The organism is Pseudomonas sp. GD04058 (assembly GCF_029836855.1).
GTDB lineage: Bacteria > Pseudomonadota > Gammaproteobacteria > Pseudomonadales > Pseudomonadaceae > Aquipseudomonas > Aquipseudomonas bharatica.
Genome location: NZ_JAOECN010000006.1, coordinates 56681 through 170585, shown reverse-complemented (window position 1 = coordinate 170585; position 113905 = coordinate 56681). Strand labels below are relative to the sequence as shown.

The 113905-nt window shown below is 63.9% G+C and carries 108 protein-coding genes (2 of these 108 cut by a window edge); 15 read left to right on the top strand and 93 right to left on the bottom strand.

What is annotated here, in order from left to right; genetic code table 11:
• The 6 genes in view from N7650_RS07890 to ccmA are tightly spaced (at most 43 nt apart) and all read right to left on the bottom strand, a layout consistent with a single transcriptional unit that may run on beyond the window.
• Positions 1 to 256 carry the 5' end (the start) of a heme lyase CcmF/NrfE family subunit gene (locus N7650_RS07890; protein WP_279897775.1) on the bottom strand. 1718 nt of this gene lie to the left of the window's left edge, so the window shows 256 of its 1974 coding nt (coding positions 1–256); its start codon is at positions 254 to 256; its stop codon lies beyond the left edge, outside the window.
• A gap of 11 nt (positions 257 to 267) precedes the next feature.
• A complete protein-coding gene (gene ccmE / locus N7650_RS07885) occupies positions 268 to 720 on the bottom strand; it encodes a cytochrome c maturation protein CcmE (RefSeq protein ID WP_009399924.1) in 453 nt (150 codons plus the stop codon).
• Positions 717 to 893 carry a heme exporter protein CcmD gene (ccmD, locus tag N7650_RS07880; RefSeq protein ID WP_009399925.1) on the bottom strand — a complete coding sequence of 59 codons (177 nt, stop codon included), beginning with the start codon at positions 891 to 893 and terminating at the stop codon, positions 717 to 719. Before ccmD ends, ccmE begins: the two co-directional genes overlap by 4 nt.
• Positions 890 to 1660: a heme ABC transporter permease gene (locus tag N7650_RS07875; protein ID WP_009399926.1), complete on the bottom strand. Its 771-nt coding sequence runs from the start codon at positions 1658 to 1660 to the stop codon at positions 890 to 892. Before N7650_RS07875 ends, ccmD begins: the two co-directional genes overlap by 4 nt.
• A gap of 43 nt (positions 1661 to 1703) precedes the next feature.
• On the bottom strand, positions 1704 to 2372 hold the full coding sequence (gene ccmB / locus N7650_RS07870; RefSeq protein ID WP_009399927.1) for a heme exporter protein CcmB: 669 nt from the start codon (positions 2370 to 2372) through the stop codon (positions 1704 to 1706).
• Positions 2369 to 3001: a cytochrome c biogenesis heme-transporting ATPase CcmA gene (ccmA, locus tag N7650_RS07865; RefSeq protein ID WP_279897729.1), complete on the bottom strand. Its 633-nt coding sequence runs from the start codon at positions 2999 to 3001 to the stop codon at positions 2369 to 2371. The genes ccmB and ccmA overlap by 4 nt, the downstream gene beginning before the upstream one ends.
• Before the next feature lie 188 nt (positions 3002 to 3189).
• Here ccmA and N7650_RS07860 point away from each other — a divergent pair, with 188 nt between their 5' ends.
• From N7650_RS07860 to N7650_RS07850, 3 genes are all read left to right on the top strand, one after another.
• Positions 3190 to 4758, top strand: a complete 1569-nt coding sequence (locus tag N7650_RS07860; RefSeq protein WP_279897728.1) for a flagellar hook-length control protein FliK — start codon at positions 3190 to 3192, stop codon at positions 4756 to 4758.
• Positions 4755 to 5090: an EscU/YscU/HrcU family type III secretion system export apparatus switch protein gene (locus N7650_RS07855; RefSeq protein WP_279897727.1), complete on the top strand. Its 336-nt coding sequence runs from the start codon at positions 4755 to 4757 to the stop codon at positions 5088 to 5090. Before N7650_RS07860 ends, N7650_RS07855 begins: the two co-directional genes overlap by 4 nt.
• 94 nt (positions 5091 to 5184) lie before the next feature.
• Positions 5185 to 7884: a DUF6543 domain-containing protein gene (locus N7650_RS07850; RefSeq protein ID WP_279897726.1), complete on the top strand. Its 2700-nt coding sequence runs from the start codon at positions 5185 to 5187 to the stop codon at positions 7882 to 7884.
• A 134-nt stretch (positions 7885 to 8018) separates the two neighbouring features.
• Here the strand turns inward: N7650_RS07850 and N7650_RS07845 are convergent, their stop codons facing one another.
• From N7650_RS07845 to flgB, 69 genes are all read right to left on the bottom strand, one after another.
• Positions 8019 to 8411, bottom strand: coding sequence for a DUF2802 domain-containing protein (locus N7650_RS07845; RefSeq protein WP_064302540.1), 393 nt, complete (start codon positions 8409 to 8411; stop codon positions 8019 to 8021).
• 1 nt (position 8412) lies between these two features.
• On the bottom strand, positions 8413 to 8892 hold the full coding sequence (locus N7650_RS07840) for a chemotaxis protein CheW (protein WP_009399945.1): 480 nt from the start codon (positions 8890 to 8892) through the stop codon (positions 8413 to 8415).
• Between the two features lie 65 nt (positions 8893 to 8957).
• Positions 8958 to 9836, bottom strand: a complete 879-nt coding sequence (locus tag N7650_RS07835; protein WP_279897725.1) for a CheW domain-containing protein — start codon at positions 9834 to 9836, stop codon at positions 8958 to 8960.
• A complete protein-coding gene (locus N7650_RS07830) occupies positions 9836 to 10627 on the bottom strand; it encodes a ParA family protein (RefSeq protein WP_009399949.1) in 792 nt (263 codons plus the stop codon). The genes N7650_RS07835 and N7650_RS07830 overlap by 1 nt, the downstream gene beginning before the upstream one ends.
• Positions 10628 to 10669: 42 nt before the next feature.
• A complete protein-coding gene (motD, locus tag N7650_RS07825) occupies positions 10670 to 11560 on the bottom strand; it encodes a flagellar motor protein MotD (protein ID WP_279897723.1) in 891 nt (296 codons plus the stop codon).
• Between the two features lie 2 nt (positions 11561 to 11562).
• Positions 11563 to 12303 (bottom strand): flagellar motor protein, encoded by a 741-nt coding sequence (locus tag N7650_RS07820; RefSeq protein WP_009399953.1) that lies wholly within the window; start codon positions 12301 to 12303, stop codon positions 11563 to 11565.
• Positions 12303 to 13427 carry a chemotaxis response regulator protein-glutamate methylesterase gene (locus N7650_RS07815; protein ID WP_279897722.1) on the bottom strand — a complete coding sequence of 375 codons (1125 nt, stop codon included), beginning with the start codon at positions 13425 to 13427 and terminating at the stop codon, positions 12303 to 12305. The genes N7650_RS07820 and N7650_RS07815 overlap by 1 nt, the downstream gene beginning before the upstream one ends.
• A 45-nt stretch (positions 13428 to 13472) precedes the next feature.
• A complete protein-coding gene (locus tag N7650_RS07810; protein WP_279897720.1) occupies positions 13473 to 15686 on the bottom strand; it encodes a chemotaxis protein CheA in 2214 nt (737 codons plus the stop codon).
• 12 nt (positions 15687 to 15698) lie between these two features.
• On the bottom strand, positions 15699 to 16487 hold the full coding sequence (locus N7650_RS07805; RefSeq protein ID WP_009399959.1) for a protein phosphatase CheZ: 789 nt from the start codon (positions 16485 to 16487) through the stop codon (positions 15699 to 15701).
• A gap of 18 nt (positions 16488 to 16505) precedes the next feature.
• Positions 16506 to 16880, bottom strand: coding sequence for a chemotaxis response regulator CheY (locus N7650_RS07800; protein WP_085982845.1), 375 nt, complete (start codon positions 16878 to 16880; stop codon positions 16506 to 16508).
• Between the two features lie 105 nt (positions 16881 to 16985).
• A complete protein-coding gene (gene fliA, locus N7650_RS07795) occupies positions 16986 to 17726 on the bottom strand; it encodes an RNA polymerase sigma factor FliA (protein ID WP_279897719.1) in 741 nt (246 codons plus the stop codon).
• The gene (fleN, locus tag N7650_RS07790) at positions 17723 to 18556 is read right to left on the bottom strand and encodes a flagellar synthesis regulator FleN (protein ID WP_009399964.1); all 834 of its coding nucleotides are present in this window, start codon (positions 18554 to 18556) and stop codon (positions 17723 to 17725) included. The genes fliA and fleN overlap by 4 nt, the downstream gene beginning before the upstream one ends.
• A 121-nt stretch (positions 18557 to 18677) precedes the next feature.
• Positions 18678 to 19991: a flagellar biosynthesis protein FlhF gene (gene flhF / locus N7650_RS07785; RefSeq protein ID WP_009399967.1), complete on the bottom strand. Its 1314-nt coding sequence runs from the start codon at positions 19989 to 19991 to the stop codon at positions 18678 to 18680.
• A gap of 11 nt (positions 19992 to 20002) precedes the next feature.
• On the bottom strand, positions 20003 to 22132 hold the full coding sequence (gene flhA, locus N7650_RS07780; protein WP_009400024.1) for a flagellar biosynthesis protein FlhA: 2130 nt from the start codon (positions 22130 to 22132) through the stop codon (positions 20003 to 20005).
• 189 nt (positions 22133 to 22321) lie between these two features.
• Positions 22322 to 23458, bottom strand: coding sequence for a flagellar biosynthesis protein FlhB (gene flhB, locus N7650_RS07775; RefSeq protein ID WP_279897718.1), 1137 nt, complete (start codon positions 23456 to 23458; stop codon positions 22322 to 22324).
• Positions 23459 to 23460: 2 nt separating this feature from the next.
• A complete protein-coding gene (fliR, locus tag N7650_RS07770; protein ID WP_279897717.1) occupies positions 23461 to 24237 on the bottom strand; it encodes a flagellar biosynthetic protein FliR in 777 nt (258 codons plus the stop codon).
• Positions 24238 to 24244: 7 nt separating this feature from the next.
• Complete coding sequence (fliQ, locus tag N7650_RS07765) at positions 24245 to 24514, bottom strand: flagellar biosynthesis protein FliQ (protein WP_009400027.1); 270 nt, start codon at positions 24512 to 24514, stop codon at positions 24245 to 24247.
• A 16-nt stretch (positions 24515 to 24530) separates the two neighbouring features.
• On the bottom strand, positions 24531 to 25283 hold the full coding sequence (fliP, locus tag N7650_RS07760) for a flagellar type III secretion system pore protein FliP (protein ID WP_009400028.1): 753 nt from the start codon (positions 25281 to 25283) through the stop codon (positions 24531 to 24533).
• Positions 25283 to 25696: a flagellar biosynthetic protein FliO gene (gene fliO / locus N7650_RS07755; protein WP_080604763.1), complete on the bottom strand. Its 414-nt coding sequence runs from the start codon at positions 25694 to 25696 to the stop codon at positions 25283 to 25285. Before fliO ends, fliP begins: the two co-directional genes overlap by 1 nt.
• A 48-nt stretch (positions 25697 to 25744) precedes the next feature.
• The gene (fliN, locus tag N7650_RS07750) at positions 25745 to 26212 is read right to left on the bottom strand and encodes a flagellar motor switch protein FliN (protein WP_279897716.1); all 468 of its coding nucleotides are present in this window, start codon (positions 26210 to 26212) and stop codon (positions 25745 to 25747) included.
• 45 nt (positions 26213 to 26257) lie between these two features.
• Positions 26258 to 27226, bottom strand: coding sequence for a flagellar motor switch protein FliM (gene fliM, locus N7650_RS07745; RefSeq protein WP_009400032.1), 969 nt, complete (start codon positions 27224 to 27226; stop codon positions 26258 to 26260).
• Positions 27227 to 27235: 9 nt separating this feature from the next.
• Positions 27236 to 27736, bottom strand: coding sequence for a flagellar basal body-associated protein FliL (gene fliL, locus N7650_RS07740; protein ID WP_009400033.1), 501 nt, complete (start codon positions 27734 to 27736; stop codon positions 27236 to 27238).
• A 188-nt stretch (positions 27737 to 27924) separates the two neighbouring features.
• Positions 27925 to 29223 (bottom strand): flagellar hook-length control protein FliK, encoded by a 1299-nt coding sequence (locus N7650_RS07735; RefSeq protein WP_279897714.1) that lies wholly within the window; start codon positions 29221 to 29223, stop codon positions 27925 to 27927.
• Between the two features lie 98 nt (positions 29224 to 29321).
• A complete protein-coding gene (locus N7650_RS07730) occupies positions 29322 to 29669 on the bottom strand; it encodes an Hpt domain-containing protein (RefSeq protein ID WP_009400035.1) in 348 nt (115 codons plus the stop codon).
• Positions 29670 to 29696: 27 nt separating this feature from the next.
• On the bottom strand, positions 29697 to 31400 hold the full coding sequence (locus N7650_RS07725; RefSeq protein WP_279897713.1) for a fused response regulator/phosphatase: 1704 nt from the start codon (positions 31398 to 31400) through the stop codon (positions 29697 to 29699).
• Between the two features lie 8 nt (positions 31401 to 31408).
• Complete coding sequence (locus N7650_RS07720) at positions 31409 to 31714, bottom strand: STAS domain-containing protein (protein ID WP_009400039.1); 306 nt, start codon at positions 31712 to 31714, stop codon at positions 31409 to 31411.
• A gap of 94 nt (positions 31715 to 31808) precedes the next feature.
• Positions 31809 to 32261 (bottom strand): flagellar export protein FliJ, encoded by a 453-nt coding sequence (gene fliJ / locus N7650_RS07715; RefSeq protein ID WP_009400041.1) that lies wholly within the window; start codon positions 32259 to 32261, stop codon positions 31809 to 31811.
• 6 nt (positions 32262 to 32267) lie between these two features.
• The gene (gene fliI / locus N7650_RS07710; RefSeq protein WP_279897712.1) at positions 32268 to 33626 is read right to left on the bottom strand and encodes a flagellar protein export ATPase FliI; all 1359 of its coding nucleotides are present in this window, start codon (positions 33624 to 33626) and stop codon (positions 32268 to 32270) included.
• Positions 33616 to 34407 (bottom strand): flagellar assembly protein FliH, encoded by a 792-nt coding sequence (gene fliH / locus N7650_RS07705; RefSeq protein WP_279897710.1) that lies wholly within the window; start codon positions 34405 to 34407, stop codon positions 33616 to 33618. Before fliH ends, fliI begins: the two co-directional genes overlap by 11 nt.
• Before the next feature lie 120 nt (positions 34408 to 34527).
• Complete coding sequence (gene fliG, locus N7650_RS07700; protein WP_009400046.1) at positions 34528 to 35547, bottom strand: flagellar motor switch protein FliG; 1020 nt, start codon at positions 35545 to 35547, stop codon at positions 34528 to 34530.
• On the bottom strand, positions 35540 to 37321 hold the full coding sequence (gene fliF / locus N7650_RS07695) for a flagellar basal-body MS-ring/collar protein FliF (RefSeq protein ID WP_279897709.1): 1782 nt from the start codon (positions 37319 to 37321) through the stop codon (positions 35540 to 35542). The genes fliG and fliF overlap by 8 nt, the downstream gene beginning before the upstream one ends.
• Before the next feature lie 15 nt (positions 37322 to 37336).
• Positions 37337 to 37666 carry a flagellar hook-basal body complex protein FliE gene (fliE, locus tag N7650_RS07690; RefSeq protein WP_009402338.1) on the bottom strand — a complete coding sequence of 110 codons (330 nt, stop codon included), beginning with the start codon at positions 37664 to 37666 and terminating at the stop codon, positions 37337 to 37339.
• Positions 37667 to 37784: 118 nt separating this feature from the next.
• Complete coding sequence (locus N7650_RS07685; RefSeq protein WP_279897708.1) at positions 37785 to 39182, bottom strand: sigma-54 dependent transcriptional regulator; 1398 nt, start codon at positions 39180 to 39182, stop codon at positions 37785 to 37787.
• A complete protein-coding gene (locus N7650_RS07680; RefSeq protein ID WP_279897707.1) occupies positions 39179 to 40384 on the bottom strand; it encodes an ATP-binding protein in 1206 nt (401 codons plus the stop codon). Before N7650_RS07680 ends, N7650_RS07685 begins: the two co-directional genes overlap by 4 nt.
• Positions 40385 to 40564: 180 nt before the next feature.
• Positions 40565 to 42040 (bottom strand): sigma-54 dependent transcriptional regulator, encoded by a 1476-nt coding sequence (locus N7650_RS07675; RefSeq protein ID WP_279897706.1) that lies wholly within the window; start codon positions 42038 to 42040, stop codon positions 40565 to 40567.
• A 169-nt stretch (positions 42041 to 42209) separates the two neighbouring features.
• Entirely contained in the window at positions 42210 to 42506 is a 297-nt protein-coding gene (gene fliT, locus N7650_RS07670; protein ID WP_009402880.1) for a flagellar protein FliT, read from the bottom strand.
• Between the two features lie 23 nt (positions 42507 to 42529).
• Entirely contained in the window at positions 42530 to 42913 is a 384-nt protein-coding gene (gene fliS, locus N7650_RS07665) for a flagellar export chaperone FliS (RefSeq protein WP_009402882.1), read from the bottom strand.
• A 129-nt stretch (positions 42914 to 43042) separates the two neighbouring features.
• A complete protein-coding gene (fliD, locus tag N7650_RS07660) occupies positions 43043 to 44443 on the bottom strand; it encodes a flagellar filament capping protein FliD (protein WP_009402884.1) in 1401 nt (466 codons plus the stop codon).
• Between the two features lie 81 nt (positions 44444 to 44524).
• Positions 44525 to 44893: a flagellar protein FlaG gene (locus tag N7650_RS07655; protein WP_279897705.1), complete on the bottom strand. Its 369-nt coding sequence runs from the start codon at positions 44891 to 44893 to the stop codon at positions 44525 to 44527.
• 67 nt (positions 44894 to 44960) lie between these two features.
• Entirely contained in the window at positions 44961 to 45815 is an 855-nt protein-coding gene (locus N7650_RS07650; RefSeq protein WP_009402887.1) for a flagellin domain-containing protein, read from the bottom strand.
• Positions 45816 to 46032: 217 nt separating this feature from the next.
• Positions 46033 to 46293: a hypothetical protein gene (locus N7650_RS07645; RefSeq protein ID WP_037061267.1), complete on the bottom strand. Its 261-nt coding sequence runs from the start codon at positions 46291 to 46293 to the stop codon at positions 46033 to 46035.
• A complete protein-coding gene (locus N7650_RS07640) occupies positions 46290 to 47579 on the bottom strand; it encodes a 6-hydroxymethylpterin diphosphokinase MptE-like protein (RefSeq protein WP_009402891.1) in 1290 nt (429 codons plus the stop codon). Before N7650_RS07640 ends, N7650_RS07645 begins: the two co-directional genes overlap by 4 nt.
• Before the next feature lie 55 nt (positions 47580 to 47634).
• Positions 47635 to 48561, bottom strand: coding sequence for a ketoacyl-ACP synthase III (locus N7650_RS07635; protein ID WP_009402893.1), 927 nt, complete (start codon positions 48559 to 48561; stop codon positions 47635 to 47637).
• A gap of 391 nt (positions 48562 to 48952) precedes the next feature.
• Positions 48953 to 50005, bottom strand: coding sequence for a pseudaminic acid synthase (gene pseI / locus N7650_RS07630; RefSeq protein WP_279897703.1), 1053 nt, complete (start codon positions 50003 to 50005; stop codon positions 48953 to 48955).
• Complete coding sequence (gene pseG, locus N7650_RS07625) at positions 49992 to 51458, bottom strand: UDP-2,4-diacetamido-2,4,6-trideoxy-beta-L-altropyranose hydrolase (protein WP_279897702.1); 1467 nt, start codon at positions 51456 to 51458, stop codon at positions 49992 to 49994. The genes pseI and pseG overlap by 14 nt, the downstream gene beginning before the upstream one ends.
• The gene (gene pseF, locus N7650_RS07620; protein ID WP_009402900.1) at positions 51455 to 52171 is read right to left on the bottom strand and encodes a pseudaminic acid cytidylyltransferase; all 717 of its coding nucleotides are present in this window, start codon (positions 52169 to 52171) and stop codon (positions 51455 to 51457) included. The genes pseG and pseF overlap by 4 nt, the downstream gene beginning before the upstream one ends.
• On the bottom strand, positions 52168 to 53322 hold the full coding sequence (pseC, locus tag N7650_RS07615; protein WP_279897701.1) for a UDP-4-amino-4,6-dideoxy-N-acetyl-beta-L-altrosamine transaminase: 1155 nt from the start codon (positions 53320 to 53322) through the stop codon (positions 52168 to 52170). Before pseC ends, pseF begins: the two co-directional genes overlap by 4 nt.
• Positions 53319 to 54320: a UDP-N-acetylglucosamine 4,6-dehydratase (inverting) gene (gene pseB / locus N7650_RS07610; protein WP_009402904.1), complete on the bottom strand. Its 1002-nt coding sequence runs from the start codon at positions 54318 to 54320 to the stop codon at positions 53319 to 53321. The genes pseC and pseB overlap by 4 nt, the downstream gene beginning before the upstream one ends.
• Positions 54321 to 54478: 158 nt before the next feature.
• On the bottom strand, positions 54479 to 57358 hold the full coding sequence (locus N7650_RS07605) for a TIGR00180 family glycosyltransferase (protein ID WP_009402906.1): 2880 nt from the start codon (positions 57356 to 57358) through the stop codon (positions 54479 to 54481).
• A gap of 79 nt (positions 57359 to 57437) precedes the next feature.
• On the bottom strand, positions 57438 to 58169 hold the full coding sequence (locus N7650_RS07600) for a cephalosporin hydroxylase family protein (protein ID WP_009402908.1): 732 nt from the start codon (positions 58167 to 58169) through the stop codon (positions 57438 to 57440).
• 20 nt (positions 58170 to 58189) lie between these two features.
• On the bottom strand, positions 58190 to 59263 hold the full coding sequence (locus N7650_RS07595; RefSeq protein WP_009402910.1) for a class I SAM-dependent methyltransferase: 1074 nt from the start codon (positions 59261 to 59263) through the stop codon (positions 58190 to 58192).
• Positions 59253 to 60110 carry an NAD(P)-dependent oxidoreductase gene (locus N7650_RS07590; protein WP_037061269.1) on the bottom strand — a complete coding sequence of 286 codons (858 nt, stop codon included), beginning with the start codon at positions 60108 to 60110 and terminating at the stop codon, positions 59253 to 59255. Before N7650_RS07590 ends, N7650_RS07595 begins: the two co-directional genes overlap by 11 nt.
• Positions 60111 to 60115: 5 nt before the next feature.
• Entirely contained in the window at positions 60116 to 61339 is a 1224-nt protein-coding gene (locus N7650_RS07585; RefSeq protein WP_009402912.1) for a class I SAM-dependent methyltransferase, read from the bottom strand.
• Positions 61336 to 61896 carry a dTDP-4-dehydrorhamnose 3,5-epimerase gene (rfbC, locus tag N7650_RS07580; protein WP_009402913.1) on the bottom strand — a complete coding sequence of 187 codons (561 nt, stop codon included), beginning with the start codon at positions 61894 to 61896 and terminating at the stop codon, positions 61336 to 61338. Before rfbC ends, N7650_RS07585 begins: the two co-directional genes overlap by 4 nt.
• Positions 61893 to 62975 (bottom strand): CDP-glucose 4,6-dehydratase, encoded by a 1083-nt coding sequence (gene rfbG / locus N7650_RS07575; RefSeq protein WP_037061271.1) that lies wholly within the window; start codon positions 62973 to 62975, stop codon positions 61893 to 61895. Before rfbG ends, rfbC begins: the two co-directional genes overlap by 4 nt.
• Positions 62957 to 63730, bottom strand: a complete 774-nt coding sequence (gene rfbF, locus N7650_RS07570; RefSeq protein WP_009402915.1) for a glucose-1-phosphate cytidylyltransferase — start codon at positions 63728 to 63730, stop codon at positions 62957 to 62959. The genes rfbG and rfbF overlap by 19 nt, the downstream gene beginning before the upstream one ends.
• Before the next feature lie 218 nt (positions 63731 to 63948).
• On the bottom strand, positions 63949 to 67533 hold the full coding sequence (locus N7650_RS07565) for a glycosyltransferase (protein WP_279897698.1): 3585 nt from the start codon (positions 67531 to 67533) through the stop codon (positions 63949 to 63951).
• Positions 67534 to 67647: 114 nt separating this feature from the next.
• On the bottom strand, positions 67648 to 69222 hold the full coding sequence (locus N7650_RS07560) for a flagellar hook-associated protein 3 (RefSeq protein WP_009402918.1): 1575 nt from the start codon (positions 69220 to 69222) through the stop codon (positions 67648 to 67650).
• Positions 69223 to 69235: 13 nt separating this feature from the next.
• Positions 69236 to 71284, bottom strand: coding sequence for a flagellar hook-associated protein FlgK (gene flgK, locus N7650_RS07555; protein WP_279897696.1), 2049 nt, complete (start codon positions 71282 to 71284; stop codon positions 69236 to 69238).
• Positions 71285 to 71294: 10 nt separating this feature from the next.
• Positions 71295 to 72500, bottom strand: a complete 1206-nt coding sequence (gene flgJ, locus N7650_RS07550; RefSeq protein WP_279897694.1) for a flagellar assembly peptidoglycan hydrolase FlgJ — start codon at positions 72498 to 72500, stop codon at positions 71295 to 71297.
• A gap of 12 nt (positions 72501 to 72512) precedes the next feature.
• A complete protein-coding gene (locus N7650_RS07545; RefSeq protein ID WP_009402924.1) occupies positions 72513 to 73622 on the bottom strand; it encodes a flagellar basal body P-ring protein FlgI in 1110 nt (369 codons plus the stop codon).
• 12 nt (positions 73623 to 73634) lie between these two features.
• On the bottom strand, positions 73635 to 74330 hold the full coding sequence (gene flgH / locus N7650_RS07540; protein ID WP_009402926.1) for a flagellar basal body L-ring protein FlgH: 696 nt from the start codon (positions 74328 to 74330) through the stop codon (positions 73635 to 73637).
• A gap of 54 nt (positions 74331 to 74384) precedes the next feature.
• The gene (gene flgG / locus N7650_RS07535) at positions 74385 to 75170 is read right to left on the bottom strand and encodes a flagellar basal-body rod protein FlgG (protein WP_009402928.1); all 786 of its coding nucleotides are present in this window, start codon (positions 75168 to 75170) and stop codon (positions 74385 to 74387) included.
• 45 nt (positions 75171 to 75215) lie between these two features.
• Positions 75216 to 75956, bottom strand: a complete 741-nt coding sequence (locus N7650_RS07530; protein ID WP_009402930.1) for a flagellar basal body rod protein FlgF — start codon at positions 75954 to 75956, stop codon at positions 75216 to 75218.
• Positions 75957 to 76268: 312 nt separating this feature from the next.
• Positions 76269 to 76451: a hypothetical protein gene (locus tag N7650_RS07525; protein WP_064302500.1), complete on the bottom strand. Its 183-nt coding sequence runs from the start codon at positions 76449 to 76451 to the stop codon at positions 76269 to 76271.
• A 74-nt stretch (positions 76452 to 76525) separates the two neighbouring features.
• A complete protein-coding gene (flgE, locus tag N7650_RS07520; RefSeq protein WP_279897691.1) occupies positions 76526 to 77848 on the bottom strand; it encodes a flagellar hook protein FlgE in 1323 nt (440 codons plus the stop codon).
• A 27-nt stretch (positions 77849 to 77875) separates the two neighbouring features.
• Entirely contained in the window at positions 77876 to 78598 is a 723-nt protein-coding gene (flgD, locus tag N7650_RS07515) for a flagellar hook assembly protein FlgD (RefSeq protein WP_037061276.1), read from the bottom strand.
• Positions 78599 to 78613: 15 nt separating this feature from the next.
• Positions 78614 to 79054 (bottom strand): flagellar basal body rod protein FlgC, encoded by a 441-nt coding sequence (gene flgC, locus N7650_RS07510; protein ID WP_009402938.1) that lies wholly within the window; start codon positions 79052 to 79054, stop codon positions 78614 to 78616.
• A gap of 3 nt (positions 79055 to 79057) precedes the next feature.
• Positions 79058 to 79468 (bottom strand): flagellar basal body rod protein FlgB, encoded by a 411-nt coding sequence (gene flgB, locus N7650_RS07505; RefSeq protein ID WP_009402940.1) that lies wholly within the window; start codon positions 79466 to 79468, stop codon positions 79058 to 79060.
• Between the two features lie 343 nt (positions 79469 to 79811).
• Here flgB and N7650_RS07500 point away from each other — a divergent pair, with 343 nt between their 5' ends.
• Positions 79812 to 82412, top strand: coding sequence for an autotransporter outer membrane beta-barrel domain-containing protein (locus N7650_RS07500; protein WP_279897773.1), 2601 nt, complete (start codon positions 79812 to 79814; stop codon positions 82410 to 82412).
• 103 nt (positions 82413 to 82515) lie between these two features.
• Here the strand turns inward: N7650_RS07500 and cheR are convergent, their stop codons facing one another.
• Together cheR and N7650_RS07490 are read right to left on the bottom strand one after the other, a co-directional pair.
• Positions 82516 to 83343, bottom strand: a complete 828-nt coding sequence (gene cheR, locus N7650_RS07495) for a protein-glutamate O-methyltransferase CheR (protein ID WP_279897688.1) — start codon at positions 83341 to 83343, stop codon at positions 82516 to 82518.
• 52 nt (positions 83344 to 83395) lie between these two features.
• The gene (locus N7650_RS07490) at positions 83396 to 84328 is read right to left on the bottom strand and encodes a chemotaxis protein CheV (RefSeq protein ID WP_009402947.1); all 933 of its coding nucleotides are present in this window, start codon (positions 84326 to 84328) and stop codon (positions 83396 to 83398) included.
• Positions 84329 to 84395: 67 nt separating this feature from the next.
• Here N7650_RS07490 and flgA point away from each other — a divergent pair, with 67 nt between their 5' ends.
• The 4 genes from flgA to N7650_RS07470 all read left to right on the top strand — a co-directional run bounded on the left by flgA (position 84396) and on the right by N7650_RS07470 (position 86979).
• Positions 84396 to 85148: a flagellar basal body P-ring formation chaperone FlgA gene (flgA, locus tag N7650_RS07485; RefSeq protein ID WP_037061278.1), complete on the top strand. Its 753-nt coding sequence runs from the start codon at positions 84396 to 84398 to the stop codon at positions 85146 to 85148.
• 181 nt (positions 85149 to 85329) lie between these two features.
• Positions 85330 to 85647, top strand: a complete 318-nt coding sequence (gene flgM / locus N7650_RS07480) for a flagellar biosynthesis anti-sigma factor FlgM (RefSeq protein WP_009402949.1) — start codon at positions 85330 to 85332, stop codon at positions 85645 to 85647.
• Between the two features lie 45 nt (positions 85648 to 85692).
• A complete protein-coding gene (locus N7650_RS07475) occupies positions 85693 to 86160 on the top strand; it encodes a flagellar protein FlgN (RefSeq protein ID WP_009402950.1) in 468 nt (155 codons plus the stop codon).
• A gap of 75 nt (positions 86161 to 86235) precedes the next feature.
• Entirely contained in the window at positions 86236 to 86979 is a 744-nt protein-coding gene (locus N7650_RS07470; RefSeq protein WP_009402952.1) for a flagellar brake protein, read from the top strand.
• A 37-nt stretch (positions 86980 to 87016) separates the two neighbouring features.
• Here the strand turns inward: N7650_RS07470 and N7650_RS07465 are convergent, their stop codons facing one another.
• The 3 genes from N7650_RS07465 to bkdR form a co-directional block, all read right to left on the bottom strand.
• Complete coding sequence (locus N7650_RS07465) at positions 87017 to 88360, bottom strand: MFS transporter (protein ID WP_037061280.1); 1344 nt, start codon at positions 88358 to 88360, stop codon at positions 87017 to 87019.
• A gap of 152 nt (positions 88361 to 88512) precedes the next feature.
• Positions 88513 to 89754 carry a glutamine synthetase family protein gene (locus tag N7650_RS07460; RefSeq protein WP_279897772.1) on the bottom strand — a complete coding sequence of 414 codons (1242 nt, stop codon included), beginning with the start codon at positions 89752 to 89754 and terminating at the stop codon, positions 88513 to 88515.
• A 327-nt stretch (positions 89755 to 90081) separates the two neighbouring features.
• Positions 90082 to 90573: a Bkd operon transcriptional regulator BkdR gene (gene bkdR, locus N7650_RS07455; RefSeq protein WP_009402958.1), complete on the bottom strand. Its 492-nt coding sequence runs from the start codon at positions 90571 to 90573 to the stop codon at positions 90082 to 90084.
• Between the two features lie 199 nt (positions 90574 to 90772).
• On the opposite strand from bkdR, the gene N7650_RS07450 reads away from it, so the two are divergent.
• From N7650_RS07450 to lpdA, 4 genes are read left to right on the top strand one after another with little or no spacing between them, the layout of a single operon-like run.
• Positions 90773 to 92005, top strand: coding sequence for a 3-methyl-2-oxobutanoate dehydrogenase (2-methylpropanoyl-transferring) subunit alpha (locus tag N7650_RS07450; RefSeq protein WP_064302490.1), 1233 nt, complete (start codon positions 90773 to 90775; stop codon positions 92003 to 92005).
• Between the two features lies 1 nt (position 92006).
• Positions 92007 to 93065: an alpha-ketoacid dehydrogenase subunit beta gene (locus N7650_RS07445; protein ID WP_279897685.1), complete on the top strand. Its 1059-nt coding sequence runs from the start codon at positions 92007 to 92009 to the stop codon at positions 93063 to 93065.
• Positions 93066 to 94340: a dihydrolipoamide acetyltransferase family protein gene (locus N7650_RS07440; protein ID WP_279897683.1), complete on the top strand. Its 1275-nt coding sequence runs from the start codon at positions 93066 to 93068 to the stop codon at positions 94338 to 94340.
• Between the two features lie 2 nt (positions 94341 to 94342).
• Positions 94343 to 95731 carry a dihydrolipoyl dehydrogenase gene (gene lpdA, locus N7650_RS07435; protein WP_279897682.1) on the top strand — a complete coding sequence of 463 codons (1389 nt, stop codon included), beginning with the start codon at positions 94343 to 94345 and terminating at the stop codon, positions 95729 to 95731.
• Between the two features lie 236 nt (positions 95732 to 95967).
• Here lpdA and N7650_RS07430 read toward each other — a convergent pair whose 3' ends face one another.
• Entirely contained in the window at positions 95968 to 96690 is a 723-nt protein-coding gene (locus N7650_RS07430) for a TylF/MycF/NovP-related O-methyltransferase (protein WP_279897680.1), read from the bottom strand.
• Positions 96687 to 97553: a hypothetical protein gene (locus N7650_RS07425; RefSeq protein ID WP_009402976.1), complete on the bottom strand. Its 867-nt coding sequence runs from the start codon at positions 97551 to 97553 to the stop codon at positions 96687 to 96689. Before N7650_RS07425 ends, N7650_RS07430 begins: the two co-directional genes overlap by 4 nt.
• Positions 97554 to 97875: 322 nt before the next feature.
• Between N7650_RS07425 and N7650_RS07420 the strand changes: the two genes are divergently transcribed.
• Positions 97876 to 98454, top strand: a complete 579-nt coding sequence (locus N7650_RS07420; protein WP_205346339.1) for a hypothetical protein — start codon at positions 97876 to 97878, stop codon at positions 98452 to 98454.
• On the opposite strand, the gene N7650_RS07415 is transcribed toward N7650_RS07420, so the two are convergent.
• Both N7650_RS07415 and N7650_RS07410 read right to left on the bottom strand, forming a co-directional pair.
• Positions 98451 to 99155, bottom strand: a complete 705-nt coding sequence (locus N7650_RS07415) for a TraX family protein (RefSeq protein ID WP_009402979.1) — start codon at positions 99153 to 99155, stop codon at positions 98451 to 98453. The genes N7650_RS07420 and N7650_RS07415 overlap by 4 nt on opposite strands.
• Positions 99155 to 99970: an AraC family transcriptional regulator gene (locus N7650_RS07410; protein ID WP_009402980.1), complete on the bottom strand. Its 816-nt coding sequence runs from the start codon at positions 99968 to 99970 to the stop codon at positions 99155 to 99157. The genes N7650_RS07415 and N7650_RS07410 overlap by 1 nt, the downstream gene beginning before the upstream one ends.
• An 86-nt stretch (positions 99971 to 100056) precedes the next feature.
• On the opposite strand from N7650_RS07410, the gene N7650_RS07405 reads away from it, so the two are divergent.
• A complete protein-coding gene (locus tag N7650_RS07405) occupies positions 100057 to 100947 on the top strand; it encodes a DMT family transporter (RefSeq protein WP_009402981.1) in 891 nt (296 codons plus the stop codon).
• Between the two features lie 66 nt (positions 100948 to 101013).
• Here N7650_RS07405 and N7650_RS07400 read toward each other — a convergent pair whose 3' ends face one another.
• The 4 genes from N7650_RS07400 to N7650_RS07385 form a co-directional block, all read right to left on the bottom strand.
• Positions 101014 to 101313 (bottom strand): hypothetical protein, encoded by a 300-nt coding sequence (locus N7650_RS07400; RefSeq protein WP_240160567.1) that lies wholly within the window; start codon positions 101311 to 101313, stop codon positions 101014 to 101016.
• A 114-nt stretch (positions 101314 to 101427) separates the two neighbouring features.
• Positions 101428 to 103368: a methyl-accepting chemotaxis protein gene (locus tag N7650_RS07395; RefSeq protein WP_279897676.1), complete on the bottom strand. Its 1941-nt coding sequence runs from the start codon at positions 103366 to 103368 to the stop codon at positions 101428 to 101430.
• Positions 103369 to 103490: 122 nt separating this feature from the next.
• Entirely contained in the window at positions 103491 to 103829 is a 339-nt protein-coding gene (locus N7650_RS07390) for a Rieske (2Fe-2S) protein (RefSeq protein ID WP_009402984.1), read from the bottom strand.
• A gap of 130 nt (positions 103830 to 103959) precedes the next feature.
• Entirely contained in the window at positions 103960 to 105084 is a 1125-nt protein-coding gene (locus tag N7650_RS07385) for an FAD-dependent oxidoreductase (RefSeq protein ID WP_279897675.1), read from the bottom strand.
• Positions 105085 to 105228: 144 nt separating this feature from the next.
• On the opposite strand from N7650_RS07385, the gene N7650_RS07380 reads away from it, so the two are divergent.
• On the top strand, positions 105229 to 106146 hold the full coding sequence (locus N7650_RS07380; RefSeq protein WP_009402986.1) for a LysR family transcriptional regulator: 918 nt from the start codon (positions 105229 to 105231) through the stop codon (positions 106144 to 106146).
• 88 nt (positions 106147 to 106234) lie between these two features.
• Here the strand turns inward: N7650_RS07380 and N7650_RS07375 are convergent, their stop codons facing one another.
• The 5 genes from N7650_RS07375 to N7650_RS07355 form a co-directional block, all read right to left on the bottom strand.
• Complete coding sequence (locus N7650_RS07375) at positions 106235 to 106930, bottom strand: DUF6708 domain-containing protein (RefSeq protein WP_009402987.1); 696 nt, start codon at positions 106928 to 106930, stop codon at positions 106235 to 106237.
• Between the two features lie 71 nt (positions 106931 to 107001).
• Positions 107002 to 110196 (bottom strand): T6SS effector BTH_I2691 family protein, encoded by a 3195-nt coding sequence (locus N7650_RS07370; RefSeq protein WP_279897673.1) that lies wholly within the window; start codon positions 110194 to 110196, stop codon positions 107002 to 107004.
• The gene (locus N7650_RS07365) at positions 110193 to 111140 is read right to left on the bottom strand and encodes a hypothetical protein (protein ID WP_009402989.1); all 948 of its coding nucleotides are present in this window, start codon (positions 111138 to 111140) and stop codon (positions 110193 to 110195) included. Before N7650_RS07365 ends, N7650_RS07370 begins: the two co-directional genes overlap by 4 nt.
• On the bottom strand, positions 111137 to 113209 hold the full coding sequence (gene tssI / locus N7650_RS07360; RefSeq protein WP_279897672.1) for a type VI secretion system tip protein TssI/VgrG: 2073 nt from the start codon (positions 113207 to 113209) through the stop codon (positions 111137 to 111139). The genes N7650_RS07365 and tssI overlap by 4 nt, the downstream gene beginning before the upstream one ends.
• A 122-nt stretch (positions 113210 to 113331) precedes the next feature.
• Positions 113332 to 113905, bottom strand: partial view of a methyl-accepting chemotaxis protein gene (locus N7650_RS07355; RefSeq protein ID WP_279897670.1) — the 3' end only. It continues 1379 nt past the right edge of the window; only the last 574 of its 1953 coding nucleotides appear in the window; the start codon falls outside the window, past its right edge — the gene reads right to left on this strand; the stop codon is at positions 113332 to 113334.

Below are 113905 nucleotides of genomic sequence, written 5' to 3'. Positions count from 1 at the left end.
TGAACTTGTAGTACCAGGGCAAGGCGCTGTTGGAGTTGCTGGCGACGTAGGCGACCGAGAAATTGTCGGTCATGAAGGCGTGGGTCAGGCAGGCGAAGGCGAAAGCCAGGAAGGCGAACTGCCCCCACGCGGCCGGGCGCGCCAAGCTCATCCACAGGCTGTCGCCGCGCCAGGCGCCGAGCAGCGGAACACTGGCCTGCACGCAGGCGAAGCAGATGGCCAGGATCATCGACAACTGGCCGAGTTCGGGAATGATCAGCGCGGCATTCATTGGGCGGGCGCTCCGTTGGCGGCCTGGCCGCTTTCCTTCAGGGCCTTGGTGACCTCCGGCGGCATGTACTTCTCGTCGTGCTTGGCCAGCACTTCGTCGGCCACCACCACGCCCTCGCCATTGAGCTTGCCCAGGGCAACGATGCCCTGGCCTTCGCGGAACAGGTCGGGAAGGATGCCGCGGTAGGTGATCGGCACCGACTTGTTGAAGTCGGTGACCACGAAGCGCACGTCCAGCGAGTCGCTGGAACGCTGCACCGAGCCCTTCTCGACCATGCCGCCGGCGCGGATGCGCGTGTCCAGAGGTGCCTCGCCGTTGGCGATCTGGGTCGGGGTGTAGAACAGGTTGATGTTTTCCTGCAATGCACTGAGGGCCAGGCCCACGGCGACACCCAGGCCGGCGAGCAGGCCGAGGATGATGAACAGGCGCTTCTTGCGTTGCGGATTCACTTGGCGTTCTCCCGGCGCAGGCGGCGCGCCTCTGCTTGCAGGTAACGACGGCGCGCCAGCAAGGGCGCGGCGACGTTGATGGCCAGCACCGCCAGGCAGATGCCATAGGCCGACCAGACGTACAGGCCGTGATGGCCCATGGCGAGAAATTCGCCGAAGGATGCGAAGCTCATCGTGCGCCTCCCAGGCTGTTCAGCACTTCTTCCCGGACCCAGCTGGCGCGGGCTTCGCGCTTGAGCACTTCGAGGCGCATGCGCAGCAGCACCACGGCACCGAAGAAGCAATAGAAACCCAGCACCGTAAGCAGCAGCGGCAACCACATCTCCGCCGGCATCGCCGGTTTCTCGGTGAGGGTGAAGGTCGAGCCCTGGTGCAGGGTGTTCCACCATTCCACCGAGTACTTGATGATCGGGATGTTGATCACCCCGACGATGGCCAGCACCGCGCAAGCCTTTGCCGCGCTGTCACGATTGCTGATCGCGTGGCCGAGGGCAATGAGACCGAAGTACAGGAAAAGCAGGATGAGCATGGACGTAAGGCGGGCATCCCAGACCCACCAGCTGCCCCAGGTCGGCTTGCCCCAGATGGCCCCGGTGAGCAGCGCCAGCGCGGTCATCCAGGCGCCGATGGGCGCGGCGCTCTGCAGGGCGACGTCGGCGATCTTCATCTTCCACACCAGGCCGACCACGCCGCACACCGCCAGCATCACATAGCAGGACTGGGCCAGCATGGCCGCTGGCACATGGATGTAGATGATCCGGAAGCTGTTGCCCTGCTGGTAGTCCTGCGGGGCGAAGGCCAGGCCCCAGACCACGCCGGTGCCGATCAGCAACACTGCGGCGACCGCCAGCCAGGGCAGCATGCGCCCGCTGATGGCATAGAACCATTTGGGGGAACCGAGCTTGTGAAACCATGTCCAGCTTATTGCGCTGCTTTTCATCACGGTACATCCAGGGTCTTTGCTGGGCGTGGCCCAGACCTCGTTATTCGCCGACGCTGATCTTCAGGCCGGCGGCTATCGCGAAAGGTGCAAGGGTGACTGCCAGGGCGGCCAGACTGCCGAGCCAGAGCAGGTATCCGGTTGCGGGCATAGCTTGCACTGCTGCTTGTAAGGCGCCACTGCCCAGGATCAATACCGGGATATATAACGGCAGAATCAGCAGCGCCAGAAGCAGACCACCACGTTTCAAACCAACGGTGAGCGCCGCTCCGACGGCACCCAGCAGGCTCAGCACCGGGGTACCGAGCAAGAGCGATGCCAGCAGGACCGGCAGGCATTCCACTGGCAATCCGAGCATCACCGCCAGCAGCGGCGACAACAATACCAGCGCCAGCCCGGAAAAAATCCAGTGTGCCAGCACCTTGGCCAGCACCAGAAGCGGCAGCGGGTGCGGCGAAAGGACCCACTGTTCCAGGGATCCATCCTCGAAATCGCTGCGAAACAGCCCGTCCAGCGAGAGCAGGACCGACAAAAGCGCGGCCACCCAGACTAACCCTGGAGACAATATTTGCAACAATTGTGTCTCAGGACCGACCGCAAGTGGGAACAATGCGATGACGATCGCGAAGAACACCAGCGGATTGGCCAGTTCTGCCGGACGTCGGCAGAGCAGACGCGCCTCACGGCGCAACAACAGGACAAATACACTCATGCGGCCCACTGCCCCAGGTTGATATCGCGATAACCGGAGGGCGTGCGCTCCAGCGTGTGGTGGGTGGTCAGCACGACCATGCCGCCCTGCTCGCAATGCCGGGCCAGGTGCGCTTCGAGCTGGGCAACCCCCTGCTTGTCGAGGGCGGTGAAGGGTTCGTCGAGGATCCACAGCGGCGGGCTGTTCAGGTACAGCCGGGCCAGGGCCACGCGGCGCTGCTGGCCGGCCGACAGGGTATGGCAGGGCACGTCCTCGAAACCGCGCAGGCCGACGGCTTCCAGCGCGCGCCAGATCGCCTCGCGGGAGGCCGGACGGTGCAGGGCGCAGAGCCAGGTGAGGTTTTCCTCGGGGGTGAGCAGGTCCTTGATCCCGGCGGCGTGGCCGATCCACACCAGGCTGCGGGCCAGTTCGGCGCCCTGCTCCGCCAGCGGCTGGCCGTTGAGCAGGATCTGGCCCTGGGTCGGCTGCATCAGCCCGGCCAGCAGGCGCAGCAGGCTGGTCTTGCCGCTGCCGTTGGGACCGCTGATCTGCAGCATGTCGCCGGCTGTCACCTGCAGTTCCAGGTGTTCGAAGAGCATTCGCCAGTCGCGCTCGCAGGCCAGGCCCACGGCTTGGAGATGAGGAGTCACGGATTCGCCTTATTGGTTCGGGGACTGTCTCAAGTCGGTTCGACCCTGGCCGTTATAGAGACAACGAAAACCTGGCCGACCGGTCTGGTCGCGAGCGCCCGGATCCTGCGCTCGCGGGAGAAATCGGGCGGCATTATACATGTCATGTCCTACTGTAAAGAGGGCTATTTGAACAGGTCGCGAGAGCAATGACGGGCGAAATCAACAGCCTTGGCCCGCAGGCAGCGGGCAATCCGCAGGTCCGTGCCGCCGCCCTGAGCGGCGAGATGGTCAAGTTGCTGGATGCGCAGCCGGACCTGCTGGAAAAAGGCGAGACGGCCAAGGGCGAAGTGGTCTCCCTGCGCCAGGTCGGCGAGGAGTTCCAGATGCTCCTGCGCCTGCTGCGCGCCGGCGGCCAGCAGACCCTGGTGCAGACCAGCGCCAGCCAACCCCTGCCCCTGGGCACCCAGGTCACGGTCACCCAGCCCACTGCCGCCCAGTTGAATCTCGCCGTACAGCAGGCGGCCGCCAACAACGTCACCACCCTGACCAGCCTCGATACCCGGCAATTGCCGGTGGGCACCCTGCTGCAGGGCAAGGTACTGACGACCCAGTTGCAGGCGCAGGCCGGCAACCTGCCGCCGGTGTACCGGTCGCTGGTGACCTTGCTCAATACCCTGCAGGCCGGCGCGACCCTGAGCATCGAATCGCCACGCCCGCTGCCGCTGGGCAGCCTGCTCAGTGCCAGGGTACTGGCCGACCAGCAGATCCGCTTCGTTCCACTCAGCGGCCGTCAGGACCAGATGGCCATCGCCCAGAATCTCAGCGCCCAGCAGAACCGCCAGGCCTCCCTGCAAAACCTGCTCGGAGCGATGCAGCGCATCGCCAGCGACGACGGCCAGCCAGCGGAAATACGCGCCAGCATCGACAAGCTGCTGGCGAGCCTGCCGGATATCCGCCAGTTCGGCGACGCGCGCCAGGTTGCCCAGGCCCTGGGCAACAGTGGCACCTTCCTCGAAGCGCGCCTGCTCAATGGTGCAACCAGCGAGCTGGCGCCGGACATCAAGGCCCAGGTGGTGCGCCTGATCGCCCAGTTGCTGCCCAATGTGCCCGGTGGCACCCCGCTTTCCCCGACGCTGCAGGCCAGCCTGGCCCAGGCCCTGCCGGGGATGGTCCGCAGCTATCTCGGGGCCCTGGGCCAGGTTGCGCCCAGGCCGCATCCAACGGGCTTCCCCCTGCCCACCCGCCTGTTGCAGAACCTGGAGCAGGAAGGTGACCTGCAACACTTGCTGCGCCTGGCGGCGGCAGCGATATCCCGGTTGCAGAGCCATCAACTGGCCAGTCTCGAGCAGACCGGCAACACCCCCGACGGCAACCTGCAAACCACCTGGCAACTGGAAATCCCCCTGCGCACCGGGCCGGAGTTCATGCCGGTGCAGGTCAAGGTGCAGCGCGAGGAAACCCCGGAACAGCAGGCCGACCCGGAACGCGAGCGGCGCGACCCGCTGGAAATGCTCTGGCGCGTGGACCTGGCCTTCGACCTGCATCCGCTGGGGCCGTTGCAGGTGCAGGCGCAGATCGTCCGCGGCAGCCTGTCCAGCCAGCTTTGGGCGCAGCGCCCGGAAACTGCCGAGCTGATCGGTCGCGAGCTCGACGACTTGCGCGCCCGCCTGGTCGCCCGCGGGGTGAACGTCGGCGAGTTGCATTGCCACCAGGGCGTACCACCGCAAGGGCCGAGAACCCATGTTGAACAACGCTGGGTGGATGAAAACGCATGAGCAAACGACCACCGCGCCAGGCCATCGCCCTCAGCTACGACGGCGCCCAGGCCCCGACCCTCACCGCCAAGGGCGACGACGAACTGGCCGAAGCCATCCTCGCCCTCGCCCGCGAGCATGAAGTGCCGATCTACGAGAATGCCGAGCTGGTGCGGCTGCTGGCCCGCATGGAATTGGGGGACAGCATTCCCGAGGCGCTGTACCTGACGATTGCCGAGATCATCGCCTTTGCCTGGCAACTGAAAGGCAAGATGCCGGTGGGGTTTCAGGATGAGCCGCTTGGGGAGCGAGATATCACGCCAGAACCGAAAAGCTTGCCCAGGCCGGAATGACGAGGCACGAAAGAGCGACAAATAACTAACACTATTAGCAACTTGCAAAAATCTACCTTGGGCTCCTCAACCGCCAACACAAAGGTAGATCCCCATGCGCCACCCGCAGATCAACCGCCAGGGCCAGCTGTTCGCCCGCGAGCACTTCACCCACTTCCCGCGCCCCGACCGGGCTGCCGCTGATGCCCTCAAGCAATGGGCAGCCGAGCGCGGCCTTGATATCGACCCCGAACGGCTCGACCTGGTCACCCTGCACTGCCAATGGTCGTCCAGCCATGGCTGGCAAGGCGTGGTGGTGCAGAAGCTGAGCCTGATCGAAGCCATGCTCGGCAACTGGCAGGGCGAGTCAGCCAACGACTGGCTTGGCAGCTTGATCCACCAGCCCTGGGCCGGGCAGTTGCCCGGGCAGATCACCCTGATCGAGGCCCTGCGCCCTGCAGCCTACCTGGTGTACAACGGCCTGTTCCGCCGCAGCGAACCACAGCAATACGGCCTGCAAACCCGTGTCGAGGTTTCCATCGAAGCCTTGCAGGGCTTTATCTGGAACCTGGATTTCCACCACACCTACCGCACGCAGCTCGAACGCTATTGGGTGTCCTCTCGGGCCGGCCATCGCAGCCTCGCCAGGATGGCGTTCATTAGCGCCTGCAACCAGCAGGTGATCGAGGGCTCGCTGGACGAGCCGGCCCGACGCCTGGCCTGGCAGGCGGCCGGCCTGCTACCCCGCCAACCCGGTTTCCAGGCACGACCGTTGAACATCTACGGCTATACCGCGACAGACCTGATCTGCATGCGAGACGGCCAGTCGCCCTGGGTCGTGCTCTACGTTCCAGGCAATGCCTCACCCTTGCACGGCTTCGCCGACGAGGGCCGGATGAAGGACTGGCTTGCGCAGCAATGTCGCTCGGCGCCGATCCGCGACAGCCTGGCCCGGCATTTCGCCCTTGCCGACCTGCCCGACGGCCTCGACTTCAGCGGTCTGCGCACCGCCCTGGAAGGCCTTGCGGCCTATCCCGCGATCCACCGCCTGCCGCCCAACCGTCCGGGCTTCACCACCGGCGGGCGCTGGGACCCTGCCGAGTACATCAACTACCGCCCCGACCGCTACAGCCCGCCGCTCGGCGACGACCTGTTCGAGGCCCTGACCGAACGCCAACGCCTGCGCACCCTCGCCGACGCGGACACGCTCATCACCACGCAGGACGATGTGCGCAAGACGCAATGGCGCGACTACCTGGTCTGCGCCACCAACATACTGGCACCGCTGGTGCTCGTCGTACCGGAACTGGGCCTGCTCGTTGCCTCCACCAGCCTGGCGCAGTTCGGCCTGGCCCTGGATCGTGTGGTGAAAGGCAAGACCCTCGACGAGCAGGCCGACAGCGTCGGAGTCGCTACCTACGGCTTGCTCAATGCCCAGCCACTGCTGGTCGATGGCGCGAGCCGGGCTACGGCCCTGTTCCGCCTGCATGCACCGGAGTTCGTGGTGCCCGGGCGCTTCAACGGGCGCCTGGGCTATCGCCTGAGCCCGCTGGAGCCGCCACGGCTGCCGGACGACCCGGTGCTGGACTATTTCCATGTCCCGAAAGACATCGCCCCGCTCGATGACGGCCATGTCGCCACTGCCGCCGCGGTGATCCGCACTCCGCGCTACGATGGCAACCCGGATCTGCTACGGGCCAGCGTCGACGGCTACCTCACCGATGTGGTCTACGACCTGGAGAGCGATGCGTTCTTCCGCGCCAGCGACCTCAATGAAATCGAGCCGCAGGCCTATGTCGCCCGCCAGGGCAGCCGCGCGCTGGTTCGCGCACCGGAGGGACGGCTGATCGACCATTCGACGCGTACGTCCAGCCTGCGCGCATTGGGCGTCGACCTGCCGCTACCGGTGGAGATTCCCACGCCATTACCCCAGGCCAGCCTGCGCGAAATCCCGAAGCATGCCATGAGCGTCTGGCTCGGCCACAAGACCCTCAGCGAAGAACTGCTGGCCAATATCGCCAACAATGCCGAGCGCCTGGACGAGGCCGGCTACACCTACCGCTTCTACCTGTCGCGCACCTGGCCGGAGGCATTCGAGCAGAACCTGCGCCTGCTCAAGCAACGCGCGCCGACGCTGACCGTGCTGCCGCTGGAAGACCAGGCCGTCTATGAGTCCTTCACCCGCACCGAGGTCTACGATCAGTACCAGGCGGCAGTCGATGGCAATGGTGGCCGCGCGCGAAACTACTCGGCGGCCTCGGATGTGCTGCGCTACCACTTGCTCTATCACGAGGGCGGCCTGTACATGGACGTGGATGACACCTTGCTCAAGGCGACTGCGCACAACCCAGCGCTGCGCGAGCTGCCGCTGAAGACCAGCGCCGACGGGCTGCTCCTGCACCCACCGGTTTCCAACGAGCTGTTGGGGATGAACGTGGAATTCAACGGCAGCATGATCGGCAGTCACCCGGGCAATCCGGTATTGCTGGAGATCAGCAAGGAACTGCGTCAGCGCTACCTGGCCAATCCGGATTTCTTCAACAGCCGGCCGGACCGCGCCCTAGACCCGAAGGCCTTCCAGGCCTACAGCGCGACCCTGAACCGCCTGTGCGGGCCCGGCATGCTGACCGACGTAGCCACACGCCACCTGCCGGCCTTGCGCACGCTGCGGGAGATCAACAACTTCATGGTAATGCCCAACTTCAATGCCACGCCGTTCATCGATCTAGCGGCGTATGAAGCAGCAGTGCGCGAGTACCTGCCGCTGAGCCGCATTGCGCGGATCGGCAGTGCCAATAGTTGGGTGAGCACCTGAGGCTTTGCGTGATGCTTTCGGGCCTCATCGCTGGCAAGTCGGAGCGCCGAACCGCAGCTCCCACAGGTTCAACGGTGCACGCAATCCCTGTGGGAGCTTGCCAGCGATGAGGCCCTAGAAGAGGGCTACAAGACTCAGTTCTTGTGCAACTTCCTCATCAACTCCGCCTCTGCCTGGGTCAGGCCGCAGGTCTGGGTCAGTTCATCGACGCTGGCGCCCATCCCCACCAGCCGCGCCGCCTGGGCGAACGACAGGCTGTTGGGGTCGCGCTGCTCGAGTTGCAGCAGTTTCTCCGGCAGCGGCGATACCGTCGCGCGCAGCTCGTGCAGGGCATCGCCCATCGACACCGATAGGTTCTGGTAATCGTCCAGGCGCTTGTTCAGGTCCTTGATGCGCTGGTCGCGCAGCGCATCACCCTGGGCCTGTTGCGCGACGATCTCGCGCTGGCGCTTGCTGTAGTTGACGAACAGCCAGGCACTGGCGGCCCAGAGCACCGCCAGGAATACGACCGCTACCTCCAGGATCAACTCAGATGTTCTCCAGCTCGGACCATTCTTCCTCGGTCATCATCTTGTCCAGTTCGACCAGGATCAGCAGTTCGCCGTTCTTGTTGCACACGCCCTGGATGAACTTGGCCGACTCCTCGTTGCCGACGTTCGGCGCGGTCTCGACCTCGGACTGGCGCAGGTAGACCACTTCGGCCACGCTATCGACCAGGATGCCCACCACCTGCTTGTCCGCCTCGATGATGACGATGCGGGTGTTGTCGGTGATATCGCTCGGCACCAGGCCGAAACGCTGGCGGGTGTCGATCACCGTGACCACATTGCCACGCAGGTTGATGATGCCCAGCACATAGCTCGGCGCGCCCGGGACCGGAGCGATCTCGGTGTAGCGCAGCACTTCCTGGACCTGCATCACGTTGATGCCGTAGGACTCGTTGTCCAGGCGGAAGGTAACCCACTGCAGGATCGGATCTTCGGAACCTTGTCCAGACGTCTTTTTCATTCCCCTAACCCTCAAGAACCGCCGTTGGCGGAGTGCTCAGTGCGACCGCGCCGATGCGCGACCGATCATTTGTTTCCCAACTGCATGTTGCGGACCGCGCCGCTGGCGATCAGCTCGGCCAGCTCGGCGACATCCAGCAATGCACACATGTGTTCGATGACGGTGCCCGCCAGCCATGGCCGCAGGCCACGCTGGGAGCGCCACTTGATCTCGCTCGGGTCCAGGCGCAACGAGCGGCTGACCTGGTGCACCGCCAGCCCCCATTCGTAGCCCTGGACCGAAATCACGTATTGCAGGCCGTCGCGCAGATCGTCGCGGTAGCGCTCGGGCATGACCCAGCGCGCCGTATCCAGCACCTTCAGGTTGCCGGCCTGGCTCGGCAGGATCCCGAGGAACCATTCCGGCTGGCCGAACAGCGGCGTCAGTTCCTGGCCGGCCAGGGGGTAGATCGAACCCAGGCAGACCAGCGGCACCGCCAGGGTCAGCCCGGCGACGTCGAACAGCAGGCATTCGAATGGCTCGGCGGCCCACTGCGGACGGCCATCGATGGTTTTCGGCGGCGGTGGCGGTGCTGGCAGGTGTACTTCTACCAGCGGTTCGACCGGCTGCGCCGTCTCGACCCTGGCCTCGACCTTCTGCACCAGCGGCTCGGCCAGGATCACGGGCGCCACAGGAACAGGAACGACAGCAACGGCAGGAACCGCGACGGCTTCGCGGCGGGCATCACGGGCCTGCTCTTCCAGTACCGCAGCCTGGAACTCATCCAGGACTTCACTGCTGGCAGGCGCCTCGACCGGCGCGGGCACGACCGGAGCCATGACCACCGGGGCCGGTGCAGCCACCGTCTCCACGACAATGTCTTCGGTGGCCTCCTGCAACAGTCCGTCGAGATAGGACTGCAGGGCCAGTTGCGGCTTGGTCGTCAGGGGTTGCGGACGATTCATCAAGCCACCTGCGCCACGGCTTTCTGCTGGGTCAGCAGGTGCTTGAGCAAGGCCCGGTAGGCCACCACGCCACGGCTCTTGGCATCGTATTGCGACGGGGTGACGCCGGCCCGGCTGGCATCGCGCAGGCGGGTATCGACCGGGATATAGCCCTGCCAGATGTTTTCCGGGTAAGCGTCGCGCAGCACCTTGAGGGTGCCCATGGACGCCTGGGTGCGGCGATCGAACAGGGTCGGCACGATGTGGTACGGCAGCGCCTGGCGGCGCGATCGGTTGACCATGGCCAGGGTGCTGACCATGCGCTCCAGGCCCTTGACCGCCAGGTATTCGGTCTGCACCGGGATCACCAGCTGCTGGCTGGCAGCCAGGGCGTTGACCATGAGCACGCCGAGCAGCGGCGGGCTGTCGATGATGGCGTAGTCGAAGTCCTGCCAGAGCTGCGCCAGACTCTTGGCGATCACCAGGCCCAGGCCGTTCTGCCCGGGGGACTGGCGCTCGAGTACGGCCAGCGCGGTGCTGGAGGGCAGCAGGGAAATCTTTTCATTGCTGGTGGGCAACAGCAGCTGGCCCGGCAGGCCGTCAGGCACCGTACCCTTGTGCTGGAACAGGTCGAAGCTGCTGTGTTCCAGGGTGTCGGGGTTATGGCCGAAATAGCTGGTCATCGACCCGTGGGGGTCGAGATCGACGACGACCACACGCCGGCCGGCGTCGGCCAGCAGGCCCGCCAGGGCGATGGAGGTGGTGGTCTTGCCGACCCCACCTTTTTGATTGGCTACTGCCCAGACTCTCATGCGCTGCTTCCTCCCGGTCAGACCGTGGCCAGCCGGGATCGATTAAAAGGTCGACGACGACGGGGTTTTGACGCTGTTGTTACCCGACGTCGGTGATACCGCTGGCGGTGCAGTTTGTGTGCCAGCACGCCTCAGTGCCGCATCCGGCTGCGCGTTGGCAGTGCCGGTTCCGGTCAGGCTGCGGCGCACGTCCAGGTTGCGCGAAATCACCAGGACGACCCGGCGGTTCTTCGCCCGGCCATCGGCGGTGGTGTTGCTGGCGATCGGCTGGAACTCGCCGTAGCCCACCGACGCCAGGCGTGCCGGGTTCACCCCTTCCATGGCCAGCAGGCGGACAATGCTCGCCGCCCGCGCCGAAGACAGCTCCCAGTTGGTCGGGTACTGCGCCGTGCGGATTGGCTGGTCGTCGGTGAAGCCCTCGACATGCACCGGATTGGCGAAGGGCTTGATGATGTTCGCCACCTTGTCGATCAGGTTGAACGCGATATCGCTGGGCATCGCGTCGCCGCTGCCGAACAGCAGCGAGGAATTGAGCTCGATCTCGATCCACAGCTCGTTGCCGCGCACCGTCATCTGGTCGCTCTTGATCAGATCGCCGAAGGCTTCCATCACCTGGTCGGTGATGGTCTTGAGCGGATCGGCGCTGGACTGGGCCAGGCCGGCGTCGGTCTGCTCGCTGTCCTGCACCAGCGGCTGCGCCGGGCGGGTGCTGAGCGGGCGCTCCTCGCCGATGGGGATCGGCCGGGTGCTGCGCTCGGACTCGCTGAACACGCCGATCAGGGCCTGGGACATGATCTTGTACTTGCCCTCGTTGATCGAGGAAATCGAGTACATCACCACGAAAAAGGCGAACAGCAGGGTGATGAAGTCCGCGTAGGACACCAGCCAGCGTTCGTGATTCTCGTGTTCCTCGACCTTGCGACGACGGGCCATGCCTACTCCATGAAGCCTTGCAGCTTCAGTTCGATCGAGCGCGGGTTCTCGCCTTCGGCGATGGACAGCAGCCCTTCCAGGAGCATTTCCCGGTAGCGCGACTGGCGCATCACTTGTGCCTTGAGCTTGTTGGCCACCGGCAGCAGGATCAGGTTGGCACTGGCCACGCCGTAGATGGTGGCGACGAACGCCACGGCAATGCCGTTACCCAGTTGCGACGGATCGGCCAGGTTGCCCATCACGTGGATCAGGCCCATCACCGCACCGATGATGCCGATGGTCGGCGCGTAGCCGCCCATGCTTTCAAAGACCTTGGCGGCCTGGATATCCCGGGCTTCCTGGGTCAGGAAATCGACCTCGAGGATGCTGCGGATGGCTTCCGGCTCGGAGCCGTCCACCAGCAGCTGCAGGCCCTTGCGCGCGTACGGATCGGGTTCGGCATCGGCCACGCCCTCCAGGCCCAGCAGGCCTTCCTTGCGCGCGGTAAGGCTCCAGTTGACCACCCGGTCGATGCCGCCGGCCAGATCGACCCGCGGCGGGAACAGGATCCAGCCGAAGATCTGCAGGGCGCGCTTGAACGAACTCAGCGGCGATTGCAGCAATGCCGCCGCCAGGGTGCCACCGAGCACGATCAGGGCCGCCGGGCCGTTGATCAGCGCGCCGACGTGACCACCTTCGATCAGGTTGCCGCCGATGATCGCGACGAACGCGAGGATGATGCCGAGCAGGCTGAGGACATCCATCAGACGCAAGCCTCGACCAGGTGGCGGCCAATGTCATCGAGCCCGTAGACCGCGTCGGCCAGGTTGGCCTTGACGATCGCCATGGGCATGCCATAGATCACGCAGCTCGCTTCATCCTGCGCCCAGACCTGGCTGCCGCCCTGTTTGAGCAGGCGCGCGCCTTCACGACCATCGGCGCCCATGCCGGTGAGCACCACTGCCAGCACCTTGTCGCCGAAGGACTTGGCCGCCGAACCGAAGGTGATGTCCACGCAGGGCTTGTAGTTGAGACGCTCGTCACCCGGCAGGATCTTCACCATGCCGCGGGCATCGACCATCATCTGCTTGCCGCCCGGGGCCAGCAGGGCCAGGCCGGGGCGCAGCATGTCGCCGTCCTCGGCTTCCTTGACGCTGATCTTGCACAGCTTGTCGAGGCGCTCGGCAAACGCCTTGGTGAACGCCGCCGGCATGTGCTGGATCAGCACGATGGGCGCCGGGAAGCCGGCCGGCAACTGGGTCAGGACCCGCTGCAGGGCCACCGGACCACCGGTGGAGGTACCGATGGCGAGCAGTTTGTAGGCCTTGCGCTTGGGCGCAGGCGAGTGGCTTGCAGCTGGCGCAGGTGCCGCAGCGGTGGTGCGCCCGGGCAGCGAGGATGGCGCGCGGGCCGTGCCGAGTGACGCAACCGGGCTCGACGAGGTACTGCTCACCGCAGGCAACGGGCTGGAGTAGCTGCTGAAGCGCCGGTTGCTGCGGGAGATGGTATGGACCTTCTCGCACAGCAGTTGCTTGACCTTGTCCGGGTTGCGCGAGATGTCCTCGAAGTTCTTCGGCAGGTAGTCCACCGCGCCGGCATCCAGGGCGTCCAGGGTGACACGGGCGCCTTCGTGGGTGAGCGAGGAGAACATCAGCACCGGCGTCGGGCAGCGCTGCATGATGTGGCGGACTGCGGTGATGCCGTCCATGGTCGGCATCTCGTAGTCCATGGTGATGACATCGGGCTTGAGCGCCAGGGCCTGGTCGATCGCTTCCTTGCCGTTGGTGGCGGTACCGACCACCTGGATGGTCGGGTCCGCCGAGAGAATTTCCGAGACACGGCGGCGGAAGAAACCGGAATCATCCACCACCAGGACCTTGACTGACATAAACACTCCATTAGACGGCGCAACCGCGAGGCCGCGCCGTCGGGATCAGATTCGCCGCGCGGCGTAACGCTTGAGCATGCTCGGCACGTCGAGGATCAGCGCGATGCGCCCGTCACCGGTAATGGTGGCGCCCGACATGCCCGGGGTGCCCTGGAGCATCTTGCCCAGCGGCTTGATGACCACCTCTTCCTGGCCCACCAGCTGATCGACGACGAAGCCGATGCGCTGGGTGCCGACCGAAAGGATCACCACGTGGCCTTCATGCTGCTCTTCATGGGCGGCAGAACTGACCAGCCAGCGCTTGAGGTAGAACAACGGCAGCGCCTTGTCGCGCACGATCACCACTTCCTGCCCGTCCACCACGTTGGTGCGCGACAGGTCGAGGTGGAAGATCTCGTTGACGTTGACCAGCGGGAAGGCGAAGGCCTGGTTGCCCAGCATCACCATCAGGGTCGGCATGATCGCCAGGGTCAATGGCACCTTGATGACGATCTTCGAGCCCTGGCCCTTGGCCGAGTAGATATTGATCGAGCCGTTGAGCTGGGAAATCTTGGTCTTCACCACGTCCATGCCGACGCCGCGGCCGGACACATCGGAAATCTCGGTCTTGGTCGAGAAGCCCGGGGCGAAGATCAGGTTGTAGCAGTCCGACTCGCTCAGGCGGTCGGCGGCGTCCTTGTCCATCAGGCCTTTTTCCACGGCCTTGGCACGCAGCACCGCCGGGTCCATGCCCTTGCCGTCGTCGGAAATCGACAGGAGGATGTGATCGCCCTCCTGCTCCGCCGCCAGCACCACCTTGCCACCGCGGGACTTGCCTGCCGCTTCGCGTTCTTCCGGGGTTTCCACGCCGTGGTCGACGGCATTGCGCACCAGGTGGACCAGCGGGTCGGCCAGGGCCTCGACCAGGTTCTTGTCGAGGTCGGTTTCCTCGCCCACCAGTTCCAGGTTGATCTCTTTCTTCAGTTGCCGGGCCAGGTCGCGAACCAGGCGCGGGAAGCGCCCGAAGACCTTCTTGATCGGCTGCATGCGGGTCTTCATGACCGCGGTCTGCAGGTCGGCAGTGACCACGTCGAGGTTGGACACGGCCTTGGACATGGCCTCGTCGCCGCTGTTCAGGCCCAGGCGGACCAGGCGGTTACGCACCAGCACCAGTTCGCCCACCATGTTCATGATCTCGTCCAGGCGGGCGGTATCGACGCGCACGGTGGTTTCCGCTTCGCTGGCCGGCGGATGCTTGTCGCCAGCGGCAGCGGCTGGCGCGGCAGCGGCCGGCTTGGCCGCTGGAGCAGGACGTGAGGCCGGCTTGGCGACTGCAGCGGCTGGCGCAACTGCGGCAGCCGGTGCAGCGGTGGCGGCAGCGCCCACCGCATCGGCAGCGAATTTGCCCTTGCCGTGCAGTTGATCGAGCAGCGCTTCGAATTCGTGTTCGGTGATTTCGTCGCTGCCTGCGGCGGCAGGCGCCGGTTCCGCAGCCATAGCGGCAGGCGCGGCAGCCGCCGCACCGGGCAGCGAATCCACGGCGAAGGAACCCTTGCCATGCAACTGGTCCAGCAGCGCTTCGAACTCGGCATCGGTGATTTCGTCGCTCGGTTCGGCCCCGGCTTCGGCAACCGGCGCAGGCACGCTGGCGCCTTGCAGGTTGTCGGCGGCGAACTGGCCCTTGCCGTGCAACTGGTCGAGCAGGGATTCGAATTCGGCGTCGGTGATTTCGTCGCCGCCGGCCTCGGTCGCCGGTACTTCGTCAGGCATGGCGCCCAGCGAGTCGAGCAACTGCTCGAACTCGCTGTCGGTAATGTCGCCCGACGCCGCCACCGGCTCTGCAACGACCACCGGCTCGGCTGCAGCCACCGGCGCGGCGGGCTCGGCACCGGCCGGCTCGGCCAGGCGCGCCAGGGCGCCGAGCAGTTCCGGGGTGGCCGGGGTAATGTCGGTACGCTCGCGCACCTGGCCGAACATGCTGTTGACCGTGTCCAGGGCTTCCAGGACCACGTCCATCAGTTCGGCATCGACCCGGCGCTCTCCCTTGCGCAGGATGTCGAAGACGTTCTCGGCGATATGGCAGCACTCCACCAGCTCATTGAGCTGGAGGAAGCCGGCGCCCCCTTTTACAGTGTGAAAACCGCGAAAGATCGCATTGAGCAGGTCCGCATCGTCCGGGCGGCTTTCCAGCTCGACCAGTTGCTCGGACAGTTGCTCAAGAATTTCGCCGGCCTCTACCAGGAAATCCTGGAGGATTTCTTCATCGGCGCCGAAGCTCATCAAACGTGCTCCCTAAAAACCCAGGCTGGACAGCAGATCATCGACATCGTCCTGACCGGACACGACATCTTCACGTTTATCGGCATGAATCTGCGGTCCTTCACCCCGAGTCGGATGTTTACTTTCGTCTTTTTCAGCATGCAGCTCACGGCGGTCATGCTCGATACCGGCAAAGCGGTCGACCTGGCTGGCCATCAGCACCAGCTTGAGCAGATTCTTCTCGACTTCGGTGACCAGCGAGGTCACCCGCTTGATCACCTGGCCGGTCAGGTCCTGATAGTCCTGGGCCAGGAGAATGTCGTTGAGGTAGCCACTGACTTTCTGGCTGTCCTCGGCGCTGCGCGCCAGGAACCTGTCGACACGCTGGACCAGCTCACGAAACTCCGAGGCGGCCACTTCCCGGCGCATGAAGCGCTGCCAGTCGGCGTGCAATGCACGAGCCTCGTCCCCCAGGTCGTGGAGCACGGGCGTCCCTTGCTCGACCAGGTCCATGGTGCGGTTCGCCGCCGCCTCGGTGAGCTTGACCACATAGGCCAGGCGCTCGGTGGCGTCGGTGATCTGGGAAATTTCCTCGGCCTGCGGCATGTGCGTGTCGATCTGGAAACTGACGATCGCACTGTGCAGCTCGCGCGTGAGCTTGCCGACTTCCTGGTACAGGCCGCGGTCACGGGTCTGGTTCAGCTGATGGATCAGTTGCACCGCGTCGCCGAACTGGCCTCGTTCGAGGCTCTCGACCAGCTCCTGGGCATGTTTCTTCAGGGTGATTTCGAAATCGCCCAAAGATGATTCTTTATGGTCCATAGCGCCCCCGTTGACGCATCAAGCGTTGACGCGTTCGAAGATCTTTTCGATTTTCTCTTTCAGCACCTGGGCGGTGAAAGGCTTCACGACGTAGCCGTTGACCCCGGCCTGGGCGGCTTCGATGATCTGCTCGCGCTTGGCTTCGGCGGTCACCATCAGTACCGGCAGGTGTTTCAGCTTCTCGTCCTTGCGCACTTCGCGCAGCAGGTCGATACCGGTCATGCCGGGCATGTTCCAGTCGGTGACCAGGAAATCGAAGTTGCCGGAGTGCAGCATGGGCAGTGCGGTAGTACCGTCGTCGGCCTCGTGCGTGTTGGTGAAGCCCAGGTCACGCAGCAGGTTCTTGATGATCCGCCGCATCGTCGAAAAGTCGTCGACGATGAGGATTTTCATTTCTTTGTTCAATTAGACCTCCAAGCAGTCTTTAACGCGCCCAGCGCTGAGCGCGCGTTCAATCATTCCGGCTACCACGTTGTAACGACTGCATCGAACCCGGGTTCAACGCGCCCGCCATTCCCCCAACCGGCTGCGCAGGCGGGCCGCGCACTGGCTATGCAACTGGCTGACGCGCGACTCGCTGACCCCCAGGACCTCACCGATTTCCTTGAGGTTCAGCTCTTCGTCGTAGTACAGCGCCAGGACCAGGCGTTCGCGTTCCGGCAGGTTGGCGATGGCATCGGCCAGGGCTGCCTGGAAGCGTTCGTCCTCCAGATCGCGCGAAGGCTCGAGCTGGGCACTGGCGCCGTCCTCGTGCAGCCCTTCATGCTCGCCGTCCTGCAGCAGGTCGTCGAAGCTGAACAGGCGGCTGCCCAAGGTATCGTTCAAAATCCCGTAGTAATCATCGAGACTCAATTGGAGTTCGGCAGCAACCTCGTGATCTTTAGCGTCACGGCCGGTTTTTGCTTCGATTGCCCGAATTGCGTCGCTGACCATGCGGGTATTGCGGTGTACCGAGCGCGGTGCCCAGTCGCCCTTGCGCACTTCATCGAGCATGGCGCCACGGATACGGATGCCGGCGTAGGTCTCGAAACTGGCGCCCTTGCTCGAGTCGTACTTGTTGGCGACTTCAAGCAGGCCGATCATCCCCGCCTGGATCAGGTCCTCCACCTGCACGCTGGCCGGCAGCCGCGCCAGCAGGTGGTAGGCGATGCGCTTGACCAGCGGCGCATAGCGCTCGATCAACTCGTACTGGGCGTCACGCGAGGCCTTGCTGTACATCCGGTAGCCGCTGGCGTTCATAACACGGGTCCCGCACTGGTCGGCTGCACCAGACGTTCGACGAAGAATTCCAGGTGGCCGCGCGGGTTGGCCGGCAGCGGCCAGCTATCGACCTTCTGGGCGATCGCCTTGAACGCCAGCGCGCACTTGGAACGCGGGAAGGCTTCGTAGACCGCTCGCTGCTTCTGCACGGCCTTGCGCACGCATTCGTCGTACGGCACAGCACCGACGTATTGTAGGGCGACATCGAGGAAGCGATCCGTGACCTTGGTCAATTTGGCGAACAGGTTGCGCCCTTCCTGGGGGCTCTGCGCCATGTTGGCGAGGACGCGGAAACGGCTCATGCCGTAGTCACGGTTGAGCAACTTGATCAGCGCGTAGGCGTCGGTGATCGAGGTCGGCTCGTCGCACACCACCAGCAGCACTTCCTGGGCCGCGCGAACGAAACTGACCACCGAGTCACCGATCCCCGCAGCGGTGTCGATCACCAGCACGTCGAGGTTGTCGCCGATCTCGCTGAAGGCCTGGATCAGGCCTGCGTGCTGGGCCGGGGCCAGGTGCACCATGCTCTGGGTGCCCGAGGCCGCCGGGACGATGCGTACACCGCCAGGGCCCTGGAGCAGGACGTCGCGCAGCTCGCAACGGCCTTCGATGACGTCGGCCAGGGTGCGCTTGGGGGTGAGCCCGAGCAGTACGTCGACATTGGCCAGGCCAAGGTCGGCGTCCAGCAGCATGACGCGACGACCGAGCTCGGCCAGTGCCAGTGACAGATTCACCGACACGTTGGTCTTGCCAACGCCACCTTTGCCGCCGGTCACGGCGATCACCTGTACGGGATGCATGCTACCCATATTTGTTCTTTACCTTGTCTTGCTTAGACCGAGGCCACATGACGGGGCCGCGCTGGCTACAGCCATGACTTGCCACGCGATCCGTGTGATGTAGGTACTTTGCAACTGATACATATCCACCTCAGCCGACACGCTTGCCGTCACTGTGGTACAGGTCGGCGAACATATCGGCCATGGCCTCCTCGCTCGGGTCGTCCTGCATCTGCACACTGACCGCGCGGCTTACCAACTGGTGCCGCCGCGGCAGGTGCAGGTCGTCAGGAATGCGCGGGCCATCGGTAAGATAGGCCACGGGCAGTTCGTGACTGATCGCCAGGCTGAGAACCTCGCCCAGGCTGGCAGTTTCATCGAGCTTGGTCAGGATGCAACCGGCCAGGCCGCAGCGCTTGTAGCTGTGGTAGGCGGCGGTCAGCACCTGTTTCTGGCTGGTGGTGGCCAGGACCAGGTAATTCTTCGCCTGGATGCCACGCCCGGCAAGGGTTTCCAGCTGCATGCGCAGCGCCGGGTCGCTGGCCTGCAGGCCGGCGGTGTCGATCAGCACCACGCGCTTGCGCAGCAGCGGCTCCAGCGCCTGGGCCAGGGACTGGCCGGGATCGACGTGGGTCACCGGGACGTTGAGGATGCGCCCGAGGGTCTTGAGTTGCTCCTGGGCACCGATACGGAAACTGTCCATGCTCACCAGGGCCAGGTTCTGCGCGCCGTACTTGAGCACATAGCGCGCGGCCAGCTTGGCCAGGGTGGTGGTCTTGCCCATGCCGGCCGGGCCGACCATGGCGATCACCCCGCCCTCCTCGATCGGCTCGACATCCGGCACATGGATCATTCGCGCCAGATGGGCCAGGAGCATGCGCCAGCCGTGGCGCGGGTCGACGATTTCCTGGGTCAGGTCGAGCAGGTCGCGGGCCAGCGGGCCGGACAGGCCGATGCGCTGCAGGCGGCGCCACAGATTGGCCTGGTGTGGCTTGGCACCCTGCAACTGGTTCCAGGCCAGGGAGCCGAGCTGGACTTCCAGCAGCTCGCGCAGGCCGGAAAGCTCGGAACGCATGGAATCGAACATGCGCCGGTCGATGGCCGATGGCGCCGGGGCGGCCGGCGCAGGCGCCGGCTCTTCATGACGCGGCTCGACCAGCGGCTCGGAGGCCGTCAGCGGCAGGCCGGCGAAGAGCTGGCGGTTGCCGCTGTCGCTGTCGTCGCGGGCGCTCAGTTCGGCCTGGGCCGTGGCGATGCGCGACTGGGTCTTGCGCAGCTCGTCTTCAAGCTCGGCGTTGGGCACCCGAGGCGCAAGGGCGGACAGCTTGTAGTCCAGCGCCGCCGTCAGCTCGACACCGCCAGCAATCCGTCGGTTGCCGATGATGGCGGCATCGGCCCCCAGCTCATCGCGAACCAGCTTCATGGCCTGACGCATATCGGCGGCGAAAAAACGCTTAACTTGCATAACCCACTACCTCAGCCGTTGGGGCCCACTGTGGCAACGATGGTGACTTGCTTGTTGTCAGGTATTTCCTGATACGCCAAAACATGCAAATTCGGTACGGCCAGGCGACCGAAACGCGAGAGCATTTGCCGGATCGGTCCTGCTACCAGCAGGATGGCCGGCTGACCTTGCATCTCCTGACGCTGGGCAGCCTCGATCAGCGAACGCTGAAGCTTTTCCGCCATGCTCGGTTCAAGAAGAACACCGTCTTCCTGACCTTGCCCGGCCCTTTGCAGACTATTGAGCAAGATCTGTTCCAACCTTGGCTCTAAGGTGATCACAGGCAGCTCGGACTCAGTGCCGACAATGCTTTGCACGATAGCGCGACACAATCCGACGCGGACTGCGGCGACCAGCGCGGCGGTATCTTGACTCTTGCTGGCATTGTTGGCGATCGCCTCGGCAATGCTACGGATATCCCTGACGGGAACCTGCTCCGCCAGCAGGGCCTGGAGCACTTTCAACAAACCGGACAGGGACAGCACCCCGGGGACGATTTCCTCTGCCAGCTTCGGCGAGCCCTTGGCCAGCACCGCCAGCAGTTGCTGGACCTCTTCATGGCCGATCAGCTCGTGGCAATGCTTGTAGAGAATCTGGTTGAGGTGGGTGGCGACCACGGTACTGGCATCGACCACCGTGTAGCCCAGGGACTGAGCCTGACTACGCTGGGCGACATCGATCCACACCGCTTCCAGGCCGAAGGCCGGGTCCCGCGCGGAAATACCGTTGAGCGTACCGAATACCTGGCCCGGGTTGATGGCCATTTCCCGCTCGGGGAAGATTTCCGCCTCGGCCAGGATCACCCCCATCAGGGTCAGGCGATAGGTGCTCGGGGCCAGGTCGAGGTTGTCGCGGATATGCACCGTGGGCATCAGGAAGCCGAGGTCCTGGGACAGCTTCTTGCGCACGCCCTTGATACGCGCCAGCAACTGGCCACCCTGGTTGCGGTCCACCAGGGGAATCAGGCGGTAGCCCACTTCCAGGCCGATCATGTCGATCGGGGTGACATCGTCCCAGCCCAGTTCCTTGGTTTCGGCAGCGCGCGAGGGCGACGGCAGGGCTTCCTGCTGGCGCTGCAGTTCCTGGGCAGCCTTGACCTTGACCTGGTTCTGCTTCTTCCACACCAGGTAGGCACCGCCGCCGGCCAGCAGGCCGAGGCTGATGAAGGCGATGTGCGGCATGCCCGGGACCAGGCCCATGACGATCATCAGGGCCGCCGAGACCGCCAGGGCCTTTGGCGAATCGAACATCTGCCGATTGATCTGCTTGCCCATGTCTTCCGAGCCGGAAGCACGGGTCACCATGATCGCAGCGGCGGTGGACAGCAACAGGGACGGCAGCTGCGCCACCAAACCGTCACCGATGGTCAGCAGGGCGTAGACCCGGCCGGCATCGCCGAAGGTCATGCCGTGCTGGACCATGCCGATGGCCATGCCGCCGATCAGGTTGATGAACAGGATCAGCAGGCCGGCAATGGCGTCGCCCCGCACGAACTTGCTGGCACCGTCCATGGACCCGTAGAACTCGGCTTCCTGGGCCACTTCGGCACGGCGTGCCTTGGCCTGGTCCTGGTTGATCAGGCCGGCGTTGAGGTCGGCGTCGATGGCCATCTGCTTGCCGGGCATGGCGTCGAGGGTGAAGCGTGCGCTCACCTCGGAGATCCGCCCGGCACCCTTGGTCACCACCACGAAGTTGATGATCATCAGGATGGCGAAGACCACGATACCGACCACGTAGTTGCCGCCGATAACCACGTCACCGAAAGCCTGGATCACTTTACCGGCGGCACCGTGGCCGTCGTGGCCGTGGAGCAGCACAACCCGCGTCGAGGCCACGTTCAGCGCCAGGCGCAGCAGGGTTGCCACCAGCAGGATGGTCGGGAACGCGGCAAAATCCAGCGGCCGCAGCGCGTACACGCAGACCAGCAGGACCACGATGGACAGGGCAATGTTGAAGGTGAAGAAGACGTCCAGCAGGAACGGCGGGATCGGCAACATCATCATGGCCAGCATGATCAGCAGCAATACCGGCACCCCGATATTGCCCCGGCCAAGGCTGCCGAGGTTGCTGCGCGCGCTGTTGATTAACTGAGAGCGATCCACCGGTCTTCCTCTTCAAGCAAAACTTTGACGCCACGGGGGCGCTTGGCGCTGCTCTTTGCAAGAAGCTTTCCAACTTTGCGGTGAACATGAGGGCCCCATCGCTGCGGTGCGGCGATCCGACAAGCCAGCTCCCACAGCCCCTGTGGGAGCTGGCTTGCCAGCGATGGGGCCCGAAAGAACAGCAGAGAATCAGGAGTCGCGCCGCAGGTCCGGCGGAATCGGCAGGTCCTTGAGCGGCTCGGGAGGCTTGCCCTTGCCCGCCTGGTACTGGCGGATCTGGTAGACGTAGGCCAGCACCTGGGCTACGGCGAGGTACAGGCCGGCGGGAATCTCTTCCTCCAGCTCCGTGGAGTGGTAGATGGAGCGCGCCAGCGCCGGCGACTCCAGCAGCTGGATGTTGTGCTGCACGGCGATCTCGCGGATCTTCAGGGCGATGAAATCGGTACCCTTGGCCAGCAGCAAGGGCGCCGAGCCCTTCTCCGGGTCGTACTTGAGCGCTACCGCATAGTGGGTCGGGTTGGTGATAATGACGTCGGCCTCGGGCACCGCCGCCATCATCCGCCGCTGGGAAATCTCGCGCTGCACCTGGCGGATGCGCTGCTTGACCTCCGGCTTGCCCTCGGTGTCCTTGTATTCGTCGCGCACTTCCTGCTTGGTCATCATCAGCTTCTGCTTGGCTTGCCAGAGCTGGATCGGCACGTCCACCGCGGCGATCAGCAGCAACCCGCAGGCCATCCACATGGCGCTCCAGCCGACCACCTGGACGCTGTGGATGATGGCCTGGTCCAGCGGCTCGTTGGCGATCGCCAGGAGGTCGTCACGGTCGGCGGACAGCACCGCCAGGGCCACCACCAGGATCACGGTGAACTTGGCGATGGCCTTGAGCAACTCGGCCAGGGAATGCACCGAGAACATCCGCTTGATCCCCGCGAGCGGGTTCATCCGGCTGAACTTCGGCGCCAGGGTGCCGGTGGCGAACAGCCAGCCACCCAGGGCAATCGGGCCGAGCAAGGCGGCCAGCAACAGCACCAGCAGCACCGGCTGGGTGGCAAGGATCGCCAGCTTGCCCGAGCTCAGCAGGAAGATGCCCATGTAGCGCTCGTCCATCAGCACCTCGCGCGACAGGCTGAAGTTGCTGCGCATGATCTCCATCAGCGCTTCGGCCAGATAACCGCCGAAGGCCAGCAGGCCACCCGCCCCGGCAATCATCACGGCAACCGTGTTGAGCTCCTTGGATCGGGCGATCTCGCCTTTTTCGCGGGCGTCATTGCGGCGTTTGTCCGTGGGGTCTTCTGTCTTGTCCTGACCGCTTTCGCTCTCTGCCATGCTCAGCGCGCCCGTGCCAGTTCACGCAGCCATTGCAGCGCCTCGGACGCCAACGACTGGTAATGGGAAAGAATGTCCGCCAGGCCGACCCAGAACAGCCCCATGCCGATCACCAGGGTCAGCGGGAAGCCGATGGCGAAGATGTTCAATTGTGGCGCCGCCCGGGTCATCACGCCAAAGGCGATGTTGATCACCAGCAACGAGGTGATCACCGGCAGCACCAGCAGCAGCGAGGCGCCCAGCACCCAGCCCATGCGTCCGGCCAGCTCCCAGAAATGGTTGACCATCAGCCCGCTGCCCACCGGCAGGGTGGTGAAGCTTTCGACAAGGACTTCGAAGACCACCAGATGGCCGTTCATCGACAGGAACAGCAAGGTCACCAACATGGTCAGGAACTGGCTGATCACCGTGGTATTGACGCCGTTGGCCGGGTCGACCATGGAGGCGAAGGCCAGGCCCATCTGGATCGCGACGATCTGCCCGGCGATCACGAAGGCCTGGAAGAACAGTTGCAGGGACAGGCCGAACAGCGCGCCGATGAGGATCTGCTCGCCGACCAGCAGCAGGGCGCTCATGTCCAGCGCCTCGACCGGTGGCATCGGCGGCAACGCCGGGACGATCACCACGGTAATGGCCACGCCGAAATACAGGCGGATCCGCTGGGGCAGCAGCGAGGTACCGAACACCGGCATGGTCATCAGCACGGCCAGCACGCGGAACAGCGGCAGGATGAAACTGGCCACCCAGGTGGAAATCTGCGTGTCGGTCAGTTCGAGCACGGCGCAGTCAGCCGATCAGCTGTGGAATGCTGCCGTACAGGTTCAGGATGTACTCCATGAACTTCTGCACCAGCCAGGGCCCGGCGACGATCAGGGTGACCAGCATCACCAGCAGGCGCGGGAGAAAGCTAAGGGTCTGTTCGTTGATCTGGGTGGCCGCCTGGAACATCGCCACCAGCAACCCCACCAGCAGGCTCGGCACCACCAGCACCGCCACCATGAGGGTGGTCAGCCACAGGGCATCGCGAAACAGGTCGACTGCGACTTCAGGGGTCATGCTGCTCTCCTGCGCGTCAAACGCCGCCGAAACTGCCGGCAAGGGTGCCGATGATCAAGGCCCAGCCATCCACCAGGACGAACAGCATGATCTTGAACGGCAGGGAAATGATCAACGGCGACAGCATCATCATGCCCATGGCCATCAGCACGCTCGCCACCACCAGGTCGATGATCAGGAACGGGATGAAGATCATGAAGCCGATCTGGAACGCGGTCTTCAACTCCGAGGTCACGAACGCCGGGACCAGGATGGTCAGCGGCACCTGGTCGGGGCCGGCGATGTCGGTGCGCTTGGACAGGCGCATGAACAGGTCGAGGTCGCTCTGCCGGGTCTGCGCCAGCATGAAGTCCTTCAGCGGCACCTGGGCCTTCTCCAGCGCCTGCGGCGCGGTCAGGGTCTCGGACAGGTAGGGCTGCAGGGCGTCGCGGTTCACCCGGTCGAATACCGGGCCCATGATGAACAGGGTCAGGAACAGCGCCAGGCCGATGAGGATCTGGTTCGACGGGGTCTGCTGCAGGCCCAGGGCCTGGCGCAGGATCGAGAAGACGATGATGATCCGGGTGAAGCTGGTCATCAGGATGACGAACGCCGGGATGAAACTCAGCGCGGTCATGATCAGCAGGATCTGCAGGCTGACCGAGTACTCCTGCTGGCCATCCGCCCCGCTGGACAGGGTGATCGCCGGGATCGACAGCGGGTCGGCGGCCAGCGCCGCAGGGGCGGCCAGCAGCACCAGCAGCGTCAATATCGTTCGCAATGCGGCCATCACGGCTTGTCCTTCTGATCCTTGCCCAGCAGCTCCATCAGGCGCTGGGCGAATTCCGGCGTGGCCGGGCGGGCGCTGGCCGGCGCTTCGACGGCTGTGTTCATGACATGCAGGGCGGTCAGGCTGCCCGGGGTATGGCCGATGAGGATCTGCTCGTCGCCGACCTGCACCAGCAGCAGCCGATCACGAGGGCCCACCTGGCGACTGCCGACCACCTGGATCAGCTGGTTGGCGTTGGGCGCAGCGTTCTGCACCCGGCGCAACAGCCAGGCGAGAAAGAAGATCAACCCCAGCACCAGCAACAGGCCAAGAACCAGTTGGGTCAACTGGCCAGCGACGCTGCCGGAGGTTGCCGGTGCCACCGTCGCCACGGCCGGCGTGGCGCCAACCTGCGCCGCCAGGCCCACGGGCATCCAGCACAGGCCGGCGGCGAGCGCCAGCAGGAGGAGAAAACGCTTCACTCAGCGCAGCTTCTTGATGCGTTCGCTCGGGCTGATCACGTCGGTCAGGCGGATGCCGAACTTCTCGTTGACCACCACCACCTCGCCATGGGCGATCAGCGTGCCGTTGACCAGCACGTCCAGCGGCTCGCCGGCCAGGCGATCAAGCTCGATCACCGAACCCTGGTTGAGCTGCAGCAGGTTGCGGATGCTGATTTCGGTGCTGCCCACTTCCATGGAGATGTTCACCGGGATATCCAGGATCACGTCCAGGTTCGGCCCGTCCAGGCTGACCACTTCGCTAGGGCGTGGCGAACTGCCGAATTCTTCCATCGGCAGACGGCTGGGGCCGCCGCTGGAGGCACCGCTGTCGCCGGCCATCAGCGCATCGATATCGGCCTGGCCGTCGCCGCTTTCGCTCAGGGCAGCGGCCCACTCGTCGGCCAGTGCCTGCTCTTCCATCGAAGTAATGTCGTTTTCGTTAGCCATCTTGTCCTCGACAAGCAATCAAATCGGTTAATGAGGGTCAGGCGCTCAGCGTCGCTCGATCGGCGCCTTGATCTGCAGGGCCAGGGTGCCCTTGTGCGAGCCCAGGCTGGCCTTGAACGACGGCACGCCGTTGGCGCGCACGACCAGGTCCTCGGGCAGTTCCACGGGAATCACGTCGCCCGGCTGCATGTGCAGGATGTCGCGCAGCTTCAACTGGCGCCGGGCCACGGTGGCACTGAGCGGCACACTGACGTCCAGCACGTCTTCGCGCAGGGCCTTGACCCAGCGCTCGTCCTGGTCGTCCAGGTCGGACTGGAAGCCGGCGTCGAGCATTTCGCGCACCGGCTCGATCATCGAATACGGCATGGTCACGTGCAGGTCGCCGCCGCCGCCGTCGAGTTCGATATGGAAGGTCGAGACCACCACCGCCTCGCTCGGGCCGACGATGTTGGCCATGGCCGGGTTGACCTCGGAGTTTATGTACTCGAAGTTGACCGGCATGATCGCCTGCCAGGCTTCCTTGAGGTCGACGAAGCACTGGTCGAGGACCATGCGCACGACACGAAGCTCGGTCGGGGTGAACTCGCGCCCCTCGATCTTGGCGTGACGACCGTCGCCGCCGAAGAAGTTGTCCACCAGCTTGAACACCAGCTTGGCGTCGAGGATGAACAGCGAGGTGCCGCGCAGCGGCTTGATCTTCACCAGGTTGAGGCTGGTCGGTACGTACAGCGAGTGCACGTATTCGCCGAACTTCATCACCTGCACGCCGCCCACCGCCACGTCGGCGGAGCGCCGCAGCAGGTTGAACATGCTGACGCGGGTATAGCGGGCGAAACGCTCGTTGATCATTTCCAGGGTCGGCATGCGACCGCGGACGATGCGATCCTGGCTGGTCAGGTCATAGCTCTTGACGCTGCCGGGATCGGCGCTTGATTCGGTTTGCACCAGGCCATCGTCGACGCCATGCAACAGGGCATCGATCTCATCCTGGGACAGCAGGTCCTGCACGGCCATCTTCGGCTCCTACTGCAATACGAAATTGGTGAACAGCAACTGGTCGATGACCAGCTTGCCGACTTCCTTTTGCGCCACTTCCTGGACGCTGGCGGTGGCCTTCTGGCGCAGCATTTCCTGGCCGACCGGGGTCGCCAGCGACTCGAAGGACTGCCCGGAGAAGAGCATGACCAGGTTGTTGCGGATCACCGGCATATGCACCTTGAGCGCCTCGAGGGCGGCCTGGTCGCGGGCCTGCATGGTGATGCTCACCTGCATGTAGCGCTGGCGGCCGTTCTGGTTGAAGTTGACCACGAAGGCCGGCGACATGGATTCGTAGATGGCCGGTTGCTTGACGTTGGCCGCAGCCGCAGCAGGTTCGGCGGCAGGCTTGCTTTCGGACTTGTGCAGGAAGAACCAGGTAGCGCCAACCGACAGGCCGATAGCCAGCAACAGGGCCAGGACCAGCAGCAGGATCAGTTTGAGTTTGCCTTTAACGGCGGGGTCTTTGACTGCTTCGCTCTTCGCCATGCCAATAATCCGTCACTCACAGAAGGTTTGTTCCACTATGGCGTGTGGGCGAGCAAGTGTTATGCCAGTTTCAGGAAGGAACGGAGCGCCGCGCCCCCCCTGTGGGAGCTGGCTTGCCAGCGATGACGGCAGTGAATTCACCATCCAATCGCTGGCAAGCCAGCTCCCACAGGGGTCCGCGCCAGCCTTTAGACGACGTAGTCGACGGTACTGGAGCCGATGACGGTCTGCGGTTCCACCGCCGCGACATCGGTCTCGCCGGCCTCGGCATTGCGCCGCGCCGCCACGCCACTCATCTTCGGCGAATCGTCCTGGCTGGCGCTGTGCTGCTGGCGCTGCTGGTCGGCGACGTTGACGTCCGGCTGGGCCATGCCTTGCTGGCTGAAGAGTTCGCGCAGGCGGTGCACCTGGCCTTCGAGGGCATCGCGCACCCCGGCGTGACCGCTGGCGAAGGTGATCTGGGTCGGCTGATCGACGGCCATGTTCACCTTGATGTCGAGGCGCCCGAGCTCCCTGGGCTCCAGCTGGATATCGGCAGACTTGAGGTTCTGGCTGGACAGGTACATGACCCGGTTGACCAGGCCCTCGGTCCAGCCGCCCTGGTTCATGGCCAGGGGCTGGTGCAGCGGCGCGGGCGCCACGGCATTGGCGGTCTTCGGCGTGACCGCCTGGGTCAGGCTGGCTAGGCGGTTGGCGAAATCGTCGACCCGGGTGTCGCTGCTGGCGCCCTTGAGGTCCTTGAGGCCGTCGTCGATCAGGCCGGCGAAAGCCTTGTCACCGCTTTCGGTCTGGCCGGCATCGGCGTCACCCGGTTGGAGCATCTGCGCCAGTGTATTGACAGCCGGTTGCTGGGCCTGGGCCCCTTCCTGCCCCGGGGTCTTGCTGGCGTGGGCCGAGGTAGTGCCCTGGGCCTGGGCGTTCTGTTCCAGCGCCAGGCGCAGTACCGGCAGATCGGCCAGGGCATCCGCCTCCGGGTCGAAGGCCTGATCATCAGTGACCGCAGGGGTGACCGCCGCCGGCTGCTGGCTGGCCGCCTGGATCACCGGCGCCACCGCTTCGGCCTGGGCCTGGAGCAATTGCGCACCCTGTGCAGCATCGGTCAACTGGCCAGCAACCAGGTTGGCGTCGAGGGATGGCTGGGCATTGGCATCGGCATCGCTCGCATCGCCGCTATCGCCCTGCCCGGTCGCGCCGGCCTGGACTTCATGTTCGTCAGGCAATTCCTTGCCGCCATCGGCAACTTTGCCGGCTTCGGGCTCTTGCGCCTTGCCGCTGTTTGCCGCCGATTTGTCGACGCCCCCACGGCCCTGCGCAGGCACCTCGCTCTTGCCGGCAACCGGCTCCTTGGCCTGCTGCGAATAGACACGGGAAAAGTCCGAACCCTTGTCGTTCAAGCTCTGCGTGGCTTTGTCCAGGGTACCGTTCTGGGACCGTGCGCTCTTGGCGGCAACGCTGGATTGCAGCAATGGGTTTGATGCGACGGGCATGAAAAGGTCTCCGCTACAGAAGCTTGGCATCACGAATAGCGAAGGTTACGCAAAAGTCGCGCCAGGTTGCGCCTGACGCGACGTCGAAGAGCGCAAGCTCAGCTGACCTGCACCCGCTTGCACTCGTCACAAAAGATGTCGTGGACCTCGGCAAACTCCCGCCGTATCTGATCGATCAGGTGCTCGATGCCGAACAGCGAGTGCTGCTGCACCCGCTCTTCCACCTGGCGGCAAAGTTCTGCCAGCTCATGCGCCCCCATGTTGCTGGCACTGCCCTTGAAGCTATGCGCCGCCAACCGCAATTCATCGGCATTGCGGGCGCGAAAGAGGTCGTTCAGCCGCCGCTCGGAGTCGTAGAGGAAGGTTTCCAGCAGCTTGAGGTAGTCGTCCCCCATGACGTCCTGGAGGTCGCTCAATACCTTGCGGTCAACATGAGAATCGGACACTTGTTCACTCCTTGATCAAGACTGCGATTATGCCAGAGCGTCCCAGACGAACTCCACGCGCGCCCGGCGCCCGCCATCGCTCCATTCGGCATGCCGGCCCAGCCGGCGGACCAGATTCAGGCCACGTCCGCTCAGGCGCTGCTCGACAGCAGGCAAGGCGCTCACTTTACCCATGTCGAAGCCGTCGCCGCTGTCCTCGACTTCAATAATGAGACGCCCTCCTCCCTTCCAGGGTTCCACGCGCAGGCTTACGCGGATATGGCCGCTGTCCAGGGCCTGCAGGCGCCGGTCGCGCTCCTGGTAGTAGGTGGTGAAGCCCTGGGCATCGCGCTTGAGCGCGGAGTCCAGGCCCAGCACGCCATGCTCCAGGGCGTTGGAATACAGCTCGTTGAGCACGCTGTACAGGACACCGCTCTGCTTGCGCAGGCCGTGCACCTCCTGCAGCACCTGCATCAACCAGGGCAGCGGGTTGAAACGCTTGAGGGTCCGGGCACGGAACTCGAAGGACAGCGACCAGTCCAGCGGGCTCGACTGGCCGCTGTCGGAGTACATCAACGGCGCTGGCATCAGCCGCTCCGGGGCCACCACGGTGATTTCCAGCAGGCTGGCATCGTCCCGCGCGCGGCCACGGAACGCCTCCAGGGCCAGCAGGACGTCGTCGAACAGATGCTCGGGACGGCGATTTTCGCTGAACACCCGCAGCAGGCGCTCGACGCCGAAAGGCTCATCACTTTCATCGCAGGTTTCCACCACGCCATCGGTCAGCAGGAACAGGCGATCACCCAGGGCCAGCGGCAGCACATCGGTACGTTCGTCGAAGCGTTCAGGCGACAACACCCCCAGCGGCAGGTGCCGCGACACCAGTGGCGTAGCCTGGTCGCCGGAAGCCGGTAACAGATAGCCGTCAGGCATGCCGCCGTTCCAGACCTCCACCACGCGTCGCTCGAAGCTGAGGTTCAGCAGCAACGCGCAGCAGAACATGTCCACCGGCAGGATGCGCTTGAGCTTGGCATTCATCTCGCGCAGGGTTTCCGCCAGGCCGTAGCCCTTGGCCGTCATGCCATGGAAGACTTCGGCCAGGGGCATGGCGCCCACCGCGGCCGGCAGGCCATGGCCGGTGAAGTCACCGAGCAGCACGTGCATGTCACCGGTGGGCGTGAACGCTGCCAGAAGCAAGTCGCCGTTGAACAGTGCATAGGGTGATTGCAGGTAGCGGATGTTCGGCGCACCGAGGCAACCGGCATGGGCGATCTGGTCGAACACCGCCTTGGCCACGCGCTGTTCGTTGAGCAGGTGGTTGTGATGCAGGGCAATCTGGTCGCGCTGTTCCACTACCGTGGCCTGCAGGCGGCGCAGGCGATCCATGGCCTTGATCTTGGCTGCCAGCACCGCCGGGCTGTAGGGCTTGGCGAGAAAATCGTCGCCGCCGGCCTCCAGGCAGCGCACCAGGGCATCGTCTTCGGTCAGGGAGGTGAGAAAGATGATCGGCACAAGCTCCTCGCCGGCCAGCGCCTTGATCTGCCGCGCCGCTTCGAAGCCGTCCATTACCGGCATGACCGCGTCGAGCAACACCAGTTGCGGGCGCTGTTCGGCGAACAGGGCGACCGCCAGCTTGCCGTTCTCCGCGGTCAGCACCCTGTGCCCCTGCTTGCGCACGATGGTAGCCAGCAACAGCCGGTCGGTCGCGCCATCCTCGGCGATCAGGACAGTCAGGGTATGCCCGTCGCTCATGCTGGCGCTCAAGTGATATCGAAGAGTTTTTCGAAGTTGGAGATAGCAAGGATCTTGCGCACATCGGAGTTGGTGTTGATCACCCGGATATTCGAATTGTCGCCACCGGCGTGGTCACGCAGCAGCAGGAGCATGCCCAGGGCGGAGCTATCCAGGTAGGTGGCGTCCTTGAGGTCGACATCGAAGCTGTCGGGGCGCACCGGCGTGCGCTCGTAGGAGTCGCGAAATTCCTGGTGCCTGCCGAAATCGAAACGACCCTTGATGCGGATCGTCAGCTTTTTCCCGTCCTGGGACAACTCGGTTTCAACAGCCATGTTGGCGCTTCCTTCGGAGGTGGCGAGTGCGGTCCTCTAGAAGGTTTAGCAGCCCGCCCGGAGCCCGGCAAGGCAGGCCGACCAGCGCGTGGTGTCAGAATCGATCGTGCCGCGGCAGGCGTTGCGACAGTTCGTCGAGAAGCTTCTGCTCACGCTTGTCCTCCAGCAGCCGGGCTTCCTCGATGTAGCGCTGGACCAGCTTGCGCAGCCCCTCGACCCGGGCGTAGGCCTCCTGCCAGGTGCCGCGGGCGCTATTGAGGTTGTTCTGGTGCCAGACCAGGCTCTGGTGCTGCTGCGCCACCGCCGTGTCGAGCTGCCCGAGGAAACGCTGGAAGCCCACCAGCCATTTGCCCGATACCCCTTGGCTGCCGCGCTGCATCCATTGCTGCTGGTAGTCGCTGCGGAACTGGTCGAGTTCGGCCAGCTTGGCCTGGGCCTGGGCCACCTGCTGCTGGAAGTGCCCGAGACGCTGCGCGGCCTTGCGCTCGGCATCCTCGGCCATCTCCACCACCGGGGCCAGGCGCGCGGCACGACTGGGCTGGGCCATGGCCTATCAGCCTGCCGTCAGCGGCGTGAATACCGCTGCCAGCTGTTCGCGGCTCTGCTCCTGGCTGACGTTCTCGTTCAGCCCCTGGCGCAGGAAGTGCACCAGCCGCGGTTGCAGGGATATGGCCAGGTCGGTTTCCTTGTCGCCGCCGGCCACGTAGGCGCCGACGCTGATCAGGTCGCGACTCTGCGACAGCCGCGACCACAGCTGCTTGAACTGCTGGGCCTGGGTCATCTGCTCGGGCGTGACCACCTGCGGCATGACCCGGCTGATGGAGGCCTCGATATCGATGGCCGGATAATGCCCCTCCTCCGCCAGGCGCCGCGACAGCACGATATGGCCGTCGAGCACGCCACGCGCCGAGTCGGCGATCGGATCCTGCTGGTCGTCGCCTTCGGAAAGCACGGTATAGAAAGCGGTGATCGAACCGCCGCCGGCCTCGCCGTTACCGGCACGCTCCACCAGCTTGGGCAGCTTGGCGAATACCGAAGGCGGGTAGCCCTTGGTCGCCGGTGGCTCGCCGATGGCCAGGGCGATTTCGCGCTGGGCCTGGGCGAAGCGGGTCAGGGAGTCCATCAGCAGCAGGACGTTCTTGCCCTTGTCGCGGAAATACTCGGCGATGCGCGTGCAATACATGGCTGCGCGCAGGCGCATCAGCGGTGCGTCGTCCGCCGGCGAAGCCACCACCACCGAGCGCTTGAGGCCCTCGGTGCCGAGGATATGCTCGATGAACTCCTTCACCTCGCGCCCCCGTTCACCGATCAGGCCGACCACGATGATGTCGGCCTCGGTGAAGCGGGTCATCATCCCCAACAACACCGACTTACCCACGCCGGTGCCGGCGAAGAGGCCCAGGCGCTGGCCGCGGCCGACGGTGAGCAGGCCGTTGATGCTGCGAATGCCGACGTCCAGGGGCTGGCTGATGGGGTCGCGGTTAAGGGGGTTGATGGTCGGGCCGTCCATCGGCACCCAGTCCTCGGCCTTCATCCCGCCCTTGCCGTCGAGGGCCCGACCGGCGCCGTCGAGGACACGGCCGAGCATGCTCATGCCCATCGGCAGGCGGCCGCTGTCGTCGAGCGGCACCACCCGCGCCCCCGGGGCGATACCGGCGACACTGCCCACCGGCATGAGGAACACCTTGCCTCCGGCAAAGCCCATGACCTCGGCCTCGACTTCCACCGGGTGATAGCTGTCGTCATTGATGACCTTGCAGCGGCTGCCTACCGCAGCGCGCAGGCCTTCGGCCTCCAGGGTCAGGCCGACCATGCGCAACAGGCGGCCTTCCACGACTGGCTGCTGAGGCAGGCTGATGGCGTCGGCGTAGGTACCCAGGCGCCTGGCGAAGCTGGTGCGGTCAAGGCGCATCGCTGGCTTCCGTTTCCTCGACCGGCGCCTTCTTGTCCTGCAACTGGAAATGCAGGTCCGGCGCAGCCGGATGCAGCCCCTGGTCATGCAATTGGTCGAACAGTTGCTTGAGCGCTTTCTCGAGGCGGGTTTCCATGGTCGCGTCGATACGGCTGTGGGCGGTCTCGATCCAGCAGCCGCCAGGCTGCAGCGAGTCGTCTTCGAGCAGACGCCAGTTTTCCTGATGCCGCGCGCGCAGGGCCTTGGCCAGCTCGAAATCCTGGGGATTGAGGTGAATGCGAATGTTCTCGGCGCCCATGGGCAACAGCTTCAGGGCTTCGCGCAGGACATGGGTGATCTGGCTGGAATCGGTCTTCAGCTCGCGGCCGACGACCTCGCGGGCAATATGGCTGACCAGGTGCACGAGATGCTTTTCGATCTGCGCGTCCTGCTCGGCGATAGGGTCGAGCAAATGGCCCATCAGTTGCTCAAGGCTTTCCAGGCGCGCGTTCAGGGCCACTTCGGCCTCCTGGCGAACCTTGAGCTGGGTGCCATGGAAACCTTCGCGCTCGCCCGTGGCGAAGCCCTCGTTGTAGGCCTCCTGGCGAATGCTCTCGAGTTCTTCGAGGGTCAGCGGCTGGACTTCCTCCAGCGGCACTTCCTCGACCTCCTCGGCGACCTCCTCGGGCTCAGGCTCGGGTTCCGGCTCCGGCTGCGGGTCGAAACTGGGCAGTGCCCAGCGGTCGAAACCCTCGACGTCGCGGGCGCGGATCAGTTCACTCAGATGTTCGTTGGTCGACATGATTCCATGCGCTCTCAAGTCGGGTTAAAGATGACAGAAGCCCAGGCACGACCCGGGCTTGACGTCCAAACCCAAGCTGCCTGGCAATCGGCGCCGCCCCGCAGGACCGGCGCCGACGCATCAGATCATCTCTTCGGCACCTTTGCCGCCCAGCACGATCTCGCCGGCTTCGGCCATGCGACGGGCGATGGTGAGGATTTCCTTCTGCGCCGTCTCGACGTCGCTGACGCGCACCGGCCCCTTGGCTTCCAGGTCGTCGCGCAGCAGCTCGGAGGCACGCTTGGACATGTTCTTGAAGATCTTGTCCTTGACCTTTTCGTCCGCGCCCTTGAGCGACACCACCAGCACATCGGAGGAGACTTCGCGCAACAGGGCCTGGATGCCGCGGTCGTCGACATCGGCCAGGTTGTTGAAGACGAACATGAGGTCTTCGATCTGCTCGGAAAGATCGCCGTCGATCTCGCGGATCGCGTCCATGAGCTGCCCTTCGACCGAACTGTCGAGGAAGTTCATGATGTCTGCGGCACGCTTGATACCACCCAGGGTGGTACGGGCGGCATTCGAGTTGCCGGAGAACTGCTTCTCGAGGATCTGGTTCAGTTCCTTCAACGCCGCCGGCTGCACGGTGTTCAACGACGAGACGCGCAGGATGATGTCCAGGCGCACCTTATGGTCGAAGTTGCCGAGGACTTCCCCGGCCTGGTCCGGATCGAGATAGGCCACGACGATCGCCTGGATCTGCGGGTGTTCGTAGCGAATGACGTCGGCGACGGCGCGAGGTTCCATCCACTTCAGGCTGTCCAGACCACTGGTATTGCCGCCCAGCAGGATGCGGTCGATCAGGCCGTTGGCCTTGTCCTCGCCAAGGGCCTGGGTCAGCATCTTGCGGATATAGCCGTCGGAGCCGACGCCCAGGCTGGTCTGGTCGCCGACGATCTCGACGAACTCGCTCATCACCTGCTCGACCTGCTCGCGATGGACGTTGCCCATCTGCGCCATGGCCACGCCCACGCGCTGGACCTCCTTCGGCCCCATGTGCCGAAGTACCTGCGCAGCGTCGGTCTCGCCCAGCGACAACAGCAGGATGGCTGCCTTGTCGACACGGGTCAGCTTGGAAGTCAGGGCTCGATTGTCACTCATCGGCGTTGATCCACTCTTTCACGACCTGGGCCACGCGACCCGGGTCTTCTGCCACCAGACTCTTGATAGCGTTGAGCTGGGCGTCATAGCCCTCGCTCGGACTAGGCAAGAGGATGCTTTGCGGACCACCCAGGCTGACACGGTCGCTCGGCATATCGCCGTCCAGCCCGATCATGCCGCCCAGTTCCATGTCGCTGTCGCTGCCGGACTGCTTGCCGCCGCCGGTGATGTTGTTGAGCACCGGCCGCAGGACCCCGAACACCAGCACGAGGATGAACAGCACGCCCAGCACTTGCTTGACGATGTCCCAGAACCACGGCTGCGAATAGAACGGGATCTCGGTGATGGCCTCGCCACGGTCGGCGGCGAACGGCACGTTGATCACGCTGACGCTGTCGCCGCGGCTGGCATCGAAGCCTACCGCGTCCTGGACCAGGCGGGTAAAGCGCGCCAGGTCCTCGGCGCTCCATGGCACCGTGGTGGCATTGCCGTTGGCCGGGTCGATCTTGACCTGGTCATCGACCACCACCGCGACCGACAGGCGGGTCAGGCGACCCTGCTGCTGGCGGGTATGGCTGATGGAGCGGTCCAGCTCGAAGTTCTTGGTCGACTGGATGCGCTTGTCCGAAGGATACGGCGCCAGCATCGGCTGCCCGGTGGCCGGGTCCATGACCTGCTGGCCGTTGGCATCGAGCAGCGGCTGGCCCGGCTGGATCGCCGCTGCGGCACCGGGCGCAGCGCCACCGGTGGTCTGCGGCGCCGAAGCCGGCCCGGGAGGCTGGTTGCTCAACGCGCCGGGCACGCCCTGCGGACCGGAACTGCTGGAGCGCTGCTCGTTGACCGACTGCTCGCTGCGCAAGGCAGGCTGGTCGGGGTTGAACTGTTCGGCGGTGGACTCGACGGCACTGAAATCGACGTCGGCAGAGACCTCGGCCTTGTAGCGATCGTTACCCAGGACAGGCTGCAGGATGTTGTGCACCCGCTGGGTCATCAGCCCTTCCATGCGCCGGGTGTAGTCGAACTGCTTGCCGGCCACGGTGAGCTCGGTGTTTTCCAGCTGGCTGGACAACAGGTTGCCTTTCTGGTCGACCACGGTGACCTGGGACTTGTCCAGCTCCGGAACGCTGGTCGCCACCAGGTTGACGATGGCCATGACCTGCCCGGCTTCCAGGGAACGCCCCGGATACAGCTCGACCAGCACCGATGCGCTCGGCTTGCGCTCGTCACGGACGAACACCGAGCTTTTCGGGATCGCCAGGTGCACGCGGGCCGCCTTGACATTGCTCAGGGCCGAGATGGTCCGCGCCAGCTCGCCTTCCAGGCCGCGACGGTAGCGGGTGGCCTCCATGAACTGGCTGGTGCCAAGGCCCTGTTCCTTGTCGAGGATCTCGAAGCCGACGTTGCCGTCGCTCGGCGCCACGCCGGCAGCGGCAAGCTTCAGGCGGGCACGGGAAATGTCATCGGCCTTTACCAGCAATGCACCGGAATTGGGCTCGACGTTGTAGGGGATGTCTGCGGCAGCGAGGGTTTCCATGACCTGCTTGGTGTCCATGCCGGACAGGCTGCCATACAGCGGACGGTAGTCCGGCTGCTGCGACCAGAGGACCACGGCGAAACCGATGGCCACGCTGGCAGCCAGGCCGACCAGCAGGCCGATCTGCCGCAGCATGGGCATCTGCGAAATGTTTTCCAGGAACGACATGCCGAACAGCGGCGGCTTGGGCGCTGGCGGGCTGCCCTTGGCGGGCACGTTATCGACGACTGCATCGGCCATGAATCAAATCCCGCCTTAAACCGGCATCTGCATGATGTCTTGATACGACTGCACGAGCTTGTTGCGCACTTGCGTGAGGGCCTGGAACGAGACGCTGGCTTTCTGCGAGGCGATCATCACGTCGGTCAGGTCGACGCCGCTCTTGCCGATTTCGAAGGCATTGGCCAGTTGGGTGGACGCCTGCTGGGTGTCGTTGACCTTGTTGATGGCCTGACCCAGCATATCGGCGAAACTGCTCTGGCCCAGTTCGGCAGGTGCCTGCACGGACTTCGAGCCCGACATGGCTTCCGCCTGCATGGCGCGCATGTCCAGCATCAACCGATTGAATTCAACACCTTGGCTCATGAACTTCTCTCTCCGGGGGCCCGCATTTTTTTGACACTCACGCAGCAGCTGAAACAGGACATAGCAACAAGAGTGCCAGCTAGCCCCAACGATTTTGCGAAACCATCACCAACATCCCTCAAAGCCCCGTGGCATAAAGGCTGGCCTCCACATCGAGGCCTGCATCGCGCATTTGTGCCAGTTTGTAACGCAAGGTCCTCGGACTGATCCCGAGACGCTCGGCAGCCTCCTTGCGACGGCCACGCTCGGCGCGAAGGGTGTCGATGATCATCTGGAACTCATGCCGGCGCAAGTCGTCTCCCAACCCGCCCGCCTCGTCTGCCACGGCAACCGCCTGCGGCGCTGCAGGCCGCGTCGCCTGCGGGGTCGAGGACAAAACCGGGAGTGCACCGGCAAGACAGAAATCCGCCGCTGCGATCACCCCGCCCTGCTGCAGGATCAAGGCGCGCTGGATCGCGTTGTCCAGCTCGCGCACGTTGCCCGGCCAGGCATAGCCTTGCAGGCAGGCCCTGGCTTCCTCGGAGAGCCTAACCGGTGCGTGCTTCATTTTATTGACGTGGCGCAAGAGCAAACGCTCGGCCAATGGCAGAATATCGGCGCTCCGCTCCCTGAGCGGTCGCCAGGCCAGCGGGAACACCGACAGGCGATAGAACAGGTCTTCGCGGAAACGCCCCGCCGCAACTTCGCCCGCCAGGTCACGGTTGGTCGTGGCAACCACACGGATATCCAGGGCAATCGGCTTGCGTCCGCCGACCCGCTCCACTTCCCTTTCCTGCAACACACGCAGCAGCTTGGCCTGCAGGCCCAGGGGCATCTCGGAAATCTCGTCCAGCAACAACGTACCGCCGTCGGCCTGCTCGAACTTGCCTGCCTGCGCCGCAATGGCACCGGTGAACGACCCTTTTTCGTGACCGAACAGCGTCGCCTCGAGCATGTTGTCGGGGATCGCCGCACAGTTGATCGCCACGAAAGGCTGCCCGGCCCGGGGCGACTGCTGGTGAATGTAGCGGGCCAGGACTTCCTTGCCGGTACCCGACTCGCCGGAAATCAATACGGTGGAATCGCTGCGCGCGACCCGCGCGGCCAGCTCCAGCAATTGCGCGCTGGAGGGTTCCAGGGCCACAGGGCCTTCGGCATCGGCGGCGCCGACGGCACCGAGGGCATGACGCGCGACCAGTTCCAGCAGGGCCTTCGGCTCGAAAGGCTTGACCAGGTAATCGGCAGCGCCCTGGCGCATCGCATCCACCGCCCGCTCCACCGCCGCATGGGCAGTCATCAGCAGGACCGGCAACTGTGGCTGGCTGGCGCGCAGGCGCGCGAGCAACTGGTGCCCGTCCATCCCGGGCATGTTCACGTCGCTGACCACCAGGTTGAACGGTTCGGCAGCCGCCATTTCCAGGGCATCCTCGGCGCAACCGGCTGCCCGCCAGGCGAAGCCGCCCAGCTCCAGGGTATCACCCAGGGCCTGGCGCAATGCGCGATCGTCTTCGACCAGCAATACCTTGATCACGCTCATGCCGACACCCCGCACAGACCGTCGATAAGCGGCAGACTGACAATCGCACAGGTTCCCCGGCCCGGACGCGAACGCAGGTGCAACTCGCCCTGGTGCGCCCTGGCAACTGCCTTGACCACCGCAAGGCCCAGGCCGGTACCGGTGGCCTTGGTGGTCAGGAAAGGTTCGCCGAGGCGTCGCAGCAATGCGCCGTCGATGCCGCTGCCGGCATCACTGATGCACAGGCGCAGGGTGGTGTCGCGACGGTACAGGTGAATTTTCAGGCGGGCGCTGCCGGAGCTGGCCTGCAAGGCGTTCTCCAGCAGATTGAGCAGCGCACCGACCAGGGTGTCGCGGTTGCACAGCAGCTCGCCCAGATGACTGTCGCACTGCCAGCGCACGCTGTGCCCCTGGACCTGGGTCTGCGCCGCCTGCTGCAAGGCCTGGAACAAGGCCTTCGGGGTCAGGCGGTCGGTCAGCGGCAGCTCGCCGCGGGCGAACACCAGCATGTCGCGCACCTGGTGCTCCAGTTCATGCAGGCGCTCCTTGAGACTGCCGGCGAAACGCTGGCGGGTTTCCAGGGGCAGGTCCTGCCCGGCCAGATGGCTGGCGTAGAGCATCGCGGCAGAGAGCGGCGTACGGATCTGGTGGGCCAGGGAGGCGACCATGCGGCCAAGGGTGGAAAGGCGCTCGTGGCGGGCCAGGCGGTCTTGCAGATGACGGGTCTCGGTCAGGTCGTTGAGCAGCACCAGCTGGCCGGGCTCGGCATCCAGGGAGCGGGTGGAAATGGACAGCCGGCGGCCGTCGCGCAGGGAGATCTCGTGACCGTCATCCTCGCGAGGCGCGAAGCAGCGGGCGATCACCTGGCGCCACAGCTCGCCGACCAGCGGCGCGCCGAGCAACTCGCAGGCTGCCGGGTTGGCTTCACGCACCAGGCCATGACCATCGATGACGATGACGCCGCCGGGCAGCAGGTCGAGCAGGTTCTGCAGACGGTTGGCCAAGCGCTCCTTTTCCGCCAGCTCGGCCATCCGCTGGGCGCTGACCACTTCAAGCTCGCCCTTGAGTTCGGTGACCCGTGCTTCGAGCAGGTTATAGGACTGGCTGAGCTGGGTGGACATCTGGTCGAACAGGGCAAACGCCTGCTCCAGGCCGACGCGGCCCTGCTGCTCGGCAGCATCCGGACGTTGCGGCTCGGGTGAAGTGATGGCGGCGTGGGGCATCGTGCTCTCTCGCATGGCTTACCGTCATAAAACGGTATGTTGAAAGCGGTATAGCAATAGCCATGCCGGAAACTTTTGCGGCATGCCCGGCGAAAACGACAAGGCCCGCATGGCGGGCCTTCACCGGACAAAAAGAAAGGTTTTAACACAGCGGCCCCCGTTGGCCGCCAGAAGCAGGCGTCAATCCTCCGCCTGCTCGTCCCCATCGCGACGGCTCATGCCGTACTTGCGCATCTTTTCCACCAGGGTGGTGCGGCGAATGCGCAGGCGCTCGGCGGCCCGCGCGACGATGCCGCTGGCATCGTCCAGCGCCTGCTGGATCAGTCCTTGCTCCAGGCTGCCGAGGTAATCCTTCAGGTCCAGGCCTTCCGGCGGCAACATGGCGTTGGTCGGGAAGCTCGGCGCATGGCCGTTGATAACCACGCGCCCCTCCAGGTCGGAGCGCAGGCTGTCCACCAGTTGCTCGTCTTCGTCGTCGACATAGCGGAATTTCTTCGGCAGCTCGGCAACCCCGATCACACCATAGGGATGCATGATCGCCATGCGCTCCACCAGGTTGGCCAGCTCGCGGACATTGCCTGGCCAGCCGTGGCGGCAGAGCGACATGATCGCCGCCGAGTTGAAGCGGATCGATCCGCGCTTTTCATGCTCCATGCGCGAGATCAGTTCGTTCATCAGCAGCGGGATGTCTTCCACCCGTTCGCGCAGCGGGGCCATCTCGATGGGGAACACGTTCAGGCGGTAATACAGATCTTCGCGGAACGAACCCACCTCGATCATGCTTTCGAGATTCTTGTGGGTCGCAGCAATGATCCGTACGTCGATGCTCTGGGTCTTGTTGCTGCCGACCCGCTCGAAGGTGCGCTCCTGCAGCACGCGCAGCAGCTTGACCTGCATCGGCAGCGGCATGTCGCCAATCTCGTCGAGGAACAGGGTGCCGCCGTTGGCGAGCTCGAAGCGTCCGGCGCGACTGGTGATTGCCCCGGTGAAGGCGCCCTTCTCATGGCCGAACAGCTCGCTTTCGAGCAGCTCCGCAGGGATCGCACCGCAGTTGACCGGCACGAACGGCGCTTCTCGGCGCTTGGAGTGGTAGTGCAGGTTGCGCGCCACCACTTCCTTGCCGGTTCCGGACTCACCGAGGATCAGCACGCTGGCGTCGGTGTCGGCGACCTGCTGCATCATTTGCCGCACGTGCTGGATAGCCCGGCTGGTGCCGACCAGGCTGCGGAACAGGTTCGGCTCGCGTTGCCGCCCGCGCTCACGGGCTTGGTCGTACATCTCGCGATAAACCTGGGCGCGATGCAGCGAATCCAGCAACTTGCTGTAGCTCGGCGGCATTTCGAGGTTGGACAGAACACGGCGACGCAGCTCTTCCGGAAGCTCCAGCGAAGAAAATTCACCTAAAAGCAAAACAGGAAGGAACTCATCCCATGCAGCCACTGTCTTAAGCAAGCCCAGAACGCTGGCCGGCGAATTTACAGCGCCAATGAGGACACAGAGGACTTCACGACTGGACGATAACGACTCGACAACCTGCTCCCAGTCATGACTGGAGCACGGCAGATTTTCTTCCCCAAGAAAATTCAACACCACCGCCAGGTCACGGCGGCGAGCACTATCGTCATCGATCAGGAGAATTTTGGTTTCACGCCACATGCAATAGCAACTTCCCTAGTCAACTCGAGGCCCGTCGAAGGGCATGCTCGACATCATTCCGACTGAACGGTCAGTGTTCCGACGTCTGAAATTAAAAAACAGCCACTAGTTAAGTCAAAAAACCTTTAATAGTCAAATTTATGGCGCATTGCTGATTTTCGATCATCAGTCAGCGGTACAGATGGTATACCTTTGTCGCCTGTTGCGCCTGCTTGATCTTTGACATCTCGTCGGCAATTGCCTGACGCTCTTCCGTCGCCACATCGATCAGCTGCCGATACACCCCCAGCAGGTTCTGGAGGTTGTCGCGCAGCGCCTCCTCGTCGACCACTTCCGCGCTCATCACTTCGTCCATGCAGGCACGGCAAGCCTGGTCCAGCTCGCCCACCGCCTCCCAGTCGCGATTGGCCAATGCACCCACCAAGGCTTCCCGGGTTTCCTCGATACGCTTGAGTACGGCACTCATCACGACATCCTCATCGCAACTGGTTATTGTGGGGCGACCGCGTCCCAGCCTTCCTTGACCGTGGTCAACAGATCGGCCACTTCGTCCAGGGCGCCAATGTCATTGTTGATATTGGCATCGCACAGCCGACGGGTCATATACAGGTAGAGGGCATCGAGACGCTCCAGTTCCGGCGTCATGTTGTCGCGATCCAGGCCTTCCCGCAGTCCGCCGACAATACCGATGGCCTTGCCGATGGCGATGCCCTTGCCGGCCAGGTCCTTGCGCTCCAGGGCGCCCCTGGCCTGGGCGATGCGATCCAGACCGCCTTCCATGAGCATTTGCACCAGGCGGTGCGGGCTGGCTTCGGAGGTCTGCGCCTGGGCGCTGATTTTCTGATATTGCCGAAGGGCCAACATCGGATTCATGTTCGTACCTCAACACAATGGCTTGCTGTATGACCGGGTTATCGACCCGGCGTCAAAAAACTTTAGTCACCATGAAAAAAGCCCGACATGCGGAGATAACATTGTCGGGCTTTTGACGCCAGCAAAAAGTCAGGAATTCTTCTGCTGCGCGGCCATGGCACTGAAGATGGACGTGATGTTGTCGCGCTGGGCGTTCAACTGACCCACCAGGGTATCCATGGTGTTGTACTTCTTGGTCAGCGAAGCAGTTAGCGAGGTGATCCGCGCATCCAGGCTCGACTGCTGGGTGGCCAGATTCTTCTTGGTGCTCTCGAGGATCTTCGAACGGTCGGCGAGCAGGCCGTCGGACTGGGTGTAAGGCTCCAACGCCTTGGTCAGGCGGTTGGCGAGCCCTTCATCACCCGAGAACATGCTCTGGATTTCGCCACCAAGCTTCTGGGTATCCAGCGCTGCCGTGAGCTTGGTGCTGTCGAGCTCCAGCAGACCGGTGCTTTGCACGGTGTTGATGCCCAACTGCGACAGCACTTTCAGCGAACCATTGCCGCCGGTACTGGAGACCACCAGCTCGTTGCGCAGGGCCGAGAGCATGCCCCGAGCCAACGAGTCGCCCGCCAGCGCAGGCGCGGTACCCAGGCTGCCGTCGGCATTCTTCGGCGTCTGGCTCAGGCCGTTGATGGTGGTGACCAGCGCGTTGTAGGCATCGACAAAGCTCTGCACCGATTTTTTCAGGCCGTCACTGTTGGTGGCTACGGTGATGGTGGTTTCGGCACCCTTGGCGACCAGTTCGAGGGTCAGGCCGCTGACTGCGTTCTCTACCTTGTTTGACTTGCTGGTCAGCACCATGCCATCGACCGAATACTCGGCATTCTTGGCCAACGCAGTAATGAAGCCAGCGCCCGCCCCCGACATCTGGGTCTCGCCATCGATGACCAGCTCGGGAATACCGGCGACGGAGATGTCCGAGCCCAGGCCGGTGGTGGTGGACGTCAGCACCAGGCGCGAGCCCTGGCCATCATTGATGATGTTGGCACTGATACCCTTGGCGCTCAGGGCACTGTTGATCGCGTCGCGGGTGGACTGCAGGGTCGCGTCGGCACCGATCTCGACCTTGTAGACGGTACCGTTCTGGGTGATTTCCAGGGTGCCCTGGCTGATCGCGTCGCTACTGCTGGCAAAACGCTGGCTGGCTACCTTGGAGGCCGTCGCCAATTCGTTGACCTTCACCGCGTAGCTGCCGCCTACCGCAGTACTGCTCGCCGTCGCCTTGACCAGTTTGTCGTCGGCCGAAGTGGCGGAGTAGCCAATGAACTGCGGTGTCGTGGTGCTGCCGAGCTTGCTCAGGGCGGTGGTGAAGGTGGTCAGCGCGCTCTTGAGACTGCCGATCGCCGAAATCGAGGCCGTGTTGGCCTTGGTCTGCCGGTCGATCTGGTTCTGTTTGGGCGTTTTTTCGGCATCCGCCAGGGCCTTGACGATTGCAGAGGTATCCAGACCACTGCCGAGGCCGAGGGCAGGCAAAATCGGACTTGCCATTACATTCTCCTTTTCCTGGCTTGCGCCAAACGCTTGAACATTACCCGATGACGCGGTTTTGTATCAAATTTCGTACCGCTTTCAGACTTTCTCGTCGAAAAGCAGGCTGTTGACGTCTTGCAGGCTCTTTGCCAGTTCCAGGGCGGTTTCGGACGGAATTTGCCGAATCACTTCGCCACTGTCACGGGCAACGACCTTGACGACAGTCGTTCCGGTGGATTCGTCCACCGAAAATTCCAGGTTGCGCTGCAACGACTGGACGTAATCCTGTAGACCCTTGACTGCTTCCTGCAGGCTGGCATCGGAGTCTTGCTTGTCTTTATCCACTGCCGCGAGTTCCGGCCTGGCATGGACCTTTTCGGACGCACCCTGTTCAGCAGCTTTTTCCTGCTGGGCTGCAGCTGCCGCTGGAGCCGGGTAAGACGCGTTCAACCTGACGCTCATGTCCATCGCCCATCACCTCCAAAGTAAAAAGCGAGGGAATGCTCGCGCACCCCCTCGCTCTTCATCGTAGCTATTACTGAAGCAGTTTCAGTACAGCGGATGGCAGTTGGTTGGCCTGGGCCAGAACTGCGGTGGACGCTTGCTGCAGGGTTTGCTGCTTGGTCAGCTGAGCGGTTTCCGAAGCGAAGTCGGTGTCCTGAACACGGCCCATGGCAGCAGCCGAGTTCTCGTTCATGCTCTGCAGGTTGTTGATGGTGGACTGGAAGCGGTTCTGGATAGCACCCAGCTCGGACTTCTTGTCGTCAACTTTTTGCAGTGCCGCGTCGATGGCAGTGATCGCGCCGTCAACAGCGGTGTGGACTGCGGAGTCCGAAGTACCGGAAATTGCCAGGGCACCAGTACCAACAGCCAGGGCGGTAGCCGCGAAGCTGGAAGTCATCGACACGCTCAGGATCTGGCTGGTGCCAGTCATTGCACCGACCTGGAACTCCATGGTGCCAGCGGAACCGTTCAGCAGTTGCTTGCTGGTACCGAAGGTGGTGGAGGTGGCGATACGGGTGATTTCGTCGGACTTGGCCGCGAACTCTTTGTTCAGCGCCGCACGTTCAGTGGTGCCGTTCGAGTCGTTACGGGCTTGCAGAGCCAGTTCACGCATACGCTGCAGGATGTTGGTGATTTCCGACAGAGCGCCTTCAGCGGTCTGGGTGATCGAGTTGCCGTCGTTGGCGTTCTTGATCGCAACAGTGGTACCGGTGACCATGGTTTGCAGCTTGTTGGCGATCTGCTGGCCAGCAGCGTCGTCCTTGGCGCTGTTGATACGCAGGCCGGACGACAGGCGGGTCATCGAGGTGCTCAGCGCTTCGGAAGCTTTGTTCAGGTTCTTCTGCACGCCCAGCGAAGTGGTGTTGGTGTTAACGGTTAATGCCATGACGAATTCCTCGTTGGATGGATACTGCGGCTTCCGGCCCTGGCATCCGCCGGGTGTGGCCTAGAGAACCTTCGTAATGTTTATCGTCGTCTTGGCGGGTTGCTTTAGGGTTTTTTCAAAAAAAAATGCCATCACACCGCCACCCCTTGAAAATCAGGCACTTGCCCCTGTTCGCAGGCACCCCGGGAGGCAACGTCTATGTGATGGCCATCACACTTCAGCGCGGAGCTGCCTGCTCGATCAGGTTCGGCAGTTCGTACTCGAGGCTGTCGGCCAGGGAGAGCCAGTCCTGGCGTTGCTGCGCTGCCAGCATTTCACTGAAAAGCGCGGCAAACGCTTCCTGGGTAGCCCCTGGCGCCAGCGCGAACAGCGCCGGGGCTGCGGCGAACAGCTCCACCATCGCCACCGCCGCCTCGATATCGCGGCCCAGGCGAAACAGCCCGGCACACTGCCGGGCGCTTTCTTGCATCGTCCTCATTGGCAGAACGCCTCATCGAAGGTGGTACCGGCGATCAGCGCGCCGGCGCGACTGGTGTTGCGGAACGCCACCTCGGGATGACGGGCGATAAAGCGCTCCAGCTCGATCAGGTAGCCGCGAAAATTCAGCTGGGTCCGCACCCGCTGGCCATTGCCGTCCAATACCCAGTGACGGGCCACGGACACTTGCGGGCCCAGCATGCCGTCGTCCCAACCGGTGTGGGTGCGATTTCCGGGGAAGGCAAAGTCGGCGCCGAACAGCGTGATGCGGCGCATGCCCATCTTGACCGCCAGGTCGGCCGCCGGATGGATGACGCTACCCCCCACGAACAAATGGCCCCGGGGAATCGCCTCGCGCACCCGGTCGTACAGGGCACTGCCGGAGTAGGCGGCATAACGGGGACCGCGCCAGCCCGCCACGGTGTCGACATCGAGCATCGGCATGTACACCAGCGAGGTGTTCGCCGAAGCCTCGGGCGGCAGATGATGCAGGCGGATCTTGTGGTCGACGCTGACCACGATATCCGGCTCGATGCCGGCTGCCAGCAGCGGCTTGTAGGCCGTATCGACGGCAATGAACAGCGGGCGCCCGGGATCGGCATGAATACGCTTGAGCGCGGCCAGGTGGCCTTGCAGGGTCGGGCCGGTGGCAATGACGAAGGCCTCCTGCCCTGCCCGGCTGCCGAACAGTTCGGCAACGTCCCGGTCGCTGCGCAATAGCGGCAGGCTTTTTTCCAGCAACTCGACAAGATGAGGGTCAGCGGTATCGAAACTGGTGTTGTTGAACGCCAGGTGGGTTTCGCTCACCAGACGGTCGCGGATCTTCGCGTTGAAGTCGTCGGCCAGCGCCAGCTCCGCCGGCAAGGCGAAGTACGGCAGCGCGATTTCCCCGGCCTCTGCAGCGTAGGCAAGCTCGACCCGTGGATCGGCGAGCCATGGGCTCTGGTCCAGAAGACGCAAGACCAGCGCGAACAGGGCGCCGTTGAGGATGTGCACATGCAGGCGCTGCACGCCAGGACGCTGCAACAGGGCGTTCTGCAGATCGCCCAGGCCGGTACCGTAGAGGTTGAGGTGGGCGCTCTGGGGCAGGCTGTCGGCCTGGAACTGCGCCTCGGCCAGGCGATCATGACGGCTGCTGAGCTGGATGCCGTCGACACTCAGGGTCGAACCCAGGCCCTGGACCAACACTGCATCGATGCCGTCGCAGTCCTCACGCACGATGCGCTCGAACAGCGACGGCCAGCGAGCCTGGATGATTTCGGCGTTACGCTGGAAAAACTCGCTCATGGTGAGCATCCCTTGCCTGCGAAACGCCGAAGATTACCCTGCGCCGGGTTTCAGGTCACGGTCGATGAAGAATCGCCGAGCCCCACGAAAGGCCCACGCCGAAACCGCTCACTGCAACCCGCTTCCAGGTAGTGTCCAGCGCGTGTTTTTCCAGGAGCAGGGGAATGCTCGACGACACGGTATTGCCGGTCTCGACCATGTCCTTGACGAACTTCTCCGGTTTGTCTTCGAAACGCCGCGCCACGGCATCGACGATCGCCGCGCTACCCTGGTGGATGCAGAAGGCGTCGATATCGTCCGCCGCCAACCCGGATTGCTCCAGCAACTCGTGCAGGTGCGCGGGCACCTTGAGCAAGGCGAAGTTGAACACCTGGCGGCCGTTCATGAAGAACACGCCATCGGTGACCTTCAGGTGCGGCGCACCGGAACCGTCAGTGCCGAACGCCGACTTGCCAAGGGCCCAGACCGGATCCTCGCCCATCCAGGTGGCGGTGGCGGCATCACCGAAAAGCATGGTGGTGTTGCGGTCTTCCGGATCGACGATCTTCGAATACGGATCAGCAGTGACCAGCAGGCCGTTCTTCAGCCCGGCGGCTTCCATGAAGCCCTTCAGCGCGTAGATGCCGTAGACATAACCGGAACAGCCCAGGGAAATGTCGAAGGCCGCGACACGGGTCGGCAGGCCGAGTTTGTCCTGGACGATGGCAGCAGTATGCGGCAGGCCTTCGGCGTCGCCGTTCTGGGTGACGACGATCAGGGCGTCGATGGAATCGCGGGACAGGCCCGGGTTGGCGGCGAACAGGGCATTGACCGCCTCGACGCACAGGTCGGAGGTTTCCTGTTCGTCGGATTTGCGAGGCAGGAAGGCCGAGCCGATCTTGCCGAGGATGAACTCCTCATCCTTGCCGAACTTGGCGCCTTGTGCGTAGTTGTCCAGGCCGGCGGCCGGAACGTAGCTCGCAATGCTTTTTATGCCAATCATCATGGCTTCCCAATAAAAAACCGCTGAATATCACCGCTCGCATGATTCGAGGGGCGCCAGAAAACAGGAATTTGCGCCATCCGCTGGACTGGATGGCGATGGCAGCGCCGGTGACACGGCCCGTCGCTGCCGGTAACGATAGAGACACAGATGTCCGTCATGACCAATAGGTCACGGATTTTCACAGACAATGGCACATTTTCCTAGGGTCGCGGCTGGATTACGGTGGTGAAGCCACTATGGCTATCGCTGGCAAGCCAGCTCCCACAGGTTTCTCGGCCAACCGCGGGTTTTGTGTTCGACACGGTTACTGTGGGAGCTGGCTTGCCAGCGATTGCGGTGGTGCGGCCACTATCGTAATCGCGGGTGAACCCCGCAGGGTCAGTGATGCTTATTCGACCAGCGACCAGTCCAGCGCCGTACCGCGCTTGAGCGGTTGCCTGGCCTTGCGTCCGAGCAGGGATTCCAGGTGCTTGGGCGGCAGGCCCAGCCCCGGTCGAATGGCGCGCACATTACTGGTATCGAAAACCTCGCCAACGGCCATGTCGCGCACAACGTACAACGAACGGCGAAAGCGTTTCGATGCTTGCTCGGCCTGGGTCGCGCCATAGCGCACCTGGCCAAGCGACTGCCAGGCGCGCGCGGTTTCCTCGACAAGGCTGGCCAGTTCCGCCGGCTCCAGGGAGAACGCCGCGTCCACCCCACCCTCGGCTCGGCTGAGGGTGAAATGCTTTTCCACCACGCTGGCGCCCAGGGCCACCGCCGCCACCGAAGCGCCTACCCCGAGGGTGTGGTCAGACAGGCCGACCTCGCAGCCGAACAACTCGCGCAGATGAGGAATGGTGCGCACGTTGCTGTTTTCCGGACTGGCCGGATAGGTGCTGGTGCACTTGAGCAAGACCAGGTCGCGACAGCCGGCCTCACGCGCCGTCCGCACGGTTTCATCCAGCTCGGCGAGGCTGGCCATGCCGGTGGAGATGATCATCGGCTTGCCGGTTGCCGCCACCTTGCGGATCAACGGCAGGTCGGTGTTTTCAAAACTGGCGATCTTGTATGCCGGTACGTCGAGGCTTTCGAGAAAGTCCACGGCGCTCTCGTCGAACGGCGTGGAAAAAGCCAGCATGCCCAACTCGCGGGCGCGCCGGAAAATCGGCGCATGCCAATCCCAGGGTGTATAGGCCTGCTGGTACAAGGCATACAGCGTCGAGCCCGCCCACAGGCTGTTGGCATCCTCGATGAAGAACTCGCCGTGGTTCAGGTCGAGGGTCATGGTTTCGGCAGTATAGGTCTGCAACTTCAGGGCATGGGCTCCCGCCCGCGCCGCGGCCTCGACAATCTGCAGGGCACGCTCCAGCGACTGGTTGTGGTTGCCGCTCATCTCGGCGATGACAAAAGGCGCAGCATCGGTACCCACACGCCGCCCCCCCAGATCAAAACTGCTCATGCGAAAAATCCTTGAATAACCGTTCGAAATGGCGTTCCGACCGGGAGTAGCCGGCACCACGAAAAAGCTCTATGGAGGCCTGATTGTCCGCCAGCACCTCAGCCTCGATCACTCGCACCTGCGGCCAATGCTCGGCCAGCGCCCGCTCGCCGGCGGCCAGCAGCGCCCTGCCCCAGCCCAGCCCCAGACGCCCCTCGAACAGGTACAGCGACACTCGCGCCCGCGTTGGTTCCAGGCGGTCATAGCGCAGCATCCCTACGGCGCCATCGCCAGCCTCGCCAATCAGCAACAGGCGCTGATCGTTGTCGAGGGTCGCCCGCAGCCAGCGGCAATGCGCGCCCCACTCCAGCGGTGCCTGCTGGAGCGAGCCACGACGCACCGCCTCGGCATTGCGCCCGTCGAACAACAGCCGTGCATCCTCGAACCTTGCCTGGCGCAGCTGCAAGCCCGGTCCGAGCAAGGCCACTGCGACCCGCTGTGCGCCCAGGCCATCCACCCATTCCCGGCCGCGCGCGGCGAAGTGCTCACGCAGCGGCGCGTTTTCCAACAGCAAGGTGATCGCCTGGCGCAAGGCCTCCACCGATACCTGCGCCGCCATGCCCAGATACAGATGCACACCTGCACGGGCAAGGACTTCGGCATTGGCCGACTGATTGTCGGCGACACTGATGCACAGGCTGGGCAAGCCCATGGCGGCACGCTCCCAGGTGGTTCCGCCACCGGCGCCGATGAACAGCGTGGAAGCGGCCATGCGTCGGGGCAGATCGTCGACGAAAGCGAGCAATTGCCAGTCGGGCCGCTGGACGACCAGGGCGTGCAAGGCCGGCAGATCCGGTGACGATTGCCCGGCGATGCACTGCACCTCGATGCCTTCGATGCTCGTCAGCGCCTGGAGGGTTTTCAGGGTCATGCCGGACTGGTCGAAACCGCCGAAGCTGACCAGTACCCGTCGCGCAACATCGACCGGCGCCCTGCCCTGACGGAATTCCGGGCGCAACAGGGCGTAGCGCGGCCCGGCGAGGATCCGACAGGCGTCAGGTACAAGTGGGCGGTAGATCGCAGCACTGGCGGTAGCATTCTGGTCGAGCAGCAGGTCGCAATCGTGGGTGCGATCCGCCAGGTCGTCGATCACCATTACCTGCCGGGCCCAGCGCCGTGCGGCACGCTCCCAGGCGGCGCCAAGCCCATAGTGGTCGACGATGAGCCAGTCGAACACCCTGTCCGGCGCCAGCAAAGCGGCCAATTCGGCGACCTCGTCTTCAGTATCACCCGGCAAGGCGAACACCTCGTGCCCCTCGCCGCGGATCCGGGCGATTTGATGCCCCGGCAGTTCACGACAGGCAAAGGCCACCGTCGCCCCCAGGGCTGCCAGTTGCTCGGCGAGGGTCAGGCACCGTGCGACATGACCGATGCCGATCATGGCACCGGCATCGGCGCGGATCAGCACCCTCACCCCGGCAGCTCCCCGGCAGCGAGCAGCGCGGCATGGAGAAATTCGGCACGGCGCCAATCTTCCTCGGTATCGATGTCCTGCACCAGATGGCGCGGCAGGATCACCGGCAGGCTGCATTCGGAAAACAGCACATCACCACGCAGCCAGGCTGCGGCACGGCCCCAGTAGAACTGCCCGGCATCCTGGAAGGCAGGCGGCAGGTCCTGCGAGCGGGTTTGCCGGTACTGCGGATACAACGCGGTCAACGCACCGTCCTCGTTCAGGCCAAGGGCACGCTGCACGGGAAAACCGAATCCGCAGACAGAGAAAGCAAAGGAACGCTCAGCATGTGCTTCCAGCAACTCGCGCCCTTCACGCAGATAACGGCTCTGCAACAACGGCGCGGTGGCGTAGATACAGCAGGCCAGCTCGGCGTGATAACCCTGCTCCTGCAGGGTATGCAAGGCATGCACGATCACCGCGGCAGTGCCGGCGTGATCATCAGCCAATTCCGCCGGGCGCATGAACGGTACCTCGGCCCCCAGGGCCCGGGCCACTTCGGCGATTTCGGCGTCGTCGGTGCTGACCATCACTCGCTCGAACAGACCACTGTCGAGGGCGGTTCGGATCGAATGCCGGATGATCGGTTCGCCGCGAAACGGCTTGAGGTTCTTTCGCGCAATACGCTTGCTCCCGCCACGGGCCGGGATGATCGCCACCACGCCACGGGTCATGCCAGCACCCGACGCAGGCTATCGACTACCTGCTCCTGCTGGGCATCGCTCAGGTCCGGGAACAGCGGCAGGCTGATGGCCTGGCGGTAATAGCGCTCGGCCTCGGGGAAATCCCCGTCGGCAAAGCCCAGCTCGCGGTAGTAAGGCTGCAGATGAATCGGGATGTAGTGCAGGTTGACGCCGATCCCCGCAGCGCGCAGCGCCTCGAAGACCTGCCGATGCCGACTCTCCAGGCCCTCGCCCAGACGCACCACGTACAGATGCCAGGCCGACTCGGCGCCGTCCTGCAGCGTCGGCAACTGCAAAGGCAATTCGCCCAGCAGGCGCTGGTAGCGCGCCGACAGCTCGCGACGGCGGGCAAGAAAGTCATCCAGCCGGTTCAACTGGGACAGCCCCAGTGCCGCCTGGATATCGCACATGCGGTAGTTGAAGCCCAACTCGACCTGCTGGTAGTACCAACCGCCATGGCTTGGTTCGCTCATGCGTGCCGGATCACGGGTGATGCCATGGCTGCGCAGGTCACGCAGGCGTTGGGCCAGGCCCGGGTCGTTGCACAGAACCATGCCACCTTCGCCACTGGTGACGATCTTCACCGGATGGAAGCTGAACACCGTCAGGTCGGCATAGCGACCGCTGCCCACCGGCTCACCGGCGTAACGCGCACCCAGGGCATGGGCGGCGTCCTCGATGACCCGAAAGCCATATTCCCGGGCCAGCCGGGCAATCTCGCCCATGTCGCAGCTCTGCCCGGAAAACGCTACCGCCACCACGACCTTGGGCAAGCGCCCCAGTGCGCGCGCGCGTGCCAGCTTGTCAGCCAGGGCGCGGGCGTCGAGGTTCCAGGTCAGCGGATCGATATCGACGAAATCCACCTCGGCGCCGCAATAGCGTGCGCAGTTGGCCGAGGCGACAAAGCTGTTGGGGCTGGTCCAGAGCAGATCGCCAGGGCCGAGCCCGGCAGCCAGGCAGGCCAGGTGCAGACCAGCGGTGGCATTGCACACCGCAACCGCATGACCGGCCTGGCAACGCTCGGCCACGGCCCGTTCGAAGCGCTCGAGGGTCGGCCCCTGGGTCAGCCAGTCGGAGCGCAGCACCTCGACCACCGCATCGATATCCGCCTGATCGACGTTCTGCCGGCCGTAGGGAATCATGCCGGCAACCGCGCGTGAAGCTCGGCGATACCCTGGATGGAGAGGAATTCCGGGTTGGTATCGGAGCGGTATTCGAAGTCTTCCGCCACCCGCCGGCCCTGCTCGCCAACACCATCCACAGCGAAATCGGCATCGACATTGTTGAAGCGGATCGATGGCTCGATGGTGAAGTGGTCGGCGAACTCCAGGGTCATGCGCGCATCATCCAGCGGGATCATCAGCTCGTGCAGCTTCTCGCCGGGACGGATGCCCACCACCTTGTGCGGCAGTTCCGGCGCCATGCCCCGAGCCAGGTCGACGATGCGGATGGAAGGGATCTTCGGCACGAAGACTTCACCACCCTGCATGCGCGCGAAGCTGTCGAGAACGAACTGCACGCCATGGTCGAGGGTGATCCAGAACCGGGTCATGCGTGGATCGGTGATCGGCAGCTCGTTGGCGCCTTCGCCGATCAGCTTGTTGAAGAACGGCACCACCGAGCCCCGCGAGCCAGCCACGTTGCCGTAACGGACCACGGCGAAGCGGGTTTGCTGGCTACCGGCGACATTGTTGGCGGCGACGAACAGCTTGTCCGAAAGCAGCTTGGTCGCACCATACAGGTTGATCGGGCTGGCAGCCTTGTCGGTGGACAGGGCGACGACCTTTTCCACGCCATTCTCGATGGCCGCGGCAATGATGTTCTCCGCGCCATTGACGTTGGTGCGGATGCATTCGCTGGGGTTGTACTCGGCGGCAGGCACCTGCTTCAGAGCGGCAGCATGCACCACATAGTCGATGCCGCGCATGGCCTGGCGCAGGCGCTCGGCATCCCGCACATCGCCGAGGAACCAGCGCATGCAGGGTGCGGTGAAGCTTTGCTGCATCTCGTACTGCTTGAGCTCGTCGCGGGAGAACACCACGACACGGCGCGGCCGGTACTGCGCCAGCAGACGCGTGATGAACGCGCGACCGAAGGAGCCGGTACCGCCGGAGATGAAGATGGACTTGTCGTCGAACATGCCTGGATCCTGGAGCGCAGTGGGTCTGGGTCGGGAAACCAACGGTTTTCTGACCCCGACCCTGTTTATGCAAGCTCGAAGCAAGATGCAGGCCAGCGGAACAGGCGCCGCGCCAGCTAAGACTCGCATGGCTGGCGCAGAACCTGGCGGGAACGGCTTCAGCCGATCAGCGCTTTCCAGTCGAACGCCGCTTTCGCCGGGTCCAGGCGCCGCCCGTGAGCGGCGCTGCTCCAAAGCCCGGCCCACTTGCCGCGCAACGCCGCGAGGGCAACCTCGTCCTGCGGCAATTGCCCCGGATGCACCACCTGCACCTGCGGCGTCCACACCGTCAGCAGCCCGGCTTCGGCCACTTTCAGGCACAGGTCGACATCGGCGTAGGCGTCAGCGAACCCGACCTCATCCAGCCCGCCCAGGGCGCGGAACACCTCGGTCCGCACCATCAGGCAGACGGCCGAGACCGCCGGGTAGTTCTGCTCTACCGCAGCCTGGCCGAGATAGCCGGTTTCATCCTTCTTCAGGCCGACATGCGCAGCCTGCACACCGTCCGCCGTCAGCATCAACCCGCCCTGGGTCACGTTGCCGGCAGCATCCAACAGCTTGGCGCCGACGATGCCGACCTCCGGCCGCTGGGCCTGGTTGAGCAACAGTTCCAGCCAGTTGGCATTGACCACCTCGGCGTCAGGGGCCAGCAGCACCAGGTACTCACCGCTTGCTTCGGCGCTGGCGGCGTTGATCAGGGCCGCTTCGCCAAGCCGCTGCGGGCTCTGCAGGACGCGTACGCGTCCACCGAGCTGCTGCAACTGCTCGAGCCATTGCAGGTGCGCCGGCGACTGGCTGGCGTTATCGGCGACCAGCACCTCGTAGCGCAGGTAGCGGGTACGCTGCAAAACGCTTTCCAGGCAACGCTGCAATGCCTCCTGGTTGTCCTCGCTGCGCAGGATGATCGACACCTGCGGTCGCTCCAGGTGGCGATAGTCGATGCGCAAGGCCCCCGGCAGCGCCGAGCTGACCTGGGCCTTGTAGCCACGCGCGGCCAGATGCCGGGCCAGGGCCTGGCGGGCATGTTCGTTGTGCTTGAGCTCCGGCGCCCGGCTGATCAACAGCGGCTCGTCGAGGTGGGCGAGACCGTTCAGGCCGCCCTTCTCGATCAGGCGCAGGAGCAATTCGTATTCCAGCGCCTCGCTGAATTCGCTGGCGAAACCGCCCGCCTCCACCAGCACTTCGCGGCGTACCAGCCAGTGCCGTGCCATCAGCGGCGGCAGGCTCTGCAGCAAGTCGAGGTTGATGCCGGGGCGCAGCAGTTCACGCCAGGCACCGCCGGACAGTTGCTGGATCTCGTCCACTGCCACGGCACGGCAGTCCGGCGCGTCGAGCAGCTCCAGGCCGGCACGCAGCAAGCCGGTTGCGGTGAACTCGTCACCGGCCTCGGCCAGCATCAGCCAGTCGCAGCTACTCTGGCGGGCGATCTGGTTGATCTTGTCGACGTAGTCGTCCTTGCTCACCCGGACGAAATGCAGGGTGCTTTGCAGGCTGGTCATGGCCGGCAGCGGCCCGGTGGTGAAGACAATGATGCGGAACGAGCGGCTGACGCCGTTGATCAGGCTGTCGAAGGTGGCCTGCAGCCTGGCTTCGTCATGCTCGAGGTTGAGCAGGAGGATGCCGATCTGCGGGCCACCCTGATGCTGCTTGAGGTGCGCGGCGACGGCTTCGCGGCTGGCCGGGTCGGGCTGGCGCGCCTCCAGCCAGTCGAGCAGGCGTCCGGATGGCTGGGCGCCGAGCAGCGCGCGGCCGCCGTCGCTGGCCACGGCTTCCAGGCGCCGGGCCCATGCCTGCAACTTGCCGGCCTCTTCGGTCTCGCCATCGTCATGCAGCAAGTCAGCCAGGCGCTTGACGACCGCCAGGTTGTACGGCGCGGCCTTGAGCGCTTCGCGGGCGCGAGCGATCTGGCTGAACGCGTTGTCCTCGGGGTGCACGGCAAGCAGGCGTTCCTGCTGCAGCCAGATCGACTCCAGCTCTTCCTGCTGCACGCGGCCCGCCGGCAGGGCATGCAGGAGGAATTCGATTTCGCCCAGTCGGTCGAAGAACGCCTGGTTGTAGAACGGCAGGTTGACGTACTGGGTCGGCAGGAACTTGTAGGTCGATGCTTCGCCGGGCCCATTGACGTGGGAAGAGAAGACCGGCTCGATGATCAGCGAGCGACCACCGGCCAGGCCTTCGTACATCAGGGCGAAACTCTCCCGGGCCAGGGCGCGCAATTGTTCGCGCTCGCCCTTGAGCGGTGTCTCGAGGCCGGCCAGCACGTCGCTGAATTCCTCACGGCTGGCCACCGAGGCCGGGTCTGGGAGGGCCAGGGCGTAGGTGACCTCGGTATTGTGCTCGGAGGCGCCGTAGTTGGCTTCGCGCACCGCATAAGGGATCGGCAGCATGCGCGCCTTGGCACTGGCCAGCAGGAACCAGGTGTGGCTGACCTCCAGCCATTCGAAACGCAGGTTGTCGGGAATCTGCGCGGCCCAGTCCTGCAGCAGCGAGGTGCGGGTCACCGCGTAGAACGGCGGGATGAAGGCGTACAGGTAGTCGAGGATGCGCTGTCGCGGGTCGTCGCTGGCGAAGTCCTCCTGGCCGATCTTCTTGTCGCGGCGGTAGTAGTTGATGTGCCCCGCCTGGGCCAGGTACATCATGCTGTAGCCCTGGCACATGCCGTAGTCCGGATGGGCTTCGAGGAAGTCCAGGGACTCGCCGATGGCATCGGGCAGGATGAAGTCATCGTCGGCGACCAGCGCCATGTAGGGCGTCGTCACCAGGCCCAGGCCGTGCTTGATCTTGGCCTGGAAGCCACGGTAGTCGAACTGCGGCAGGTGCCGGTAGTCGACCCGCGGGAAGCGCTCGGTGATACCGGCAGCCGGCTCCGGCGAGGAGTCGAGCACCAGCAGGGTGCCGGGAAAGTCCTTGTAGTACTGCAAGGCGCGGCGCAGGAAGCCGGGGCGCTTGTGGGTCAGCATGACCAGGGTGAACTGGATGTTCAGGGCAGTGCTTGGCATGTGGGTACCTGACGGGAAATCTGCTGTGTGCTCTCGGGCCCCATCGCTGGCAAGCCGGGGCCATTAGGGTCGGTAAAAGTCAGCGCACCCGGCGCAGGTAGCCATCCGGCGCCACGCTGATCAGCAGCTTGTCCTGCATCTGCTGGTCGATTTCGAAATCGGCGTTTTCCTTGAGGTATTCCCACACCGCGGTCTTCGGGTTGTCGCCCGGGCCCCAAGGACGGTCCGGGAAGAACTCCGGCGGCATGTCCTCGACCACGGTATCCATCACCACGCAGTAGCTGCCCACCGCCACCAGCGGTGCGTAGGCACGCAGTTCTTCGAGCACGTGCTCATGGGTATGGTTGGAATCCAGCACCAGAATCACCTTCTTGCCTTCGGCGAAGGCGCGCACGCGCTCCACCACCGCCGGATCGATGCTCGAACCCTCGATCATGGAAATGCGCCTGGCCATCTGATGGCTTTCGATGGCCTCGCGGTTGTGCGGGCGGATGTCCAGGTCGATGCCCAGCACCTCGCCATGGCCCTGCAGTTCCAGCAACGAGGCGTAGTAGATGATCGAACCGCCGTGGGCGATGCCGCATTCGATGATCAGGTCCGGCTTGACCCGCCAGATGATCTCCTGCATCGCCAGCATGTCCTGGGGCAGCTGGATGATCGGCCGGCCCATCCACGAAAAGTGGTAGCTGTACTTGTGCTTGGCTGACTCGTTGAAGAAGTCCCGGGCCAGGCCCTTGAGCTGCTCGTCCTGGCCCTGGGCCTTGATGCCGGCCTCGCATTCGGCTTCGAAGGCCTTGATAACGTCGGTCATGGTGCTGTCTCTCCGGGAAGTCATTGAAATGCGGCGCTGTCGACGGCGTGGTAGACGAACCGGTCGGCGGTCATGCGGCGGATTTCTTCGAGGTAGTTGGAATTCATCACGAACAGGTTGGCGCCGTCGGGCAAGGCGGCCATGGCCTCCTGCGGCGACGAAACGCGCACGCCGCTCAGCGGCAGGTAGCGGCCCTGCTTGGCCGGGTTGATATCGACCACCTGGTCGACCGCCACCCCGGCACGCTGCAGGAACAGCGAATAGATCACGCCCTTGGACGACGCGCCCCAGATCGCCGAGCCCTTGCCGGCATCGCGCCGCACGATCTGCACCGCACGTGCCAGGCTGGCATTGAAATCAGCCGGCAGGCGCAGTGGCTCGGCCGCGCCATCGTCGAGGCGGCGCAGGCTGGCGAGGTCGGCGACCACGTACAGGTATTGCTCGCCGAACAGGCGCCCGGCCTCCAGCACACGGCCGAACAGGCGCTGCAGGTCAGAGAGGCGGAAGTAGTTGACGTGCTCGTAGAACAGGTCGAACCAGGCCTTGTGCTCGATGATCCAGTCCAGGCACGGCACTTCGATGTAGATCAGGCCGGCGTTGCCGTTGGCCCGGGCGATCTCGTGGAGGAAACCCACCGGATCGGCGATATGTTCCAGCACATGGCGCAGCACGATGGCATCGGCGCGCAGGTCCAGTTCGGCGGTGAACGGCGCCTTGATCACGTCGGCGTTGTCGCCTTCATAGGCCGGATCGATACCGGTCACGGCATAGCCACGTTCGCGCAGCAGTTCGAGGAAGTACCCCTTGCCGCAGCCCACTTCGATCAGGCTGTGGCCCTTGAAATGGCGGGCAACGATGGCCTCGACATCGTTCAGATGACGTTGGAACTGCCCGGAATGGGCCTGCTCGTTCTGGTAGTCGCTGTCGTAGCTGAGCTTGTCGGCATCGAAGGCATCGTTGAACACCAGGCCGGTGCGAGCGTCCTGCACCAGGCGCATATCGGCGCTGGCACTGGCCCGGGCGCTGGCGGCATCGGCGAATGTGCGGTTCTGCAGCACCGGCAAGGCATCGGCGCGGTACAACTCATGCTTCATGTTCTGCTCCCAGCAAGGCATGCAGGCGTCGGGCATCGCCCCAGAAGGCCATGGGCTCGTGCGCCGGATAAGGGTAGTGCCCCAGGTTCAGGGCGATCCGCGAATCCCGCGCGGCGCGCTGGCGCTCCACCAGGCTGCGTACCGCTATCGGCTGGCCGCTGCAAATATTGACCACGCCACTGAAATCGCGCCGTTGCAGCAAAGTGGCGAGATGTGCGGTGGCCGTCTCGACGGGCAGGAAATCGCGCAATTGCTCGCCGGCCGACATGTCGAATTGCGCCTGCCCCGCGTCAATGGCCCGGTCCAGGGCCGCCAGCAGGCTGTTGGGGTTCTGCCCCTCGCCATGCAGGTAGAACAGCCGCGCCCATTGCAGGGTGAACGGCACCTGCTGGCGCAAGGTGTCGAGGAACAGATGCAGGCTGTGCTTGGCCAGGCCGTAGGCATTGGCCGGCCGGCATTCCAGGGTTTCGCTCAGCGGGCCGCTCTGCATGCCGTACTCGAAGCAGGTGCCGGTGACCTGCACCTGCCCTACCCCGGCCTCGACGGCGTGCTTGATGAAGCGGTAGTCGGCCATCAGGTTGTGCTCCAGATGGAACAGCCCCTGGTAGTTGGGCAGGCCCGGCCATGCCAGGTGGACCAGGGCATCGACGCCTTCGCACAGGGCAGCGACATCGGTGCGTGGATCATGGATATCGGCGGCCACGAACCCGACCCGGTCGAACCATGGCAAGGCTCGCGCCGGCGCCTGGCGACGGGCCACCGCGCGCACCTGGCAACCACGGGCCAGCAATGCAGCAACCAGGTGCCGCCCGACAAAGCCGCTGGCACCGGTCACCAGTACGGTCATCGCGGTCACAGGATGGTCAGCTCGGGCACGGCGATGACGAAACGTCCGCCCCATTCACGCACCAGCGCCTGCTGCTCGCTGACTTCCTTGAGCAGGTTCCACGGCAATACCAGCACGTAGTCCGGCTGCTCGGCGGCCAGGCGCTCCGGTGCGACCACCGGAATGCGGCTCCCGGGGAGGAACTTGCCCTGCTTGTGCGGATTGGCGTCGGCCACCCAGGCCAGCAGGTCGGCGCGGACCCCGGCGTAGTTGAGCAGGGTGTTGCCCTTGGCGGCAGCGCCATAGCCAACCACGCGCTTGCCCTCGGCCTTGGCCTGGAGCAGGAAGCGCAGCAACTGGTGCTTGATGCGTTCGGCGGCCGGGGCCAGCGTCGTGTAGAAATCGACAGTGGTTACTCCAACCTTGTCCTCCGTGTCGAGCAAGGCCTGCACCGCCGGCCGCAGCGCCTGCGGACCATCGACACGCTGCACGTAGACCCGCAACGAGCCGCCGTGGGTCGGCAACTCCTCGACGTCGAAGATCTCCAGGCCGTTGCGCTGGCACAGGGTGCGCACCGCCGTCAGCGACAGGTAGGAATAATGCTCGTGGTACAGGGTGTCGAACTGGCTCTCGGCCATCAGGCTGAGCAGGTGCGGGAATTCGAAGGTGGCAACCCCCGACGGCTTGAGCAGCGTGGCGAAGCCGCGCAGAAAATCGTTGATGTCCGGAACATGGGCGAGCACGTTGTTGGCCGCCATCAGGTCGGCACTCCAGCCCTCGCCCACCAGTTGCGCAGCCGCCTGTTCGCCGAAGAATACCTCGCGAATGTCCAGGCCCTTGTCACGCGCGGCCTGGGCGGTGCTGCGGGTCGGCTCGACGCCGAGGCAGGGAATGCTGCGCGCGGCGACGTATTGCAGCAGGTAGCCGTCATTGGCGGCGATTTCCACCACCCGGCTGTGCTCGTCCAGGCCGAAGCGCGCGCTCATGTCCTCGACGTACTGCCGGGCATGGGCCAGCCACGAACTGGAGTAGGAACTGAAATAGGCGTAGTCGGCATCGAACAGCGCGTCGGCGCGGGTGTAGTCCTCGGTCTGCACCAGCCAGCACGCCTGGCACACGCCAACCTTGAGCGGCACCCAGGCCTCGGCAGCCGCCAGTTGCTCGGCGCGCAGGTAGGCATTGGAAGGCGGCGCGGTGCCCAGGTCGATCAGGGGCAGGCTCAGCGCTGCGCCACAGCCACGGCAATTCATGCAGGCACTCCGGTGAAATGATGATCCAGCCAGGGATGGGCCTCATCCCGGGCCGACAGATTCTTGACAGGCAGCGGCCAGGCAATGGCCAGGCGCGGGTCATGCACCGACAGCCCGCCTTCGCGTCCCGGCGCGTAGTCCGCACTGTGCAGGTAAAGCAGCTCGGCCTCTTCGCCGAGCACCTGGAAACCGTGGGCGAAACCGGCGGGGATCAGCAGGCTGCGACCGTCACCGGCCTTGAGGTGTTCGGCATGCCAGTGCAGGAAGGTCGGCGAGCCCTCGCGCAGGTCCACCGCCACATCCCAGACTTCACCGCGCAGGCAGGTGATCAGCTTGGCTTCCGGCTGCTCGCCCTGCTGGTAATGCAGGCCGCGCACCGAACCCTGGCCGAGGGTGTGCGAGTGATTGATCTGGCGAATGTGCAACGGCACGCCCAGGCCGGCCAGGCTGCCTTCGCAGAACAGCCGGGAAAACTGCCCGCGGGCATCGCCGTGGCGCTTGTGCTGCACGCTGTAGAGCCCGGCCAGCGGCAGGGCATGGAGTTGCAGGTCGCTCACGACAGCTCCGCGTACAGGTTCAGCTGATCCAGGGTAACGGCGCGCATCTCGTCGCCACGCTTCCACGCCAGGTGCCATTGCAGGGTGTGCTCCAGGCACTCTCGCAAGGACCAGCGGGTGCGCCAGCCGAGCAGTTGCCGGGCACGACCGCTGTCCAGGCGCAGCACGCCGGCTTCATGCAGGTCGCTCGGCTCGACGCGCATGCCCGGCGAGTCCGGCCATTGCCGCGACAGGTGCGCGACCACATCGCCAACGCTGCACATATCGCCTTCGGCCGGGCCGAAGTTCCAGGCACCGGCGAAAACCGGGCCCTCGGTATACAAGCGATGGGCCAGCAGCAGGTAGCCCGCCAGCGGTTCGAGGGCGTGCTGCCAGGGGCGGACCGCCTGGGGATAGCGCAAGGTCACCGGATGCCCCGCATCCCAGGCCTTGAGCACATCGGGGATAAGGCGTTCGGCAGCGAAATCGCCGCCGCCGAGCACATTGCCAGCCCGCGCCGTGGCCAGGGCGAGGCCATGCTCGGCGTGGCTGGCCGGCGGGAAAAAGGACGCCGCGTAGGATTGCGCCAGCAGTTCGCAGCAGGCCTTGCTGCTGCTGTACGGATCGTGGCCGCCGAGGGCTTCGTTCTCGCGGTAGGGCCATGGCCATTCCTGGTTGGCATAGACCTTGTCAGTAGTGACCAGCACCACCGAGCGCACGCCGCCGACCTGGCGAATGGCTTCGAGCAGGTTGAGCGTGCCCATCACGTTGCTGGACCAGGTGCCCAGCGGATCGCGATAGGCCTCGCGCACCAAGGGCTGCGCCGCCAGGTGCAGGACGATTTCCGGCTGCGCCTCGGCCACCACTTCGAGCAGGGCGCCAAGGTCGCGCAGGTCGCCACGGGCGTCCTTGATATCGCGGCCGACCTGGGCCAGCTCGTACAGGTTGGGGCCGGGTTGCGGATCGAGGGCGAAGCCGGTGACTTCGGCGCCCAGTTCCCGCAGCCAGAGTGCCAGCCAACTGCCCTTGAAACCGGTGTGACCGGTCAGCAGTACGCGCTTGCCGCTCCAGAACCCGGCATTCAGGCCCACTGTTTCCATGGGGCCTCCCCGCTCTGCCACAACTGTTCAAGATGATTCTTGTCGCGCAGGGTATCCATCGGATGCCAGAAGCCATCGTGCTGGAAGGCGTTCAGTTGATCCTCTGCCGCCAGCCGGGCCAGGGGCTCGGATTCCCAGGAGGTGTGATCGTCGATGATATAGGGCAGGACCTTCGGCGACAGCACGAAGAAACCGCCGTTGATCCAGCCGCCGTCGCCGCGGGGTTTCTCGATGAAGCCGCTGACCTTGTCACCGTCGCGCTCAAGGGCGCCGTAGCGTCCCGGCGGTTGCACGGCGGTGACCGTGGCGAGCTTGCCATGACCCATGTGGAAGTCCACCAGGGCGCCGATATTCAGGTCGGACACACCGTCGCCGTAGGTGAAGCAGAAGGCCTGCTCGTCTTCCACGTAGCGGGCGGCGCGGCGCAGGCGGCCACCGGTCATGGTTTCCTCGCCGGTGTCGATCAGGGTGACCCGCCACGGCTCGCTGTAGTTCTGGTGCACGTCCATGCGATTGGCACGCATGTCGAAGGTGACGTCGGAGGTGTGCAGGAAATAGTTGGCGAAGAAATCCTTGATCGCATAGCCCTTGTAGCCAAGGCAGATGACGAAATCGTGGATACCGTGGGCCGAGTACTGCTTCATGATGTGCCAGAGAATTGGCTTCCCGCCGATCTCGATCATCGGCTTGGGCTTGAGGTGCGATTCCTCGCTGATGCGGGTACCCAGCCCACCGGCCAGAATTACTGCCTTCATGTCCTTCCCCTGTCGTCGCGCACGGCTGCAGCGCGGGATTTATGGCGATAGGAGGGGGACTTGCAGGAAACGCGCCAGATTTGCAGCGCCCTTTCGGGCCTCATCGCTGGCAAGGCCAGCTCCCACAGGGTTCGGCGGTGTCCGCGATACCTGTGGGAGCAACTGTCTTTGGGATGGGAGTGGGAGATTGTGTGTTGGAGGCCATCGAGGCCGCAACATCACCCCGGCATCCAGCCGTCATACCACACCTGCACATGCTCCGGCCGCAGCACGTAGTTGCGCATGACCTCGTCGTGCAACTGGTCGCCCATGCGGTAGCTGGCGTCAGGGTCGGCCAGGTGCATGCGGATCGCGTCCAGCCATTCCTCGGTGGAGTTGGTCTTGACCCGCGTGCACGGCAGGTAGCCCCGGTAGGCGGCGGTGTCGGTGACGATCACCGGGTAGCCGCAGGCGCCGTACTCCAGCAAGCGCAGGTTGCTCTTGCAGTCGTTGAAGATGTGGAACTCCAGCGGCGCCAGCGCCAGGTCCAGGTTGAGGCTGGACAGCTTGGCCGGGTAGGCACCCAGGCCGACCGGTGGATGGAATTCGTGGATGTAGGGGCGCAAGGCCGGCGGGCACATGCCGAAGAAAATCCACTCCACCTCGTTGGCCAGGGTCTTGATCACCTCGGCAATCACTTCCAGGTCGCCGGTATGGCTGGTACCGCCGCCCCACCCTACCCGCGGCTTGCTGGAGGTACGGCGCCGGGCGCGCTGGCCGACCCAGAGTTCCTCGGCCAGCATGTTGGGCAGCACGCGGATGTCGCGGTGGGTATCGCTCAGGGCATCGGCCAGCGGCTCGGTGGACACCACCAGGCGGTCGCAACGGGCAATGCCGCGGCGCAGCGAACCCTCCAGGTCACGCGGGGTGTGCTTGAGGTGGCCGTTCTTCTTCGGCACCTTGACCACGTAGTCGTCCAGCTCATAGATGACGAAGCCCTTCGAGTAGGTCTTGAGCCGCTCGATTTCCTTGATGAAACCTTCGGTGTAGCGCCCCTGCAGGATCGCCACGTCGGGCGCGCTGCGCGCGAGCTCGACGTTGGTGGGAATCTCGAAGTATTGCTGCTGCGTCACCCAGCCCGCCGCCTCCAGCTCGGTCAGCGGCTTGATGACCCGGTAGTGGCCCACGGCGGTCTTGTTCATCGGCAAGGCGAGGATGTGCGGCAGCGAACGCCCGACGAAAGGCTGCCAGCCGTCCTTGAGCCCAGGCTCGAGACGGAACGCCGCCTCCTTGAGCGAGAGATTCACGTTATACGCCGGATCCCGGGCAATCACCGGCATCCAGGCCTGCTGGAAGGCCTCGTGCTGCTGGACCAGCACGGCCTGGCGCTCGGCGTCCTTCTGCGGGTCCGGGGCCGGGCCCGGCGGACGGTCCAGCACCAGGCGGGCACGGGGCGTCCAGACACTGAGATAACCGGCCTGGCGCATGCGCAGCCCCAGGTCGACATCGCTGAAGGCAGCGCTGAAGACGGCGTCGTTCAAGCCGCCCAGTTCCAGCAGCAACTGCTTGCGCACCAACAGGCAATCGGCGCCCAGGGCCGAGTAGTTCTGCGCCACCTGCAGCCGTTGCATATAGCCACCAGCCTGGCTCGCCTCGCCCACGAACGGCGAGTACACCGCGCCACGCATGCCCAGGATGCCGCCGGCATTGACCACCAGGCCGTGGGCGTTGACCAGTTCGGCACCGACCATGCCGACTTCGGGACGCTGGCCATGGGCCAACAACTCATCCAGCCAGCCCCCTTCGGTTATCACGGTGAAGACGTCGAGCATCACCAGGTATTCGCCCCGGGCCTGCCCCGCCGCCAGGTTCTGCTGGGCGGCGAACGAGCTTTCCTCGTCCAGCTCCAGTACCCGCAAGCGCGCCCCCATCTGCGCCATGGCCGCCAGCCAGGTTCGCGACTCCTCGCGCTGGCTGGCGTTGTCGATCACCAGCACTTCGTAGTTCGGGTAGGTGGTCTTGGCAAATACGCTTTCCAGGCAACGCTCCAGCGCAGCGACCTGGTCGCGGAAGCTGAAGACCAGGGTCACCAGTGGCTGCGTCGGATGCAGGTAGCGGATCTGGTTGATCGCGCTGCCCATCTCGTTTTCCAGGCGATAGTCCATGCCCAGGCGGCGCAGGTGGGCATCGAGCACCCGCGGATTTTCCGCAACCACGGCCGGCGAGGACAGCCAGGCGGCGAAGCCGAAGGCCGACTCCACCAGGACTTCCGGAACATGTTCGACCACCTGCGGGCCGTGGCTTTCGACCAGGCGCCAGAGCAGGTCATGGGGCGCCAGTTCCCGGTAGCCGCCGGCAAAGCCGCCCGCCGCCAGGTAATGCGCGCGCGAGAACGCCAGCACCCGCCCGGTGAAGGGATAGGCCCGCTGCAGGTCTAGGTTGAAGTCGGGCTTGAACACCGGCTCGCTGGAAACCTCGTCATCCAGCCCGCCTTCGTCACCGTAGAGGCAGGCGATTTCGCCCAGGTGCACGATGCGCTCGGCCATCAGCATCAGGCTGAACTCGCTGAGGCGATCACCGGCGCGCAGCAGGCAGAACCAGTCGATGCCGTCCAGCTCGGGCAGCACTTCGTTGAGCTGCAACGCCCAGTCGTCCTGCAACGCCCGGCCGATCAGGCTTTCATCGAGGCTGGCCGGCAGCCGGCCGGCACTCAGCAACAGGGTGCTCGCGGCGCCGTAGCATTGGCGCTGGATGCTGTCCAGGGTGCGCTGGCGCGCCTGGTTGTCGCCCTCGCTGTCGAGTACCACCACGGCAATCCGCGGCTGCCGTTCCCAGTGCTCGCTCAGGCGCATCAAGCGGCGCAGTACCAGCGGGTCCTGGCGGCAGCCGAGCCATTCCTTGTAAAGCTCGGCGAAGGTATCGCTGTGGTCGCCGACCTGGGATTCCTGGATCGCCTGCAAGCTGCGCAAGACATGGACCAGGAACAGGTTTTCCCAGACACGCTCGACGCTGGCGCCATCCACCGGCAGGACATGGATCTTCACCCAGCCGGAGAACGACTCGCTGGCCGGCGGACGGGCGGCGAACATGCTGCGCAGCCATTGCAACTCGTTGGCGCGCGAGGCTTGCAGGTCCGCCTGGCGGCGCAACTGCTCGGGATGGATGCGCTCGATGCAGTTGATCTGGGCGGTCACCGCCAGGTTGCCGCGCCGCAGCAGGCAGACAAACAGCGCGAAATCGATATGGGCGTGGAACCCGGCCTCGACCAGCGCTGGCAGCAACTCGTTCAGGTCCTTGGCGCGCATCAGGGTGTTGCTGAAACCGCCGATGAAGTTCAGCGGATTGCTTTCGAAGAAGTCCAGCAGGTCGCTGCCGTGATAGACCGTGTCACCCCAGGTGAACCAGCTGTTTTCCAGGCGCTGGGCCAGGGAGAAATCCTCGCCGTCCACCAGGCTGCGGCGAGTGGTGACCAGGCTGACGTCGTCGTTGGCCAGGTACAGCTTCAGCTCGCTGCTGATGCAGTCGGCCAGCAGACGGTCGTCGTCGCAAAGGAACTGTACGTATTCACCGCGGGCCAGCTCCAGCCCCGCCAACAGGTTGTGCGGCAGACCGAGGGGCCGGGCGTTGCGCTGGTAATACAAGGGGCAGCGCGCCAGGGGTTCCAACTCGTCGACGATGGCCTTGATCTCGTCGTCGCGCCCTTCGTCGCAGACGATCACTTCGAGGTGGTCATGGCTCTGCGCCAGGGCGCTGACCAGGGCCGCGCGGAAAAAACGGGCGTTGTTGGCGGGAATGACAAGGCTGACAAGAGGTGCTGGATTCACGGGAAGACTCTCGACCAGGAACCGCCCTCGGGTGAAACGGAACAGCCTGGCACTGGGGGAATGGCGGCTGTGCCGCGCCACGCCCGTAGCGGGGACGCGGCGCAAGCGCAGGTTTTACAGGCTGTTGAACAGGCTCAGCTGGCTGATCCGGCTGAAGGCCATCTGCGACGCCTGGAGCATGGTCTGTTGCAAGGTCAGGCGGGTCATGACCTCGGCCGGGTCCGAGTCGCGGATCGACGACTGGGTGCTGGCGTTGGCGATGCTCAGGCTCTCGTTGGCCAGCTCCTGCAGGTCCAGGGCCTTGCCCCGACCACCGATGGAAGTCACGGTGTAGCCAAGTTGGTCCTGCCCGCTGCTGATGTTGGAGATGGCCGCATCGAGGGCTTCGCGCAGTTGCTGCTGGCCGGCGGTGCTGCCGTCGATCGGCTGTTCCAGGGCCTGGCGCAATTGGGCGACGGTGTCGAGGATGTTTTGCGTCTGGTGCTTGTTGACCTGCACCACGTACTGGTCACCGGAAGCAGGCGCTGCGCTGAAGTCGAACTGCACACCGGCAGCGGTGGCCGTCGGCGGCGTACCGGCCAGGGTACCGTTGGCCACCGGACGGCTGTCGGCGGTTACCGGCGAGGCGTACAGCTCGAAGTCGGTGGCGCTGGTGAACTTGATCACCGCACCACCGGACGGGAACGCCTTGGCGTATTTGTCGGCATCCACCACCTGGGTCGAGCTGACCTGGGCGCTGGAGGCGTTGCCCGGGCTGCGCACGCCGGTGATGGTGTCCGGCTTGCTCTCCAGGGTAAAGGTGTGCCCGGCCACCACGGCATCCGGGTTGGTGTCACCGGTCTGCAGGTTGATGTTCAGGCGCAGGTCGACGCCACGGAAGCTGATCGAAACGCCACCCGTGGTGCTCGGATCGAAGGTTCCGGCATTGGTCGCATCGGCGGTGACATCCGTACCCGAGGCATCGGTGACCTTGAACTGGGTGCTGCTGAGCAGGGTGATGGTGTAGGGCTGGCCGCTGCGGAACTGGTCGTTGTAGCCCGAGGCGCTGGACATCTGCCCGTCGGTGAAACGCACGCGCCCGTCATCCGGGGTGGGTGCGGTCAGGGTGGTCTGGGTACGGTTGGTGTTCAGCGCCTGCTGGAAGGTCTTGGCCCCGCTGTTGGTAGCGGCCATGGTCAGCATGTCGCCGACCTGCAGTTTCAGCTCGCCCTCGTCGCCCATGTAGCTGTAGGTACCATCGGCGTTGCGCACGAAGGGCTGGGTATCGCTCTTGGAGCCGGAGAACAGGTACTGGCCGTTCTCGTCGCGGGTGTTCATCAGGCTCAGCAACTGCTCTTCGAGCTTGCCCAGCTCGGTGGCGGTGGCCTTGCGCTCGGTATCGGTAAAGCCGGCGTTGCCCGCCCCCAGCGCCAGCTCATTGACCCGCTGCAGCAGGGTGTTGATCGAGTTCAGGGTGGTTTCCGCCTGGCTCAGGCTGTTGCGCACCGACGTGGTGTTGGTGGCGTACTGCTCGAGCATCGAATTCTGGTGGTCGAGCTGCAACAGGCGCGCCGCGCCCACCGGATCATCGGCGGCGGTGCGCACACGGATCAGGTCGCTGGCTTCCTCGCCGGTCTTGACCACATTGGAATAGTTGCGCTGGTAGTTGGCGGCGCTGGATTCGTAGTACTGGGAAGTGGAAATACGCATGCTCTACGACTCCTTAAAGCGCACTGATCAAGGTGTTGAAGACTTCCTGCGCCGCCTTGATGATCTGCGACGAGGCGGTGTAGTACTGCTGGTACTTGACCAGGTTGCCGGCCTCTTCATCCAGCTGCACGCCGGAGAGCGAGTCCCGGGAAGCCTTGGCCTGGGTCAGGATGACCTCGGTCGCCGCGCTGTCCATCTTGGCTTGCTGGGTCTTGGCCCCGACGCTTTCCACCAGCTTGCCGTAGGCATCGCTGATGCTGACGCCCTTGGTGGTGCTGCCGACGTCGACGGTCTGCTTGTTCTGCAGTTCCAGCAGGCTCAGGCCGTTACGGTTGTCCGAGGACGAAGGACCGGTCAGGGACACGGTGTAGCTGTCGTTCTTCTTCGGCGCGCCGCTGATGTCCATCTGGAAGGCGAAGGTCTTCTGCACGCCACTGCCGTCCAGCACCGGCGCGCCGGAGGCATCGACCATCGGCACGTTGATCTGCAGGGTGTTGTTCTGCCCGGGAATGAAGGTGCCGCTGCCGATGGCGTTGCCCTTGGCATCGACCACCGAATAGGTCTGCGGCGAGGCGGTCTCGTCGCCGAACACCAGACGCACCGGCGTTCCGTACTTGATGCCGTTCTGCAGTTCCAGGCGCTGGGCCGGGTCGGCGATATCCAGGACCGAGGTCAGGACCGGCTGGGAGATCACGCCGGTGCCGGTGTTGCTGCCGCCGGCGGTAGCGCCCAGCGGCGCAGCCATGGCCAGTTTCTTCGAGTCGGTCATGACCACGTCGAGGTTCGCCGCGCCGTTGCGCGTCGGCGTGATCTTGAAGCTGTCGCCGGCACTGAGCGCACCGCCGTTGAGATTCAGGCTGAAACCATCGATGACCGGCTGCGGATCATCAGTGAGGTCGAAGCTGCCCATGCTGGTGTTGTCCGGCAGCTTGCGCACGGTGTAGCTGGTGGCGCTGGTGAAGGTCACCTGGTAGTCGCTGGTGCTGAGCAGGCTAGTGTCCTTGATCACCACGTCGAGGTTGCCCGAGCCAGCGCTGTTGCCGTTCATGGCGATGCTGCGCCCGGCCATGGACAGGGCGCTGTTGATGTCGTTGAACAGCGCCGAACCGAATTCACCGTTCTTGTCGATCCCCTGGGCCAGCTGGGTGTTGACCTTGTCGGCCATGACCAGGGCCAGGCGGCCGATCTCGTTCTGCGCCGGGATCAGGGTGTCCTTGCGGTAGCGCAGCAGGCCGCCGATCTCGCCACCGGTGAGGGAGTTGGTCACATCCACAGTGGTGTTGTTGTAGGCCAGCTTGATCGACACCTGGCTCGGGTCGGTGGTGCTGGTCACTACGCTCAGGGCATTGACGCTGGTGCCCAGGACCAGGGACTGGCCGTTGGCCAGGGTCACGTCGATGTTGCCATTGCGGTTGGTGGTCTGCACGCCGACCAGTTCGTTGAGCTGGCGGATGGTCTCGTCGCGCTGGTCGAGCAGGTCGTTGGGCTGGCCATTGACCGCGCCGACCTTGGCGATCTGTTCGTTCAGCGACGCAACGGTCTTGGCCAGGTTGTTGACCTGTTCGGTCATCGACTTGAGGTTGCCGTTGATGTTGCTGTTCTGTTCCTTGAACTGCGCGGCGATGGTGTTGAAGCGGTTAGCCAGGGCTTCGGCGTTGGTCAGCAGCAACTGCCGCGAAGCATCGTCGTTGGGCTTGGCAGACAGGCCCTGCAGCGCGCTGAAGAAGCTTTTCAGGGCGCCGGTGACGCCGGTGTTGGCGTCGGACAGCAGGTTGTCCACCGAGGTGATCTGGTTCAGGTACGACGCGGCGTCGCTGTTCAGCGACGTGCTGGTCTGCAACTGGTTGTCGAGGAACGCGTTGTACACCCGGCGCACGTCGGCCAGGGTGGTACCGGAACCGATGTACACCTGGCCGTAGCGGATCGAGCCGTTGGTGGTCTGGATGTTCTGCTGGCGCGAATAGCCGGCAACATCGGCGTTGGCAATGTTGTTACCCGTGGTATGCAGGCCCGACTGGGCGGCCCCAAGTCCCGACATCCCGATGCTGATCAAACTCGCCATGGTTCAAACCTTATAGTTTCGTCGTTGGGCTCATCGCCGCGTAGCTGTCGTACGACTTCATCTGTTTTGCGATCTGCGAGATCTTGCTGGCGTAGTTCGGGTCGGTGGCGTACCCGGCCTTTTGCAGCTCTCGCACGAATTGTTCCGGGTTATCGGCCGACTTCACCGCTTCTTGATAGCGACTGTTGTTCTGCAACAGGCTGACCAGGTCGTGGAAGCTGTCCTGGTACGAGTCATAGGAGCGGAACGCCGCAGTCTCCTTGACGAACTGGCCGTCGCGGAACTCGCTGGTGATCGCCCGCGCCGAATCCCCTTCCCAGTTGCCGGTGGCCTTGATGCCGAACAGGTTGTGACTGCTGCTGCCGTCGGAGGCGCGCATGACCGACTTGCCCCAACCGGTTTCCAGGGCCGCCTGGGCCACCAGGTAGCGCGGATCGACGCCGATGCGCCTGGCCGCCTGCTCGGCCATCGGCAGCATGGTGGCGACGAAGTCGTCGCTGGAATCGAAGGCTTTCTTCGCCGGCGCCAGCGGCGGCTGGGCCACGGCGCGACCGTAGATGCGCATGGACGAACCGGGCGCGGCGAAGGTTTGCGCCGGCTCCCAGTCACCCTTCACCACCGCGTCAGTCATGGCCGTGGTACGTCCGGGAATCGCTGCGGTATTGGTGGTGGCCGCATTGGCATTGGCCGACGGCACGATGCCCGCCAGCAGGCGATCGGTCAGCTTGCCCGGCAGGGCCAGGCGCCGCGAATTGAGGGCGGCAACATCGTTGCGGGTGCCGGCGCCAGCCTCGCTGCTGCGCACCGGCTCGGCGACCTTGCTGGCCCACAGCGCCTTTTGCTCGACATCGACCCGCGGGAACGGGCTGGTGTTGACGCTGCTCGACTTCTGCTTGGACAACTGGCGCATCAGCACGTCCTGCAGCCCGATACCCCCACCCTCGCGGGACAGGCTCACCGCCAGCTGCTGGTCGTACATCGACTGGTACTGCTTGGTGGTCTCGGTATTGAGCGGGTTGTCCTTGGCCAGCACATCGGTGGCCGAACGCACCGACTTGAGCATTTCATTGAGGAACAGCGACTCGAATTCCTGGGCCACCTTGCGCAGGTTGCCCTCGCTGTCGCGGTCGCCGACCTTCAGTGAATTGAGGCGATTGAGGTCGGTATAGGCACCGCTGTCGGCGGTGCTGAACATGGCGCTCTTGGGCAGATCCATCGGTTGCGCTCCTCAGATCACGATCAGGTCGGCCTGCAACGCGCCGGCCTGCTTCAGTGCTTCAAGGATCGCCATCAGGTCGCTGGGCGCGGCGCCCACCTGGTTGACGGCACGGACGATCTCGTCGAGCGTGGTGCCCGGGCCGAACTTGAACATCGGCTTGGCTTCCTGCTGGGCGTTGACCCGGGAACGCGGCACCACCGCGGTCTGGCCGTTGGAGAACGCTCCCGGCTGGCTGACGATCGGGTCTTCGGTGATGGTCACAGTCAGGCTGCCGTGGGTCACGGCGGCCGGCGACACCTTGACGTTCTGGCCGATCACGATGGTACCGGTACGCGAATTGATGATGACCTTGGCCACTGCCTGGCCCGGATCGATCTCTAGGTTTTCCAGGATCGACAGGTAATCGACGCGCTGACCCGGATCGAGGGGCGCAGTGACCCGCACCGAACCGCCGTCCACCGCCTGGGCCACACCCGGGCCGAGCAGTTCGTTGACCTTGTCGACGATGCGCTTGGCGGTGGTGAAGTCAGGACGGTTGAGGTTCAGGGTCAGGCTGTTGCCCTGGTTGAAACCGCTGGGCACGGCGCGCTCCACGGAAGCGCCGCCGGGAATCCGGCCCGCCGACGGAACGTTGACGGTGATCTTCGAACCGTCACGGCCCTCGGCATCGAAGCCGCCTACCACCAGGTTGCCTTGGGCGATGGCGTAGACGTTGCCGTCGATACCCTTGAGCGGGGTCATCAGCAGGCTGCCGCCGCGCAGGCTTTTCGAGTTGCCGATGGAGGACACGGTGATGTCCACCACCTGCCCCGGCTTGGCGAACGGCGGCAGGTCGGCATGCACGGAAACCGCCGCGACGTTTTTCAACTGCACGTTGCCCGACCCTGGCGGCACCTTGATACCGAACTGAGAGAGCATGTTGTTGAAGGTCTGCAGGGTGAACGGGGTCTGGGTGGTCTGGTCACCCGTACCGTTGAGCCCCACCACCAGGCCATAGCCGATCAACTGGTTGGAACGCACGCCGGAAATGCTGGCGATGTCCTTCAGCCGCTCGGCCTGGGCGCTGCACGCTGCGGCCAGGAGAAGGGTCGCGGCAACGAACTGCTTGAACTTGAGCATGGTCACCCGAACCTAGAACGGGAAAAGCGGACTGAGGAAGAAGCGGTCGAACCAGCCGGGCTGGCTGGCATCGGCGAAGGCCCCGGTACCGGAATAGGTAATGCGTGCATCCGCCACCCGGGTCGAGGACACGGTGTTGTCGGTGCTGATGTCATCGGCGCGGACCAGGCCGGCGATACGCACCAGCTCGTCGCCGGTGTTCAGGGTCATCCACTTTTCCCCGCGCACGGCGATGATGCCGTTGGGCAGCACGTCGGCCACGGTCACGGTAATCGAACCGGTCAGGGTGTTGCTCTGCGCCGACTTGGCATCACCCTTGGTGCCGCGGTCGCCGCTGTAGCCGGCGCTGAGGCTGAGGTCGTTGCCGCCGATCGGGTTGTTGGTGGTCAGGCTGGAGCCGAACAGCGAGGTCAGGCCGATCTTCGCGGTGCTGTCCTTGTCGATCTGCGAATTGGCATTCTTGCTGGCCTGGGTCCGCTCGTTGAGGGTGATGGTGATGATGTCACCGACCCGGAACGCCTTGCGGTCGCTGTACAGGTTCTGCTCGAAGCCAGCCTGGTAGATCGAACCGTTGTTGGCGGCCGCCGGCAGGGGCGTACGCGGCAGCACCGGCGCGTAGTACGGATCGTTGGGCTTGGGCGTCGGCGCGACGCAGCCAGCCAGCAACACCGCCCCCCCCAGGGCGACAACGGACAACAAACGGCTCATGACTCTGACCTCACGGTGTAACGAGTAGCGAAATAGCGACCTTGGTCACGTCAGTTACAGGTTCTGGGTAACGTACGAGAGCATCTGGTCGGCGGTGGAAATCACCTTGGAGTTCATTTCGTAGGCACGTTGGGTGGTGATCATGTTGACCAGCTCTTCCACGGTGCTGACGTTGGAGTTCTCCAGGGTCTGCTGCATGGTGGTACCGAAGCCGTTGAGGCCCGGAGTACCGATCTGCGGCGCGCCGCTGGCGGCGGTTTCCAGGAACAGGTTGCCGCCCTGGGCCTGCAGGCCGGCCGGGTTGATGAAGTCGGCGGTCTGGATGTTGCCGATGATCTGCGCCGCCGGGTTGCCGGCAGTGGTGATCGACACGGTGCCGTCCTGGCCGACGGTGAAGGTCTGGGCATCCGGCGGCACGACGATGGCCGGCTCCAAGGCGAAACCGTTGGCGGTGACGATCTGGCCGTCGGAGTTCAGGTGGAAGGTGCCGTCACGGGTGTAGGAAACGGTGCCGTCCGGCTGCAGGATCTGGAAGAAGCCCCGGCCGTTGACCGCGAGGTCCAGCGGGTTCTCGGTGGTCTGCAGGCTGCCGGTCATGAAGTTCTTCTGGGTGCCGACGATACGCACACCGGTACCCACTTGCAGGCCCGACGGCAATTCGCTGTCCTGGGTCGACTGGGCACCGGGCTGGCGCTTGACCTGGTAGAGCAGGTCCTGGAATTCGGCGCGATCCCGCTTGAAGCCGGTGGTCGAGACGTTGGCCAGGTTGTTGGAAATCACGGTCAGGTTGGTGTCCTGGGCGGACAGACCGGTTTTACTGACCCAAAGAGCCGGAAGCATGCTGTTCTCCTCGTACGCCTGTTTTTCGGCGCTACGCCTGTGTCATTAGCTGATTTGCAAAACCCGAGCCATGGCTTCGTCGCCTTCCTTGGCCGTGTTCATCATCTTTACGTGCAACTCGAACTGCCGGGCCAGCGCCAGCACCGAGGTCATTTCCTCCACGGCATTGACGTTGCTGGCCTCGAGGAAACCGGACACCACCTGCACGTTGGCATCGGCAGGGGCAGGCTGGCCGCTCTTGGTATGGATCATCCCGTCCAGGCCCTTGGTCATGGTCTTCAGGTCGGGGTTGACCAGCTTGATGCGATCGACCTCGGCCAGCACCCGCGGGCCTTCGCCCATGGCGCGGATGGTGATGGTGCCATCCTGGCCGATCTCGATCTTCTGCTCCGGCGGCACGGCGATGGGGCCGCCGTTGCCCATCACCGGCATGCCGTTGCCGGCACGCAGGACACCGACCGCGTCGACGTTCAGGCTGGCGGTGCGCACGTAGGCTTCGCTGCCGTCCGGCGCCTGCACGGCGATGAAGCCGTCGCCGCCGATGGCGATATCCAGGTCACGGCCGGTTTCCTGCAGCGCACCGGGGCTGAAATCGGTGGCCGGGCGCTCGGTCATGGCATAGGCCCGCGCCGGAAAGCTGTCACCGAATACCGGCATCGAACGGGCCTGCTCCAGATCACGCTGGAAACCGCTGGTGGAAATGTTCGCCAGGTTGTTGGCATGGGCCTTCTGCGCCAGCGCGTTCTGGCTGGCGCCGGTCATGGCCACGTAAAGCATCTTGTCCACAGTCTTCCTCCGCTGGGCTGGCGAACACTTGCCGTTCACCGCTGCTGTCGAGCGATGAAAGCAATTTTCGAACCAGATTTTGAACAGATGGGAAAAGCCCCGTGTTTACGGGGATTTGGTGGTTTTGCGGAGGGTTGTGGCGGAGGGAGAAGACAAATTATCGGCGGTGGGTTTGCCGGAGGGCGGCAAGATCCCGCCCCTTGTACAAGCCTTTTCGGCCTCATCGCTGGCAAGCCAGCTCCCACAGGTTCCGAGTCACTGCAGAACCCTGTGGGAGCTGGCTTGCCAGCGATGAGGCCATCAAGGACACCATCAAGGCCGGCACCCGGCATTGTTAAACGGTCCGGCAAAACGCTTCCAGCCCTCACCCGGCGCCTGCTGGGCACAGACCAGGCGCCCGTCGGCCTGGCTTTCCCAGCGGTACCACGGGGCCATCGCCGCCACCGCCTGGCTTGCCAGCACGAACAACACTCCAGCCAGCACAAAACGCTTCATTTCCACCTCACCGAAACGACAAGCCCCCGCCCGGATCGGGAAGGGGCTCGCGTGATCACACTACCCAGCCAACATCAGGTCATCTGGATGATGGTCTGCATGATGGAGCTCTGGGTGGAGATGGTCTTGGCGTTGGCCTGGTAGTTGGACTGCGCCTTGACCAGCTCGACCAGCTCCTGGGTCAGGTTGACGTTCGATTCTTCCAGGGAGTTGGAGGAGATCGAGCCGAGCGTACCGGTCTTCGGCGTGTCGATGCCCGGGATGCCCGAGGAGTAGGTTTCCTTCCAGCGGGTGCCGCCCTGCTGTTCCAGGCCCTGCTCGTTGGCGAAGCTGGCAATGGCCAGTTGGCCGATGGCACGGGACTGCTGGTTGCTGAAGCTGGCGAACATGACACCGGTGGAGTCGATGCTCAGGCTCGACAGGATGCCGGTGGCATAACCGTCCTGGGACTGGGACAGGCGCGCCGTCTCGGTGTTGTACGAGGTGGTCGAGTTCATGTCCAGGCGGATGCCGTCCGGGTTCGCGGCCGAACCATTGGGCGACCAGGTACCGGTGGTGGAGTTGTACGCCGACGGAATCCAGCCCTTGACCGTGAACACGTTATTGACCACAGCGAAGCTGTCGTCCGGCGCGACCGAGCCGGTCATGGTGTTGATGCTGCCGTCGGACTTGAAGGTCATGGTGCCGGTCAGCGGCGCAGTGCTGGTCGGGTCCTGCGGATTGCGGCCGTCGATCAGGGTGTACATGGTCCAGGTGTTCTGATCGGTCTTGCGATAGTACTGCTCCATGGTGTGCTTGTTACCCTGGCTATCGTAGATCTCGGTCGAGAACTTCTTGCTGTAGGTGGTTTCGTCGGTCGGCACGAAGGCCGGGCCGGTCGGCGCCAGCGGAATGCTGTCGGCCGAGGAGTTCAGGTTGATGCCCTGGTCGATCAGGCTGGTGGCCTTGGGCGCCAGCGCCGAGGTGTCGATCTTCAGGTCGGTCAGGCCGGACTTGATGATCGTGCCGTTCTCGTCGGCGGCATAACCCTGCAGGCGCAGACCATCGGAGGTGACGACGTAGTTGTCCTTGTTGGTCTGGAAGGCACCGGCACGGGTGTAGCTGAGCGAGCCGTTGTCGCTGAGGATGAAGTAGCCCTGGCCCTGGATGGCCATGTCCAGCACGTTGCCGGTGTTGTTCACGTCACCCTGGCCGAACTGCTGGGACACCGCCGCCAGGCGCACGCCGTTGCCGACGGTCTTGCTGCCGACGCCGAGCTTGCTTGCCGAGTACACGTCCTCGAACTCCGCGCGCGAGGATTTGAAACCGGTGGTGGCAACGTTGGCGATGTTGTTGCCGGTAACGTCCAGCTGTTTGCTGGCTGCATAGAGACCGCTAAGGCCGATATTGAAGGACATCTTTCACTCCTGTGCCGTTAGCCGGCTCTATATACCGATGGTTTGCACTTTGGACAGCGCAACGCTGCCCTGACCGGCGAGGTTGAGCATCATCTCGCCCCCTGTCTGGCTGATGGTGACGCTGCTGACGGTGGCCGGGAGCAGGGTGTACATCTCCATGGCCTTGCCGTCGACGGTGGTGGTCGCCTTGAACGAGTAGGTATCCGGCGAAACCACTTCACCCTTGTCATTCTTGCCGTCCCAGACGAACGAGGCGTTGCCGGCCTTCTGTTCGCCCAGTTGCAGGGTGCGCACGGCGTTGCCGTCCTTGTCGGTGATGGTGACGGTGACGCTGCTGACCGACTGCGGCACCACTACCGAACCATTGAGGCTCTTGGTGGTATCGACCACCGCCTTGTCGGTCTGGGCGATCACCGAGCGACCGACCAGGGACGAGGCCTGCAGGGCCTGGGACGACTTGTAGTTGCCGGAAATCGCATTGACCGACTCGTTCAGCGAGGTAATCCCCTCGAGGCTGCTGAACTGGGCGAGCTGGGCCACGAATTCGCTGTTGTCCTGCGGATCCAGGGGGTTCTGGTGCTGCATCTGGGTGACCAGGAGCTGCAGGAACGCATCCTTGCCCAGGGTCTGGCCGCCGGTGGAGCTGTTGGTGGCGGAGGCGACGCCGGTCTGCGAGGTGCTCTTGGTCCCCGAGGCCTTGATGACGTCGTTGAGGTTCACCCCTGCTGTCGTATCGTTGACGCTAGCCATTGGCGTAATCCCTTATCACTGACCCAGGGTCAGTACTTTCTGCATCATGGTCTTGGCCGTGTTCATCAACTCGGCGTTGGTCTGGAATGAACGGCTGGCCGAGATCATGTCGGCCATTTCCTCGACCACGTTGACGTTCGGGTAGTAGACGTAGCCGTCCTTGTTCGCCGCCGGATGGTTCGGCTCGTAGCGCGCTTCGAGGTTGCTCTGGTCTTCGACCACACCGAGCACCTGCACGCCCTGCCCTGCTGCGTCCTGGTCCTGGAACAGCGACTGGCTGCCGTTCTGTGCCTGCTGGAAGGTAGTGGCGAACACCGGGTGGCGCGCGCGGTAGGTCTGGTCGATGCTCGACGAGACGGTCTCGGCGTTGGCGATGTTCGAAGCGACGGTGTTCAGACGGGTGGTCTGGGCGCTCATGCCGCTACCGGCGATGTTGAAAACACTGGCGAGGGACATGACTTACTCTCCGCGCAGGGCCGAAACCAGCCCTTTGAATTTACTGTTGAGCAGCGTGAAGCTGGCCTGGAAGCCCACGGCGTTTTCCGTGTAGTTCGATTGCTCGAGCTGGGCATCGACGGTGTTCTGGTCGATCGAAGGCTGCATCGGCGTGCGGTACTGAAGCGACTCGTCGCTGAGGGTCACGCCCTCGGCCTCGATATGCCGGGCGTTGGTCCGGTCCAGGGCGAAATGGCCACCCGCCTGGGTCTTCTCGGTTTCGGCGGCGAGCACCTTGGAGAAGTCCATGTCGCGCGCCTTGAAGTTCGGCGTATCGGCGTTGGCGATGTTATTGGCCAGCACCTCGGCGCGCTGGGCGCGGAAGCTCAGGGCCTTTTCGTGGATACCGAGCGCTTTGTCGAAGCTGATGCTCATGTCGGGGAAACCTTCGAAGGTTGACCGGATGGTTCGTTGACGATGAACGAGCAAGTCCCATGCCAACAAGCGAAACCCCAATGAAACCGGGGTCTTTGCGGTTTTGCCGGAGGCGGCAATGCCAGAAAAGCGGCAACCGGTTTCCGCTGCCTGCCGCTGGCGGAGGAAAAAAGCGGCAATCGGCCACGGGAATCCGGCGCCAAAATGATGTCATTTTGACCCCGGGTCCTTTAACATGCCGCCGCCCATTGCATGGCAGTTAGCCATCAACCCGATCTGCCAGTCGCCGTGCAAGGAGCGCACCGAGATTTCAAACACGTTTAAGGACTGAACCGTGGCTTCGATGCTTTTCCGCAAGACCCTGCTCGCCCTCGCGGTGGCCACCACTGCCCTGCCGGCCCACGCCCAGACCGTGCAACTGACCAATGCCGGTTTCAAGAGCGAAAACCAGACCTATGCCGACTCCCTGGAAATTACCGGGAGCTACAGCGGCACCGCCGGCGAAAACGACCCGATCGAATTCAATGGCAGCCACCTGCAACAGGACCTGATCCTCAACGCCATCATCAACAGCACCGGCGACTTCGCCGGCGGCGTGGACATGGACGTCTACGAAACCCCAACCGCCTGGGTCAACAACCGTATCGACGGCAACCTGATCCACAGGGGCAGCATCACCGCGGTCGGCGGCGGCGCCAATGCCCTGCGCATCGACCCGGCGGTCATGGGCGGCAGCGTGATCAATGAAGGCTTGCTGTTGGCCAAGGGTGAACCGCTGGAAGACGGCGGCGCGGTCGATATTGCCACCGGTATCGACATGAGCGGTTCAACCCGGATCAAGGGCGACCTGATCAACGCTGCGAGCGGCAAGATCATCGTGGAAGGCGAAGACGCTACGGGCATCTACCTGACCGGCGGCGAGATCGTCGGAAACGTCATCAACAACGGCGAGATTCAAGCACACGGCGAAGACGCAGTCGGCCTGGAAGTCGCCGGCGGCTTCAACGGTAGCAACTATGCCGCTACCAAACTGCTCGGCATCGAAAACAACGGCACCATCACCGCCACCGGCGCGGATGCCAACGGTATCCGCATTACGAACGCCAGCTTCAAAACTATCGCCAACCATATCGTCAACACCGGCACCATTCAGGCCACCGACGCGGCTATCCACATCACTGCGACTGATGTGGACGGACAGCCGGGCGAGTTCGCGGGCATGCGCATCGTAAACAGCGGCACGCTGATTTCCGATGACGAAGCCATTGACGCCAGCGACAGCAAAAGCAGGGTGTATGTACGCTTGCTGGACGGCAGCAAGGTGATCGGCAACCTGATCAACCTGAATGACCTCTACATCACCGGCGATGTGCAGTTCACCGGCACCGACAGCCAGGCCGACGGCGCGAACATTCGCCTCTCCCACCAGTACAGTGCCGTAGACATCGGCAACCCGAGCTTCGGTCACACCCGGCTCAACCTGCTCGGCACACACACCAGCATCGATGGCCGGGTCTACGTGGCGAACGACACTACACTGGTCCTTAATCTCTCCAGCGCCACCAGGCCTGACACGCCGGTACTCAGCGTTTCCGACTTCATTCGATTCAGCAAGGACTCGCAGATCCAACTGGCCGCCCAGGGTAGCGACTTTTCCGCCAATGCTGTCCAGTACAAGCTGATCCAGGCTGGTGAACTGGTTGTCACGGACGATAACGACGATGTCGACCCGAACGGCAAGCTGAACCTGACGAGCTCTTCCGCCCTGCTCAACATCGACAGCTACAAGCTTGAGGACAACACCCTGGTCGCCACCGTGACCGCCAAGGGCCAGGAGCAAGTCGAGGAAATCATCGTCGGCAACGGCGGCTCCGCCAACGGCCAGAAGGCCATCGGCAGCCTGGTCAACGATGGCGTGATCAACCGTATCCGCGAGCAGAACCCCAACGATCCCTTCCTGCAAACCCTGCTCAACACCAGCGAAGCCGACCTGGCCCGCATTGCCGAGCAACTGACCCCGGAAACCAACGGCGGCGCCACCCAGGCGGCCACCACCAGCCAGAACCTGGTCAGCAACGTCACCGGCAGCCGCACCAGCAGCCTGCGCGGCGCATCGTCCGGCGATGCCTTCAAGGAAGCCGGCGTGTGGGTTCAAAGCCTGTACAGCGACGCCACCCAGGACCTGCGCGACGGCGTGGCCGGCTACAACGCCTATAGCCGCGGTGTCGCCGTAGGTGCCGACGGCAAGCTGAACGACCAACTGACCCTGGGCCTGGCCTATAGCTTCATCAACACCGACGTGAACGGCAAAAGCGGCAACAAGACCGAAGTCGACAGCCACGCCTTCACCTTCTACGGCGGCTATGAGCTGGGCAACTACTTCGTCGACGGCAGCCTGACCTACGGCGTCAACGACAACGACAGCAAGCGCCGGATCGCCGGCACCCAGGCCAAGGCCAGCTACGACAGCGACCTGCTCGGCCTGAACCTGGTCGGCGGCTACACCTGGAAGATCAACCCGCAAATGCTGGTCGAGCCACGGCTGGCGGCGCGCTACAGCCAGGTGAACATCGATGGCTACCGCGAGAAGGGTTCGTCGGCTGCGTTGAAAGTCGAGGACCAGCGCTACGAAGCCATCGAACTGGGCGCCGGTGTGCGTGTTGCCGGCAGCTTCAACCTCGGCGCAGGCACCCTGGAGCCGCAGGTCAAACTCATGGCCTACCACGACTTCGCCGCCGACGAGGCCAGCAGCACCTCGACCTTCCTGCTCGGCAGCACCCCGTTCGTCACCAGCGGCGCCAAGGCCGTGCGCAACAGCTACGAAGCCGGTATCGGTACCGACTACAAGCTGGGCGCGGTGACCCTGGGCGTGAACTACGACTACATCGGCAAATCGGGCTTCGATGCCGATGTATTCAGTGCCAAGGTGCGGTACGACTTCTGATCGCCTGAAATGAAAAGCCCCCGGTCGTGAGGCCGGGGGCTTTTTTGGGTTTTGCAGTGTTCTTCAGGGCTTGCCAGCGATGAGGCCCTCAAGGGCACCGGAGTCATTTGGCCTGATAGATGATCCCCGGGCTGCACTGCACCATCTGGTACAGATCCGGCAAGCCATTGAGTGCCTCGGACGCCCCGAGGAACAGGTAGCCACCCGGCTTCAGCGTGGCATGGATGCGGGTGAGGATGTCCTTCTTCACCTGCGCCGAGAAGTAGATCAGGACGTTGCGGCAGAACACGATGTCGAACTTGCCCAGCGCCGCATAGCTGTCCAGCAGGTTGAACGAGCGGAACTCCACGCGGCTGCGAATCGGCGCCTTGATTGCCCAGCGCCCCGGCCCCTTCGGATCGAAGTAGCGCTGCAGGCGCTCCTGGGACAGGCCGCGGGCGATCGCCAGACTGTCGTATTCGCCTGTCTTGCAGTTGGCCAGCATCGCGCCGGAGAGATCGGTCGCCACGATCTGCGCGCCCATCTTCAACTGGCCGACGTTGGTCCGCTCGAACTCGTCGAGGGTCATGGAAATCGAGTAGGGCTCCTGCCCGGACGAACAGGCCGCCGACCAGATGCGCAGGCGCTGCCCGGGGCTGTTTCGCAGCGTCTCCGGCAACACCTTGTTCTTCAACACTTCGAAGGGGTAGGTATCGCGGAACCAGAGGGTTTCGTTGGTGGTCATGGCGTCGACCACCTGCTCGCGCAAGCCGCTGCGCGGCTGGCTCTGGATGCGCTGCACCAGTTCGGTCAGCGTCTTGATGCCTTGCTGCTCCATCAGCTTGTTGAGACGGCTGGAAACCAGGTACTGCTTATTTTCGCCCAGCAGGATGCCACAGGCTTTTTCCAGGAAGACCCGGAACTGTTCGAAATCCAAATTACCCGTAGACAATGGTGCCGCCTCTTAAATCGTGTACAACGCCAGGGGCCTGAGCCCCCGGCAATTAGTGTGTGGCATTGATCCGGTCGACCACCCGCTGGGCCAGGTCGTCCGGACGGAACTTGGCGAGGAAGTCGTCGGCGCCGACCTTCTTCACCATGGCCTGGTTGAATACCCCGGACAGCGAAGTATGCAGGATGATGTGCAGGTTTTGCATGCGCGGATCGTTGCGGATCTCCGCGGTCAGCGTGTAACCGTCCATCTCCGGCATCTCGATGTCGGAGATCATCATCAGGAACTCTTCTTCCGGGCGCTTGCCCTCGTCGACCAGTTTCTTCAGGTACTCCAGTGCCTGGCGTCCGTCATTCAGCGCGACCACCTCCACACCGACCGTCTGCAGGCAGCGACTGACCTGCTTGCGCGCTACCGATGAGTCGTCCACGGTCAGCACCCGCAGCGAAACGGCCTTGCTGTGCACCTCGGCATTGACCACCCCGGTGGACACCGACTCGGAGGCAGGCGCCACCTCGGCGAGAATCTTCTCGACGTCGATGATCTCGACCATCTTGTTGTCGACCCGGGTCACCGCCGTGAGGTAGTGATCGCGCCCGGTCCCCTTGGGTGGCGGGTGGATCTCTTCCCAGTTCATGTTGACGATGCGCTCCACCGAGTGCACCAGGAAGCCCTGGGTCTTGGTGTTGTACTCGGTAATGATGACGAAGCTCTTGCTCGGGTCCTGGTTCTCCAGGGGAGGCAGACCCGTCGCCATCGCCAGATCCAGGATCGGGATGGTCGCCCCACGAATATTCGCGACACCGCGCACGACCCGACTGGCCTTGGGCAGAAGTGTCAGGCTCGGGCATTGCAGCACTTCCCGTACCTTGAACACGTTGATCCCGTACAACTGCTCGCCGCGCAGGCGGAACAGCAGCAGTTCGAGACGATTCTGTCCTACCAGTTGCGTGCGCTGGTTCACCGAATCCATTACACCAGCCATGCCAGACTCCTCAAACGAAGCATTAGGGCAGCGCGCAGATCGGCACGCGCCTTGCTTTTCTACTTTCATGAATACGAAAACGACATTTTTCCGACGCCTGCACCGCCATCTGCCCGGCTTCCTTGCTGCGCTGTGCCTGTTGACTCCCGGCGCTCGAACTCTGGCTGACACTTTCACCTTGCCTGAAGTGCTTATCGGTGTCACCCAGGGGTTTCTTGAGTTTTCCGTAGAAGACTATTTGCAAAAGAGCCAGACCGAAGGCCGCTACGAGATCCAGGTGAACAACCTCGACCCGCGGCTGCGCATGCCGCTGTGCAGCGAGCAGCTCGGCGCCAGCCTGGAAAGCCCGGCCCAGCCACTGGGCCGGGTGACGGTGCGGGTGCGCTGTGATGGCAGTTCGCCGTGGACGGTATTCGTACCGGCCCAGGTCAAGCTGTTCCGCGATGTGGTGGTGGTCAGCCGGCCACTCAAGCGTGACGCCGTGGTCCAGGAACAGGACGTGACCCTGCGCGAACGCGACGTCGGCCTGCTGAACCAGGGCTTCCTCGCCAGCCTCGACCAGGCCATAGGACAGAAAGTCGTCCGACCAATGGTCATCGACCAGGTCATCACCCCCGTTCATCTGGAACAGGCCGAGGTGATCCGCAAGGGTGATCATGTGGTCATCATCGCCCGCAGTGGCACGCTGGCCGTGCGCATGCCCGGCGAAGCGCTGAGCAAGGGCGGGATGAGCGAGCAGATACGGGTACGCAACCTCAACTCCAAGCGGGTGGTCAAGGCCAGGGTAACCGGTCCCGGCGAGGTGGAGGTTTCCATGTGACCATGTGACACAGGCCACCGCGCGACGAATCAGCGCTGGCGATCAGGAAGCGCATTTTCTAGACTGTGCGTATTACGGATATGACGACCTTGTCACGAATGCCTGTCAATTCGTGCCTAAAGTTTTTTTCGGGTCGGCCGAAAAAAGGGCAAGCGTCCTATTTCCGAGAGGTTTTCTGATCATGGTCATCGACTTCAGTCGTTTGAATAACTCCCCGTCAGTGACGGGCGGCCTGCGCACCGGCACCAGCCAGGAAAGCGCCGCCAGCAATCGCGCAGGCCAGTCCGACGCGGCAGCCGTTACCGCACAGAGCGGGGAGACCGTACACCTCAGCCATGAGGCCCAGCAGTTGCAACAGGTCAGCGACAAGCTGCGCGACCAGCCCATCGTCAACAGCGACCGCGTGGCCGCGTTGAAACAGGCCATCGCCGACGGTAGCTACCAGGTCGACGCCAACCGCGTGGCCAGCAAACTGCTCAATTTCGAAGCCCAGCGCTAGCCCTCGGCGCGCTGACTTCAAGGACGCCAAGACCAAGAGCCAGCCATGCACGATACGACCCTGCTGCAACTGATCGAAGAAGATATCGGCCCGGCCGAGCAATTGCTGCAGCTGCTGCGGGACGAATACGTCGCCCTGCACGGCCGTGACATGCCGGCACTGGAAGACATCCTGGCCTACAAGCAGTCGCTGGTAGTCCTGCTCGATCAGCACGGTCGTCGGCGCAGCGAGCTGCTCGCAAGCCTCGGCCTGACCCCGGATCGTGCCGGCGTCGAGGCCCTGGCCAGCCAGTCGCACCTTGGCCCGCAATTGCTCCAGCAACTCGACGTACTGGGCAACCTGCTCAACGAGTGCAAGGCGGTCAACGAGCGCAACGGCGAATCCATCACGCTTCAGCAGGCCACCACGGCCAACCAGATCAGAATCCTCATGGGCGGCGAAGCCCCTTCGCTATACGACAGCCGGGGCTCGACCTCGCCGCTTGCCAAGCCTCGTGCACTCAGCCAGGCGTGACCCTCTATCAAGCCATAGCGCATACTGGCAAAATGCCTTGTGCGTGTGTCGTTTTTGCCTGGAGATTCATCAACCGTGTTCAATGACGTAGAAGCTCCGCAGCCTCCGAAGGTGTTCAACACGCCTTTGGAAATTGCCGCCAACCTGCGGATGCTGCAAGAGAGCCATGATCCGCTGATCATTACCTTCCATGAGCGCAGCCAGCGTTTCCAGAGCTACGTGGTCGAGGTCGACCGTGACAACAACGTCCTGGCCCTGGATGAAATGATCCCCCGCGACGGCGAACGTTTCCTGGAAAACGGCGAGCCCTTTCGGGTCGAAGGTTTCCATGACGGCGTGCGGATCGCCTGGGAATGCAACCAGCCACTGACCATCGACTCTTCCGGCGACGTGCGCTGCTACCGCGGCACCCTGCCCGAGGAAGTGACCTACCATCAGCGCCGCAATGCCTTCCGTGCCGCCCTCAAGCTCTCGCAACTGGTCGACATCGTCCTTGACGGTGACAAGCTCAAGGGCGTGGGTGCCATCCGCGGCAAGCTTCTGGACATCTCTGCCACCGGCTGCAAGCTGCGCTTCGAAGGCAATATCGAAGAGCGCCTGCAACTGGGCCAGGTCTACGACAAGTTCGCCGCCAGCGGGCCCCTGAGCCTGACCCAGATGTCGGTGGAACTGCGCCATCTGCATTTCGAGGAGCGCCTGAACGCCACCTTCGCCGGCGTGCGCTTCCATAACCTGACCGGGCAGATGCAGCGCAAGATCGAGAGTTTCGTCTATCAATTGCAGCGCGAAGCGCGACGCTTCGACAAAGACGACTACTGACAGGAAAACGGGGACCGCATGCGGTCCCCGTTTTGTTTCAAAGCGGCTTGGCCGGTTCCTCGACCACCTGCCCTTCCTTGACCTCCCCCGCCTCGTCCTCGGCTTCGGTATCCTCGGCTGCGACCGGCGTCTGCATCTGTTCCTGAACCACCTGCTCGTTGACCCGCGGGTCGAGGGCAGCGGCCAGGGGCGAGCTGGCTGCCGGCATGGCCACGTGGGACAACGGCGCATCTTCCACCTGGTGCAACCCGGTGACCGCATCGGGACGAATGCGCCAGACCAGCACCAGGGCGAAGAAGGTGAAGAAGGCATAGAGCATCTGGTCGCCAAAGGCCTTCATCAGCACCCCTGCCGCCAGTGGCCCGATACTCGCGCCGACGCCATAGGTGACCAGCAGCATCGCCGTCAGCGAGACCCGCCGCTCGCTTTCCACGTGGTCGTTGGAGAAGGCCACGGCCAGTGGGTACAGGCAGAACTGCAGGAGCGAGACGAGGAAGCCGGCCGCGAACAGCACCGCCATCGGCACCCCGGGCAGGATCGCCAACGGCAGCGAGGCGATCGCCAGGCCGATGGCCACGCTGCGGATCAGCACGGCACGGTCGTAGCGGTCCGACAGCCAGCCCAGCGGCCATTGCACCAGCAGGCCGGCGAAGATGCACACGCCCATGAAGATACCCACCTGCTCGGTACTCAGGCCCTGCTTCGAGGCATAGAGCGGTGCCAGGCCATAGAACGAACCGACGATCAGCCCGGAGCCCAGCACCGTGCTCAACGACTGCGGCACCCGCTTGATGAAGAAACGCGGCTCCATCGGGGCCGGCCGCAGCGGCGCCGGGTGGATGCGCCGGGTCAGGGCCACCGGCACCAGGCACAGTGCAAAGCACATCGCCACCAGCATCAGCAGCTCGGGGCCCAGTTGCGGATGGACTACGAGGATCAACTGGCCCAGGACCAGGCCCAGGTAGGAGGCGATCATGTAGCCGCTGAACACCGCGCCACGATGCTTGGCATCGGCCTGCTCGTTGAGCCAGCTCTCGATGACCATGTACTGGCACATCATCCCGAGGCCGACGATGACCCGCAGGAACAGCCACGCCGGCAGGAAGCTGACCAGGCCGTGACCCAGTACCGCGGCACCGACGATCCCGGCGCAGGTGGCATAGGCGCGGATATGTCCGACCCGGGCGATCAGGCGGTGACCGATCTTGCCACCCAGAGCCAGACCGAAATAGTTGGCAGCCATCAGGGCACCGACCCACAGGCTGTCGACCTGGTCGGCGCTAAGGCGCAGGGCAAGGTAGGTGCTCAGCAGGCCGGAGCCGATCAACATCATCAGAGCAGCGAAGTACAACGCGCGAAAAGACTTCCAGATAGTGCGCATCAGCGTCCCGAACGACCTCTTGGGCTGGTGGAAAAACTGCGTGAAAGCATAAGTGATTATTCCGGCCGCGCGGCCGGCACCGGCGAAAAAAACAAAAGGCCGATTACGCCAGGAACCCGCGTAATCGGCCTTCTAATTCCGTGGATTGCCGGTCAGGCCTGGGCCGCCAGTACGCGCCGCTCCCAAGGGGTGATCTCATCGAAGAAGCTGGTCAGCTCCTGGGTCTTGGTGGCGATATAACCGGCGATGAACTCCTCGCCGAACAGCTCCCGCGCCAGGCTGCTGCGCTTGAGACGATCGAGCGCCGCATGCAGCGTGCACGGCAGCGACAGGTGATCCGGCACCGCGAACTCACCCTGGATCGCCGGGGCCGGTTGCAGGCCGTTCTCGATGCCATGCAGACCGGCGGCGAGGCTGGCGGCGATGGCCAGGTAGGGGTTGGCATCGGCCCCCGGCAGGCGGTTTTCCACACGCCGGGCCACGGGTGAACTGGCCGGAATGCGCAGGCCGGCGGCGCGATTGTCCTCGGACCAGCATGCATTGTTCGGTGATGCGTAGGGATGGCACAGGCGCTGGTAGGAGTTGACGTTCGGGGCGAACAGCGCCGTGAAGTCGGCCATGCACGCCTGCTGACCACCGATGAAATGCAGGAAGGTATCGGTGGGCTTGCCGTCGGCATCACTGAAAACGTTCCGGCCACTGCCAATCTCCACCACGCTCTGGTGAATGTGCATCGAGCTGCCCGGGGTATGTGCCAGCGGCTTGGCCATGCACACCACGGTCAGGCCGTGCTTGAGCGCAACCTCCTTGAGCAGGTGCTTGAACAGGAAGGTCTGGTCGGCCAGCAGCAGCGGATCGCCGTGCAGCAGGTTGATCTCGAACTGGCTGACGCCCATCTCGTGCATGAAGGTATCGCGCGGCAGCCCCAGCGCTGCCATACAGCGGTACACCTCCTGGAAGAACGGGCGCAAGCCGTTGTTGGAACTGACGCTGAAGGCCGAATGGCCGTCTTCGCGGCGCCCGTCCAGGCCCAGCGGAGGCTGGAATGGCCGGGTCGGGTCAGTGTTGGGTGCGAAAACGAAGAACTCCAGCTCGGTCGCCACCACCGGCGCCAGGCCGCGTGCGGCATAGCGGGCGATCACTGTCTTGAGCAAGCCGCGGGTGGACAGACCGGAACGTTCGCCGCTCAATTCGTCGGCATCGCAGATGGCCAGGGCTCGGGGTTCGGCGCTCCAGGGCAGGCGGTGGATCTGCGCCGGATCGGCGACCAGTGCCAGGTCGCCGTCGTCGCCGCCGTAGAAGCGCGCCGGCGGGTAACCGCCCATGATGCATTGCAACAGCACGCCCCGCGCCAGTTGCAGGCGTCGGCCTTCGAGGAAGCCCTCGGCCGTCATCACCTTGCCGCGCGGCACGCCGTTGAGATCCGGCGTAACGCATTCGATTTCATCAATGCCCGTCAGGCGCTCTTCCAGGGAACGCTGAACATTGGTCGTCATGACTCTGTCCTTGTTGTTTTCGCATGCCGGAAACGGCGACCCGGACAACATACTCAGGGGCTGTTCAAAATATCAAGCGGTGATGGCGGCGACTGATCGTGATTTTCTACACCTTTAGAGATGTTTTGCTCTCAGGGGCCCTATCGCTGGCAAGCCAGCTCCCACAGGTCCGACGGTGAACACAATCCCTGTGGGAGCTGGCTTGCCAGCGTTGAGGCCCTCAAATCAACGTGGCTCGCGCAGGGTCAACCCATTGGCCGGCAACGGCAGCGCCGTCTTGTACCTGACCTGTTTCAAGGCAAAGCTCGAACGAATATTCGCCACCCCCGGCAACCGCGTCAGGTAATCGAGAAATCGCTCCAGCGCCTGGATGCTCGGCAACAACACCCGCAGCAGATAATCCGGGTCCCCGGTCATCAGGTAGCACTCCATTACCTCGGGCCGTTCGGCGATTTCTTCCTCGAAGCGATGCAGCGACTGCTCCACCTGCTTCTCCAGACTGACGTGAATGAACACGTTGACGTCCAGCCCCAGTACCTCCGGCGCCAGCAAGGTCACCTGCTGGCGGATCACGCCGCATTCCTCCAGCGCCTTGACCCGGTTGAAGCAGGGCGTCGGCGACAGGTTCACCGAACGCGCCAGTTCGGCGTTGGTGATCCGCGCGTTTTCCTGAAGGCTGTTGAGAATGCCGATGTCAGTGCGATCCAGTTTGCGCATTAGATAAATCTTCCCGCCTTTTGTTCTTTTGCAGAATATTTATCCGTCCGCTCGAACAAAGGCAACGAACATCAGAAAAATATTCTTCCGGGGCCGGAATATCATTAAGACAAGACTGACTTCCCGGTCACAAGCCGGGTCCCAGTAGCTACTGCGTCAAAGCTCAACAAAAACACAAGACAGAGCGAGCGTAAAAAGCATGAACGAGTACGCCCCCCTGCGTTTGCATGTGCCCGAGCCTACCGGCCGGCCAGGCTGCCAGACCGATTTCTCCTACCTGCGCCTGAACGACGCAGGTCAAGTCCGCAAACCCGCCATCGACGTCGAACCTGCCGATACCTCGGACCTGGCCTACAGCCTGATCCGCGTTCTCGACGCCGAAGGCAATGCAGTAGGCCCTTGGGCCGAGGGCATCGACCCGCAGGTCCTGCGCCAGGGCATGCGGGCAATGATGAAGACCCGCCAGTTCGACAGCCGCATGGTGGTTGCCCAGCGCCAGAAGAAAATGTCCTTCTACATGCAGAGCCTGGGCGAGGAAGCCATCGGCAGTGCCCAGGCCCTGGCCCTGAACCGCAGCGACATGTGCTTCCCGACCTATCGCCAGCAGAGCATCCTGATGGCCCGGGAAGTGTCGCTGACCGAGATGATCTGCCAGTTGCTGTCCAACGAGCGCGATCCGCTCAAGGGTCGCCAGTTGCCGATCATGTACTCGGTACGCGAAGCTGGCTTCTTCACCATCAGCGGTAACCTTGCCACCCAGTTCGTCCAGGCGGTCGGCTGGGCCATGGCCTCGGCGATCAAGGGCGATACCAAAATCGCCTCGGCCTGGATCGGCGACGGTGCCACCGCCGAGTCCGATTTCCATACCGCCCTGACCTTCGCCCACGTCTACCGCGCCCCGGTGATCCTCAACGTGGTCAACAACCAGTGGGCCATTTCCACCTTCCAGGCCATCGCCGGTGGCGAAGCCACTACCTTCGCCGGCCGTGGCGTGGGCTGCGGCATCGCCTCGCTGCGGGTGGACGGCAACGACTTCGTCGCGGTGTACGCCGCTTCGCGCTGGGCCGCCGAACGCGCGCGCCGCGGCTTCGGCCCGACGCTGATCGAGTGGGTCACCTACCGCGCCGGCCCGCACTCCACGTCCGACGATCCATCGAAATACCGCCCCGCCGACGACTGGATTCACTTCCCCCTGGGCGATCCGATCGTGCGCCTGAAACAGCACCTGATCGCCAACGGCCATTGGTCCGAAGAAGAGCACCAGCAGGTCAGTGCCGAGCTGGATGCGGAAATCATCGCCGCACAGAAGGAAGCCGAGCAGTACGGCACCCTGGCCGGCGGACAGATGCCGAGCCCGGCCTCGATGTTCGAGGACGTCTACAAGGAAATGCCCGCGCACCTGCGCCGGCAGCGCCAGGAACTGGGGATCTGACATGAACGACCACAACACCTCCATCCAGGTTGAAACTGCCATGTCGACCACCACCATGACCATGATCCAGGCCCTGCGCTCGGCCATGGACATCATGCTCGAGCGCGACGACAACGTGGTCATCTACGGCCAGGACGTCGGTTACTTCGGCGGTGTGTTCCGCTGCACCGAGGGCCTGCAGAGCAAGTACGGCAAGTCCCGGGTGTTCGATGCACCGATCTCGGAAAGCGGCATCGTCGGCACTGCCGTCGGCATGGGCGCCTACGGCCTGCGCCCGGTCGTGGAAATCCAGTTCGCCGACTACTTCTACCCCGCCTCCGACCAGATCGTTTCCGAGATGGCCCGCCTGCGTTACCGCTCGGCCGGCGAATTCGTCGCCCCGCTGACCCTGCGCATGCCCTGCGGCGGCGGAATCTACGGCGGCCAGACCCACAGCCAGAGCCCCGAGGCGATGTTCACCCAGGTCTGCGGCCTGCGCACGGTGATGCCATCCAACCCCTACGACGCCAAGGGCCTGTTGATTGCCTCGATCGAATGCGACGACCCGGTGATCTTCCTCGAACCCAAGCGCCTGTATAACGGCCCCTTCGACGGCCACCATGATCGCCCGGTAACCCCTTGGTCGAAGCATGCGTCCAGCGCCGTGCCGGACGGCTACTACACGGTGCCGCTGGACAAGGCGGCAATCACCCGTCCGGGCAACGACGTCACCGTGCTGACCTATGGCACCACGGTCTACGTGTCCCAGGTCGCCGCCGAGGAAACCGGCGTCGATGCCGAGGTCATCGACCTGCGCAGCCTCTGGCCCCTGGACCTGGAAACCATCGTCGAGTCGGTGAAGAAGACCGGGCGTTGCGTAGTGGTGCATGAAGCCACGCGCACCTGCGGCTTCGGTGCCGAGCTGGTGTCGCTGGTCCAGGAACATTGCTTCCACCACCTGGAAGCGCCCATCGAACGCGTCACCGGCTGGGACACCCCCTACCCGCACGCGCAGGAGTGGGCGTACTTCCCTGGCCCTTCGCGGGTCGGTGCGGCATTGAAACGGGTCATGGAGGTCTGAATGGGCACGCACGTCATCAAGATGCCGGACATCGGCGAAGGCATCGCGCAGGTAGAACTGGTGGAATGGTTCGTTAAGGTCGGTGACACCATCACCGAGGACCAGGTGGTGGCCGATGTCATGACCGACAAGGCCACGGTGGAAATTCCTTCGCCGGTCTCCGGCAAGGTCCTGGCCCTGGGCGGCCAGCCCGGCGAGGTCATGGCGGTGGGCAGCGAGCTGATCCGCATCGAAGTCGAAGGGGCCGGCAATCATCAGGAAAGCGCCGGCAAGCCGGCAGCGGTGGTTGCAGCAGCAGCAGCACCCGAGCCGAAACCGGCTCCGGTGCAAGCGCCAGCGGCCAAACCGCACATCGCCGCCGCAGCGGTCGAAAAGGCACCGATCGTACCCCGCGACGCCCATGAAAAACCCCTCGCCTCCCCCGCCGTGCGCAAGCGCGCCTGGGATGCCGGGATCGAACTGCGCTACGTCCACGGCAGCGGCCCGGCCGGGCGCATTCTCCACGAGGACCTCGACGCCTTCCTGACCCAGCCGACCCGCAGCGGCAACGGCGCCCCCAGCGGTTACGCCAAGCGCGAGGACAGCGAGCAGATCCCGGTGATCGGCCTGCGCCGCAAGATCGCCCAACGCATGCAGGACGCCAAGCGCCGCGTCGCCCACTTCAGCTATGTGGAAGAGATCGACGTCAGCGCCCTGGAAGAACTACGCCAGCACCTCAACGGCAAATACGGCGAAAGCCGCGGCAAGCTGACCCTGCTGCCGTTCCTGGTGCGCGCCATGGTCGTGGCCCTGCGCGACTTCCCGCAGATCAACGCCACCTATGACGACGAAGCCCAGGTCATCACCCGCCACGGCGCGGTGCACGTGGGCATCGCCACCCAGGGCGACAACGGCCTGATGGTGCCGGTACTGCGCCATGCCGAAGCCGGCACCCTGTGGCATAACGCCAGCGAGATCTCGCGCCTGGCCCAGGCCGCACGCAGCAACAAGGCCAGCCGCGACGAACTCAGCGGCTCGACCATCACCCTGACCAGCCTCGGCGCCCTGGGCGGCATCGTCAGCACGCCGGTGGTCAACACCCCGGAAGTGGCGATCGTCGGGGTCAACCGCATCGTCGAGCGGCCCATGGTGGTCAACGGCCAGATCGTCATCCGCAAGATGATGAACCTCTCCAGCTCCTTCGATCACCGGGTGGTCGATGGCATGGACGCCGCACAATTCATCCAGGCCGTGCGCGGCCTGCTCGAACAACCCGCCAGCCTGTTCGTGGAGTAAGCATGCAGACCCTGGACACCACCCTGCTGATCATCGGCGGCGGCCCCGGCGGCTATATCGCCGCGATCCGCGCCGGGCAACTGGGCATCCCCACCATCCTGGTCGAAGGCCAGGCCCTCGGTGGCACCTGCCTGAACATCGGCTGCATTCCGTCGAAGGCGCTGATCCACGTGGCCGAGCAGTTCCATCAGACCGAGCTGCACAGCCGCAAATCCACGCTGGGCATCAAGGTCGCCGCGCCAAGCCTGGATATCGGGCAGAGCGTGGCCTGGAAGGACGGCATCGTCGACCGCCTGACCACTGGCGTTGCCGCCCTGCTGAAGAAGAACGACGTCAAGGTGATCCACGGCTGGGCCAGGGTCATCGACGGCAAGCTGGTGGAAATCGACGGGCAGGACCTGCGCATCCGCTGCGAGCACCTGTTGCTCGCCACCGGTTCCAGCAGCGTCGAATTGCCGATGCTGCCGCTGGGCGGCGCGGTGATTTCCTCCACCGAAGCCTTGTCGCCCAAGGCCCTGCCCAAGCGCTTGACCGTGGTCGGCGGCGGCTATATCGGCCTGGAGCTGGGCATCGTCTACCGCAAGCTCGGCGTAGAGGTGAGCGTGGTGGAAGCCCGCGAACGCATCCTGCCGACCTACGACGCCGAACTGACCCAGCCGGTGGCCGAATCGCTGAAGAAGCTTGGCGTGCAGCTGTACCTCGGGCACAGCGTCGAAGGCTTCGACGCCGCGACCAAACGCCTGAAGGTGCGCACGCCGGATGGCGAGGAGTTGTCCCTGGAAACCGACCAGGTGCTGGTCGCCGTGGGGCGTCGTCCGCGGACCAGAGGCTTCAACCTCGAAGCCCTGGACCTGAAGATGAACGGCGCCGCCATCGCCATCGACGAGCGCTGCCAGACCAGCATGCGCAACGTCTGGGCCATCGGTGACGTGGCAGGTGAGCCGATGCTGGCGCACCGGGCCATGGCCCAGGGCGAGATGGTCGCCGAACTGATCGCCGGCAGGCAGCGGGCGTTCACCCCGGCAGCCATCGCGGCGGTATGCTTCACCGATCCGGAGCTGGTGGTGGCGGGCAAGACGCCGGAGATGGTCAAGGAAGAAGGCCTCGATTGCCTGGTGGCGCAGTTCCCCTTCGCCGCCAATGGCCGGGCCATGACCCTGGAATCGAAGAGCGGCTTCGTGCGCGTGGTGGCACAGCGTGACAATCACCTGATCGTCGGCTGGCAAGCGGTGGGCGTCGGGGTTTCCGAACTGTCCACGGCCTTTGCCCAGTCACTGGAGATGGGCGCGCGGCTGGAGGATGTGGCGGGGACCATCCATGCCCATCCGACACTGGGTGAGGCGGTGCAGGAAGCGGCGCTGCGGGCGTTGGGCCACCCATTGCATATATGAAGGAAGATCAAAAAGCGGGCCGCGGTTCCCGTGGGGCTTGCCAGCGATTGGGGCGGCAAGGGCAATGATGTTGCCTGATCTGGCCCCATCGCTGGCAAGCCAGCTCCCACAGTGTCCAAGGCGGACCCTGATTTCAGGGTTGGCTCAAAACCCTGTGGGAGCTGGCTTGCCAGCGATTGCAATGGTGGATCCACTACTGCAACTGCTGGCAAGTCCGCTCTTGATTTCCGGGACGGTCAGACGCGGAAATACCCCACCGACGAATCGAACGGTAGGCGCTTGAGCTCCACCTTGTTCAGGTCCAGCACATCACGCAACGCGGCAGTCTCGCCTGGGAAGTTGCGATAGGCAACTTCGTCCAGGACCACGATGGCGCCCTTCGGCATGTACGGCAGGAAGGTTTCCAGGGCGACCTTGGTCGACGAGTACAGGTCGGTGTCGAGGATCAGCATGGCCACTACCAGGTCCGGACGGGTCTTGACGAAGGCCGGTACGGTTTCAAGGATGTCGCCCTTGACGATCTCGCAACGCGGGATGCGGTTGACCGGACGCACCAGGTCGTTGGCGTCGATCATGTCCTGGATCAGGCTCTCGTCGGTGTCGGAGAACATGCTTTCGTTGATGTCCGCCGGGTCTTCCTTGGCATCGATGCTGGCAAAGCCCTGGAAGGTGTCGAAGCCGATGATCGAGCGGTTGATCGCATACGGCTCGAGGATCATCGACAGCTGCATGTAGAGCATCAACGAGTTGCCCTTGTACACGCCGCATTCAACGATGGCGCCAGGGATGTCCTGGACCATCTTGAACAGTTCGATCCGCGACAGCGCCGCAGTCACGGCGATGCGGTTGGTGAAGACGAAGGGGGCATCGGCCACATATTGGGCATCGACACGGCTCAGCACGCTGGCGCGCTTTTCGTTGTACTCGACCTCGGCAGCGGTCAGACGACGCTTGGTCATGGGTTAACTCCCTGGAATTGCGAAAAGTCGCTGGCATGGAAAAGGTCTTTGAAGCCGGCTTCCACGTCGAAACAACCGTTGTCGACATTCGGCGCGCCGCGCTTGTGAATCAGGTCCTGCAGGTGGATCAGGCGGAAATCCACGCTGAACCGGATGCGGTCGGTGTGGTTGGCCACGGTACCGTGCAGGTGGGCGCCGGAGAACATCAGGATCTCGCCGCTGTTGCCGGCGATGCGCAGTTCGGCACTGGCGTCGATCTCTTCCAGGGGCACGGGGTGCACACGGTTTTCCTGGGTGATGTTGTCCTTGGCCTTGAGGCGCTGGTTGCTGATCCAGTCGGTCAGGCTCCAGCTGGGGGACGAGTTCTGCACCGGCCTGGTGAAGTACGCCGGGTTGATCATCATGGTCTGCCCGGGCTCGATGCTGTAGATCGGCATCCAGGTATTGAGCTGGCAATCGACACTGCCATACCAGGTATCGCGGTGAGGCTTGTAGGCATAGCTGACGCCGGCGTGCAGGTAGTCGTAGTTGGGGACCACGCGCACCCGCGGGACATCGAAGATGTAGTCGTTCGGGTCGGCACCGATTTCCAGGATGTAGTCGCGGATCAGCGCCTTGGCCTGTGGCCCGTTGGTGAACTTGCGCTTGAGCCGAGTGACATGCTCGACGAAGGTTTCCACCGGCATCTTCTTGTGCAGCGACAGGTGGTCGGTCTCACCGTCGAAGGCTTCGGTGATGCTGTGCCGGGCCAGGGCGCAAAGCTCATGGGCGCTGCGCAGATGGGTATCGAGGAAGATGTCGCCCGCATAGACCTGCTCGCGGAATGCCGGCTTCTTCTGCAACTGGTTGATGTAGAGATTCATGGGTGCCTCTTCCTCATTAAGACTGATGCCCGCCGGGCGGGCCATGAATTGAAGTGGACGCAAGGCGACGTCCCCCTGCCCGACCGGCAGGGAACTCCAACCGCATGGGCTGCCGGGTCATGGCCCGGCTGTAGTGATCTTGTGATCGGCATCACGCAGGCAAACTTTAATGCCGCCCGGCTTGCCGCGAGCGGCAAGGGGTTTCCGCCCGGAGGCACAGCGGCGCCCCCTCTGGAGGGGCAAAGCCGCGGTACACAAGGGTTTTACCAGACTGGCACAGCTATTGCCCGTACTGGTGGTCCAATTCAAGGAGATCGATCCTGTGAGCATCATCAATGGCCATGGCTGGCAGAACGCTGCCGTCCAGCAACAGCGAAACCTGCCTGCCGCCAGCGGCGTGGACGAGCAAACCTATCAGGTGCAGACAGCCAAGGTGTCGCTGGTTTCCAGCGTCGCCAGTGCGGCGGCAACACGCAACGCTTCCAGCTCCACCTACCAGGATGCCAAGGACGCGCAGGACGAAGCGTTCGCCAAGCTCAAGGTAGCCTTGCAGAACCCCGCCGACAGCGACGCGACCAGCCGCAGCGCAGCCCAGGAATTCCGTGACTACATGGCGCTTTCGCCAGCGGAGAAGATCCGCCTGAAGATGCTCGGCGAGCTGGGCCTGACCGAGGCAGACTACGAGGCCCTGCCACCCGAGAAGAAGGACGCGATCGACAAGCAGATCGCCTTGCGCTTGAAGGAGGAAAGCGAGATCAAGTCCATGGCCGGGATGGAGCCGCAGATGCAGGCGGCAGTGGCGGCACAGACCTTGATCAGGCCGCTGAGCGAGGTGGAAGCAACAGACCCGGCGCAGTTGCGCAAGGACAAGGAGGATCGGGAGGATCCGCTGAATGTCTAGGAGCCTGTGCCCGCCCGAACCATGTGAGCGAACACGCTGATCGCGGCAAGGTGCAACGGATAGAACGCCCAGGCCCACCGCCCCACCGGCGGCACCGGGCCGGGCCATTCGTGGCGCAGCAAGGCCAGGCCGAGCGACACCGCCATGAACGCGGTACCGGCTACCGTCAGCGAAACCGGCGCCAGCGGATGCTGGAACAGCCAACCATTGGTGAAATTCCCGGCGACCGCCAGCAATCCAGCCAGCCAGGCAAACCGCCGCTCTTTCAACGCGATCAGCAACGCCGCCGGCAGCAGCACGCCCGGCAGACCGTACATCAGCCAGGCGTTGCCCAGCGTCGCGACCAGCGCAGCCACCAGCGCCAGCCACGTCGCGGCACGGGTGCGCAGATGCACACCCCAGGCGAGCAGCAGGCCAAGGCCCAGGGTCGGCATTACGTTCAGGGTCGGCGAGCCGTTGTCGAGCCAGCGATACGGCACCTCGGACAGCAGCGAAAAACCCAGGAACCACCACAGGTATCGCCACTGGATAGTCGTCGCGCGCAGCACATTCGCCGCCAGTGCCAGGCAGAAGAACGGGAACGCAAGGCGCCCGGGAATGAACAGCCACTCCTGCTGCGGCCACAGGTAACGCAGGTGATCGCCGATCATGCTGACGATCGCCAGCCACTTGAGCAGATCGAGGGACGCCGAGCGAGCCATCAACGCGACCGGAACGCCGCCGGGGTCACCCCGACCACCTTCTTGAAGGCGCGGGTCATATGGCTCTGGTCGAAGAAGCCACAGGCCAGGGCCGTCTCGGCCAGGTCGGTACCCAGGCGCAACAGCACCTGGGCCCGCGCCACTCGCTTCTGGATCTGGTAACTGTGCGGTGCCACCCCGACCTCGCGCTTGAACACGCGGATCAGGTAGAGCGGGTCCATCCCGGCATCCAGGCCAAGGGTTTCCAGGGACAGGTTGTGCTCCGCTTCCTGGTCAAGACGCCTGCGAATGCGCCGCACCGCCTCGCGCTCGGGACGACCGGGACGAGCCAGGTCATGCCCGTGCCGTTCGAACAGAGCGGCTAGCGTCTCGACCAGCAGCGTCTCGCGCTCCAGCGGCAACAGCGAATCGGCGAGGCGACCATGGGCCGAGAGCAGGCACCGGGCAAGCGCCGGATCATCGCTCATCGGCGCGCGAAACAGGTGCACGTACTGGCTGGCATGACGTCCGGCCAGCACATGCTCGTTCAACCAGCAAGGATCGACATACAGCATGCGGTAGACCCACCCAGCCTGGTCCACCGGCACCCCGTCATGGATCTCCCCCGGGCTCAGGGTGACCACGGTGCCACTGCCGCCGAGGTGGTGGGCGCCACGGTAATACAGCTTTTCCACCCCGTGGGTGATCACCCCGAAGGCATATCGATCATGGGCATGCCTGCCGAAATGCTGCTGGCTGTAGCGCGCGCTGAGCAGCTCGCAGCCCCCTTCGGGAATGCGCAGGAAACGGGAAAAGTCCTTCTCGTGCGGCGTCATCGGCTGTCCAGTTTCGTCCAATCGTTGCGGAGGCAGGCCTGATAGGTTCTGCGTTCCCAAGCAAACCTGCAAGCGATGCCTTCCACATGCAAAACAAACGTGCCCTCCTGGAACTCACCACTGGCGGCCTGATGCTCAGCCTCTCGGCACTGGCCGTTGCCTTCGCCGATATCGGCGCGGGTGGCGCCGGTTTCTACCGGATGCTGTTCGCCTCGATCCTGTTCTACCTCTGCCTGAAATGGCGCCGGGTACCGGTACGCCTGCCATCGGCGGCGGCCGTGCGCCTCACTGCCCTCGCCGGCCTGTTCCTGGCCATCGACCTGATCCTCTGGCACCACAGCATCTACATCGTTGGCCCGGGGATCGGATCGATCCTGACCAACTGCCAGGTGTTCTTCATGACCCTGCTGGGCCTTTGGTTGCTCAAGGAAAAACCGTCGCTGAACTTCAGCCTCGCCATCGGCCTTGCATTCTTCGGCCTGTACCTGCTGCTGGCACCGGAGATGAGCAACGAAGCCGGCGTGCGCGGCGTACTGTTCGGGATTGCCTCGGGCCTGGCCTATGCGGTCTGCGTCTACTGCCTCAAGGCCGCCAGCCAATTGCCCTGCGGCGGCGGCGACAAGCTCGCGCAGATGCTCAACCTGAGCCTGTGGGCCGGACTGGTGATGCTGGGCTATGCGCTGCTGCGCGGCGAGAGCCTGGTTATCGCTGACGGGCAGACCTTGCTGATGCTGGTGATCTACGGGGTGATGGTGCAGTTCGCAGGCTGGCTGCTGGTGAACCGGTCGATCGGGCATATCAGCCTGGGGCTGGCGGGATTGATCCTGCTGCTGGAGCCGGTGATCACCTATTTCGTGGATGTCGCACTGTTGGGAAAACCCAGTTCCGCAGTCCAGATTGGCGGGGCGTTGCTGACGGTGGTGGCGGTGTATATCGGGTCGTTGCGGCCGCCGGAGAAGGTGTGTGTAACGCAATGAAGGCTTGACGCGAACCGCTGGAAGCAGCGGCTGCGCAGCGCAGCCGCTGTCCAGTCGAGGCGTGACCTAGCGCCTGGCAATACGGTTACGCTCGTGGCGAATACAGCCATCGTAGTAGGTCTTCTTCACCGAGGCCGGTTGCAGGCGACTGCGGCTGGCGTAGGTCTGCTCGGTGATGCCCAGGGCCATCCGCGGCATCCATCGTTCCGCGTACTTGCGCGTCTTGAGATTCTCCCGGGCCCGCCACAGGGTGGTCCCGGAGAGCTTCGAGTGCTGTGCCGAGCGGGCCACTTCCGAGCCCCAGCGGCACATTTCGATCTGTTTCCTGTTCAACTCCCTGGCCTGGGCCGAGGTCATCACCGACATCAGCACCAGGGCCACCGCACCTGCATATCCGAATCGCATCTGGAAAAAGGTCCCACTGTCCAAGAAGCGAAAAATGCTATGCGAAAACAAGGGGTTGAAAGGGCCATCACGGCGTTACGACTTGAACCGCCCCACCAGTTGGTGCAATTCCTGCGACAGCTCCGAAAGCCGTCCCGAATCCTCCCGCGCCGAACCCGCCAGTTGCTCCACCACCCGCGCCTCGTCGTAGATCTGCTGGATATGCCGGTTGATCTCCTCGGCGACGCTGTGCTGCTCTTCGGCCGCTGCCGAGATCTGCAGGTTCTGGTCGCGGATCTCGTTGACCGAAAGCTGGATGCCTTCGAAGCTGTCCCGCGCGTTTTCGATGGACGAGACACTGGCCCGGGACAGGTCCAGGCAGCTTTCCATCTTCTCCGAGACTTCCTGGGTCTTGCTGCCGAGGCTGTTGAGCAACTGGTCGATTTCCCCGGTGGAATCGGAGGTGCGCTTGGCCAGCGCGCGTACCTCGTCGGCGACCACGGCGAAGCCCCGGCCCTGGTCTCCCGCCCGCGCCGCCTCGATGGCCGCGTTGAGCGCCAGCAGGTTGGTCTGCTCGGCGATACCGCGAATGGTACCGAGTATCTGGTTGATACTGCGGCTGCCGGCCTCCAGTTCGAGCATGGCCTGGGACGACTCCACCAGGCGGCTGCCCAGGCGGTTGACGTTCTCGGTGGTCTGCTCGATCTGCTGCTTGCCTTCAGCCACCCGGCGATGGCCGTTCTCCGCGGAGTCGGCCGCGCTGCTGCAGGAACGTGCCACTTCATTGGCGGTGGCGACCATTTCGTTGAACGCGGTGGACACCAGTTCCACCGCCTCGCGCTGGCGACCGGCGGCCTCGTTCATGTTCCCGGCCATCTCGCTGTTGGCCCGGGACGCGTCATGCAGGTTGGTGGAGGCCGCGCCGATGCGCTGGATCAGTTGACGGATCGCCGCGAGGAACTTGTTGAACCAGCCTGCCAGTTCGGCGGTTTCGTCCTTGCCGTGGACTCGCAGGTCCTGGCGCAGGTCGCCCTCGCCCTCGGCAATCGACTGCAGGCCGCTGCTGACCTGGCCGATCGGCTTGACGATAACCCGCGAGAACGCCGCCGCGATCACCGCGAACAGCAAGCCCAGCACGATCACGATGCCGGCGGTGAGCCAGGTCATGCGCGTGGCCGTGGCCATCACTTCCTGCTCCTCGATCAGGCCGACGAAGCGCCAGCCCAGGCCGGGCGAGGTCCAGACATTGGCCATGTAGCGGGTCCCACCGATTTCCACCGCCGTCGAGCCCTGGGTGGTCGCGGCCAGCCTGGCATAAGGTTCGCCCAGGTCCTTGAGCGGCTTGAAGCTGTGGGCGCTGTCACGGGGGTCGACCAGCACGATGTCGTTTTCGATCAGCATCACGTAGCCGCTGTCACCCAGCTTGATGCTCTTGACCAGTTCGGTGAGGTTTTTCAGGGAAACGCTGACCACGAACACACCCTTGGCCTTGCCGGCCTCGTCGAGCATGGCGCGAGCGGTGCCGACCAGCGCGACATCGTCCTTGTCGTAGTAATACGCGCTGGTGCGTACGGTCCTGTCGGGGCTGGCCATGGCCGCCTTGTACCAGGGACGGGTGCGCGGATCGTAGTTGGCCAGTTTCGGATCATCCGGCCACTTGGCATAGCTGCCGTCTTCCAGGCCGATGGACAGGATGGCCGCGGCCGGGTGGGTCTCGCCGTACTGGGCGAAGCGGGCGATCACTTGCCTGGCGGATTCCGGCAACGGCTGCTGCGCAGCATTCGGGCCCTGGTAATGTTTCAGGCTGGTGACAGAGGTGTATACAGGATCCTTGGCCATCTGATCGACGTTCTGCTGCGTTCCTTCGAAGAACTGCCGCATGTTGCCGTCGATCTGGCGGATTTCACGGGTGCTGCTGTCGAGGAACTGGCTCACCGCGTCAGACCGGGTATTGCTTACGGCCATGATGCCGACCAGGCTGACCGGGAGGATGGCGACGGATATGAAGGCAAGGGCAAGCTTGGTTTTTATTCTCATGAAAGAGTCACGATCCAGGCAGAAGTTGATCCATTGGTCAGATAATGGCAACCTGCCATCTATTGGTTTTCGGCCGAAGCATCGTGAATCTTTAGGGTTGATTTTGTGTACACGTTATCAATCTAGTGAATCCACAGGTTGAGTTGCTCGTCCTGGTGGATTTCCAGGGCCTGGAGTGACTGACCCAGGCAAGGGCCCAGCAGGCAGGAACCGTCGGCGGGATCGAACAGCGCGCCGTGGGCGAAACAGACGATGTGCTGGCCGTCGCCGGACATGAAACGGTCCTTGCGGTATTGCATGGCGACATCGAGGTGCGGGCACAGGTTGCGGTAGGCCTTGATCTGGCCCTTCCACTTCAAGGCGAGGACGGTGTCGCGGCCCTGGTGCCAGGGGTCGAAGCCGCGGGCCTGGCCTTCTTGCAGGTGGTGTTCGTGGCATAGCAGAACAGGAACGTTCGACACGCTTGTTTTTCTCCACATGATTCACGGCCCTGTGGGAGCTGGCTTGCCAGCGATAGCGATGGGGAATTCACTAGAGCTATCGCTGGCAAGCCAGCTCCCACAGGGCCCATGTTGCTCTCCCGATCAATGTTCAGATCGGCTCGGCCGTACGCGCCAGCATCGCTTTGGTCAGCCCGACCCGGTCGAACCCGGCATCCCGGGCCATTTCCCGTTCGCCAGCCAGGATCGAGTTTTCGGCGATGTACTTGCAGCGATCGAAGCGGCGCATCATGAAGCGTTGCAAGCGGGTCCGCAGGTCACCGTCGCCGAACAGTTCCTCGGCCAGCACCAGGGCATCCTCGATGGCCATCCCGGCACCCTGCCCCAGGTGCGGCGTGGTGGCATGGGCCGCATCGCCGATCAGGATCACCCGGCCCTTGAACCACGGGTCATCAACGAACAGCACTTCCATCGGCTTGTAGACCACCTGGCTGTCATCGGTGATCTGCTCGCGCAGCTCGCCGACCAGCCCGCCGATTCCGGCGATGCGGTCGCGCATGGTGGCGGCCAGCTGGTCCTTCTCGAACCAGGGGTTTTCCGGCTCATGGGAGGTAGAGAACATGTACATCAGGCCGTCCGACAACGGCACCAGCCCGGCATTGCCTTCGGCGCCGGTGTAGCTGGCCAGGTGGTCGATGGAGGGATGCCGGGGGAAGTTGTAGCGCCACACGGCCTGGCCGGTGAAGCGTGGGGTATAGCTATCCCCGTAGAGCAGGCCGCGGATCTTCGAATACACGCCGTCGGCACCGATCATCAGGTCGTAGCGGCCGCTGGAGCCGTCGGTGAAACTGACATTGAGGTCGAGGGCAAACTCTTCATAGGAAGCCACGCTGATGCCGAGGCGTACCCGGGTACCGAGTTCGATGGCGGTATCGCTCAGCACCTGATGCAGGGCCAGGCGCGAGATGCCGACGTTGGCCGGGTATTGCGGACCGGCCAGGCGCTGCCCGGGAATGCGCGCCAGGGCCTTGCCCTGCAGGTCGTAGATGCCGACGTCCTCGAAGGGGTAGGCAGCGTCCAGGTAGCGATCGAGCACCCCGAGGCGAGCCATTTCCCGGACCACGTTGCTCTGCTGGATGATGCCGACACCGTACACCGTCCACTCCGACTTGATCTCCACCAGGTCGACCTCGACCCCCTGGCGCCGCAGCGCGATCGCTGCGCACAGGCCGCCGATGCCGCCGCCCACGATCAGTACTCTGTTGATATCGCTCATGCGTATTTCCCTTGTTCTTGTTGTCTGGATCAGCCCTCGGGCAGGAGGCTGGAAGCACAGGCTAGGAACCGGGGAAGGATTTGACTAATCGTTACTGGGGATGCAGGGTATCGCGAAAATAAATACAACAACGAGATGCCTGCCATGCGCTTCAAACACCTGGACCTGAACCTCCTGGTGGCGCTGGATGTCCTGCTCGAAGAGCAGAACATCACCCGAGCCGCCGAACGTCTGCACATGACCCAATCGGCCACCAGCGGGGTGCTGGGCAGGCTGCGCACCTACTTCGAGGACGACCTGCTGGTCCAGGTCGGGCGCAAGATGATGCTCACCCCACTGGCCCGCGACCTGGAAATTCCGGTGCGCGAAGTGCTGCTCAAGATCCAGACCTCGATCACCGCCAAGCCGGTGCAGGACATCGCCGAAAGCAAGCGGCATTTCCGCATCATGGCCTCCGACTACCTGATCAGCGTGCTGTTCGCCGAAGTCATCCGCGAGATCAACCGGCACGCGCCGCTGATGACCTTCGAACTGATCAGCCCTGGCGAAACCGCACGGGAAATGCTGATGCGCGGGGAAGTGGACCTGATGATCGCGCCGGACCACTACATCGTGAAGGAGCACCCGTCGCAGTTGCTTTTCGAAGAACAGCACGTCTGCGTGGTGTGCCAGGACAACCAGGCGGTGGGCGAACGCCTGACCCTGGAGCAATACCTGGAGCTGGGGCATGTCTCGGTGGTATTCGGGCGCAGTCGCACGCCGGGGATCGAGGAATGGTTCATGAGCGAATACGGCTGCAAGCGCCGGCTCGAAGTGATCACCCACGACTTCAACACCCTGCCGCAACTGGTGATCGGCACCCAGCGCGTGGCCACGGTACATGGCCGCCTGGCCCGGCTGTATGCACGCAACCTGCCGCTGCGCATCGTCGCGCCACCGGTCAACCTGCCGGCGATGCAGGAGTACATGAGCTGGCACCGCAGCCTGGACCGGGATCCGGTGCTGGCGTGGCTACGGGGGAAGTTGCTGGAAATGGCGAGCGCGACACCGTTGGCGGCCTGAGGCTTCCTTCGAATCCGACACGGCCGCCGACAGGGTATTGCTCAGCAGCATGGCCCACACCTTGCGCTGGGCCAGCTTGCGGAACTGCTCATGGCGCGGTCCTCGACTCCAGGTCCATATCGGCCGGCCACTCGACCTTCGGCGCCAGCAGCATGGCGACGTTGCACCACAGCACATCGTTATGGTCTCGAGGTGGCCCCGGTGGAGGCAGCGCGTCAGGGCCTTGTTGCATGTAGGTGCAGACGTAGGCCCAAGCGTGCTCGTCGGCACCCATGGCGGTCAGGGGGAAGCGGTCGATAACTTGGTTGGTACCGGGTTTGACGATGGACAGTTCGACGCCGAACTGGATGATGACCCCGCCCTGGGCCGTGAAGTGGGTTCTTCTCCAGCGTTCGGCTCGGACTTGTGACCAGTCGTAGGCAACGGGCACTACCCGCCACTTTTCGAAGGGGTTCCACCAGCGGTATTTGAAGTTGTAGGCGTAGAGGCGTTGGCGAGCTCGGTTGAAACGAAGAGGCAGGTCGCGGGGAGGAGATACATCGAATTTCCAAAAAAATAGGGTTAACCAGATACCAATGAGTGAAGTTGAGATAAGAATGACCCACTCTTCGATCACCAGCGTTCGCTCAGCAAATAGATAAAGCCATGACGATATGAAAAGAGATACGGCTGAGGGGGGCACGAACCATATCACCACCCCTCTAACAAGAGCCGATGCCCGAGGCAACTCCAGAAAAACATCATCTTGATGATTGGGGGTATCGAGACCAAGCGCTGGAGCCATAACCGGCGACTCTTCGGGAGTGGGCAAATCCTCTCGCCATCCAGGACAGGGTGGATTGAGTCTCGGTCCTTTCATGCGAGTTCCAACCTGACTTGTCCCTTGATCTTGTCCTCTCTCACGATCAGTCGGGCGAAGCCTGAATTATCGCTCTTGTCAGGCCAATAGAGGACTTCGAGTTCAAAAGCATGAACTTCAAGATATCCAAAGAAACTGATGGAACCCTGAATCTCGAGTGTTTGGGCATTTTGCGTAATGACAGGCGCCGTTGTTTCCGGATGGTAACCCGGTTTCTTCCAGTTCGCCGGAGGCGGTAACGGACCATTCACCCCACCGCTACGACCACTCGCGATGGTTTCTCCCAAAGTGTGGTTTGGCCGGAATACCTGCAACGCCCATTCATAACCTGACACATCAGCCTTATACCCAGGCAGGACGAGCTTGTAGTCCAGAAAGAGTCCCGCCGGAATTGCGTCACCAATAGCAAGCCCGCCCGTCTGCTCGGCTTTCAACGCCATTCCCACATCCGCAGTCAAACCCAACAAGGCTGCGTTCAAGACACCAATTGCCGTATCCATGTCCTCTGGCTTCTTCCAGCGACGATACGTCTCTGGCACTCCCCAAAGAGATTGTCTCGCCCATAGTTCAAGGGGTTGTGACTCTTGCTTTTTCGCCCATACCGCTACGCCGTACGCAACAAGGCCCAGTAATACACTGACTGCGAGCGGAGCAAGTGCTATAGCGACTGGCGCCAGAGAGCCTGCAAATCCTGCTCCTGCTGAAAGACCGGCCATGATCGCCGCTCTTATGTAAGCATCTCTTGCTTTTGTATCTCCGACTTCTCCTACTCGAACCGCCGCAAACGCATACTGCAACCCCTCCAACGCACTAGCCAACGCCACCAGCGCCCCACCGTACTGCACGATCCGCGCCCCCACCCCGACTGTCTGTCCAACAATCCGGGTCGGCATGTGCAGATCCGGCCGAACCATCTGAATCGTCCCACCGACAACCTCCGTACCGGCCCCCATCACACCAATCGATGCCGACATCACCGCCGCCACCGCTTCGGGATGCTTGTCCCCCACCGCATCGAGCAGGCTGGCATAGCTTCGGCGCAGGCTGTCCTGCTGGAACCACAAGCTGATCAGGCCCAGCCCCATGGCGCTGGCGCCGGGTGTGCCGGCAACAGCGGCGGTGCGCATGCTGTGCATCGACTCCCGCGCCAGCTGGATGGAGCCCTCGGCATGGAGGGTCACCTTGCGCGCCAGGTTGTCCATGGCCCCTTGGACTGCTTCGGCACCGACAGTGACCGTGCGCAAGGCATCGCCAATGCCGTCGCTGACCCCGGCGCTTAGCTTGTCCAGCCGGGTCTTCAGGGACTCGGCCTTTTCCAGGGTCCAGAACGTGACTTCGACCAGCTTTCCTGGAGCGCCCGGCACGGCCGCCGACAGGGTGTTGCTCAGCAGCATGGCGCGCACCTTGCGCTGGGCCGGCTTACGGAACTGCTGGTCGAGCCGGGTCATGTAGCGATCGGTGCTTTCCTGCAGCACTTCGTTGAGCAGCGGAAGGTACTCGCCCACCTTGAGGGAAACGGTGACTCGCGTGGCCTCCACCCCGAAGTGGCGCAGCAGGGCCGCGCGGTGCAGATGCCCCAGCAATGTCCGGGTCTTGTCCGACAGCTCGTTGCCGAGACGACTGCTGGCCGTCGCCGCCGCGGACAGCAGTTGGCCGATGGCGTCCTGGACGGGCCCGGACATCAGGTTCCTGGCTTCCTGGGTGGTGATAAAGGTCTTGATGGCGTGGTAGACCCGGGTGCGCTCGTCACCGGCGAGAGCATCCTGCAGCTCTCCGAACAGCGGGATCATCCCGGCAGTCAGGGCCCGGTACAGCAGGCTGTCGTGATCCTCCAGCAGCGTTTTCCAGAGCCGCAAGGTTGGGCCCAGCGGGCCGTCTCCTCTCTGTTCGGTCGCACCACCGGACAGGCAGGTCCCCTGCATGCGGAAGAACAGCGCGACCGAGCGCGGGTCGGTGATGCTGTAGTCATACCTGGCCGCGCGCTGATAGGCCGCGTCCTTGTAGTGGTGCTCATAGTGTTCGGCAACGTCATCGAAGACCTGTTGCCAGCCAGCGAGGGTATGCTCGAAGTCCGCCTCGAAAGCCGCACGGGACTGCTCGTCGTAGCGTTCTTCCAGGCGCTCCCTGGCCTCCGCTTGCTTGATCGGGGCCAGGCGCGCGGTCTCCGCCTCGACATCGAGCAGGGGAAAGTTCCGATTGAGCATCGGCAGGGTCGGATTGACCATCGGGTTGTTGTTCTGCTCGCTCCGCCACTTGTTTTCGTCTTTCGCGCGCTTCTTCGCCCTTTCCTTCGCGACTTCCATCTGATGCCCACGGATCGCGAGCAAGGCCTGGGAGGTGAAGTACTCGAAGCTGCGCTGCGGTTCGGCACACCATTGCAGCATGGCCTGGTGGCGGAGCAGACGCTGGGCATTGAGCTCCTGGACCACGCCGATGGGGTCAGGCAGCACCAGGGCCAGTACGCCGTTGGGCAGTTCATGTTCCTGGATCACGTTGCGCAGATGCCCCTTCAGGGCACGCAGGCGGTGCTGGCGACCATAGAAGCCGTGCACGCTGCGAAAATCGCCGGGGATGTTTTGCGCGTACTCGAGCACCTGCTGGAGCTGCGGGTCGCTTTCGCTCATGGCGATGCCGACGCTGGCGGGGTCGCTGCGCGCGGCCTTGAGGTCGAGTTGGTGGAAGCGTTCATCGAGGTTAACGCCGTCGACCACGCCGCCGTGCAGGTAGCTATCCAGCACCGCCTTGGGCCAGGGGTCGTTGGCAATGGCCAGCCAGGCGGTGGAGTACTTGTTGGCATCGATGTTGATGAAGGATGCCGGGATGTCGTGATCCTCCCGGATACAGGCCTCACACAGTGGCCGGGGTTCTTCCTGCGGCATCTGGTACGGGCGGAACTGGCTCAGCGCCCCTTCGGGCGAAATCTCGTAGGCCTGCCATTCGCGGCGGTCGAGCAGCACATAGAGATAGCCCTGGCGCAAGATGCGAGGTTGCCCAAGGCCGATGCGCACGGCCTGGACCTCGGAGCCAGGGGTCAATGGCCGCAACTGGGTCTCCCAGGGGGCAGGGGCATAGGCGGCGCGCAGGGGCAGGATGGGCAGGCCGCTGCGCTGGCAGGTGGCGCAGAGGGTGCTGGGGACCGGACAGGCCTCGCCGGTGGCGATGTCGGAAATGACGCTGAAGCTGATGGTCATGAATAGTCCTTCGCATGGGGCAGATCAGTGAAGGTGCGTTTCCAGAGGGCTTCGCTGTAGTGGCTGGCGAAGTGGCCTTGCAGGTCCAGAGCACCTGACCCGGCCTTGGTGATGAGCGCCTGGATTTCCGGGTGGCGCAGCAACAGCGGGTGGATGAACACCCGGTGCAGGCAGAGGGCGATGATGTCGCGATGACTTCGAAGACCGAACGCGTAGGCATCGCGGACCAGACGCAGCGCATGCAGGGCTGCCTGTGGCGGCAGGACGGTGTCTCCTGTCCAGCGCCACGGCGCGAAGCCGGCAGGGCGTTGCAGAAGGTGCTGCCAGATACCGAGGAAGTTGCTGATCAGCGGTGCCCACTGCTGGGCCTGGTGAGCCGCCTCCGGCATCACGACCTCGGCCGGGTCGTCAGTGCCGCGTATCACGGCATGAGTGCCCCAACTGAGCGGTAGTAACCAGAAGCGGATGGGGCATAGCAGCCAGGATTTTTCACTGACCGCCGTGGCGCAAAACAACTCCAGCCGGAGTGGCTCGAACCAGGGCAAGGGGCGCCCGTCTTTGCCCGCAATGGTGTGGCAGCGCGTTGCGATATGACCGGCGATGATATCCAGTGGTTGCGGGCTGAGCAGCCAGCCGCAGACATAACGCTTGTGGTAGCCCGTGTCCCTGGATGCGCGCTCGGCACTCCATTCGAGATGCTGCAGCGCTGGCGATTCACCGGGCCTGGCCAACTGAACCAGCGCGGGACAGGCGTCGGGAGTATGGGCAAGATCCGGGCGCAATACGCGGGAGACCGCAGCATCGCCAAGCGACTGGACCAGGGACGGCACACTGAGTGGGTGCTCCGGCGCACAGTCGGCCAGGCCATCCAGCAGCAGGTAAAGATAATCATCCGGCGTGCGGTGATGCTCGAGGAAATGCGTGACAGCCCTCCCCGCCTTCATTTGATTTTCCTTTCGCATAGGGCGTGCTCGCCTTCCAGCACCTTGCTGGTCTGGGACAGGTTGTTGCCGCTGCCTCCTGCGGGCTTGTTCATGGGGCCCTTGAGCGTGAGCGCGATGCCATCCAGCGTGATGCCTGCAGCATCGATGCGCAGCGTGCCGCCGGGGCCCTTGAGGACCAGAGTGTCGGCGCTGCCGATTTCATGGACCCGGGTGCGGTGGACGATGCGCTGGCCCGCTTGCAACATGACGTCGCCTTGCACCTGCTGTCGCAGATTCCCGCCGATCTCGATGTGGTGGTCGGCGGTCGTGGTGTCATGACGGTCGTTGCCGACCTCTTCGGTCCGGTCCCCGGCCGTGGTGATGCTGTGGTTGCCGCCGACTATCAGGTCGTCGTGTTCGCCAATCTCATGGCGCCGGTTCTCCCCGATCAGCACCTGCTCGTCGTTGCCCACCGTGTTCTTGCGGTCGTGACCGACGGTAAGGCTCTCGTCGTTGTCCACCTGCTCGCTGCGGTCATTCCCGACGTGGGTGGTTTCGTCGTTCCTGACTTCGTTCCTCTGGTTTCTCTGGGCATGGATGAAGACTTCTTCCTGCCCCGCTTCGTCCTCGAAGCTCAGCTCGTTGAAACCATTGCCCTTGTGGGTCTGGCTCTTGAAGACCATTCGGGTCTTGTTTGCGGGCAGTTCGTAGGGCGGGCGCTGAAGTGCCGTGTAGCATCGACCGGTGATCACTGGCTGGTCAGCGTCCCCGTTCTGGTAGCTGACAATCACGCCCTGACCGATGCGCGGGATTGCCATATGCCCCCATAGCGCTCCGGCGATGCCTTGCGAAACCTGGATCCAGCAGGAGCTGTGTTCGTCGTTCTTGCCTTCCCGGTCCCACGGAAACTGCACCTTCACCCGGCCGTATTCATCGCAATAGATTTCCTCGCCCGGCGGCCCCACTACCGTGGCCATCTGCGGGCCGTCGATGCGTGGTTTGGGCAGCGGCTCGGGGCGCCATTCGGCGTCGTGCGGGACCAGGGTGGCGATGCAGTTGTAGTGGGTGCCACGATCAGCATCGGCGCTATCTTCTTCCTGGCTGACGTACTGCTTGCCGTGGTGCTCCAGGTGCACCGGGCGCCAGCCGCGGTTCATGTCCTCGCGGGGGTGACCCACCATGTCGAAAAACAAGCCGGGGACCAGCCGGGCATCGTCGCCCTCGGCAATGACCTGGCAGGCGTCACCGCGCAGGCCGAGCAGGCGGCTGCGGCTGAAGGCCTCGCCGGGCTTTTCTCCGCGGTAGCGACCAGGGTAGTCGTAGCGCTCGTAACTGTCCGCCTGGTGCTCGAGGTCGGTGGCCTTGTACGTGCTCTGCTCGGTGTATCTCGGGTTCTTGAAGCTGTAGTCGCGCTGCACCTGGCGGGCGCTGCGCACGTTCTCGCTGTAGGTGAAGCGGTGCAGCGCCGGGCCCGGGCGGTCGGCGCCGGGCTTGGGGTTGTATTCCACCGGCGGGCCGGGCTGCTTGCCGAAGATCCACAGGTAGTCGCAGTGGATCAGGCGGTGGCCTTCCTCACTGTGCAGGAAGCCATAGAAAAAGCCCTCTTCGCGCATGATGCGCTCGACGAAGTGATAGTCGGTGTCGCCGGCCTGCACGCAGTATTCGCGGACAGTGTGGGGCTTGGCGGCGCGCAGTTCGTAGTCGAGGGTGAGGGCGTGTTTTTTCAGCATCACGTTGGCGATGTCGGGCACGCTGAGGGTCTGGAAGATGCGCCAGTCCGAACACAGCTGCAGGCGGGCCAGGCGGGGTTCGACGAGCGCACGGTAGCGGGTGTGGCGAAAGCCGGTCTCACCTTGCTGGAAGCCGCTGACCGAACCGTGGACGTAGCGTACGGGCTGGCCGCCCTGCCAGAGGGTGAACAGCGCGGGGCGGTCGAGGATCTCGCCGAACTTCACGGCGGCATCGGTGCTGCTCAGGTCGACTTCGAGGCGAAAGGTTTCGGAAAGGGCCTCGGTGAGGTGGAACTCGACGACTTCGAATTCACCGGCTGCTGCGGTGAAGGTGAAGCGCAGATCGGATTGAACGGCCATGGCGGATGTCCCGGGGAACGAATTCCCCGGAATCCTGACTGCCGGTCAACCAGTGGTATATAGGAAAAGTCCCAAGCCAACGCATGAAAAGACTGCGCTTTTGAAGCCGGATCCAGCCGGCCTCATCGGCGCTCTAAACGAAATACACCCAGCGCCTCCCCCAACCCCGCACTCAGCCGCTGCAATCCCTCACTCGCCTCCTCCAGCCGCGCACACTCCGCCGCATTCTGCTCCACCACTCGCTCCACCTCGCCCGCCGCATCATCCACCCGCCAGGCGAGATCCTGCTGGGTCCGCGCCGCTTCGGCGATATGCCCGGCAGCACTCTCCACCTCGACAATGCTCGCCGTGATTGCCGCCAGCACTGCACTGGCCCGAGCCGTCAGTTCCACACCTTCACCAGTCAGTCGCTGGCTGTCATCCAGGCTGGCCGCCGCCGTCCGTGTCACCTCGCCCAGGCGCTGGATCATCCCGTCGATCTCCCCGGTGGACGCCCGGGTCCGGCTGGCCAATCCGCGCACCTCGTCCGCCACCACGGCGAACCCTCGCCCATGTTCCCCGGCCCGCGCAGCCTCGATCGCCGCATTCAACGCCAGCAGATTGGTCTGCTCGGCCACCGCGCTGATCACATCCAGCACGCCGGTAATGGCCTCGCTCTGGCTTTGCAGCAGTTGCATGGCCGCAGTCCCCGCCGCC

What these genes read in the sequence shown, in the direction of transcription:
- ccmD (WP_009399925.1), bottom strand. Translation starts at nt 893, where the DNA reads ATGAGCTTCGCATCCTTCGGCGAATTTCTCGCCATGGGCCATCACGGC.
- N7650_RS07875 (WP_009399926.1), bottom strand. Translation starts at nt 1,660, where the DNA reads ATGAAAAGCAGCGCAATAAGCTGGACATGGTTTCACAAGCTCGGTTCC.
- ccmB (WP_009399927.1), bottom strand. Translation starts at nt 2,372, where the DNA reads ATGAGTGTATTTGTCCTGTTGTTGCGCCGTGAGGCGCGTCTGCTCTGC.
- N7650_RS07860 (WP_279897728.1), top strand. Translation starts at nt 3,190, where the DNA reads ATGACGGGCGAAATCAACAGCCTTGGCCCGCAGGCAGCGGGCAATCCG.
- N7650_RS07855 (WP_279897727.1), top strand. Translation starts at nt 4,755, where the DNA reads ATGAGCAAACGACCACCGCGCCAGGCCATCGCCCTCAGCTACGACGGC.
- N7650_RS07850 (WP_279897726.1), top strand. Translation starts at nt 5,185, where the DNA reads ATGCGCCACCCGCAGATCAACCGCCAGGGCCAGCTGTTCGCCCGCGAG.
- N7650_RS07840 (WP_009399945.1), bottom strand. Translation starts at nt 8,892, where the DNA reads ATGAAAAAGACGTCTGGACAAGGTTCCGAAGATCCGATCCTGCAGTGG.
- N7650_RS07835 (WP_279897725.1), bottom strand. Translation starts at nt 9,836, where the DNA reads ATGAATCGTCCGCAACCCCTGACGACCAAGCCGCAACTGGCCCTGCAG.
- N7650_RS07830 (WP_009399949.1), bottom strand. Translation starts at nt 10,627, where the DNA reads ATGAGAGTCTGGGCAGTAGCCAATCAAAAAGGTGGGGTCGGCAAGACC.
- motD (WP_279897723.1), bottom strand. Translation starts at nt 11,560, where the DNA reads ATGGCCCGTCGTCGCAAGGTCGAGGAACACGAGAATCACGAACGCTGG.
- N7650_RS07820 (WP_009399953.1), bottom strand. Translation starts at nt 12,303, where the DNA reads ATGGATGTCCTCAGCCTGCTCGGCATCATCCTCGCGTTCGTCGCGATC.
- N7650_RS07815 (WP_279897722.1), bottom strand. Translation starts at nt 13,427, where the DNA reads ATGTCAGTCAAGGTCCTGGTGGTGGATGATTCCGGTTTCTTCCGCCGC.
- N7650_RS07810 (WP_279897720.1), bottom strand. Translation starts at nt 15,686, where the DNA reads ATGAGCTTCGGCGCCGATGAAGAAATCCTCCAGGATTTCCTGGTAGAG.
- N7650_RS07805 (WP_009399959.1), bottom strand. Translation starts at nt 16,487, where the DNA reads ATGGACCATAAAGAATCATCTTTGGGCGATTTCGAAATCACCCTGAAG.
- N7650_RS07800 (WP_085982845.1), bottom strand. Translation starts at nt 16,880, where the DNA reads ATGAAAATCCTCATCGTCGACGACTTTTCGACGATGCGGCGGATCATC.
- fliA (WP_279897719.1), bottom strand. Translation starts at nt 17,726, where the DNA reads ATGAACGCCAGCGGCTACCGGATGTACAGCAAGGCCTCGCGTGACGCC.
- fleN (WP_009399964.1), bottom strand. Translation starts at nt 18,556, where the DNA reads ATGGGTAGCATGCATCCCGTACAGGTGATCGCCGTGACCGGCGGCAAA.
- flhF (WP_009399967.1), bottom strand. Translation starts at nt 19,991, where the DNA reads ATGCAAGTTAAGCGTTTTTTCGCCGCCGATATGCGTCAGGCCATGAAG.
- flhB (WP_279897718.1), bottom strand. Translation starts at nt 23,458, where the DNA reads ATGGCAGAGAGCGAAAGCGGTCAGGACAAGACAGAAGACCCCACGGAC.
- fliQ (WP_009400027.1), bottom strand. Translation starts at nt 24,514, where the DNA reads ATGACCCCTGAAGTCGCAGTCGACCTGTTTCGCGATGCCCTGTGGCTG.
- fliP (WP_009400028.1), bottom strand. Translation starts at nt 25,283, where the DNA reads ATGGCCGCATTGCGAACGATATTGACGCTGCTGGTGCTGCTGGCCGCC.
- fliO (WP_080604763.1), bottom strand. Translation starts at nt 25,696, where the DNA reads ATGCCCGTGGGCCTGGCGGCGCAGGTTGGCGCCACGCCGGCCGTGGCG.
- fliN (WP_279897716.1), bottom strand. Translation starts at nt 26,212, where the DNA reads ATGGCTAACGAAAACGACATTACTTCGATGGAAGAGCAGGCACTGGCC.
- fliM (WP_009400032.1), bottom strand. Translation starts at nt 27,226, where the DNA reads ATGGCCGTGCAGGACCTGCTGTCCCAGGATGAGATCGATGCCCTGTTG.
- fliL (WP_009400033.1), bottom strand. Translation starts at nt 27,736, where the DNA reads ATGGCGAAGAGCGAAGCAGTCAAAGACCCCGCCGTTAAAGGCAAACTC.
- N7650_RS07735 (WP_279897714.1), bottom strand. Translation starts at nt 29,223, where the DNA reads ATGCCCGTCGCATCAAACCCATTGCTGCAATCCAGCGTTGCCGCCAAG.
- N7650_RS07725 (WP_279897713.1), bottom strand. Translation starts at nt 31,400, where the DNA reads ATGAGCGACGGGCATACCCTGACTGTCCTGATCGCCGAGGATGGCGCG.
- N7650_RS07720 (WP_009400039.1), bottom strand. Translation starts at nt 31,714, where the DNA reads ATGGCTGTTGAAACCGAGTTGTCCCAGGACGGGAAAAAGCTGACGATC.
- fliJ (WP_009400041.1), bottom strand. Translation starts at nt 32,261, where the DNA reads ATGGCCCAGCCCAGTCGTGCCGCGCGCCTGGCCCCGGTGGTGGAGATG.
- fliI (WP_279897712.1), bottom strand. Translation starts at nt 33,626, where the DNA reads ATGCGCCTTGACCGCACCAGCTTCGCCAGGCGCCTGGGTACCTACGCC.
- fliH (WP_279897710.1), bottom strand. Translation starts at nt 34,407, where the DNA reads ATGTCGACCAACGAACATCTGAGTGAACTGATCCGCGCCCGCGACGTC.
- fliG (WP_009400046.1), bottom strand. Translation starts at nt 35,547, where the DNA reads ATGAGTGACAATCGAGCCCTGACTTCCAAGCTGACCCGTGTCGACAAG.
- fliF (WP_279897709.1), bottom strand. Translation starts at nt 37,321, where the DNA reads ATGGCCGATGCAGTCGTCGATAACGTGCCCGCCAAGGGCAGCCCGCCA.
- fliE (WP_009402338.1), bottom strand. Translation starts at nt 37,666, where the DNA reads ATGAGCCAAGGTGTTGAATTCAATCGGTTGATGCTGGACATGCGCGCC.
- N7650_RS07685 (WP_279897708.1), bottom strand. Translation starts at nt 39,182, where the DNA reads ATGAGCGTGATCAAGGTATTGCTGGTCGAAGACGATCGCGCATTGCGC.
- N7650_RS07680 (WP_279897707.1), bottom strand. Translation starts at nt 40,384, where the DNA reads ATGCCCCACGCCGCCATCACTTCACCCGAGCCGCAACGTCCGGATGCT.
- N7650_RS07675 (WP_279897706.1), bottom strand. Translation starts at nt 42,040, where the DNA reads ATGTGGCGTGAAACCAAAATTCTCCTGATCGATGACGATAGTGCTCGC.
- fliT (WP_009402880.1), bottom strand. Translation starts at nt 42,506, where the DNA reads ATGAGTGCCGTACTCAAGCGTATCGAGGAAACCCGGGAAGCCTTGGTG.
- fliS (WP_009402882.1), bottom strand. Translation starts at nt 42,913, where the DNA reads ATGAATCCGATGTTGGCCCTTCGGCAATATCAGAAAATCAGCGCCCAG.
- fliD (WP_009402884.1), bottom strand. Translation starts at nt 44,443, where the DNA reads ATGGCAAGTCCGATTTTGCCTGCCCTCGGCCTCGGCAGTGGTCTGGAT.
- N7650_RS07655 (WP_279897705.1), bottom strand. Translation starts at nt 44,893, where the DNA reads ATGGACATGAGCGTCAGGTTGAACGCGTCTTACCCGGCTCCAGCGGCA.
- N7650_RS07650 (WP_009402887.1), bottom strand. Translation starts at nt 45,815, where the DNA reads ATGGCATTAACCGTTAACACCAACACCACTTCGCTGGGCGTGCAGAAG.
- N7650_RS07645 (WP_037061267.1), bottom strand. Translation starts at nt 46,293, where the DNA reads ATGAGGACGATGCAAGAAAGCGCCCGGCAGTGTGCCGGGCTGTTTCGC.
- N7650_RS07640 (WP_009402891.1), bottom strand. Translation starts at nt 47,579, where the DNA reads ATGAGCGAGTTTTTCCAGCGTAACGCCGAAATCATCCAGGCTCGCTGG.
- N7650_RS07635 (WP_009402893.1), bottom strand. Translation starts at nt 48,561, where the DNA reads ATGATTGGCATAAAAAGCATTGCGAGCTACGTTCCGGCCGCCGGCCTG.
- pseI (WP_279897703.1), bottom strand. Translation starts at nt 50,005, where the DNA reads ATGAGCAGTTTTGATCTGGGGGGGCGGCGTGTGGGTACCGATGCTGCG.
- pseF (WP_009402900.1), bottom strand. Translation starts at nt 52,171, where the DNA reads ATGACCCGTGGCGTGGTGGCGATCATCCCGGCCCGTGGCGGGAGCAAG.
- pseC (WP_279897701.1), bottom strand. Translation starts at nt 53,322, where the DNA reads ATGATTCCCTACGGCCGGCAGAACGTCGATCAGGCGGATATCGATGCG.
- pseB (WP_009402904.1), bottom strand. Translation starts at nt 54,320, where the DNA reads ATGTTCGACGACAAGTCCATCTTCATCTCCGGCGGTACCGGCTCCTTC.
- N7650_RS07605 (WP_009402906.1), bottom strand. Translation starts at nt 57,358, where the DNA reads ATGCCAAGCACTGCCCTGAACATCCAGTTCACCCTGGTCATGCTGACC.
- N7650_RS07600 (WP_009402908.1), bottom strand. Translation starts at nt 58,169, where the DNA reads ATGACCGACGTTATCAAGGCCTTCGAAGCCGAATGCGAGGCCGGCATC.
- N7650_RS07595 (WP_009402910.1), bottom strand. Translation starts at nt 59,263, where the DNA reads ATGAAGCATGAGTTGTACCGCGCCGATGCCTTGCCGGTGCTGCAGAAC.
- N7650_RS07590 (WP_037061269.1), bottom strand. Translation starts at nt 60,110, where the DNA reads ATGACCGTACTGGTGACCGGTGCCAGCGGCTTTGTCGGGCGGCACCTG.
- N7650_RS07585 (WP_009402912.1), bottom strand. Translation starts at nt 61,339, where the DNA reads ATGAATTGCCGTGGCTGTGGCGCAGCGCTGAGCCTGCCCCTGATCGAC.
- rfbG (WP_037061271.1), bottom strand. Translation starts at nt 62,975, where the DNA reads ATGGAAACAGTGGGCCTGAATGCCGGGTTCTGGAGCGGCAAGCGCGTA.
- rfbF (WP_009402915.1), bottom strand. Translation starts at nt 63,730, where the DNA reads ATGAAGGCAGTAATTCTGGCCGGTGGGCTGGGTACCCGCATCAGCGAG.
- N7650_RS07560 (WP_009402918.1), bottom strand. Translation starts at nt 69,222, where the DNA reads ATGCGTATTTCCACTTCCCAGTACTACGAATCCAGCGCCGCCAACTAC.
- flgK (WP_279897696.1), bottom strand. Translation starts at nt 71,284, where the DNA reads ATGGCGAGTTTGATCAGCATCGGGATGTCGGGACTTGGGGCCGCCCAG.
- flgJ (WP_279897694.1), bottom strand. Translation starts at nt 72,500, where the DNA reads ATGGATCTGCCCAAGAGCGCCATGTTCAGCACCGCCGACAGCGGTGCC.
- N7650_RS07545 (WP_009402924.1), bottom strand. Translation starts at nt 73,622, where the DNA reads ATGCTCAAGTTCAAGCAGTTCGTTGCCGCGACCCTTCTCCTGGCCGCA.
- flgH (WP_009402926.1), bottom strand. Translation starts at nt 74,330, where the DNA reads ATGAGCCGTTTGTTGTCCGTTGTCGCCCTGGGGGGGGCGGTGTTGCTG.
- flgG (WP_009402928.1), bottom strand. Translation starts at nt 75,170, where the DNA reads ATGCTTCCGGCTCTTTGGGTCAGTAAAACCGGTCTGTCCGCCCAGGAC.
- N7650_RS07525 (WP_064302500.1), bottom strand. Translation starts at nt 76,451, where the DNA reads ATGAAGCGTTTTGTGCTGGCTGGAGTGTTGTTCGTGCTGGCAAGCCAG.
- flgE (WP_279897691.1), bottom strand. Translation starts at nt 77,848, where the DNA reads ATGTCCTTCAATATCGGCCTTAGCGGTCTCTATGCAGCCAGCAAACAG.
- flgD (WP_037061276.1), bottom strand. Translation starts at nt 78,598, where the DNA reads ATGGCTAGCGTCAACGATACGACAGCAGGGGTGAACCTCAACGACGTC.
- flgC (WP_009402938.1), bottom strand. Translation starts at nt 79,054, where the DNA reads ATGTCCCTCGCCAGTGTTTTCAACATCGCCGGTAGCGGCATGAGCGCC.
- flgB (WP_009402940.1), bottom strand. Translation starts at nt 79,468, where the DNA reads ATGAGCATCAGCTTCGACAAAGCGCTCGGTATCCACGAAAAGGCCCTG.
- N7650_RS07500 (WP_279897773.1), top strand. Translation starts at nt 79,812, where the DNA reads ATGCTTTTCCGCAAGACCCTGCTCGCCCTCGCGGTGGCCACCACTGCC.
- N7650_RS07490 (WP_009402947.1), bottom strand. Translation starts at nt 84,328, where the DNA reads ATGGCTGGTGTAATGGATTCGGTGAACCAGCGCACGCAACTGGTAGGA.
- flgA (WP_037061278.1), top strand. Translation starts at nt 84,396, where the DNA reads ATGAATACGAAAACGACATTTTTCCGACGCCTGCACCGCCATCTGCCC.
- flgM (WP_009402949.1), top strand. Translation starts at nt 85,330, where the DNA reads ATGGTCATCGACTTCAGTCGTTTGAATAACTCCCCGTCAGTGACGGGC.
- N7650_RS07475 (WP_009402950.1), top strand. Translation starts at nt 85,693, where the DNA reads ATGCACGATACGACCCTGCTGCAACTGATCGAAGAAGATATCGGCCCG.
- N7650_RS07465 (WP_037061280.1), bottom strand. Translation starts at nt 88,360, where the DNA reads ATGCGCACTATCTGGAAGTCTTTTCGCGCGTTGTACTTCGCTGCTCTG.
- N7650_RS07460 (WP_279897772.1), bottom strand. Translation starts at nt 89,754, where the DNA reads ATGACGGCCGAGGGCTTCCTCGAAGGCCGACGCCTGCAACTGGCGCGG.
- bkdR (WP_009402958.1), bottom strand. Translation starts at nt 90,573, where the DNA reads ATGCGCAAACTGGATCGCACTGACATCGGCATTCTCAACAGCCTTCAG.
- N7650_RS07450 (WP_064302490.1), top strand. Translation starts at nt 90,773, where the DNA reads ATGAACGAGTACGCCCCCCTGCGTTTGCATGTGCCCGAGCCTACCGGC.
- N7650_RS07445 (WP_279897685.1), top strand. Translation starts at nt 92,007, where the DNA reads ATGAACGACCACAACACCTCCATCCAGGTTGAAACTGCCATGTCGACC.
- N7650_RS07440 (WP_279897683.1), top strand. Translation starts at nt 93,066, where the DNA reads ATGGGCACGCACGTCATCAAGATGCCGGACATCGGCGAAGGCATCGCG.
- lpdA (WP_279897682.1), top strand. Translation starts at nt 94,343, where the DNA reads ATGCAGACCCTGGACACCACCCTGCTGATCATCGGCGGCGGCCCCGGC.
- N7650_RS07430 (WP_279897680.1), bottom strand. Translation starts at nt 96,690, where the DNA reads ATGACCAAGCGTCGTCTGACCGCTGCCGAGGTCGAGTACAACGAAAAG.
- N7650_RS07425 (WP_009402976.1), bottom strand. Translation starts at nt 97,553, where the DNA reads ATGAATCTCTACATCAACCAGTTGCAGAAGAAGCCGGCATTCCGCGAG.
- N7650_RS07415 (WP_009402979.1), bottom strand. Translation starts at nt 99,155, where the DNA reads ATGGCTCGCTCGGCGTCCCTCGATCTGCTCAAGTGGCTGGCGATCGTC.
- N7650_RS07410 (WP_009402980.1), bottom strand. Translation starts at nt 99,970, where the DNA reads ATGACGCCGCACGAGAAGGACTTTTCCCGTTTCCTGCGCATTCCCGAA.
- N7650_RS07405 (WP_009402981.1), top strand. Translation starts at nt 100,057, where the DNA reads ATGCAAAACAAACGTGCCCTCCTGGAACTCACCACTGGCGGCCTGATG.
- N7650_RS07400 (WP_240160567.1), bottom strand. Translation starts at nt 101,313, where the DNA reads ATGTCGGTGATGACCTCGGCCCAGGCCAGGGAGTTGAACAGGAAACAG.
- N7650_RS07395 (WP_279897676.1), bottom strand. Translation starts at nt 103,368, where the DNA reads ATGAGAATAAAAACCAAGCTTGCCCTTGCCTTCATATCCGTCGCCATC.
- N7650_RS07385 (WP_279897675.1), bottom strand. Translation starts at nt 105,084, where the DNA reads ATGAGCGATATCAACAGAGTACTGATCGTGGGCGGCGGCATCGGCGGC.
- N7650_RS07380 (WP_009402986.1), top strand. Translation starts at nt 105,229, where the DNA reads ATGCGCTTCAAACACCTGGACCTGAACCTCCTGGTGGCGCTGGATGTC.
- N7650_RS07375 (WP_009402987.1), bottom strand. Translation starts at nt 106,930, where the DNA reads ATGGCTCCAGCGCTTGGTCTCGATACCCCCAATCATCAAGATGATGTT.
- N7650_RS07370 (WP_279897673.1), bottom strand. Translation starts at nt 110,196, where the DNA reads ATGACCATCAGCTTCAGCGTCATTTCCGACATCGCCACCGGCGAGGCC.
- N7650_RS07365 (WP_009402989.1), bottom strand. Translation starts at nt 111,140, where the DNA reads ATGAAGGCGGGGAGGGCTGTCACGCATTTCCTCGAGCATCACCGCACG.
- tssI (WP_279897672.1), bottom strand. Translation starts at nt 113,209, where the DNA reads ATGGCCGTTCAATCCGATCTGCGCTTCACCTTCACCGCAGCAGCCGGT.